At 59.8% G+C, this 111,930-nt stretch carries 109 protein-coding genes and 3 pseudogenes (1 of these 112 only partly in view); 47 read left to right on the top strand and 65 right to left on the bottom strand.

Annotated elements, in window-relative coordinates:
• From nuoL to AC3WTM_RS18310, 21 genes are all read right to left on the bottom strand, one after another.
• A protein-coding gene (nuoL, locus tag AC3WTM_RS18410; protein ID WP_102670547.1) for an NADH-quinone oxidoreductase subunit L crosses the window boundary here: on the bottom strand, nt 1-624 show its 5' end (the start). Its footprint begins 1,230 nt before the window's first position; only the first 624 of its 1,854 coding nucleotides appear in the window; the start codon lies at nt 622-624; the stop codon falls past the left edge of the window.
• Nucleotides 621-929, bottom strand: coding sequence for an NADH-quinone oxidoreductase subunit NuoK (gene nuoK / locus AC3WTM_RS18405; protein ID WP_007946416.1), 309 nt, complete (start codon nt 927-929; stop codon nt 621-623). The genes nuoL and nuoK overlap by 4 nt, the downstream gene beginning before the upstream one ends.
• 2 nt (nt 930-931) lie before the next feature.
• The gene (gene nuoJ / locus AC3WTM_RS18400) at nt 932-1,435 is read right to left on the bottom strand and encodes an NADH-quinone oxidoreductase subunit J (protein ID WP_053161453.1); all 504 of its coding nucleotides are present in this window, start codon (nt 1,433-1,435) and stop codon (nt 932-934) included.
• A 9-nt stretch (nt 1,436-1,444) separates the two neighbouring features.
• Nucleotides 1,445-1,990, bottom strand: coding sequence for an NADH-quinone oxidoreductase subunit NuoI (nuoI, locus tag AC3WTM_RS18395; RefSeq protein WP_015094374.1), 546 nt, complete (start codon nt 1,988-1,990; stop codon nt 1,445-1,447).
• 12 nt (nt 1,991-2,002) lie between these two features.
• Nucleotides 2,003-3,010: an NADH-quinone oxidoreductase subunit NuoH gene (gene nuoH / locus AC3WTM_RS18390; RefSeq protein WP_102670546.1), complete on the bottom strand. Its 1,008-nt coding sequence runs from the start codon at nt 3,008-3,010 to the stop codon at nt 2,003-2,005.
• Nucleotides 3,007-5,721 carry an NADH-quinone oxidoreductase subunit NuoG gene (gene nuoG, locus AC3WTM_RS18385; protein WP_102670545.1) on the bottom strand — a complete coding sequence of 905 codons (2,715 nt, stop codon included), beginning with the start codon at nt 5,719-5,721 and terminating at the stop codon, nt 3,007-3,009. Before nuoG ends, nuoH begins: the two co-directional genes overlap by 4 nt.
• Nucleotides 5,722-5,857: 136 nt before the next feature.
• Entirely contained in the window at nt 5,858-7,213 is a 1,356-nt protein-coding gene (nuoF, locus tag AC3WTM_RS18380) for an NADH-quinone oxidoreductase subunit NuoF (protein ID WP_057714158.1), read from the bottom strand.
• Nucleotides 7,210-7,707, bottom strand: a complete 498-nt coding sequence (gene nuoE, locus AC3WTM_RS18375) for an NADH-quinone oxidoreductase subunit NuoE (protein WP_008020715.1) — start codon at nt 7,705-7,707, stop codon at nt 7,210-7,212. Before nuoE ends, nuoF begins: the two co-directional genes overlap by 4 nt.
• Before the next feature lie 2 nt (nt 7,708-7,709).
• Nucleotides 7,710-9,494: an NADH-quinone oxidoreductase subunit C/D gene (gene nuoC, locus AC3WTM_RS18370; RefSeq protein WP_102670544.1), complete on the bottom strand. Its 1,785-nt coding sequence runs from the start codon at nt 9,492-9,494 to the stop codon at nt 7,710-7,712.
• Between the two features lie 72 nt (nt 9,495-9,566).
• Nucleotides 9,567-10,241, bottom strand: a complete 675-nt coding sequence (locus tag AC3WTM_RS18365; protein ID WP_046037844.1) for a NuoB/complex I 20 kDa subunit family protein — start codon at nt 10,239-10,241, stop codon at nt 9,567-9,569.
• Nucleotides 10,242-10,251: 10 nt separating this feature from the next.
• The gene (locus tag AC3WTM_RS18360; protein ID WP_003223812.1) at nt 10,252-10,665 is read right to left on the bottom strand and encodes an NADH-quinone oxidoreductase subunit A; all 414 of its coding nucleotides are present in this window, start codon (nt 10,663-10,665) and stop codon (nt 10,252-10,254) included.
• Nucleotides 10,666-11,312: 647 nt separating this feature from the next.
• The gene (aceA, locus tag AC3WTM_RS18355) at nt 11,313-12,638 is read right to left on the bottom strand and encodes an isocitrate lyase (protein ID WP_034146910.1); all 1,326 of its coding nucleotides are present in this window, start codon (nt 12,636-12,638) and stop codon (nt 11,313-11,315) included.
• 473 nt (nt 12,639-13,111) lie between these two features.
• Complete coding sequence (locus tag AC3WTM_RS18350; protein WP_102670543.1) at nt 13,112-13,873, bottom strand: secretin N-terminal domain-containing protein; 762 nt, start codon at nt 13,871-13,873, stop codon at nt 13,112-13,114.
• 260 nt (nt 13,874-14,133) lie between these two features.
• A complete protein-coding gene (locus tag AC3WTM_RS18345; protein WP_102670542.1) occupies nt 14,134-14,559 on the bottom strand; it encodes a GNAT family N-acetyltransferase in 426 nt (141 codons plus the stop codon).
• A complete protein-coding gene (locus AC3WTM_RS18340) occupies nt 14,552-15,721 on the bottom strand; it encodes a ribosomal protein uL16 3-hydroxylase (protein ID WP_008053451.1) in 1,170 nt (389 codons plus the stop codon). Before AC3WTM_RS18340 ends, AC3WTM_RS18345 begins: the two co-directional genes overlap by 8 nt.
• 87 nt (nt 15,722-15,808) lie before the next feature.
• Entirely contained in the window at nt 15,809-17,179 is a 1,371-nt protein-coding gene (gene purB, locus AC3WTM_RS18335; protein ID WP_007972090.1) for an adenylosuccinate lyase, read from the bottom strand.
• 124 nt (nt 17,180-17,303) lie between these two features.
• Nucleotides 17,304-17,927 (bottom strand): high frequency lysogenization protein HflD, encoded by a 624-nt coding sequence (gene hflD / locus AC3WTM_RS18330; protein WP_102670541.1) that lies wholly within the window; start codon nt 17,925-17,927, stop codon nt 17,304-17,306.
• Entirely contained in the window at nt 17,924-19,057 is a 1,134-nt protein-coding gene (mnmA, locus tag AC3WTM_RS18325) for a tRNA 2-thiouridine(34) synthase MnmA (protein ID WP_102670540.1), read from the bottom strand. The genes hflD and mnmA overlap by 4 nt, the downstream gene beginning before the upstream one ends.
• A gap of 59 nt (nt 19,058-19,116) precedes the next feature.
• Nucleotides 19,117-19,563 (bottom strand): NUDIX hydrolase, encoded by a 447-nt coding sequence (locus tag AC3WTM_RS18320; RefSeq protein WP_102670539.1) that lies wholly within the window; start codon nt 19,561-19,563, stop codon nt 19,117-19,119.
• Between the two features lie 215 nt (nt 19,564-19,778).
• Nucleotides 19,779-22,004 carry an NADP-dependent isocitrate dehydrogenase gene (locus AC3WTM_RS18315; protein ID WP_102670538.1) on the bottom strand — a complete coding sequence of 742 codons (2,226 nt, stop codon included), beginning with the start codon at nt 22,002-22,004 and terminating at the stop codon, nt 19,779-19,781.
• A 327-nt stretch (nt 22,005-22,331) separates the two neighbouring features.
• A complete protein-coding gene (locus AC3WTM_RS18310; RefSeq protein WP_173677924.1) occupies nt 22,332-22,499 on the bottom strand; it encodes a hypothetical protein in 168 nt (55 codons plus the stop codon).
• Between AC3WTM_RS18310 and icd the strand changes: the two genes are divergently transcribed.
• On the top strand, nt 22,498-23,754 hold the full coding sequence (gene icd, locus AC3WTM_RS18305) for an NADP-dependent isocitrate dehydrogenase (protein ID WP_102670536.1): 1,257 nt from the start codon (nt 22,498-22,500) through the stop codon (nt 23,752-23,754). The genes AC3WTM_RS18310 and icd overlap by 2 nt on opposite strands.
• An 80-nt stretch (nt 23,755-23,834) precedes the next feature.
• On the opposite strand, the gene cspD is transcribed toward icd, so the two are convergent.
• Nucleotides 23,835-24,101, bottom strand: a complete 267-nt coding sequence (gene cspD / locus AC3WTM_RS18300; RefSeq protein WP_102670535.1) for a cold shock domain-containing protein CspD — start codon at nt 24,099-24,101, stop codon at nt 23,835-23,837.
• Nucleotides 24,102-24,325: 224 nt separating this feature from the next.
• Here cspD and clpS point away from each other — a divergent pair, with 224 nt between their 5' ends.
• Entirely contained in the window at nt 24,326-24,688 is a 363-nt protein-coding gene (gene clpS / locus AC3WTM_RS18295; protein ID WP_033052565.1) for an ATP-dependent Clp protease adapter ClpS, read from the top strand.
• Nucleotides 24,689-24,718: 30 nt separating this feature from the next.
• The gene (gene clpA / locus AC3WTM_RS18290) at nt 24,719-26,989 is read left to right on the top strand and encodes an ATP-dependent Clp protease ATP-binding subunit ClpA (RefSeq protein WP_057714168.1); all 2,271 of its coding nucleotides are present in this window, start codon (nt 24,719-24,721) and stop codon (nt 26,987-26,989) included.
• Between the two features lie 359 nt (nt 26,990-27,348).
• Here clpA and infA read toward each other — a convergent pair whose 3' ends face one another.
• The 4 genes from infA to trxB form a co-directional block, all read right to left on the bottom strand.
• Nucleotides 27,349-27,567 (bottom strand): translation initiation factor IF-1, encoded by a 219-nt coding sequence (gene infA / locus AC3WTM_RS18285; RefSeq protein WP_002553999.1) that lies wholly within the window; start codon nt 27,565-27,567, stop codon nt 27,349-27,351.
• Nucleotides 27,568-27,678: 111 nt separating this feature from the next.
• On the bottom strand, nt 27,679-28,386 hold the full coding sequence (locus AC3WTM_RS18280) for an arginyltransferase (RefSeq protein WP_102670534.1): 708 nt from the start codon (nt 28,384-28,386) through the stop codon (nt 27,679-27,681).
• 57 nt (nt 28,387-28,443) lie between these two features.
• Entirely contained in the window at nt 28,444-29,124 is a 681-nt protein-coding gene (aat, locus tag AC3WTM_RS18275) for a leucyl/phenylalanyl-tRNA--protein transferase (RefSeq protein WP_102670533.1), read from the bottom strand.
• A gap of 62 nt (nt 29,125-29,186) precedes the next feature.
• A complete protein-coding gene (gene trxB, locus AC3WTM_RS18270; protein ID WP_102670532.1) occupies nt 29,187-30,146 on the bottom strand; it encodes a thioredoxin-disulfide reductase in 960 nt (319 codons plus the stop codon).
• A gap of 307 nt (nt 30,147-30,453) precedes the next feature.
• Between trxB and AC3WTM_RS18265 the strand changes: the two genes are divergently transcribed.
• The 6 genes from AC3WTM_RS18265 (at nt 30,454) to cysG (ending at nt 38,104) form a co-directional block, all read left to right on the top strand.
• Complete coding sequence (locus AC3WTM_RS18265; RefSeq protein WP_102670531.1) at nt 30,454-32,865, top strand: DNA translocase FtsK; 2,412 nt, start codon at nt 30,454-30,456, stop codon at nt 32,863-32,865.
• 65 nt (nt 32,866-32,930) lie between these two features.
• On the top strand, nt 32,931-33,554 hold the full coding sequence (gene lolA, locus AC3WTM_RS18260; RefSeq protein ID WP_102670530.1) for an outer membrane lipoprotein periplasmic chaperone LolA: 624 nt from the start codon (nt 32,931-32,933) through the stop codon (nt 33,552-33,554).
• A 161-nt stretch (nt 33,555-33,715) separates the two neighbouring features.
• Nucleotides 33,716-35,038, top strand: a complete 1,323-nt coding sequence (locus AC3WTM_RS18255) for a replication-associated recombination protein A (RefSeq protein ID WP_102670529.1) — start codon at nt 33,716-33,718, stop codon at nt 35,036-35,038.
• A complete protein-coding gene (gene crcB, locus AC3WTM_RS18250; RefSeq protein ID WP_056723806.1) occupies nt 35,038-35,412 on the top strand; it encodes a fluoride efflux transporter CrcB in 375 nt (124 codons plus the stop codon). Before AC3WTM_RS18255 ends, crcB begins: the two co-directional genes overlap by 1 nt.
• A gap of 16 nt (nt 35,413-35,428) precedes the next feature.
• On the top strand, nt 35,429-36,709 hold the full coding sequence (gene serS, locus AC3WTM_RS18245; RefSeq protein ID WP_057714175.1) for a serine--tRNA ligase: 1,281 nt from the start codon (nt 35,429-35,431) through the stop codon (nt 36,707-36,709).
• A complete protein-coding gene (cysG, locus tag AC3WTM_RS18240; protein WP_102670528.1) occupies nt 36,710-38,104 on the top strand; it encodes a siroheme synthase CysG in 1,395 nt (464 codons plus the stop codon).
• A gap of 115 nt (nt 38,105-38,219) precedes the next feature.
• Here the strand turns inward: cysG and AC3WTM_RS18235 are convergent, their stop codons facing one another.
• The 9 genes and pseudogenes from AC3WTM_RS18235 to AC3WTM_RS18195 all read right to left on the bottom strand — a co-directional run bounded on the left by AC3WTM_RS18235 (nt 38,220) and on the right by AC3WTM_RS18195 (nt 42,634).
• Entirely contained in the window at nt 38,220-39,221 is a 1,002-nt protein-coding gene (locus AC3WTM_RS18235; RefSeq protein ID WP_102670527.1) for a glutathione S-transferase family protein, read from the bottom strand.
• A gap of 91 nt (nt 39,222-39,312) precedes the next feature.
• The gene (locus AC3WTM_RS18230) at nt 39,313-40,314 is read right to left on the bottom strand and encodes a glycosyl transferase family protein (RefSeq protein WP_102670526.1); all 1,002 of its coding nucleotides are present in this window, start codon (nt 40,312-40,314) and stop codon (nt 39,313-39,315) included.
• The gene (locus tag AC3WTM_RS18225; RefSeq protein ID WP_046037873.1) at nt 40,311-40,646 is read right to left on the bottom strand and encodes a TusE/DsrC/DsvC family sulfur relay protein; all 336 of its coding nucleotides are present in this window, start codon (nt 40,644-40,646) and stop codon (nt 40,311-40,313) included. The genes AC3WTM_RS18230 and AC3WTM_RS18225 overlap by 4 nt, the downstream gene beginning before the upstream one ends.
• On the bottom strand, nt 40,643-40,936 hold the full coding sequence (gene tusB, locus AC3WTM_RS18220; RefSeq protein WP_102670525.1) for a sulfurtransferase complex subunit TusB: 294 nt from the start codon (nt 40,934-40,936) through the stop codon (nt 40,643-40,645). The genes AC3WTM_RS18225 and tusB overlap by 4 nt, the downstream gene beginning before the upstream one ends.
• Nucleotides 40,936-41,298, bottom strand: coding sequence for a sulfurtransferase complex subunit TusC (gene tusC, locus AC3WTM_RS18215; RefSeq protein ID WP_102670524.1), 363 nt, complete (start codon nt 41,296-41,298; stop codon nt 40,936-40,938). The genes tusB and tusC overlap by 1 nt, the downstream gene beginning before the upstream one ends.
• A gap of 1 nt (nt 41,299) precedes the next feature.
• A complete protein-coding gene (gene tusD / locus AC3WTM_RS18210) occupies nt 41,300-41,692 on the bottom strand; it encodes a sulfurtransferase complex subunit TusD (RefSeq protein ID WP_102670561.1) in 393 nt (130 codons plus the stop codon).
• A gap of 83 nt (nt 41,693-41,775) precedes the next feature.
• Nucleotides 41,776-41,902: pseudogene (locus tag AC3WTM_RS18205) on the bottom strand (DUF1275 domain-containing protein); the annotation flags it as partial.
• 134 nt (nt 41,903-42,036) lie between these two features.
• Entirely contained in the window at nt 42,037-42,366 is a 330-nt protein-coding gene (locus tag AC3WTM_RS18200; RefSeq protein WP_102670523.1) for a DUF6388 family protein, read from the bottom strand.
• 19 nt (nt 42,367-42,385) lie between these two features.
• Nucleotides 42,386-42,634 carry a hypothetical protein gene (locus tag AC3WTM_RS18195; protein ID WP_008015571.1) on the bottom strand — a complete coding sequence of 83 codons (249 nt, stop codon included), beginning with the start codon at nt 42,632-42,634 and terminating at the stop codon, nt 42,386-42,388.
• Nucleotides 42,635-42,780: 146 nt separating this feature from the next.
• Between AC3WTM_RS18195 and AC3WTM_RS18190 the strand changes: the two genes are divergently transcribed.
• A complete protein-coding gene (locus AC3WTM_RS18190; RefSeq protein ID WP_102670522.1) occupies nt 42,781-43,131 on the top strand; it encodes a hypothetical protein in 351 nt (116 codons plus the stop codon).
• 134 nt (nt 43,132-43,265) lie between these two features.
• Here the strand turns inward: AC3WTM_RS18190 and AC3WTM_RS18185 are convergent, their stop codons facing one another.
• Nucleotides 43,266-43,688, bottom strand: a complete 423-nt coding sequence (locus AC3WTM_RS18185) for a GNAT family N-acetyltransferase (RefSeq protein ID WP_102670521.1) — start codon at nt 43,686-43,688, stop codon at nt 43,266-43,268.
• Between the two features lie 146 nt (nt 43,689-43,834).
• Here AC3WTM_RS18185 and AC3WTM_RS18180 point away from each other — a divergent pair, with 146 nt between their 5' ends.
• Together AC3WTM_RS18180 and AC3WTM_RS18175 are read left to right on the top strand one after the other, a co-directional pair.
• The gene (locus AC3WTM_RS18180) at nt 43,835-44,272 is read left to right on the top strand and encodes a hemerythrin domain-containing protein (RefSeq protein ID WP_102670520.1); all 438 of its coding nucleotides are present in this window, start codon (nt 43,835-43,837) and stop codon (nt 44,270-44,272) included.
• 66 nt (nt 44,273-44,338) lie between these two features.
• Nucleotides 44,339-44,932 carry an NUDIX domain-containing protein gene (locus AC3WTM_RS18175; RefSeq protein WP_102670519.1) on the top strand — a complete coding sequence of 198 codons (594 nt, stop codon included), beginning with the start codon at nt 44,339-44,341 and terminating at the stop codon, nt 44,930-44,932.
• Here AC3WTM_RS18175 and AC3WTM_RS18170 read toward each other — a convergent pair whose 3' ends face one another.
• The gene (locus AC3WTM_RS18170; RefSeq protein ID WP_102670518.1) at nt 44,933-45,445 is read right to left on the bottom strand and encodes a methylated-DNA--[protein]-cysteine S-methyltransferase; all 513 of its coding nucleotides are present in this window, start codon (nt 45,443-45,445) and stop codon (nt 44,933-44,935) included. It lies immediately after the preceding gene.
• A 137-nt stretch (nt 45,446-45,582) separates the two neighbouring features.
• On the opposite strand from AC3WTM_RS18170, the gene ggt reads away from it, so the two are divergent.
• Together ggt and AC3WTM_RS18160 are read left to right on the top strand one after the other, a co-directional pair.
• The gene (gene ggt / locus AC3WTM_RS18165) at nt 45,583-47,310 is read left to right on the top strand and encodes a gamma-glutamyltransferase (protein WP_102670517.1); all 1,728 of its coding nucleotides are present in this window, start codon (nt 45,583-45,585) and stop codon (nt 47,308-47,310) included.
• Nucleotides 47,311-47,379: 69 nt separating this feature from the next.
• Nucleotides 47,380-47,913: a cysteine hydrolase family protein gene (locus tag AC3WTM_RS18160; protein WP_102670516.1), complete on the top strand. Its 534-nt coding sequence runs from the start codon at nt 47,380-47,382 to the stop codon at nt 47,911-47,913.
• A gap of 42 nt (nt 47,914-47,955) precedes the next feature.
• Here the strand turns inward: AC3WTM_RS18160 and AC3WTM_RS18155 are convergent, their stop codons facing one another.
• A complete protein-coding gene (locus AC3WTM_RS18155; protein WP_102670515.1) occupies nt 47,956-48,861 on the bottom strand; it encodes a LysR family transcriptional regulator in 906 nt (301 codons plus the stop codon).
• Between the two features lie 199 nt (nt 48,862-49,060).
• On the opposite strand from AC3WTM_RS18155, the gene AC3WTM_RS18150 reads away from it, so the two are divergent.
• From AC3WTM_RS18150 to AC3WTM_RS18115, 8 genes are all read left to right on the top strand, one after another.
• Nucleotides 49,061-50,560, top strand: a complete 1,500-nt coding sequence (locus AC3WTM_RS18150) for a purine-cytosine permease family protein (RefSeq protein WP_102670514.1) — start codon at nt 49,061-49,063, stop codon at nt 50,558-50,560.
• A complete protein-coding gene (locus AC3WTM_RS18145) occupies nt 50,557-51,399 on the top strand; it encodes a nitrilase-related carbon-nitrogen hydrolase (protein WP_102670513.1) in 843 nt (280 codons plus the stop codon). The genes AC3WTM_RS18150 and AC3WTM_RS18145 overlap by 4 nt, the downstream gene beginning before the upstream one ends.
• A gap of 87 nt (nt 51,400-51,486) precedes the next feature.
• Nucleotides 51,487-52,548 carry a helix-turn-helix transcriptional regulator gene (locus AC3WTM_RS18140; protein WP_102670512.1) on the top strand — a complete coding sequence of 354 codons (1,062 nt, stop codon included), beginning with the start codon at nt 51,487-51,489 and terminating at the stop codon, nt 52,546-52,548.
• Between the two features lie 82 nt (nt 52,549-52,630).
• On the top strand, nt 52,631-53,788 hold the full coding sequence (locus AC3WTM_RS18135; protein ID WP_102670511.1) for an RHS repeat-associated core domain-containing protein: 1,158 nt from the start codon (nt 52,631-52,633) through the stop codon (nt 53,786-53,788).
• 349 nt (nt 53,789-54,137) lie between these two features.
• Complete coding sequence (locus tag AC3WTM_RS18130) at nt 54,138-55,988, top strand: amidohydrolase (protein ID WP_219736531.1); 1,851 nt, start codon at nt 54,138-54,140, stop codon at nt 55,986-55,988.
• An 18-nt stretch (nt 55,989-56,006) separates the two neighbouring features.
• Nucleotides 56,007-57,746: an amidohydrolase gene (locus tag AC3WTM_RS18125; RefSeq protein ID WP_102670510.1), complete on the top strand. Its 1,740-nt coding sequence runs from the start codon at nt 56,007-56,009 to the stop codon at nt 57,744-57,746.
• A 107-nt stretch (nt 57,747-57,853) separates the two neighbouring features.
• Nucleotides 57,854-58,594 (top strand): TorF family putative porin, encoded by a 741-nt coding sequence (locus tag AC3WTM_RS18120; protein WP_102670509.1) that lies wholly within the window; start codon nt 57,854-57,856, stop codon nt 58,592-58,594.
• Nucleotides 58,595-58,639: 45 nt separating this feature from the next.
• The gene (locus AC3WTM_RS18115) at nt 58,640-60,028 is read left to right on the top strand and encodes a purine-cytosine permease family protein (RefSeq protein ID WP_102670508.1); all 1,389 of its coding nucleotides are present in this window, start codon (nt 58,640-58,642) and stop codon (nt 60,026-60,028) included.
• Nucleotides 60,029-60,056: 28 nt separating this feature from the next.
• On the opposite strand, the gene AC3WTM_RS18110 is transcribed toward AC3WTM_RS18115, so the two are convergent.
• From AC3WTM_RS18110 to AC3WTM_RS18080, 7 genes are all read right to left on the bottom strand, one after another.
• Complete coding sequence (locus tag AC3WTM_RS18110; RefSeq protein WP_102670507.1) at nt 60,057-60,773, bottom strand: L,D-transpeptidase family protein; 717 nt, start codon at nt 60,771-60,773, stop codon at nt 60,057-60,059.
• On the bottom strand, nt 60,770-61,528 hold the full coding sequence (locus AC3WTM_RS18105) for a M15 family metallopeptidase (RefSeq protein WP_102670506.1): 759 nt from the start codon (nt 61,526-61,528) through the stop codon (nt 60,770-60,772). Before AC3WTM_RS18105 ends, AC3WTM_RS18110 begins: the two co-directional genes overlap by 4 nt.
• Nucleotides 61,529-61,558: 30 nt before the next feature.
• Entirely contained in the window at nt 61,559-62,551 is a 993-nt protein-coding gene (gene lipA, locus AC3WTM_RS18100; protein ID WP_102670505.1) for a lipoyl synthase, read from the bottom strand.
• Nucleotides 62,552-62,691: 140 nt separating this feature from the next.
• On the bottom strand, nt 62,692-63,948 hold the full coding sequence (gene glyA / locus AC3WTM_RS18095) for a serine hydroxymethyltransferase (protein WP_102670504.1): 1,257 nt from the start codon (nt 63,946-63,948) through the stop codon (nt 62,692-62,694).
• A gap of 30 nt (nt 63,949-63,978) precedes the next feature.
• On the bottom strand, nt 63,979-64,362 hold the full coding sequence (gene gcvH / locus AC3WTM_RS18090; protein WP_102670503.1) for a glycine cleavage system protein GcvH: 384 nt from the start codon (nt 64,360-64,362) through the stop codon (nt 63,979-63,981).
• Nucleotides 64,363-64,766: 404 nt separating this feature from the next.
• Nucleotides 64,767-66,275 carry a transcriptional regulator GcsR gene (gcsR, locus tag AC3WTM_RS18085; RefSeq protein ID WP_102670502.1) on the bottom strand — a complete coding sequence of 503 codons (1,509 nt, stop codon included), beginning with the start codon at nt 66,273-66,275 and terminating at the stop codon, nt 64,767-64,769.
• 68 nt (nt 66,276-66,343) lie between these two features.
• The gene (locus tag AC3WTM_RS18080; RefSeq protein WP_102670501.1) at nt 66,344-67,258 is read right to left on the bottom strand and encodes a LysR family transcriptional regulator; all 915 of its coding nucleotides are present in this window, start codon (nt 67,256-67,258) and stop codon (nt 66,344-66,346) included.
• Between the two features lie 151 nt (nt 67,259-67,409).
• Here AC3WTM_RS18080 and speB point away from each other — a divergent pair, with 151 nt between their 5' ends.
• The 5 genes from speB to AC3WTM_RS18055 all read left to right on the top strand — a co-directional run bounded on the left by speB (nt 67,410) and on the right by AC3WTM_RS18055 (nt 74,153).
• Entirely contained in the window at nt 67,410-68,411 is a 1,002-nt protein-coding gene (speB, locus tag AC3WTM_RS18075) for an agmatinase (RefSeq protein ID WP_057714206.1), read from the top strand.
• Between the two features lie 53 nt (nt 68,412-68,464).
• Nucleotides 68,465-69,976 carry an aldehyde dehydrogenase family protein gene (locus AC3WTM_RS18070; RefSeq protein ID WP_102670500.1) on the top strand — a complete coding sequence of 504 codons (1,512 nt, stop codon included), beginning with the start codon at nt 68,465-68,467 and terminating at the stop codon, nt 69,974-69,976.
• 226 nt (nt 69,977-70,202) lie between these two features.
• Nucleotides 70,203-71,777, top strand: coding sequence for a purine-cytosine permease family protein (locus tag AC3WTM_RS18065; RefSeq protein WP_102670498.1), 1,575 nt, complete (start codon nt 70,203-70,205; stop codon nt 71,775-71,777).
• Between the two features lie 17 nt (nt 71,778-71,794).
• Nucleotides 71,795-73,483, top strand: coding sequence for a choline dehydrogenase (betA, locus tag AC3WTM_RS18060; protein WP_102670558.1), 1,689 nt, complete (start codon nt 71,795-71,797; stop codon nt 73,481-73,483).
• Between the two features lie 211 nt (nt 73,484-73,694).
• A complete protein-coding gene (locus AC3WTM_RS18055) occupies nt 73,695-74,153 on the top strand; it encodes a GNAT family N-acetyltransferase (RefSeq protein WP_102670497.1) in 459 nt (152 codons plus the stop codon).
• 1 nt (nt 74,154) lies between these two features.
• Here the strand turns inward: AC3WTM_RS18055 and AC3WTM_RS18050 are convergent, their stop codons facing one another.
• The gene (locus tag AC3WTM_RS18050; RefSeq protein WP_102670496.1) at nt 74,155-74,472 is read right to left on the bottom strand and encodes an NIPSNAP family protein; all 318 of its coding nucleotides are present in this window, start codon (nt 74,470-74,472) and stop codon (nt 74,155-74,157) included.
• A 206-nt stretch (nt 74,473-74,678) separates the two neighbouring features.
• On the opposite strand from AC3WTM_RS18050, the gene AC3WTM_RS18045 reads away from it, so the two are divergent.
• From AC3WTM_RS18045 to AC3WTM_RS18030, 4 genes are all read left to right on the top strand, one after another.
• The gene (locus AC3WTM_RS18045) at nt 74,679-75,014 is read left to right on the top strand and encodes a hypothetical protein (RefSeq protein WP_090456550.1); all 336 of its coding nucleotides are present in this window, start codon (nt 74,679-74,681) and stop codon (nt 75,012-75,014) included.
• 182 nt (nt 75,015-75,196) lie between these two features.
• Entirely contained in the window at nt 75,197-75,859 is a 663-nt protein-coding gene (locus AC3WTM_RS18040) for an ATPase (RefSeq protein ID WP_102670495.1), read from the top strand.
• Nucleotides 75,860-75,926: 67 nt separating this feature from the next.
• Nucleotides 75,927-76,265: a hypothetical protein gene (locus AC3WTM_RS18035; protein WP_102670494.1), complete on the top strand. Its 339-nt coding sequence runs from the start codon at nt 75,927-75,929 to the stop codon at nt 76,263-76,265.
• A 312-nt stretch (nt 76,266-76,577) separates the two neighbouring features.
• Complete coding sequence (locus tag AC3WTM_RS18030) at nt 76,578-76,961, top strand: c-type cytochrome (RefSeq protein WP_102670493.1); 384 nt, start codon at nt 76,578-76,580, stop codon at nt 76,959-76,961.
• On the opposite strand, the gene AC3WTM_RS18025 is transcribed toward AC3WTM_RS18030, so the two are convergent.
• Complete coding sequence (locus AC3WTM_RS18025) at nt 76,962-77,837, bottom strand: LysR substrate-binding domain-containing protein (RefSeq protein ID WP_102670492.1); 876 nt, start codon at nt 77,835-77,837, stop codon at nt 76,962-76,964.
• Nucleotides 77,838-77,971: 134 nt separating this feature from the next.
• Between AC3WTM_RS18025 and AC3WTM_RS18020 the strand changes: the two genes are divergently transcribed.
• The 4 genes from AC3WTM_RS18020 to AC3WTM_RS18005 are packed head-to-tail and all read left to right on the top strand — an operon-like array spanning nt 77,972 to nt 82,212.
• Nucleotides 77,972-79,024, top strand: a complete 1,053-nt coding sequence (locus tag AC3WTM_RS18020; RefSeq protein WP_102670491.1) for an agmatine deiminase family protein — start codon at nt 77,972-77,974, stop codon at nt 79,022-79,024.
• A 4-nt stretch (nt 79,025-79,028) separates the two neighbouring features.
• Nucleotides 79,029-79,937, top strand: coding sequence for an N-carbamoylputrescine amidase (gene aguB, locus AC3WTM_RS18015; protein WP_102670490.1), 909 nt, complete (start codon nt 79,029-79,031; stop codon nt 79,935-79,937).
• 1 nt (nt 79,938) lies between these two features.
• The gene (locus tag AC3WTM_RS18010; protein WP_102670489.1) at nt 79,939-81,039 is read left to right on the top strand and encodes an extracellular solute-binding protein; all 1,101 of its coding nucleotides are present in this window, start codon (nt 79,939-79,941) and stop codon (nt 81,037-81,039) included.
• A 48-nt stretch (nt 81,040-81,087) separates the two neighbouring features.
• Entirely contained in the window at nt 81,088-82,212 is a 1,125-nt protein-coding gene (locus AC3WTM_RS18005; protein ID WP_102670488.1) for an agmatine deiminase family protein, read from the top strand.
• 157 nt (nt 82,213-82,369) lie between these two features.
• Here AC3WTM_RS18005 and AC3WTM_RS18000 read toward each other — a convergent pair whose 3' ends face one another.
• From AC3WTM_RS18000 to AC3WTM_RS17950, 11 genes are all read right to left on the bottom strand, one after another.
• The gene (locus AC3WTM_RS18000; RefSeq protein WP_102670487.1) at nt 82,370-82,798 is read right to left on the bottom strand and encodes a nuclear transport factor 2 family protein; all 429 of its coding nucleotides are present in this window, start codon (nt 82,796-82,798) and stop codon (nt 82,370-82,372) included.
• Between the two features lie 2 nt (nt 82,799-82,800).
• Nucleotides 82,801-83,535 carry an SGNH/GDSL hydrolase family protein gene (locus tag AC3WTM_RS17995; RefSeq protein ID WP_102670486.1) on the bottom strand — a complete coding sequence of 245 codons (735 nt, stop codon included), beginning with the start codon at nt 83,533-83,535 and terminating at the stop codon, nt 82,801-82,803.
• Between the two features lie 27 nt (nt 83,536-83,562).
• Nucleotides 83,563-83,763 (bottom strand): helix-turn-helix transcriptional regulator, encoded by a 201-nt coding sequence (locus AC3WTM_RS17990; RefSeq protein ID WP_007988375.1) that lies wholly within the window; start codon nt 83,761-83,763, stop codon nt 83,563-83,565.
• Nucleotides 83,760-84,134 carry a hypothetical protein gene (locus AC3WTM_RS17985; RefSeq protein ID WP_102670485.1) on the bottom strand — a complete coding sequence of 125 codons (375 nt, stop codon included), beginning with the start codon at nt 84,132-84,134 and terminating at the stop codon, nt 83,760-83,762. Before AC3WTM_RS17985 ends, AC3WTM_RS17990 begins: the two co-directional genes overlap by 4 nt.
• Before the next feature lie 132 nt (nt 84,135-84,266).
• Nucleotides 84,267-84,845 (bottom strand): chorismate mutase, encoded by a 579-nt coding sequence (locus tag AC3WTM_RS17980; protein ID WP_102670484.1) that lies wholly within the window; start codon nt 84,843-84,845, stop codon nt 84,267-84,269.
• An 81-nt stretch (nt 84,846-84,926) separates the two neighbouring features.
• On the bottom strand, nt 84,927-85,217 hold the full coding sequence (locus AC3WTM_RS17975; RefSeq protein ID WP_102670483.1) for a DUF7693 family protein: 291 nt from the start codon (nt 85,215-85,217) through the stop codon (nt 84,927-84,929).
• Between the two features lie 195 nt (nt 85,218-85,412).
• Nucleotides 85,413-86,975 carry an amino acid permease gene (locus AC3WTM_RS17970; RefSeq protein WP_102670482.1) on the bottom strand — a complete coding sequence of 521 codons (1,563 nt, stop codon included), beginning with the start codon at nt 86,973-86,975 and terminating at the stop codon, nt 85,413-85,415.
• A gap of 162 nt (nt 86,976-87,137) precedes the next feature.
• Nucleotides 87,138-88,298, bottom strand: a complete 1,161-nt coding sequence (locus AC3WTM_RS17965; RefSeq protein WP_102670481.1) for an iron-containing alcohol dehydrogenase — start codon at nt 88,296-88,298, stop codon at nt 87,138-87,140.
• 3 nt (nt 88,299-88,301) lie between these two features.
• Nucleotides 88,302-89,693 (bottom strand): aldehyde dehydrogenase family protein, encoded by a 1,392-nt coding sequence (locus AC3WTM_RS17960; RefSeq protein WP_102670480.1) that lies wholly within the window; start codon nt 89,691-89,693, stop codon nt 88,302-88,304.
• 7 nt (nt 89,694-89,700) lie between these two features.
• Nucleotides 89,701-91,074, bottom strand: coding sequence for a glutamine synthetase family protein (locus AC3WTM_RS17955; RefSeq protein WP_102670479.1), 1,374 nt, complete (start codon nt 91,072-91,074; stop codon nt 89,701-89,703).
• Between the two features lie 295 nt (nt 91,075-91,369).
• Nucleotides 91,370-92,959, bottom strand: a complete 1,590-nt coding sequence (locus tag AC3WTM_RS17950; protein ID WP_102670557.1) for a winged helix-turn-helix domain-containing tetratricopeptide repeat protein — start codon at nt 92,957-92,959, stop codon at nt 91,370-91,372.
• 259 nt (nt 92,960-93,218) lie between these two features.
• Here AC3WTM_RS17950 and AC3WTM_RS17945 point away from each other — a divergent pair, with 259 nt between their 5' ends.
• The 4 genes from AC3WTM_RS17945 (at nt 93,219) to AC3WTM_RS17930 (ending at nt 97,211) form a co-directional block, all read left to right on the top strand.
• A complete protein-coding gene (locus AC3WTM_RS17945) occupies nt 93,219-93,971 on the top strand; it encodes an SDR family oxidoreductase (RefSeq protein ID WP_102670478.1) in 753 nt (250 codons plus the stop codon).
• A gap of 44 nt (nt 93,972-94,015) precedes the next feature.
• Entirely contained in the window at nt 94,016-94,429 is a 414-nt protein-coding gene (locus tag AC3WTM_RS17940) for a cupin domain-containing protein (RefSeq protein ID WP_090456521.1), read from the top strand.
• Nucleotides 94,430-94,524: 95 nt separating this feature from the next.
• Entirely contained in the window at nt 94,525-95,622 is a 1,098-nt protein-coding gene (locus tag AC3WTM_RS17935) for an HlyD family secretion protein (RefSeq protein ID WP_102670477.1), read from the top strand.
• Nucleotides 95,619-97,211 (top strand): DHA2 family efflux MFS transporter permease subunit, encoded by a 1,593-nt coding sequence (locus tag AC3WTM_RS17930; RefSeq protein ID WP_102670476.1) that lies wholly within the window; start codon nt 95,619-95,621, stop codon nt 97,209-97,211. Before AC3WTM_RS17935 ends, AC3WTM_RS17930 begins: the two co-directional genes overlap by 4 nt.
• 77 nt (nt 97,212-97,288) lie before the next feature.
• On the opposite strand, the pseudogene AC3WTM_RS17925 reads toward AC3WTM_RS17930, so the two are convergent.
• The 5 genes and pseudogenes from AC3WTM_RS17925 to AC3WTM_RS17905 all read right to left on the bottom strand — a co-directional run.
• Nucleotides 97,289-97,486: pseudogene (locus AC3WTM_RS17925) on the bottom strand (hypothetical protein); the annotation flags it as partial.
• 149 nt (nt 97,487-97,635) lie between these two features.
• A complete protein-coding gene (locus AC3WTM_RS17920; RefSeq protein ID WP_102670474.1) occupies nt 97,636-98,328 on the bottom strand; it encodes an RES family NAD+ phosphorylase in 693 nt (230 codons plus the stop codon).
• Nucleotides 98,322-98,726: an antitoxin Xre-like helix-turn-helix domain-containing protein gene (locus AC3WTM_RS17915; protein WP_102670473.1), complete on the bottom strand. Its 405-nt coding sequence runs from the start codon at nt 98,724-98,726 to the stop codon at nt 98,322-98,324. Before AC3WTM_RS17915 ends, AC3WTM_RS17920 begins: the two co-directional genes overlap by 7 nt.
• A 97-nt stretch (nt 98,727-98,823) precedes the next feature.
• Nucleotides 98,824-100,320, bottom strand: a complete 1,497-nt coding sequence (locus tag AC3WTM_RS17910) for a methyl-accepting chemotaxis protein (RefSeq protein ID WP_102670472.1) — start codon at nt 100,318-100,320, stop codon at nt 98,824-98,826.
• Between the two features lie 298 nt (nt 100,321-100,618).
• Entirely contained in the window at nt 100,619-100,753 is a 135-nt protein-coding gene (locus AC3WTM_RS17905) for a hypothetical protein (RefSeq protein WP_256588585.1), read from the bottom strand.
• A 280-nt stretch (nt 100,754-101,033) separates the two neighbouring features.
• Between AC3WTM_RS17905 and AC3WTM_RS17900 the strand changes: the two genes are divergently transcribed.
• A complete protein-coding gene (locus tag AC3WTM_RS17900) occupies nt 101,034-101,219 on the top strand; it encodes a hypothetical protein (protein ID WP_102670471.1) in 186 nt (61 codons plus the stop codon).
• Nucleotides 101,220-101,346: 127 nt separating this feature from the next.
• Here AC3WTM_RS17900 and AC3WTM_RS17895 read toward each other — a convergent pair whose 3' ends face one another.
• A complete protein-coding gene (locus AC3WTM_RS17895) occupies nt 101,347-101,679 on the bottom strand; it encodes a hypothetical protein (RefSeq protein WP_102670470.1) in 333 nt (110 codons plus the stop codon).
• Nucleotides 101,680-102,006: 327 nt separating this feature from the next.
• Between AC3WTM_RS17895 and AC3WTM_RS17890 the strand changes: the two genes are divergently transcribed.
• The 4 genes and pseudogenes from AC3WTM_RS17890 (at nt 102,007) to AC3WTM_RS17875 (ending at nt 104,755) form a co-directional block, all read left to right on the top strand.
• Nucleotides 102,007-103,383: an S-type pyocin domain-containing protein gene (locus tag AC3WTM_RS17890; RefSeq protein WP_256586136.1), complete on the top strand. Its 1,377-nt coding sequence runs from the start codon at nt 102,007-102,009 to the stop codon at nt 103,381-103,383.
• On the top strand, nt 103,383-103,655 hold the full coding sequence (locus AC3WTM_RS17885) for a hypothetical protein (RefSeq protein WP_102670469.1): 273 nt from the start codon (nt 103,383-103,385) through the stop codon (nt 103,653-103,655). The genes AC3WTM_RS17890 and AC3WTM_RS17885 overlap by 1 nt, the downstream gene beginning before the upstream one ends.
• Before the next feature lie 447 nt (nt 103,656-104,102).
• Nucleotides 104,103-104,483: pseudogene (locus tag AC3WTM_RS17880) on the top strand (S-type pyocin domain-containing protein); the annotation flags it as partial.
• The gene (locus AC3WTM_RS17875) at nt 104,483-104,755 is read left to right on the top strand and encodes a hypothetical protein (protein ID WP_102670468.1); all 273 of its coding nucleotides are present in this window, start codon (nt 104,483-104,485) and stop codon (nt 104,753-104,755) included. The pseudogene AC3WTM_RS17880 and the gene AC3WTM_RS17875, both read left to right, overlap by 1 nt.
• A 606-nt stretch (nt 104,756-105,361) precedes the next feature.
• Here the strand turns inward: AC3WTM_RS17875 and AC3WTM_RS17870 are convergent.
• Nucleotides 105,362-107,872, bottom strand: a complete 2,511-nt coding sequence (locus AC3WTM_RS17870) for a putative bifunctional diguanylate cyclase/phosphodiesterase (RefSeq protein ID WP_102685609.1) — start codon at nt 107,870-107,872, stop codon at nt 105,362-105,364.
• 1,048 nt (nt 107,873-108,920) lie between these two features.
• On the opposite strand from AC3WTM_RS17870, the gene AC3WTM_RS17865 reads away from it, so the two are divergent.
• From AC3WTM_RS17865 to AC3WTM_RS17855, 3 genes are all read left to right on the top strand, one after another.
• Nucleotides 108,921-110,279, top strand: a complete 1,359-nt coding sequence (locus tag AC3WTM_RS17865) for an MATE family efflux transporter (protein ID WP_102670466.1) — start codon at nt 108,921-108,923, stop codon at nt 110,277-110,279.
• A 102-nt stretch (nt 110,280-110,381) separates the two neighbouring features.
• Nucleotides 110,382-111,053: a phosphoribosyltransferase gene (locus AC3WTM_RS17860; protein WP_102670465.1), complete on the top strand. Its 672-nt coding sequence runs from the start codon at nt 110,382-110,384 to the stop codon at nt 111,051-111,053.
• Between the two features lie 137 nt (nt 111,054-111,190).
• Nucleotides 111,191-111,760, top strand: coding sequence for a YceI family protein (locus tag AC3WTM_RS17855; protein WP_102670464.1), 570 nt, complete (start codon nt 111,191-111,193; stop codon nt 111,758-111,760).
• Nucleotides 111,761-111,930 lie beyond the last annotated feature (170 nt).

The following is a 111,930-nucleotide window of genomic DNA, read 5'->3' as shown; positions in this document are numbered from 1 at the left end:
CTGCGGAGCCAGCACCAGCAGTTCCTGAACGTTCAGCGTGCCCAGTTGGGCAAACAGAATGAACAGGCCGATGGCCATGAACACGTCACCGATACGGGTCACGATAAAGGCTTTGAGTGCGGCGTTACCGTTGTTGCGGTTGCTGTAGTAGAAACCGATCAACAGGTAGGAGCACAGGCCCACGCCTTCCCAGCCGAAGTACAGGAACAACAGGTTATCGCCCAGCACCAGGAACAGCATGCTGGCGATAAACAGGTTGGTGTAGGCGAAGAAGCGCGAGTAACCGGCTTCACCGCGCATGTACCAGGACGCGAACAGGTGGATCAGGAAGCCGACGCCAACCACCACACCGAGCATGGTCAGCGACAGGCCGTCCAGGTACAGGGCGAAGTTCGGCGTGAAGCCTTCCACGGCCATCCACTGCCACAACACCAGGGTGTAGTGGCCGCCTTCAGGTGGTGCGACATTGAATTGCCAGATCACGTAAGCCGCGACGATGGCAGACAGGCCGACCGAACCGACGCCGATCAGCGCCGAAAGGTTTTCCGAGAGACGGCCGCGAGAAAACGCCAGCAGCAGGAAACCAATGAGAGGGAACAGGAAAGTCAGATAGAGAAGATTCATCCGCGCATCTCACTGGCAGCGTCGATATCGAGCGTGTGGAAGCGGCGATACAGTTGCAGCAGGATCGCCAGGCCGATACTGGCCTCGGCGGCTGCCAGGCTGATCACCAGGATGAACATGATCTGTCCATCCGGCTGCGCCCAGCGGCTACCGGCAACGATGAACGCCAACGCGGAGGCATTCATCATGACCTCCAGGCTCATCAGCACGAAAAGGATGTTGCGGCGGACCATCAGGCCGACCAGACCGAGGCAGAACAGGATGCCGGCGACCGCCAGACCATGCTCCATGGGGATAGCAGGCATCGTCATTGCTCCTTGGCTTCGTTGCGGCCCAAGTGGAACGCCGTGACGGCTGCGGCGAGCAGCAGCATCGAGGCGAGTTCGACCACCAGCAGGTACGGACCGAACAGGCTGATGCCCACGGCCTTGGCGTCTACGGTGGTATGGCCGATGGCTTCACCGGTCTGGTGGGAGAACAGCACGTACAACAGTTCCACCAGCAGCAGCGCGGCGAGGAGGACCGGGCCACCCCAGATACCGGGCTTGAGCCAGACGCGCTCTTGCTGAACCGAGGCCGGGCCAAGGTTCAGCATCATCACCACAAACACGAACAGCACCATGATGGCGCCAGCGTAGGCGATCACTTCCAGGACGCCGGCGAACGGCGCGCCGAGGGCGAAGAACGTCATCGCCACGGCAATCAGTGAAATGATCAGGTAGAGCAGGGCGTGCACAGGGTTGGTGTTGGTGATCACGCGAAGCGTGGACACCACAGCGATACCCGATGCGAAATAGAAAGCGAATTCCATCTTTCTTCCTTAAGGCAGCAAGCTCTTCACGTTGATCGGCTGGGCTTCGTTCTGCGCGGAGCCTTTCGGCTTCCCGGCAATCGCCATACCTGCAACACGATAGAAGTTGTAATCAGGGTTTTTGCCGGGGCCGGAGATCAGCAGATCTTCTTTCTCGTAAACCAGGTCCTGACGTTTGAACTCGGCCATTTCGAAATCCGGTGTCAGCTGGATCGCGGTGGTCGGGCAGGCTTCCTCGCAGAGGCCGCAAAAAATGCAGCGCGAGAAGTTGATGCGGAAGAAGTCCGGGTACCAGCGACCGTCTTCGGTTTCAGCTTTCTGCAGCGAGATGCAACCGACCGGGCACGCCACGGCGCACAGGTTACAGGCTACACAACGCTCTTCGCCGTCGGGGTCGCGGGTCAGGACGATACGACCACGGTAGCGCGGCGGCAGGTAGACCGGTTCTTCCGGGTACTGCAGCGTGTCGCGCTTGCGGAAGGCGTGGCCGAAAATCATCACCAGGCTGCGAAGCTGGGTGTAGAAGCCATGCACGATGTCAAATATGTACTTCATGATTCTCTATCCTCACTGAGCCGCGACGGCGGGCGTGTTGAGCAACACGATCGCAGCGGTCACCAGCATGTTGACGAGGGTCAGCGGCAGGCAGAACTTCCAGCTGAAATCCATCACCTGGTCATACCGTGGGCGCGGAATCGAAGCGCGCAACAGAATGAACATCATGATGAAGAACGCGGTTTTCAGTGCGAACCAGATGAACGGGATCTGCGGCAGGATGCCGAACGGACCGTGCCAGCCACCGAAGAACAAGGTCACCAGCAGCGCCGAGATCAGCACGATGCCGATGTACTCGCCGACGAAGAACATGCCCCATTTCATGCCGGCGTATTCAATGTGGTAACCGTCTGCCAGTTCCTGTTCCGCTTCCGGCTGGTCGAACGGGTGACGGTGAGTCACGGCCACGCCCGCGATGAAGAAGGTCAGGAAACCGAAGATCTGCGGAATGATGAACCACATGTTCTGCGCTTGATATTCAACGATGTCGCGCATGTTGAACGAGCCGACCTGGATCACGATGCCCATCAGCGACAGGCCCATGAACACTTCGTATGACACGGTCTGCGCCGAGGCGCGCAAGCTGCCCAGCAGGGCGAACTTGTTGTTGCTCGACCAGCCGGCGAACAGCACCGCGTAGACCGACAGGCCAGCCATGGCGAAGAAGAACAGGATGCCAATGTTGATGTCCGCCACGCCCCAGGTCGGGGTGATCGGGATGATCGCGAAGGCAATCAGCAGGGCGCTCATGGCGACTACTGGTGCCAGGGTGAAGATCATCTTGTCGGCGAACGGAGGCGTCCAGTCTTCCTTGAAGAACATCTTGATCATGTCGGCGGCGATCTGGAATGCGCCGAACGGACCGACGCGGTTCGGACCGTAACGGTCCTGCCAGAGGGCGAGCAGACGACGCTCGACCCAACTCAGCAGGGCACCGCAAACCACCACGGCGAGCAGGATCACCACGGCCTTGAGGACCGTGATGATGATGTCGATCACTTCAGGAGTGAACCAGGTCATTGAGCTGCCTCCTGCAGACCGTCAACGGATTTGCCAAAGATCGCTGGCGGAATGCCGGCGATGCCCGCAGGCAGTGCCACCAGACCGGCGCCCAGCTCTTCGTTGATGCGCAGCGGCAGACGCAGGGTCTGGCCAGCGACATTCAAGCTCAGCAACGCGCCGTCATTGACACCCAGACGGTCGGCTTCGGACTTGGCAAGCGACACGTAGGCGGCCGGGATGCGTTCCTGAACCGGAGCGGCTTTCGAAGAGTTCTCTTCGCTACCGAACAGGTGGAAGAACGGCACGACTTGCCAGGTGCCCGGGGCCGGGTTGAACGCGCGCGGAACACTGGCGAACCAGTTCAGCGAGTCACCGGTGCTTTCGATCAGGCGGGTGCCCGGGTCACCAGCGCGGATGTGACCACCGACTTCGTCCTGGAACTTGTTCCAGGCTTGCGGCGAGTTCCAGCCCGGAGACCAGGCGAACGGCACTTGCTGACGCGGTTCGGCCGAACCCGAGTAACCTTCCATGGAGAAGGCGAACGCGGTGTCCTTGTCCTGCGGGGTACGCGGCTCGTGCACGCTGATGTCGGCGCGCATGGCGGTACGACCGGAGTAGCGCAGCGGTTCACGGGCCAGTTTCATGCCCTTGATGCGGAACGCGGCGGACGGTGCGGCATCGACGATGCGGTTCAGAATCGATGTGCTGGAAGCGACGGCGGCGGTGGCGTGGTCCAGTTGGGTCCAGTCGATCGGCTGGTTCAGCAGGGTCGCGCGCAGGGCATGCAGCCAGCGCCAGCCTTCGTGAACCAGGATGCTCGCGTCCATGTACTTCGGATCGAAAACCTGGAAGAAGCGCTGGGCGCGGCCTTCCTGGCTGACCAGGGTGCCATCGCCTTCAGCGAAGCTGGCGGCTGGCAGAACCAGGTGCGCGCGATCGCTGGTGGCAGTCTTCTGATGGTCGGCGACGATCAGTACTTTGGCAGCGGTCAGGGCGGCATCGACCTTGGCCTTGTCGGTACGGGTATACAGATCGTTTTCCAGCACGACAATGGCGTCGGCACGGCCATCGATCACGGCTTGCAGCGCGGCGTCGACCGATTCGCCACCGAGCATGGCCAGGCCGAGGCTGTTGGCCTCTGGCACGATCAGGCTGATGGAACCGTTCTTCTCGCGCAGCTTCAACGCTTTGGCGATGTTCGCAGCAGCTTCGATCAACGCCTTGGAACCCAACGAGGTACCGGCAATGATCAATGGACGTTTGGCAGCGAGCAGGGCGTCGGCAATGCGCTTGGCCAGTTCGAGTGCTTCAGCATCCAGGCCTTCAACGGCTGGAGCGCTGGCGTCGAGGGCGTGAGCCACGGCGAAACCGATGCGGGCCAGGTCGTCTGGAGCGGCGTGAACGCATTCTTCAGCGATGTCGTCGAGCTTGGTTTCAGCCAGGCTGGCGATGAACAGCGGGTTCAGCGCGTGCTGGCCGATGTTCTTCACCGCGGCGTCGAGCCAAGGCTGGACGCGCATGGCGTCGGCCATGTCTTCGGCCTTGCCCTTGACCGATTGACGCAGGGACAGGGCCATGCGCGCAGCAGTCTGGGTCAGGTCTTCACCGAGGGCGAACACGGCGTCGTGGTCTTCGATGTCGCGCATGTTCGGTACTGGCAGCGGGCTGTCTTTGAGCACTTGCAGGACCAGGTGGATGCGCTCCAGCTCGGCAGCTTCGATACCGGAGTAGAAGTGCTCGGCGCCAACCAGTTCGCGCAACGCGTAGTTGCTTTCGAGGCTGGCGCGGGGCGAACCGATACCGACGATGTTGCGACCGCGCAGCAGGTCGGCGGCTTTATCCAGCGCTTCGTCGAGGCTCAGCTTGGTGCCGTTGGCCAGCAGCGGCTGGCGTGGGCGGTCTTCGCGGTTGACGTAGCCATAGCCGAAACGGCCACGGTCGCACAGGAAGTACTGGTTTACCGAACCGTTGAAACGGTTTTCGATACGACGCAGTTCGCCGTAACGCTCGCCCGGGGAGATGTTGCAACCGCTGGAGCAGCCATGGCAGATGCTCGGCGAGAACTGCATGTCCCATTTACGGTTGTAGCGCTCGGAGTGAGTCTTGTCGGTGAACACACCGGTCGGGCAGACCTCGGTGAGGTTGCCGGAGAACTCGCTTTCCAGGGTGCCGTCTTCAACGCGACCGAAGTACACGTTGTCGTGGGCGCCAAACACACCAAGATCGGTGCCGCCGGCGTAGTCCTTATAGAAGCGCACGCAGCGGTAGCAAGCGATGCAGCGGTTCATTTCGTGGGAAATGAACGGGCCCAGTTGCTGGTTCTGGTGGGTACGCTTGGTGAAGCGGTAACGGCGCTCGTTGTGGCCGGTCATTACCGTCATGTCTTGCAGGTGGCAGTGACCGCCTTCTTCACAGACCGGGCAGTCGTGAGGGTGGTTGGTCATCAGCCATTCGACAACACTGGCGCGGAAGGCCTTGGATTCTTCATCTTCGATGGAGATCCAGGTGTTGTCGGTGGCAGGAGTCATGCAGGACATCACGATACGACCACGGGTGTCGTTCTCGTCGGTGTACTGCTTGACCGCGCACTGGCGGCAAGCGCCAACGCTGCCAAGGGCAGGGTGCCAGCAGAAATAAGGGATATCGAGGCCTAGCGACAGACATGCCTGTAACAGGTTGTCTGCCCCATCGACTTCGAGCTCTTTGCCGTCTACGTGGATAGTGGCCATGGTTCAAAGTTCTTCGTTGGCCCGGTGTCAGCGGGCGTGGCTAATGGAATCTTTTTATCCGCGTGAATCAATACAGCCGTTAAAGGCGTCATCACACGAAAAGCGAAGGGCACGGACCCTTCGCTTTTTTAAGCGTTTACGCGCCGACTACGATCGGCCTTGCCAGAGGCGGGACGGCGGCGCTGACTGGCGCGATACCGGCTTCGAACTCATGGCGGAAGTATTTGATTGCGCTGCCCAACGGCTCCACGGCGCCCGGTGCGTGAGCACAGAAGGTCTTGCCTGGGCCGAGGAAACCGACCAGACCCAGCAGGGTCTCGATGTCGCCTGGCTGGCCTTCACCGTTCTCGATGGCCATCAGGAGCTTGACGCTCCATGGCAAGCCATCGCGGCAAGGGGTGCAGAAGCCGCAGGATTCGCGGGCGAAGAACTGCTCCATGTTGCGCAGCAGGGACACCATGTTGACGCTGTCGTCCACCGCCATGGCCAGGCCGGTACCCATGCGGGTGCCCACTTTGGCGATGCCGCCGGCGTACATTTGTGCGTCCAGGTGTTCCGGCAACAGGAAACCGGTACCGGCGCCGCCCGGCTGCCAGGCCTTGAGCTTGTAACCGTCGCGCATGCCACCGGCGTAGTCTTCGAACAGCTCGCGACCGGTGACGCCGAACGGCAGTTCCCACAGGCCCGGGTTCTTGACCTTGCCGGAGAAGCCCATGAGCTTGGTGCCCATGTCTTCGCTGCCTTCGCGAGCCAACGATTTGTACCAGTCCACGCCGTCGGCAATGATTGCCGGCACGTTGCATAGGGTTTCGACGTTATTCACGCAAGTCGGCTTGCCCCACACGCCAACGGCGGCAGGGAAGGGCGGCTTGGAGCGCGGGTTGGCGCGACGGCCTTCGAGGGAGTTGATCAGTGCGGTTTCTTCACCGCAGATATAGCGCCCGGCGCCGGTGTGGACGAACAGTTCGAAATCAAAACCCGAACCCAGGATGTTCTTGCCCAGCAGGCCGGCTGCCTTGGCTTCTTCCACAGCACGGTTCAAGTGCTTGGCGGCGGTGGTGTATTCGCCACGCAGGAAGATGTAGCCACGGTAGGTTTTCAGTGCGCGGGCACTGATCAGCATGCCTTCGATCAGCAGATGGGGCAGTTGCTCCATCAGCATGCGGTCTTTCCAGGTGTTGGGCTCCATTTCATCCGCGTTGCATAGCAGGTAGCGGATGTTGATGGATTCGTCCTTGGGCATCAGGCCCCACTTCACGCCAGTGGGGAAACCTGCACCGCCGCGGCCTTTGAGGCCGGAGTCTTTCACGGTCTGGACGATGTCGTCCTGGGCCATGTCGGCGAAGGCCTTGCGCGCAGCGGCGTAACCGTTCTTGGCCTGGTACTCGTCGAGCCAGACGGCTTCGCCATCGTCACGCAGACGCCAGGTCAGCGGGTGAGTCTCGGCCGAACGCTTGATGCGGTTGGCCGGACCGAAGGAAGTCAGGGTCATACGTAGCCCTCGAGCAATTTGGCAACGCCTGCAGGCTGCACATCACCGAACGTGTCGTCGTCGATCATCAACGCCGGCGCCTTGTCGCAGTTGCCGAGGCAGCAGACCGGCAGCAGGGTGAAACGACCGTCGGCGGTGGTCTGACCCAGGCCGATGCCCAGCTTGCTCTGGATTTCGCTGACCACGGACTCGTGGCCGCCGATGTAGCAGACCATGCTGTCGCAGACGCGGATGATGTGACGGCCCACTGGCTGACGGAAGATCTGGCTGTAGAACGTCGCCACGCCTTCAACGTCGCTGGCCGGGATGCCGAGGATCTCGCCGATGGCGTACAGGGCACCGTCCGGCACCCAGCCGCGTTCCTTCTGGACGATCTTCAGGGCTTCGATCGACGCCGCGCGCGGGTCTTCGTAGTGATGCAGCTCGTGCTCGATGGCCGAGCGCTCGGTTTCACTCAAGGTGAAACGGTCTGTCTGGATAAGCGTGCTGTTCATGCTTAGCGGTCCACGTCGGCCATAACGAAATCGATACTACCCAGGTACGCGATCAAGTCCGCGACCATGCTGCCTTTGATCACCGAAGGGATCTGCTGCAGGTGCGGGAAGCTTGGGGTACGAATCCGGGTGCGGTAGCTCATGGTGCCGCCATCGCTCGTCAGGTAATAACTGTTGATGCCCTTGGTCGCTTCGATCATCTGGAAGGATTCGTTGGCCGGCATGACCGGGCCCCACGAAACCTGCAGGAAGTGCGTGATCAAGGTTTCGATGTGCTGCAGGGTGCGCTCTTTCGGCGGCGGCGTGGTCAGCGGGTGATCCGCCTTGTACGGGCCTTCCGGCATGTTGCGCAGGCACTGGTCGATGATCCTGATGCTCTGGCGCATCTCCTCGACACGCACGATGCAGCGGTCGTAGGCATCGCCATTGGCGGCCAGCGGCACTTCGAATTCGAAGTTCTCGTAGCCCGAGTACGGGCGCGCTTTACGCAGGTCGAAATCGCAACCGGTCGAACGCAGGCCAGCACCAGTGACACCCCATTCCAGGGCTTGTTTGGTGTTGTAGTCGGCGACGCCGATGGTCCGGCCACGCAGGATGCTGTTGTCCAGGGCGGCTTTCTGGTATTCGTCCAGACGCTTTGGCATCCACTCGACGAAATCCTTGACCAGTTTTTCCCAACCACGCGGCAGGTCGTGGGCGACGCCACCGATGCGGTACCAGGCCGGGTGCAGACGGAAACCGGTGATGGCTTCGATCACCGTGTACGCACGCTGGCGGTCGGTGAAGGTGAAGAACACCGGCGTCATGGCGCCCACGTCCTGGATGTAGGTCCCCAGGAACAGCAGGTGGCTGGTGATCCGGAAGAACTCGGCCATCATGATGCGGATGACGTCGACCTTCTCCGGCACCTTGATGCCGGCCAGCTTCTCGACCGAGAGCACGTACGGTAGGTTGTTCATCACGCCGCCGAGGTAGTCGATACGGTCGGTGTACGGGATGAAGCTGTGCCAGGATTGGCGTTCGGCCATTTTCTCGGCACCACGGTGGTGGTAACCGACGTCCGGTACGCAGTCTACGATCTCTTCGCCGTCCAGCTGCAGGATGATGCGGAACGCACCGTGCGCGGACGGGTGGTTCGGGCCGAGGTTGAGGAACATGTAGTCCTCGTTCGGACCGGAACGCTTCATGCCCCAGTCTTCCGGCTTGAAGCGTGCGGACTCTTCCTCAAGCTGTTGCTTGGCCAGGTTCAGGGTGAACGGGTCGAACTCGGTGGCGCGGGCCGGAAAGTCCTTGCGCAGCGGGTGACCTTCCCAGGTCGGCGGCATCATGATGCGCGACAGGTGAGGGTGACCTTTGAAGTCGATGCCGAACATGTCCCAGACTTCACGCTCGTACCAGTTGGCGTTCGGCCAGATGCTGGTGACGGTCGGCAAGCTGAGGTCGCCCTCGGACAAGGCAACCTTGATCATTACGTCACTATTACGTTCGATCGACATCAAGTGATAGAACACGGAGAAGTCGACGCCGCTCGGCAGCCCTTGACGCTTTGTGCGCAGACGCTCGTCCACGCCGTGCAGGTCATAAAGCATGACGTACGGCTTGGGCAGGTTGCGCAGGAAAGTCAGGACTTCGACCAGTTTGGCACGGGTAACCCAAAGCACCGGCATGCCGGTGCGGGTAGGCTGGGCGGTGAACGCCTCCGGGCCAAAACGGTTGTTCAGTTCGACGACCACATCCTGGTCGTCTGCCTTGTAAGGCGGGATGTACAGAGCACTGCCTGTAGTCATGGTTATTTATCGCTTTCGGTCAACGTAAAGAATGAAGCCAGGTTCTCGTTCTATTAAAGAAGCAGATCTGGATCAGACTTCGTCGGGGCTGCGCAGGTTGGTGACTGCGATTCGCTGTTCGCGGCGCTTTTCCTTCTCGGAAGGCATCTCGGCGCGATAGACGCCTTGATCACCAACGACCCAGGAAAGCGGGCGACGCTCCTGTCCAATCGACTCCTGCAACAGCATCAAGCCTTGCAGGAAAGCCTCAGGGCGGGGCGGGCAGCCAGGCACGTAGACGTCCACGGGCAGGAACTTGTCCACCCCTTGAACGACGGAGTAGATGTCGTACATGCCACCGGAGTTGGCGCACGAACCCATGGAGATGACCCATTTAGGTTCGAGCATTTGCTCGTAGAGACGCTGAATGATCGGCGCCATCTTGATGAAGCAGGTACCGGCGATAACCATGAAATCCGCCTGGCGCGGCGATGCCCGGATAACCTCGGCGCCAAAGCGCGCGATGTCGTGGGGCGCCGTGAAGGCGGTGGTCATTTCCACGTAGCAACACGAAAGACCGAAGTTATACGGCCACAGGGAGTTCTTGCGCCCCCAGTTGATCGTGCCGTTAAGCACGTCTTCGAGCTTGCCCATGAAAATGTTTTTGTGGACTTGATCTTCTAACGGATCGGAAACGGTTTCCCGCTGGCCAATCGGATACTGCTCGTTAGGAGCATCGGGGTCGATCCTGGTGAGATTGTATTGCATTGCCAAAGCCTCATTGTTTCAGCTTCGCTTGCCGCTTGCGCCGAGCTTCCGGAGCCCAGTCAAGGGCGCCCACTCGGAATAGGTAGACAAGGCCTGCCAACAGAATTGCTATGAAAACGAGAGCTTCGACGAATCCGGTCCAGCCGCTTTCGCGGACGGACACAGACCATGCAAAGAGAAAGAGGGCTTCGATATCGAAGATCACGAACAACATCGCGACCAGATAGAATTTGGCTGAGAGCCGCAAGCGGGCGCCACCTGTAGGTAGCATGCCGGACTCGAACGGTTCGTTTTTGCTGCGGCCCCAGGCTTTTGACCCAAGGAGGCTGGAGACGCCCAGCATGAAGGCACAGAGGCCGACGACGCCTAGAAGGAAAATGGCAAAGCCCCAGTTGTGGGCCATGAGTCCTGTCGCTTCGGGCATGCTGGTAATCCTTAACAGAGAGCAAGGGTCTCTGAGCTTGAAAAGAAACAAAAGCAGTGACGATATGTCGCAGCAATCAATCCCGCTGATTTTATGGCTAAACACCCGGCAAGTAAAATTCCTATAGCGAAATTATTTATAGGAATAAGGACATAGCGCGCTTCAAAAGCCCCGCAGGCCTTGCACCTTGGGCATTAGCCGGCATTTCGTCAATTATGTTTTGTAGGGAATGTAACGAACATAGTTGGCGCTAAATGATAATCAATGTTATTTGGCTTGGTTTTTAAACTGCTTATCCTTCGGATACTCGGGAAGTTGTCTTATATGGGCGTTACAGCAAGTAGCGGCGGAGAGCGTTTTAGCGGATTTTTCTGACAGTCGTAGCGCTCTGGATCAATGTTTTTCCAGGTCACCACCATCCCCTGTAGGAGCGAGCCTGCTCGCGATGGTGGTCAACGATGACGCTGGGGGCCTGAAACCCCACGGCGTCCTCAGGTTCATCGCGAGCAGGCTCGGTCCTACAGAGGGGGGGGGCTCATTGAATCGCAGGCAAAAAAACGCCCCGAACCAGTCGGGGCGTCAGAGGTGCAGCGCTGCGGTTAGCTTTCTATTCGGCCCGCAACGGCTGATGTTTCAGGCGAAGCCGATCAGTGGAACTGTTCTTCTTCAGTCGAACCGGTCAGTGCGGTTACCGAGGACGAGCCACCCTGGATCACGGTGGTCATGTCGTCGAAGTAGCCGGTGCCCACTTCCTGCTGGTGCGCCACGAAGGTGTAGCCCTTGGAAGCGTCAGCGAACTCTTGCTCTTGCAGCTTCACGTAGGCAGTCATGTCGTTGCGGGCGTAGTCGTGCGCCAGGTTGAACATGCTGTGCCACATGTTGTGAATGCCGGCCAGGGTGATGAACTGGTGCTTGTAACCCATGGCGGACAGTTCGCGCTGGAACTTGGCGATGGTCGCGTCGTCCAGGTTTTTCTTCCAGTTGAAGGAAGGCGAGCAGTTGTACGACAGCAGTTGGTCCGGGTATTCCTTCTTGATCGCTTCAGCGAAGCGACGAGCCTCGTCCAGATCCGGCTTGGCGGTTTCGCACCAGATCAGATCGGCGTACGGAGCGTAGGCCAGGCCACGGGCGATGGCTTGATCCAGGCCGGCGCGCACTTTGTAGAAACCTTCCTGGGTACGTTCGCCAGTCACGAATGGCTGGTCGTACGGGTCGCAGTCGGACGTCAGCAGGTCAGCGGCGTTAGCGTCGGTACGGGCCAGGATGATGGTCGGAGTACCGGCAACGTCAGCAGCCAGGCGGGCAGCGGTCAGCTTCTGTACGGCTTCCTGGGTAGGAACCAGTACCTTGCCGCCCATGTGGCCGCATTTCTTCACGGAAGCCAGCTGGTCTTCGAAGTGAACGCCGGCGGCACCTGCTTCGATCATGCTCTTCATCAGCTCGTAAGCGTTCAGTACGCCACCGAAACCGGCTTCGGCGTCAGCCACGATTGGCGCGAAGTAGTCGATGTAGCCGTCGTCGCCCGGGTTCTTGCCGGCTTTCCACTGGATCTGGTCGGCACGACGGAACGAGTTGTTGATGCGCTTGACCACGGTTGGAACCGAGTCCACCGGGTACAGCGACTGGTCCGGGTACATCGATTCGGCGGAGTTGTTGTCCGCAGCCACTTGCCAGCCAGACAGGTAGATCGCCTGGATGCCGGCCTTGACTTGTTGCACGGCCTGGCCGCCGGTCAGGGCGCCCATGCAGTTGACGAAATCTTTCTCAGGACGGAAGGCTGGCTTGGCACCCTGGGTCACCAGGTTCCACAGCTTCTCGGCGCCCATTTTTGCAAAGGTGTGCTCAGGTTGAACCGAGCCACGCAGGCGGACGACGTCAGCAGCGGAGTAAGTGCGTGTCACGCCTTTCCAGCGCGGGTTTTCAGCCCAGTCTTTTTCGAGGGCTGCAATTTGCTGTTCGCGTGTCAGTGCCATGGGAGATAAACCTCGTCGCGTCTTTATGAAAAGTTGTTCTGCGGTGGAAAATTCCTGCGCTCGCTGACCAGAAGCTTAAGCGGTCAAGTCGGATTCGGCGGGGAGGGCGACGGGATGAACGATCGGCTCGAGGGGAAGTGAGCAGGTAAAGGCGAACTGCGGGCGCATTCGGGCGTCGTGGGCCTTGGTGCGAACATCAGTGTGGTGCCGGGTTACCTATTACGCTTCCGTCCCTCGGGACAACTTCGTTCCAGTCGACAACCTCGTCAAACACACCTTGTGGGCGGTACAGACACGAAGCGGTTCGCGGGGTAGGTGCGAACATCGCCTCGAAGGCCCTTGCCAGGGCCTCTGATTAGCGGGAGCGAGGCCATCATGCCTTCGCTTTTTTGGCTCGTCAAACGTTTTGTAGTGCTTTTTTTCAGGCACTACATCTTTGGTCTAATACGACTCGTCAGTCAGTTTTTGGTGCTTTAGTCCAAGGTGTCGACTTTCACCCGCAAAGTCATGTCGTTGCGGCTCTGGGTCGAGTAGCTGCGGGTCAGGCCCTGTTTGTCGGCCTGGGTCTGGCCGTTGACCCCGGCCAGCAGGATCCACTCGCCGAGGTGGCCGGTGACGGTTGTGTTGGTGCTTTGCACGTTCACTACATCGGGACGTTCCTGACTCATGCGGTCACGGTTGGTACTGATCGACAGGTGGACGATGTCGCCGGTGACGTTTGCGGTGACATAGAAGCCCTGGGTGACGTTGCGGTATTCGGTCTGGCTGCGCAGGTCGCCGTAGGAGTCGGTCTGCGAACTGGTCAGCGGCACGCTCTGGCCGACCTGGATCAGCGCCGGCGTGCCTTCGCTGGCCTGCACCTGCTGAATGCCGCCGTCACGACTGTCGGTGCTGTAGTTGATGATGCGGGTCTGGCTAGGCTTGGCGCCGTTCACCGAATGACCCTGATCAGCCTGGAAGTTGTTGTCGCTGGTGTCGACGGTGATCAGCAGGCGCTTGGGTGCGGTGTCGAGTTGGGAAAGAAGGGCTTTAAGTTCGTCGATCTTGCGTTGATCGGCGTTGACGATCAATTGATTGCCATAGGCGCTGACCTGTCCGTCCTTGCCGACGAAATCCTGCGCCACCGGCAGCAGGTCGGCACTGGTGTGGTATTTGAGGGGGATGATTTCTGTGGCAGCCAGCACCGAAAAACTGCAGCCGAGCAGTAGGGTGGTGAGCAGGGTGCGTAGGGACATGTCCGTTATCTCCGCGTTCTAAAGGCTTGATATTGCCACGTTGTCGGCCCGGGGTTTGTAGGAGCGAGCTTGCTCGCGATGGGCGTGAACGATAATGCTGGAAGTCTGACGCCCCCGCGGCGTTCTCAAGACCATCGCGAGCAGGCTCGCTCCTACAGTTTGTCGGCCCGGGGTGGGGTAAGTTGAATCGTAGACAGCAAAACGCCCCGGTATCCGAAGATAGCGGGGCGTTTTGTGGTGTTCTTCAGGTCGCCATCGCGTTATGCCGAATGGCGAACCATGTCCACATGCGGAATCCCGGCTTCCAGGAACTCCTCACTGACCATGTGAAAGCCCAGCCGCTCATAGAACGCCGTGGCTTGTACCTGGGCGCTGAGCATCTGCTGCTTCAGCCCGCGCTCTTCGGCTTCGCCAATCACTGCTTGCATCAGCGCATCGCCGACTTTCAGGCCGCGCCAGTCCTTGAGTACCGACACCCGGCCGACGTGACCGTCAGGCAACAGGCGGGCGGTGCCAATCGGGAAGTCGCCTTCGAGGGCGAGGAAATGCACGGCCGTTAGATCATCGGCATCCCATTCCAGCTCGGGCGGAACAGATTGCTCGGCGACGAACACCGTCTCACGAATGCGCCGGATCTCGGCGTTGTCCTTCTGCCAGTCTGCGACACGTACGTGAATCTTATTCATCGGCAAACCCCAGGCTTCCTTGCTTGACCAGTTCGCACAGCAGTCCGCGACCGTCTTCGTCGCTCAGCCAATCGCCAAGGTTGTCGGCGTGCAGCGCGTCTGCGGCGCAGATCATCTTCAACAATTCGCGCAGTTTGCCCGGCAGGTAACGGCTCTGGCCGCTGGCGAACAGCAGCAGGTCGTCATCGACTTCAGACCACGCCAGGCGTGCGCTCGGGTTGCGAATCAGGATTGCGCCTTGTTCCAGGGCGGACATGAAGTCCTCTTCTTCGACGTCTTCCGGGCCCACCACCAGTTCCGGGTAGCGTGGCTCGGTCATGAACTGGCCGAACCAGGTCAGCAGCAAGCGCTCGTCGCTCATATGCTCGGCCAGCAGGCCTTTGAGGCGGTCGAGTGCGTCTCGCTGGATCTGGTGAGGATCGGCGGTCGGCAAGGCGTCGGCGTCGGTGTAGCGTTCTTCGTCCGACAGGAACTGGCTAAGGAAGTCGGTGAAGTGGGTCAGCACTTCAGCGGCGCTCGGTGCACGGAAGCCGACCGAGTAGGTCATGCATTCATCAACGGCAACGCCGCAATGGGCCAGGCGCGGTGGCAGGTAGAGCATGTCGCCCGGTTCCAGTACCCATTCATCGGTGGCTTCGAATTCGGAGAGGATGCGCAGGTCGGCGTGGGCCAGCATCGGGCTCTCGGTGTTGCACATCTGGCCGATCTTCCAGTTGCGCTTGCCGTGGCCTTGCAGCAGGAACACGTCGTAGTTGTCGAAGTGCGGACCAACGCTGCCACCTGGTGCGGCGTAGCTGATCATCACGTCGTCGATGCGCCAGCTCGGCAGAAAGCGGAAATTTTCCAGCAGTTCGCTGACTTCCGGGACGAACTGATCCACGGCTTGAACCAGCAGGGTCCAGTCAGTTTCAGGCAGCTTGCTGAATTCATCTTCGGCGAACGGGCCGCGACGCAGTTCCCACGGGCGCTCGCCATTCTCGATGATCAGTCGCGATTCGACTTCTTCTTCCAGCGCCAGGCCGGCCAGTTCGTCGGCGTCGATCGGGCTTTCGAAATCAGGGATGGCCTGACGGATCAGCAGCGGTTTTTTCTGCCAGTAGTCGCGCAGGAATTCCCGTGCCGTGATGCCGCCCAGAAGTTGAAGAGGAATATCAGGATTCATGTGTAACCTATTGAAAAAATGCACTTTTCAGACGGGAATAAAAACGCCCGGCGCGGCCGGGCGTCTTATAAGGGGTCTAGCGGTCGATCAGATGCGTTTGGCTTGTTCTACAGCGTTGCCGATGTAGTTCGCCGGGGTGAGCAATTTCAGCTCGGCCTTGGCGGCGGCTGGCATGTCCAGGCCGTCGATGAAAGTCTGCAGCGCTTCTGGGCTGATGCCCTTGCCGCGGGTCAGTTCTTTCAGCTTTTCGTACGGGTTTTCGATGTTGTAGCGACGCATCACGGTCTGGATCGGCTCGGCCAGTACTTCCCAGCAGGCGTCCAGGTCGGCGGCAATCTTCTGCTCGTTGAGCTCAAGCTTGCTGATGCCCTTGAGGCTGGCTTCGTACGCGATCACGCTGTGGGCGAAGCCGACACCGAGGTTGCGCAGTACGGTGGAGTCGGTCAGGTCGCGCTGCCAGCGGGAGATCGGCAGTTTGCTCGCCAAGTGCTGGAACAGTGCGTTGGCGATACCCAGGTTGCCTTCGGAGTTTTCGAAGTCGATCGGGTTGACCTTGTGCGGCATGGTCGACGAACCGATTTCGCCAGCGATGGTGCGCTGTTTGAAATAACCCAGGGAGATGTAGCCCCAGATGTCGCGGTCGAAGTCGATCAGGATGGTGTTGAAGCGGGCGATTGCGTCGAACAGCTCGGCAATGTAGTCGTGGGGTTCGATCTGCGTGGTGTACGGGTTGAAGCCCAGGCCCAGCTCGTCTTCGATGAAGGCGCGGGCGTTGGCTTCCCAGTCGATCTCAGGGTAGGCCGACAGGTGGGCGTTGTAGTTGCCGACAGCGCCGTTGATCTTGCCCAGCAGCGGAACGGCAGCGACTTGAGCGATCTGGCGCTCCAGGCGGTAAACCACGTTCGCCAGCTCTTTGCCCAGGGTGGTCGGCGAGGCCGGCTGACCGTGGGTGCGCGACAGCATCGGCACGTCGGCGAAACGGATGGCCAGTTCGCGGATGGCGTTGGCAGTCTGGCGCATCAGTGGCAGCATCACGTCATCACGGCCTTCGCGCAGCATCAGGGCGTGGGACAGGTTGTTGATGTCCTCGCTGGTGCAGGCAAAGTGGATGAATTCACTGACCTTGGCCAGCTCCGGCAGCTTGGCCGCTTGCTCTTTGAGCAGGTACTCGATGGCCTTGACGTCATGGTTGGTGGTGCGCTCGATCTCTTTGACGCGCTCGGCGTGCTCCAGAGAGAAGTTTTCCGCCAGGGTGTTGAGCACAGCGTTGGCTTCGGCGGAGAACGCCGGCACTTCACTGATGGCAGGGTGAGCGGCCAGGCGCTGGAGCCAGCGCACTTCAACCAGAACGCGGGCACGGATCAGGCCGTACTCGCTGAAAATTGGGCGCAGGGCCTGGGTTTTGCCGGCGTAGCGGCCGTCAACAGGGGAAACCGCAGTGAGCGAAGAAAGCTGCATGGGGTGTTCTCGGACAGTCGGGCAACGAAATGGGGCGCGTATCATACATGAAAAAATCCGCCGGTCCGTCGCCAACTGACCGGCGTATTACGCGTATTGCTGAGTTCGGTTCTGTTGATGCGGGTTATTCGTTACGCATCAAGGGGTAAAGCTCTTTGAGCAATTTGCGGCGGCTGATCACCAGTTGCCAGCGATGACCGCCCAACTGCCGCCACAGGCGTGCTGAGCGAATACCGGCCAGCAGCAGGGCGCGAATTTTCGAGGCGTTGCTCGGTTGTTGCAGGTTGCGCATGTCGCCGTGCACCTGAATGCGCTGGCGCAGTGTGCTCAGGGTGTCCTGATACAGCGCGCCGCAGGCGGCGATCACGTTTTCGTGGGCCGGGCCGAAGTGTTCGACCTGGGACTGAATCTGCGGCAGGCGTTTGCCGATCACGTCGAGCATGTCACTGCGTTTGGCCAGTTGACGCTCAAGGCCGAGCATGGCCAGGGCATAACGCAGTGGCTCGCGCTGCAGGGCACTTGGGTCGCGTTCGAGGGCGCCGATCAACGCGCGGTAGCCTTCGCGCAGGTTGATGTCGTCGCCGCCATAGACTTCCAGCGTGTCCTTGGGGTCGCGGATCAGCAGGCTGCCGAGCATGCAGCTCAGGCCGGCTTCATTGGTCTGGCCGGTCTTGGCGATCCTGTCCACCAGCACCGCGGCGAGAAACACCCCGCCCAGTGCCGTCAGTTGCTCCTGAATCGGGTTCATAGGGCCTGGCCCTTGCTCGTCCACGGCTCGGCTACTTCAATCACGCCGCCGCCGAGGCAGATTTCACCGTCATAGAACACCACGGACTGGCCCGGAGTGACTGCGCGTTGCGGATCATCGAAAGTCGCGCGATAACCGGTGGCGGTTTTTTCCAGGGTGCAGGGCTGGTCGCTCTGGCGATAACGCACCTTGGCGGTCAGTTTGCGCGGCTCGGTCAAATCGATCGGGTTGACCCAATAGATGTCCGAGGCGAGCAGGGCACGGGAGAACAAGTAAGGGTGATCATTGCCCTGGCCAACGATCAGTTCGTTGTGTTCCAGGTCTTTGATCAGCACATACCACGGTTCGTCGCCGGCGTCTTTCAGGCCGCCGATGCCCAGTCCCTGACGCTGGCCGATGGTGTGGTACATCAGGCCGTGGTGACGGCCGATGACTTCGCCTTCGGTGGTCTTGATCTCGCCTGGCTGGGCCGGCAGGTATTGCTTGAGGAAGTCGCTGAAGCGGCGTTCGCCGATAAAGCAGATCCCGGTGGAATCCTTTTTCTTCGCGGTCGCCAGCTCGTACTTCTCGGCAATGGCGCGCACTTGCGGTTTTTCCAGCTCGCCGACCGGGAACAGGGTCTTGGCGATCTGTTTGCCACCGACGGCGTGCAGGAAGTAGCTCTGGTCCTTGTTCGGGTCCAGGCCCTTGAGCAGTTCGGTGCGACCATCGATGTCGCGACGACGCACGTAGTGGCCGGTGGCGATCAGGTCGGCGCCAAGCATCATGGCGTAGTCGAGGAACGCCTTGAACTTGATTTCGCGGTTGCACAGGATGTCCGGGTTCGGCGTGCGTCCGGCCTTGTATTCGGCCAGGAAATGCTCGAACACGTTGTCCCAGTACTCGGTGGCGAAGTTGGCGGTGTGCAGCTTGATGCCAATCTTGTCGCACACGGCTTGGGCGTCCGCCAGGTCATCCATGGCGGTGCAGTATTCCGTTCCATCGTCTTCTTCCCAGTTCTTCATGAACAGGCCTTCCACCTCATAACCCTGCTCGATCAGCAGGAGGGCGGAAACGGAAGAGTCCACGCCGCCGGACATGCCGACAATGACGCGCTTCTTTTGTGTGTCAGAAGGGGCTGGATCACGCATAGGGATTCAATGAGTGTCTTGAAAAAGGACGCGATTCTAGCAGGCTCAGGCTCGCAAGGCTAAAGAGAAGGACGGATCAATTCGAGGCCGAAGTGTTGGCCTGCCAGATAGTCGTCGATGCAGCGGATGATCAGCTCGCTGCGCCAGTTGTCGCGCTGCTCGATTAATTCCTCACGGGTCAACCACTTGGCGCCGACGATGCCGTCATCCAGTTGATAATCCGCGTGGTGTTTCAGTGGTTTGGCGATGAAGCAGACCCGCTGGTAGGTCACGCCATTGCTCGGGGCGGTGTAGAGGTAAATGCCCAGTACGCTGGTCGGTTCGACGTCCCAGCCGGTTTCCTCGAGGGTTTCGCGCACGGCGGCTTCGGTCAGGGTTTCGTTCGGATCCAGATGGCCGGCGGGCTGGTTTAGCACCGTTCGTCCGTGTTTGAGTTCTTCGACCATCAGGAAGCGGCCGTTGTCTTCGATGATGGTGGCGACGGTGATGTGGGGTTGCCAGTCCATAAAACTTCCTCAGTTTTGAATGTTGAAACACTATCCCTGTGGGAGCGAGCTTGCTCGCGATGGCGGCGAGTCAGTCACCAGAGGTGTTGGATGATATACCGCTATCGCGAGCAAGCTCGCTCCCACAGGGGTTGTGTGTTTATTCGGTATTGTGTGAGGTTCGGAAAGCACAAACCCCGGCACTTGGCCGGGGTTTGTGATGTTCCCTTACAACCTTAAACCAGCGCAGCGACAGCCGCGTTGAAGGTTGCGCTTGGGCGCATGGCCTTGCTGATCAGCTCGGCGTCGGCGTGGTAGTAACCGCCAATATCCACCGGCTTGCCCTGAACGGCGTTGAGTTCGGCAACGATGGTCGCCTCGTTCTCGGTCAGGGTCTTGGCCAGGGTCGCGAACTGCGCTTGCAGTGCAGTGTCTTCGGTCTGGGCAGCCAGGGCTTGAGCCCAGTACAGCGCCAGGTAGAAGTGGCTGCCGCGGTTGTCGATGTTGCCGACTTTGCGCGATGGCGACTTGTTGTTGTCCAGGAACTGGCCAGTGGCCTGGTCCAGGGTCTTGGCCAGAACCAGCGCCTTGGGGTTGTTGTAGGTCACGCCCAGGTGTTCCAGGGACGCGGCCAGGGCCAGGAATTCACCCAGCGAATCCCAGCGCAGGAAGTTTTCTTCCAGCAGTTGCTGAACGTGCTTCGGAGCCGAACCGCCGGCGCCGGTTTCGAAGAGGCCACCGCCGTTCATCAGCGGCACGATCGACAGCATCTTGGCGCTGGTGCCCAGTTCCATGATCGGGAACAGGTCGGTCAGGTAGTCGCGCAGTACGTTGCCCGTTACCGAGATGGTGTCTTTGCCTGCGCGGGTGCGCTGCAGGGTGTACTTCATCGCGTCGACCGGGGCCATGATCTGGATGTCCAGGCCGGCAGTGTCGTGATCCTTCAGGTAAGCCTGAACTTTCTCGATCACTACGCCGTCGTGGGCGCGCATCGGGTCCAGCCAGAAGATCGCCGGGGTGCTGCTGGCGCGAGCACGATTGACGGCCAGTTTGACCCAGTCCTGGATCGGCGCGTCTTTGGTCTGGCACATGCGGAAGATGTCGCCGGCTTCAACAGCCTGTTCCATCAGCAGGTTGCCCTTGCTGTCGGTGACGCGAACAACGCCGTCAGCCTTGATCTGGAAAGTCTTGTCGTGAGAGCCGTACTCTTCGGCTTTCTTGGCCATCAGGCCAACGTTCGGCACGCTGCCCATGGTGGTCGGATCGAACGCACCGTTGGCTTTGCAATCTTCGATTACAGCCTGGTAAATGGTGGCGTAGCAACGGTCCGGGATCACGGCTTTGGTGTCGTGCAACTGGCCGTCGGTGCCCCACATCTTGCCGGAGTCACGGATCATGGCCGGCATCGAGGCGTCGACGATCACGTCGCTCGGCACGTGCAGGTTGGTGATGCCTTTGTCGGAGTTGACCATCGCCAGGGAAGGGCGAACGGCGTAGACCGCCTGGATGTCAGCTTCGATCTGCGCTTGCTGCTCGGCAGGCAATGCCTTGATACGAGCGTACAGGTCGCCGATGCCGTTGTTCAGGTTGAAGCCGATCTGTGCCAGCACGTCAGCGTGCTTGGCCAGTGCGTCTTTATAGAACTCGGCAACGATCTGGCCGAACATGATCGGGTCGGAGACCTTCATCATGGTGGCTTTCAAGTGAACCGACAGCAGCACGCCTTGTGCCTTGGCGTCTTCGATTTCAGCCGCGATGAAGTTGCGCAGGGCGTTTTTGCTCAGTACCGCGCAATCGAGGATCTCACCGGCTTGTACGCTGGTCTTTTCTTTCAGGACGGTAGCGGTACCGTCTTGGGCGATCAGCTCGATTTTCACGGTGTCAGCGGCGTCGATCAGGGCGGCTTTTTCGCTGCCGTAGAAATCGCCGTTGCTCATGTGCGCGATGTGGGACTTGGAGTCCTTGGCCCAGGCGCCCATTTTGTGCGGGTGCTTGCGTGCGTAGTTCTTGACCGACAACGGCGCGCGGCGGTCGGAGTTGCCTTCGCGCAGGACCGGGTTCACGGCGCTGCCCTTGATCTTGTCGTAACGCGCCTTGGCTTCCTTGTCGGCGTCGCAGGTCACGGTTTCCGGGTAGTCCGGCAGTGCGTAGCCCTGGGCCTGCAGCTCTTTGATCGCGGCTTGCAGTTGCGGAACCGAGGCACTGATGTTCGGCAATTTGATGATGTTGGCTTCAGGCGTAACGGCCAGGGCGCCCAGTTCGGCGAGGTGGTCGGCTACGGCTTTGTCACCCAGTTGCTCGGGGAAGCTGGCCAGGATGCGCCCTGCAAGAGAGATATCGCGGGTTTCAACGGCGATATCAGCCGAGGCGGTGAACGCCTCTACGATAGGCAACAGTGAATAGGTGGCGAGGGCAGGAGCTTCGTCGGTGAAGGTATAGATGATCTTCGAGCGGGTGGGCATATTCGGATTAACTCTCTCTTCTTTGCTAAAGCGTGCGCAGAAACTCGAGGGCGCCGGGTAAGCGCGTTCGTTCAAAGTCATCCATGAGCCGAATATCGAGGTTTCGTTGCTGTGATGTTGGGTGCATCAGTAGGGCGTCAAGTAGCCGGACTGCGATAACAGGCCGGACTGCCAGGCGGAAAGTCTCATCGTAGAGCACTTCAGCCGTCGTGACCCTGTGGTCAGCGGGCGGCATTATACATAGGTAGCTGGCAATCTGCCGATGGTTCATATGCAACGAATGTCGTCCATTGGTCTAAAGGTCGCAGGGGCGAGCAGGGCGTATGGTCATTCGTCGTGCTTGAGTTTGGCGCTTTTCCCTTTGATTTCAGGCTTGTAGCGCGCGAGTTGCAAGGCTTTGCGCCAGATCGATGGAACATAGGGTTTGCGCGCCGATTCAACTGGGTTACGCTCGAACCAAGCCAGATGTTCAATCCAATCAATGGAGTTCAGCATGGGTTACAAGAAGATTCAGGTTCCAGCCGTCGGCGACAAAATCACCGTCAATGCAGACCATTCTCTCAATGTTCCTAATAACCCGATCATCCCCTTCATCGAAGGTGACGGCATTGGTGTCGACATCAGCCCGGTCATGATCAAGGTTGTCGATGCTGCTGTTAAGAAGGCCTACGGTGGCGAGCGCAAGATTTCCTGGATGGAAGTGTACGCCGGGGAGAAAGCGACTCAGGTTTACGATCAGGACACCTGGCTGCCTCAGGAAACCCTGGATGCGGTCAAGGATTACGTGGTTTCCATCAAGGGCCCGCTGACCACTCCGGTCGGTGGTGGCATCCGTTCCCTGAACGTGGCCCTGCGTCAGCAGCTCGACCTGTACGTCTGCCTGCGCCCGGTGCGCTGGTTTGAAGGCGTGCCTAGCCCGGTCAAGAAGCCAGGCGATGTCGACATGACCATCTTCCGCGAGAACTCCGAAGACATCTATGCGGGCATCGAGTGGAAGGCCGGTACGCCGGAAGCCACCAAGGTCATCAAGTTCCTGAAAGAAGAAATGGGCGTTACCAAGATCCGTTTTGACGAGAACTGCGGTATCGGCGTCAAGCCGGTGTCCCTGCAAGGCACCAAGCGTCTGGCGCGCAAGGCCCTGCAATATGTGGTCGACAACGATCGCGATTCGCTGACCATCGTGCACAAAGGCAACATCATGAAGTTCACCGAAGGTGCCTTCAAGGAATGGGCCTACGAAGTGGCAGCTGAAGAGTTCGGCGCGACCCTGCTCGACGGTGGTCCGTGGATGCAGTTCAAGAACCCGAAATCCGGCAAGAACGTTGTCGTCAAGGATGCCATCGCCGACGCCATGCTCCAGCAGATCCTGCTGCGCCCGGCCGAGTACGATGTGATCGCAACCCTGAACCTGAACGGCGACTACCTCTCCGACGCTCTGGCGGCGGAAGTGGGTGGTATCGGTATTGCACCCGGCGCCAACCTGTCCGACACCGTGGCCATGTTCGAAGCCACCCACGGTACGGCACCGAAGTACGCAGGCAAGGACCAGGTCAATCCGGGTTCGTTGATCCTGTCGGCTGAAATGATGCTGCGCCACATGGGCTGGACCGAAGCGGCCGACCTGATCATCAAGGGCACCAACGGCGCGATTTCCGCCAAGACCGTGACCTATGACTTCGAGCGTCTGATGGAAGGCGCGAAACTGGTGTCGTCTTCCGGCTTCGGTGATGCGCTGATCTCGCACATGTAAGAAAACGCAGGCACACAAAAATCGCCTGATTCAAGTAGATGAGTCAGGCGGTTTTTTTATGGCGCAATGACGGTGCGGACTTACACTGTAGCGGTCTGTTGCTGGGCGGATGGCGCCGCTTGTGAAGCGTCCACCGGGTTGCCGATGTTGACCGCGTGTAAGCCTTTGGGGCCCTGGATGATGTCGAATGCGACAGCTTGCCCGGCTTTCAGGGTTTTATAACCTTCCATCTGGATGGCGGAGTAGTGGGCAAACAGGTCTTCTGTCTTGCCGTCCTCAATGATGAAACCGTAACCCTTGGCATTGTTGAACCATTTGACCTTGCCGCTGACCTTGCCGCCTGACATACCCAACTCCCTCTGCAACAGACTCCATCACTGGAGTATCATCCAGTACATCCGCAGTCGAATCTGTAAATAAGATTGACTCCGCGGACCTTTTTTACCCACTGTGGGCTCTATTGGTTGTAACACCGTTTTGCCGATAGTCAAGCTGACCAGGCAGTCGGAGTTGAAAACGCTGATAGCCGCCCCCACCACTGTATTTGAACCACTGACGAACCTTTCTTTCCATGCATGCAATCAGCCAGATTCGACTAACATTCAATCAGGATCACCCTGATTTACACGACGACGATTCCACAGGCATTGCTGTTCAGGAGGCAAAGCCTGCACTACAGGCGCCGCCGATGTACAAGGTGGTTTTGTTCAATGATGACTACACACCGATGGATTTCGTCGTCGAAGTGCTCGAGGTGTTTTTTAACCTGAATCGCGAGCTGGCGACCAAGGTCATGCTGGCCGTCCACACGGAAGGACGGGCAGTATGTGGAGTGTTTACCCGCGACATCGCCGAGACCAAGGCCATGCAGGTCAACCAGTACGCCAGGGAAAGCCAGCATCCGCTACTCTGTGAAATCGAGAAGGACGGTTAATCGCCGACCACTTGGGTATGAGGTGAAGCTATGTTAAACCGCGAGCTCGAAGTCACCCTCAATCTTGCCTTCAAGGAAGCTCGTTCGAAGCGTCATGAGTTCATGACCGTCGAGCACCTCTTGCTGGCCCTATTGGACAATGAGGCTGCCGCCACCGTTCTGCGTGCGTGCGGCGCAAACCTCGACAAACTCAAGCATGACCTGCAGGAGTTCATCGACTCCACCACGCCATTGATCCCTGTTCATGACGAGGATCGTGAAACCCAGCCAACCCTGGGCTTCCAGCGTGTACTGCAACGTGCTGTGTTTCACGTACAGAGCTCGGGCAAGCGCGAAGTGACTGGCGCCAACGTGCTGGTCGCGATCTTCAGTGAGCAAGAGAGTCAGGCAGTGTTCCTGCTGAAACAGCAGAGCGTTGCCCGTATAGATGTCGTCAACTACATCGCCCATGGCATTTCCAAAGTGCCGGGGCATGGCGATCACTCTGAAGGTGAGCAAGATATGCAGGACGACGAGGGCGGTGAGTCTTCTTCCTCAGGCAATCCTCTGGATGCTTATGCCAGCAACCTCAACGAACTCGCGCGCCAGGGTCGCATCGATCCGCTGGTGGGGCGTGAGCTGGAAGTCGAGCGCGTTGCGCAGATCCTGGCGCGTCGGCGCAAAAACAATCCGCTGCTGGTGGGCGAGGCGGGCGTGGGTAAAACCGCGATTGCCGAAGGTCTGGCCAAGCGCATTGTCGACGACCAGGTGCCGGACCTGTTGGCCAATAGCGTGGTTTACTCTCTTGATCTCGGCGCGTTGCTGGCCGGGACCAAATACCGTGGCGATTTCGAGAAACGCTTCAAGGCGTTGCTCAATGAGCTGAAAAAACGTCCGCAGGCGATCCTGTTCATCGACGAGATCCACACCATCATTGGTGCGGGTGCCGCGTCCGGTGGCGTCATGGATGCCTCGAACCTGCTCAAGCCGCTGCTGTCCTCGGGTGATATCCGTTGCATTGGATCAACCACCTTCCAGGAATTCCGCGGCATTTTCGAGAAGGACCGTGCCTTGGCCCGGCGCTTCCAGAAGGTCGATGTGTCGGAGCCTTCGGTGGAAGATACCATTGGCATTCTGCGCGGCCTGAAGGGACGTTTCGAAAGCCATCACAATATCGAATACAGTGATGAGGCCCTGCGCGCCGCTGCCGAACTGGCCTCGCGTTACATCAACGACCGTCATATGCCGGACAAGGCCATTGATGTCATCGACGAAGCGGGTGCTTATCAGCGCCTGCAACCGGTCGAGAAGCGTGTGAAGCGCATCGAAGTGCCGCAAGTCGAGGACATTGTCGCGAAAATCGCGCGCATTCCGCCAAAACACGTCACCAGTTCCGACAAGGAGCTGCTGCGTAACCTCGAACGTGACCTGAAGCTGACCGTGTTCGGTCAGGACGCCGCGATCGATTCGTTGGCAACCGCGATCAAGTTGTCCCGTGCCGGCCTCAAGTCCCCTGACAAGCCTGTCGGTTCGTTCCTGTTCGCAGGGCCTACCGGTGTCGGTAAAACCGAAGCGGCGCGTCAGTTGGCCAAGGCCTTGGGTGTCGAGCTGATTCGTTTCGACATGTCCGAGTACATGGAGCGTCACACCGTATCGCGTCTGATCGGTGCGCCTCCTGGTTATGTCGGGTTCGATCAGGGCGGTCTGCTCACCGAAGCGATTACCAAGCAGCCACACTGCGTGTTGTTGCTCGATGAAATCGAGAAGGCGCATCCGGAAGTCTTCAACCTGCTGTTGCAGGTCATGGACCACGGTACGTTGACCGATAACAACGGGCGCAAAGCGGATTTCCGTAACGTGATCGTCATCATGACGACCAACGCCGGTGCCGAGACTGCAGCCCGCGCTTCGATCGGTTTCACCTATCAGGATCACTCATCTGATGCGATGGAAGTGATCAAGAAGAGCTTCACGCCGGAATTCCGCAACCGTCTGGACACCATCATCCAGTTTGGTCGCCTCAGTCATGAGGTTATCAAGAGCGTGGTGGACAAGTTCCTTACCGAGCTTCAGGCGCAACTGGAAGACAAGCGAGTGTTGCTGGAAGTCACCGATGCGGCCCGTAACTGGCTGGCCGAAGGTGGTTATGACGCGGCGATGGGGGCTCGCCCAATGGCTCGCCTGATCCAGGACAAGATCAAGCGTCCGCTGGCGGAGGAGATTCTCTTTGGCGAACTGGCCGAGCATGGCGGTGTGGTACACATCGACATCAAGGACGGGGAACTGACCTTCGAGTTCGAGACCACGGCCGAGATGGCCTGACGTTCAAAGCAAAACAAAAAGGCGCCGAAAGGCGCCTTTTTGCTGTCTGTTGATCGGCATATCCGCTGTCTGTAGGAGCGAGCCTGCTCGCGATGGTCGTTAACGATGACGCGGGAAGTCTGGTTTCACGTGGCGCCCTCGGGTTTTTCGCGAGCAGGCTCGCTCCTACAGGGGGGGGAGGTAAATTACAGACAAACAAAAACGCCCGGCATATGCCGGGCGTTTTGTATTGACTTGCTTGGCGAGTGAGCCCTATCTCTGTAGGAGCGAGCTAGCTCGCGATGTTCGTCAATGATGATGCGGGGACTCTGACTTGACGCGGTGCCCTCAGGTTTTTCGCGAGCAAGCTCGCTCCTACCTTATCGAGCGCGGTAAGTAATGCGCCCTTTGCTCAAGTCATAAGGAGTCAGCTCTACGCGCACTTTGTCGCCGGTAAGAATACGGATGTAGTTCTTGCGCATCTTGCCGGAGATGTGCGCGGTTACGACGTGCCCATTTTCCAACTCCACACGAAACATGGTGTTGGGCAGGGTGTCGACGACAGTGCCTTCCATTTCGAAGCTGTCTTCTTTCGACATGCAGTAAAGCCCTCGGTGTCCAATGAATGGCCCGGTGCAACTGCGCCAGGCAAAAGCGGCGTGCATTGTGCCCGAAAAATGGGGTTTAAGCCAAGGGGTTTAGGGTCTGCTCTAGTTTAGAACCACCCAGCGCTGATTAATCAGCAACTCAATAGGGCGATATTGAGTCTTGTAGTTCATTTTTTTGCAGTTTTTGATCCAGTAGCCGAGGTAGACCGCATCCAGCCCCAGCCGCCTGGCTTCGGCGATTTGCCACAGGATCGCATAGCGCCCAAGGCTGCGGCGCTCTTCGGCGGGTTCGTAGAAGGTGTAGACCGCCGAAAGACCGTTCGGCAGTAAATCGGTGACGGCGACGGCCAGCAGCCGGCCATTCAGGCGAAATTCATAAAATCTTGAAAACGGCAGGTCTCGCACCAGGAATGTCGAAAATTGGTCGCGACTCGGCGGGTACATGTCGCCATCGGCGTGCCGCTGTTCGATATAGCGCTGGTAAAGGTCGAAGTATTCTTCGTTGAAGCCGGGCTTGGCTGGACGTACCTGCAAATCCACGTTGCGCTTGAAAATGCGTTTTTGTTGCCGGTTGGGCGTGAACTGTCCCACGGGAATGCGCGCCGGAACGCAAGCATTGCAGTTCTGGCAATGCGGCCGATAGAGATGATCGCCACTGCGACGAAACCCCATCTCCGACAGGTCTGCATAGACATGCACATCCATGGGCTGGCTAGGATCGAGGAACAGGGTTGTGGCCTGCTCCTCCGGCAGATAACTGCAAGAGTGCGGCTGAGTGGCATAGAACTTCAATCGCGCCAACTCGGTCATGATCAACCCTCGGGATAATGCTTTTGAATAAGTGTAAGCCACCTGCGCAAAAGTCGCTCAGCAAACCCAGCTAGCGCGATTGGGCTGGTCCAGATGCCTGGCCAGATAATTGGCAAACTCATGGCGGGGTATCGCGCGGGCTCCGAGACTGTGCAGGTGATCGGTGGGCATCTGGCAATCGATCAGTACAAAACCCGAGTCTTTCAGATGCCGCACCAGTGTGGCAAAGCCGAATTTCGAGGCGTTGTCCGCGAGGCTGAACATGGACTCTCCGAAAAACAGCTGGCCCATCGCCAGGCCGTAGAGCCCGCCCACCAGTTCGTCTGCGTCCCACACTTCCACCGAGTGCGCGTGACCGCGCCTGTGCAATTCGATGTAGGCGTCCTGCATGGCCTCGGTGATCCAGGTGCCGTCGGCGTAATCCCGGGGCGCGGCACAGGCGCGGATGACGGCGGCGAAGTCCTGGTCAAAGGTCACTTGATAGCGTTGCTGGCGTAGCAGTTTGTTCAGGCTGCGCGAGACGTGCAATTCGTCGGGAAACAGCACGGTACGCGGATCCGGAGACCACCAGAGGATTGGCTGGCCCTCGGAAAACCAGGGGAAGCAGCCGTGGCGATAAGCCGAGATCAGCCGATCGGCGGACAGATCGCCACCGGCAGCCAGCAGCCCGTTGGGGTCACGCATGGCCTTTTCCAGTGGGGGGAAATGCAAGGTATTGCGTTGTAACCAAGTCAGCATGGCATCCGGGCTTGCAGAAGGGGAGGGCAGTGGCGGGTGTTGGCCCGCCATAAAGTTTGCCTTCAAACGGTTGGAATGTCGTCCAGGTATTTTTCAGCGTCCAGCGCCGCCATGCAACCGGCACCGGCAGATGTAACGGCCTGGCGATAAACGTGGTCGGCCACGTCACCGGCGGCAAACACACCTGCAATCGCCGTAGCGGTGGCATCGCCTTCGCTGCCACTCTTGACCAGCAGATACCCGTTGCGCATTTCCAGTTGGCCTGTGAACAAGTCGGTGTTGGGTTTATGGCCGATGGCGATAAACACCCCGGCCAGCGACAGCTCCCGGGTTTCACCCGTGTGACTGTCCCGCAGGCGGGCACCGGTCACGCCGCTGGCATCGCCGAGCACTTCGTCCAGGTTTTGGTTCCAGTGCAGGCGGACATTGCCGTTGGCGGCTCTTTCGAAGAGTTTGTCCTGGAGGATTTTCTCCGCGCGCAGTTTGTCGCGCCGATGGACCAGGTGCACTTCTTTGGCGATGTTCGACAGGTACAAGGCTTCCTCGACCGCTGTGTTGCCTCCGCCGACCACAGCAACCACTTGATTGCGATAGAAAAATCCATCACAGGTCGCGCACGCCGAAACTCCTTTGCCGGCGAACGCTTCTTCCGACGGCAGGCCCAGGTATTGCGCGGAGGCACCGGTGGCAATGATCAAGGCGTCGCAGGTGTAGGTGCCGCCGTCACCGATCAGCTCGAACGGTCGTTGTTGCAACTTGGCGGTATGGATGTGGTCGTAAACGATCTCGGTGGCAAAGCGTTCGGCGTGTTTTTGCATGCGATCCATCAGCACCGGTCCGGTCAGGCCTTCAACGTCGCCTGGCCAGTTATCCACTTCGACGGTGGTGGTGAGCTGGCCACCTGCCTGGATGCCGGTAATGACGACCGGCTTGAGGTTGGCGCGGGCGGCATAAACTGCCGCGCTGTAACCGGCAGGGCCGGAGCCCAGGATAATCAGGCGGGAATGCTTCGCTTCGCTCATAAAAAACACCTCATAAGCCTTTGTCACCAAAGAGAATGCATGCTCAAATTGAATGGCATGTCATGTGCTGTTGACTATGCTGCATCCAAGGGTCTCAAGCATGGCGTCGTGCGCACAAACCCGTACAATGCCTTGCGTGTTACATATATTCAGTGTGCGCCGTGTTTATAAAAACCGGAGTGCAGTGTTAAAAGTAGTCCCGGTTACACGTGTTAACTTTATTACCTGCCTGGATTGGGCAGTTTTTTCGCGGTTTTTATAGACATTCACCAGATGGACGCGCCATTGGCGCAGGAAAAGAAGCGTTTTGAAGAAATCCACCGCAGCACCTAAACCAGCCGTCGTGCCGCTCTGGCGCCAGCACTTGCACTACCGACTCAAGGAAGGTGCGCTGATCGCCATCGGTGCCTTGTGCCTGTTCCTGATGATGGCCTTGTTGACCTATGGCAAGGATGATCCGGGCTGGAGTCATAACAGCAAGATCGACGACGTGCAGAACTTCGGCGGGCCAGCGGGCTCCTACAGCGCCGATATCCTGTTCATGGTGCTGGGTTACTTCGCCTACATCTTCCCGTTGCTGCTGGCCATCAAGGCGTACCAGATCTTCCGCCAGCGTCACGAACCGTGGCAGTGGAGCGGGTGGCTGTTCTCCTGGCGCCTGATTGGCCTGGTATTCCTGGTGCTGTCGGGGGCTGCGCTGGCCCATATCCATTTTCATGCCGCGACCGGTCTGCCGGCCGGTGCCGGCGGTGCGCTGGGGGAAAGCCTCGGCGAACTGGCCAGGAACGCCCTGAATATCCAGGGCAGCACGCTGTTGTTCATTGCCTTGTTCCTGTTTGGCCTGACCGTGTTTACCGACCTGTCGTGGTTCAAGGTGATGGACATCACCGGCAAGATCACCCTCGACCTGTTCGAGCTTTTCCAGGGCGCCGCCAATCGCTGGTGGGCGGCCCGTATCGAGCGCAAACAGCTGGTTGCCCAGTTGCGTGAAGTCGACGACCGTATGGATGAAGTGGTTGCGCCGACCGTCACCGACAAGCGCGAGCAGGCCAAGGTCAAGGAACGCCTGATCGAACGTGAGCAAGCCCTGAGCAAGCACATGTCCGAGCGCGAGAAACAGGTGCCGCCGGTGATTGCGCCCGCGCCGCCAAAGCCCGCCGCACCGAGCAAACGCGTCGAGAAAGAGAAGCAGGCGCCGCTGTTCGTCGACAGCGCCGTGGAAGGCACCTTGCCGCCGATTTCGATTCTCGATCCGGCGGAAAAGAAACAACTCAATTACTCGCCTGAATCCCTGGCTGCGGTTGGCCACTTGCTGGAAATCAAGCTCAAGGAATTCGGCGTTGAAGTCGCAGTGGATTCGATCCACCCGGGCCCGGTGATCACCCGTTACGAAATCCAGCCGGCCGCCGGGGTAAAAGTCAGCCGAATCTCCAACCTGGCCAAAGACCTGGCCCGTTCCCTGGCCGTGACCAGTGTGCGCGTGGTGGAAGTGATTCCGGGCAAGACCACGGTCGGTATCGAGATTCCCAACGAAGATCGGCAGATCGTGCGTTTCTCCGAGGTGTTGTCGACTCCGGAGTACGACAACTTCAAATCCCCGGTCACCCTGGCCCTGGGTCATGACATCGGCGGCAAGCCGGTCATCACTGACCTCGCGAAGATGCCGCACTTGCTGGTCGCCGGTACCACCGGTTCCGGTAAGTCGGTGGGTGTGAACGCGATGATCCTGTCGATCCTGTTCAAGTCTGGCCCGGAAGACGCCAAGCTGATCATGATCGACCCGAAAATGCTGGAACTGTCGATCTACGAAGGCATTCCGCACCTGCTGTGCCCGGTTGTCACCGACATGAAGGACGCCGCCAACGCCCTGCGCTGGAGCGTTGCCGAGATGGAGCGACGCTACAAGTTGATGGCCAAAATGGGTGTGCGAAACCTGTCGGGCTTCAACGCCAAGGTCAAGGAAGCCCAGGACGCCGGCGAGCCGTTGAGTGATCCGCTGTACAAGCGTGAAAGCATCCACGACGAAGCGCCACTGCTGCAGAAACTGCCGACCATCGTGGTCGTAGTCGACGAATTCGCCGACATGATGATGATCGTCGGCAAGAAGGTTGAAGAACTGATCGCCCGTATCGCGCAAAAGGCTCGTGCAGCCGGTATCCACTTGATCCTTGCGACCCAGCGTCCGTCGGTGGATGTGATCACCGGTCTGATCAAGGCCAACATTCCGACCCGCATGGCGTTCCAGGTCTCGAGCAAGATCGACTCGCGGACCATCATCGACCAGGGCGGTGCCGAACAACTGCTGGGCCATGGTGACATGCTCTACATGCCGCCGGGTACTAGCCTGCCAATTCGAGTTCACGGTGCTTTCGTGTCCGACGATGAGGTTCACCGTGTGGTGGAAGCCTGGAAACTGCGGGGTGCGCCGGAATACAACGATGACATCCTCAATGGCGTCGAAGAGGCGGGCAGCGGCTTTGAAGGCAGCAGCGGTGGCGGCGACGGTGATGATCCCGAGGCCGATGCGCTGTACGACGAAGCGGTCCAGTTCGTGCTGGAAAGCCGTCGTGCCTCTATTTCCGCGGTTCAGCGCAAGCTGAAGATCGGTTACAACCGCGCTGCGCGCATGATCGAAGCCATGGAAATGGCCGGGGTCGTGACGTCCATGAACACCAACGGTTCGCGTGAAGTCCTGGCCCCGGGGCCGGTGCGCGACTGACCCGAGTATGAAAGGGGGGCGCATTTTGCGCCGCCCGCACTCCCACGAATGTTATGAGGACTCCCATGCGTCTGATCCGCATGCTGTTGCTGCCGGTACTGGCCTTGACCACGCTCCAGGTTAACGCCGATGACAAGGACGTGGCGCGCCTGACCCAACTGCTGGAAAAATCCCAGACCCTGACCGCACGTTTCTCGCAACTGACCCTTGATGGCACGGGCACCCAATTGCAGGAAACCGCCGGCGAGATGTCCCTGCAGCGTCCGGGCCTGTTCTATTGGCACACCGATGCGCCCGCCGAACAGACCATGATCTCCGATGGCAAGAAAGTCACCTTGTGGGACCCGGACCTGGAACAGGCCACCATCAAGAACCTTGACCAGCGCCTGACCCAGACCCCGGCCTTGCTGTTGTCCGGTGACGTGTCCAAGATCAGCCAGAGCTTTGACATCAGTGCCAAGGAAGCCGGCGGCGTGATTGACTTCACCTTGAAGCCCAAAACCAAGGACACCCTGTTCGACAGCCTGCGCCTGTCGTTCCGCAACGGTCTGGTCAATGATATGCAACTGATCGACAGTGTCGGCCAGCGCACCAATATCCTGTTCACCGGCGTGAAGGCCAACGAGCCGATCCCTGCGTCCAAGTTCAAGTTCGATATTCCCAAGGGCGCGGACGTCATCCAGGAATAAAACGCCGGACCTCTGTAGGAGCGAGCTCGCTCGCGATGAATCTGAGCGCGCCGCTGGGTGTCAGGTTGCCAGCGTTATCGTTGAAGACCATCGCGAGCGAGCTCGCTCCCACAGGAATTGTGTTGATTGGCATCAGGCCCAGTGAGGTTTCACAAGTAGCCATGGATCTGTTTCGCAGCGCTCCCATCGCCCAGCCCCTGGCCGCCCGTTTGCGCGCGACCAATCTGGACGAGTACGTCGGTCAGGAACACGTGCTCGCTCGCGGCAAGCCCTTGCGCGAAGCGCTGGAGCAGGGTGCTCTGCATTCGATGATTTTCTGGGGGCCGCCGGGCGTGGGCAAGACCACGCTGGCGCGATTGCTCGCGGAAGTCTCGGATGCGCACTTCGAAACGGTGTCGGCGGTGCTCGCCGGCGTGAAGGAAATCCGTCAGGCGGTGGAAATCGCCAGGCAGCAAGCCGGGCAATACGGCAAGCGCACCATCCTGTTCGTCGATGAAGTGCACCGTTTCAACAAGTCCCAGCAGGATGCGTTCCTGCCCTATGTCGAAGACGGCACGCTGATTTTCATCGGCGCCACCACCGAGAACCCCTCGTTTGAATTGAACAACGCTTTGCTCTCGCGGGCTCGGGTCTATGTGCTCAAGAGCCTCGACGAAGCGGCTCTGCGCAAGCTGGTCCACCGTGCGCTGACCGAGGAGCGTGGGCTTGGCAAGCGCAACCTGACCCTCAGCGACGAAGGCTTCCAGATGCTGCTGTCCGCCGCCGATGGCGATGGCCGGCGCCTGCTGAATCTGCTGGAAAACGCCTCGGATCTGGCCGAAGACAACAGCGAGATGGGCACCGACCTGCTGCAAAGCCTGCTCGGTGACACCCGCCGACGGTTCGACAAGGGCGGCGAAGCGTTCTACGACCAGATTTCCGCCCTGCATAAGTCGGTGCGCGGCTCCAACCCCGACGGCGCGCTGTACTGGTTTGCGCGGATGATCGACGGCGGTTGCGACCCCTTGTACCTGGCCCGGCGCGTGGTGCGCATGGCCAGCGAAGATATCGGCAATGCCGATCCCCGCGCCCTCAGCCTGTGCCTGGCGGCCTGGGAGGTGCAGGAGCGCCTCGGCAGCCCCGAAGGCGAGCTGGCAGTAGCTCAGGCGATCACCTATCTGGCCTGCGCGCCAAAGAGCAACGCGGTGTACATGGGCTTCAAGACGGCATTGCGCGCCGCCGCCGAGCACGGTTCGCTGGAGGTACCGCTGCACCTGCGCAACGCGCCGACCAAGCTTATGAAACAATTGGGCTACGGCGATGAATACCGTTATGCCCACGACGAGCCGGACGCCTATGCCGCTGGCGAAGACTATTTCCCGGAAGAACTCGACCCGATCCCGTTCTATCAGCCCGTGCCCCGTGGCCTGGAGTTGAAGATCGGCGAAAAACTCAATCACCTGGCGAAACTCGACCGTTTAAGCCCAAGGCAGCGGAGAAAATAGTGCTTCCCTTGATCGTTGCGGTTTCCGTCGGCGGGATGGCCGGCACGTTGTTGCGCTTCGCCACGGGCAACTGGATCAACGCGAATTGGCCGCGGCACTTCTATACCGCGACGCTGGCCGTTAATATCGTGGGCTGTTTGCTGATCGGCGTTCTATACGGTCTGTTTTTGATACGCCCGGAGGTGCCCATCGAGGTGCGTGCCGGGTTGATCGTTGGCTTCCTCGGGGGGCTGACGACTTTTTCATCCTTTTCACTGGATACGGTGCGCTTGCTGGAAAGTGGGCAAGTGCCGCTAGCCCTGGGCTATGCGGCGCTCAGCGTATTCGGCGGGCTGCTTGCCACCTGGGCCGGCCTGTCCTTGACCAAACTTTGATAAACGAGAAACCGACATGCTCGATTCCAAACTGTTACGTAGCAACCTTCAGGACGTAGCGGACCGCCTGGCATCCCGTGGCTATACCCTGGATGTTGCGCGCATCGAAGCGCTGGAAGAACAGCGCAAGACCGTCCAGACCCGCACCGAAGCACTGCAGGCTGAACGTAATGCGCGCTCCAAATCCATCGGTCAGGCCAAGCAGCGCGGCGAAGACATCGCGCCGCTGATGGCGGACGTCGAGCGCATGGCGGGCGAATTGAGCGCGGGTAAAGTCGAACTGGACGCGATCCAGACCGATCTGGACTCGATTCTGCTGGGTATCCCCAACCTGCCGCACGAATCGGTGCCGGTCGGCGAAGACGAAGACGGCAACGTCGAAGTGCGCCGCTGGGGCACCCCGACTGCCTTCGATTTCCCGGTTCAGGACCACGTCGCCCTGGGCGAGAAGTTCGGCTGGCTGGACTTCGAAACCGCCGCCAAGCTGTCCGGCGCCCGTTTCGCCCTGCTGCGCGGCCCGATTGCCCGTCTGCACCGCGCCCTGGCGCAGTTCATGATCAACCTGCACGTCACCGAGCACGGCTACGAAGAGGCCTACACGCCTTATCTGGTCCAGGCCCCGGCGCTGCAAGGCACCGGCCAGCTGCCGAAGTTCGAAGAAGACCTGTTCAAGATCGCGCGCGAAGGCGAAGCCGACCTGTACTTGATCCCGACCGCCGAAGTGTCGCTGACCAACATCGTCGCCGGCGAAATCGTCGATTCGAAACTGCTGCCGATCAAGTTCGTCGCCCACACGCCGTGCTTCCGTAGCGAAGCCGGCGCATCGGGCCGCGACACCCGCGGCATGATCCGCCAGCACCAGTTCGACAAGGTTGAAATGGTGCAGATCGTCGAGCCATCGAAATCCATGGAAGCGCTGGAAGGCCTGACCGCCAACGCCGAGAAAGTCCTGCAATTGCTGGAACTGCCTTACCGCACCCTGGCGCTGTGCACCGGCGACATGGGCTTCAGCGCGGTCAAGACCTACGACCTGGAAGTGTGGATCCCGAGCCAGGACAAGTACCGCGAAATCTCGTCGTGCTCCAACTGCGGCGACTTCCAGGCCCGCCGCATGCAAGCGCGTTTCCGCAACCCGGAAACCGGCAAGCCGGAACTGGTACACACCCTGAACGGCTCCGGTCTGGCGGTGGGCCGTACCCTGGTCGCGGTGCTCGAGAACTATCAGCAGGCCGACGGTTCCATCCGTGTACCTGAAGTCCTCAAGCCCTACATGGGTGGCCTTGAGGTCATCGGCTAAATGAACTATCTGCCGCTGTTTCACAACCTTCGCGGCAGTCGTGTGTTGGTCGTCGGCGGGGGGGAGATTGCCTTGCGCAAATCCCGCCTGCTGGCCGATGCCGGTGCGCTACTGCGGGTGGTTGCACCTGAAATCGAAGCGCAATTGCGCGAACTGGTTGCCGGCAGCGGTGGCGAGTGCCTGTTGCGTGGCTACGCCGAGGCGGATCTGGACGGTTGCGGGTTGATCATTGCCGCCACCGACGACGAAACGCTGAACGCACAAGTCTCCGCCGATGCCCATCGGCGTTGCGTGCCGGTCAACGTGGTGGACGCGCCAGCCCTGTGCAGCGTGATCTTCCCGGCGATCGTCGACCGTTCTCCGCTGATCATCGCGGTGTCCAGCGGCGGCGATGCGCCGGTGCTGGCACGTTTGATTCGCGCCAAGATCGAAACCTGGATTCCTTCTACCTACGGTCAATTGGCCGGGCTGGCTGCGCGATTCCGTCATCAGGTCAAAGGCCTGTTTCCGGATGTGCAGCAGCGTCGGGCGTTCTGGGAAGATGTTTTCCAGGGCCCGGTTGCCGATCGGCAACTGGCTGGGCAGGGCGGTGAAGCCGAGCGGTTGCTCCAGGCGAAAATCGATGGTGAGGCGCCAGTGGCGACCGGTGAAGTCTATCTGGTGGGTGCAGGGCCAGGTGATCCCGACCTGCTGACGTTCAAGGCATTGCGTCTGATGCAGCAAGCTGACGTGGTGCTGTACGATCGTTTGGTGGCACCGGCGATTCTCGAACTGTGCCGTCGCGACGCCGAGCGGGTTTACGTCGGCAAGCGCCGAGCCGATCACGCGGTGCCGCAGGATCAAATCAACCAGCAATTGGTGGATCTGGCCAAGCAAGGCAAGCGTGTGGTGCGATTGAAGGGCGGCGATCCGTTCATCTTCGGTCGTGGTGGCGAGGAGATCGAAGAACTGGCGGCCCATGGCATCCCGTTCCAGGTCGTGCCGGGGATCACGGCAGCCAGCGGTTGCGCGGCCTATGCCGGGATTCCGCTGACACACCGCGATTACGCGCAGTCGGTGCGTTTCATTACCGGCCACCTCAAGGACGGCTCCAGCGATTTGCCATGGGCCGATCTGGTCGCCCCAGCGCAAACCCTGGTGTTCTACATGGGGCTGGTGGGCCTGCCGATCATCTGCGAGCAGTTGATCAAGCATGGTCGCGCCGCCGATACCCCGGCGGCGCTGATCCAGCAGGGCACCACGGTCAATCAGCGGGTGTTTACCGGCACCCTGACGGACCTGCCACGACTGGTGGCAGAGCATGAAGTGCATGCGCCGACCTTGGTGATCGTGGGTGAAGTGGTGCAACTTCGCGAGAAACTGGCGTGGTTCGAAGGGGCTCAGGCGCAGGTCTGAGACCGAGTTGCCCTCATCGCGAGCAAGCTCGCTCCCACAGGGGATTTGTGAACGACACAAATCAATTGTGGGAGCGAGCTTGCTCGCGATGGGGCCTTCAAAACCTATACAAATCTCAAGCTCTGCGCCAAACCCCTTTCCCACTCAACCGCTCCCGATCATGGGGCGCGGTGAAGTCCTGCGCCGGCCCTTTCGGCACCACACCCGTCGGGTTGATGGTGCGGTGGCTGGCATAGTAGTGGTTTTTGATGTGGGTGAAGTCGACGGTCTCGGCAATCCCCGACCACTGGTAAATCTCCCGCAGCCAGTTCGACAGGTTCGGATAATCCGCAATCCGCCGCAGGTTGCACTTGAAGTGCCCGTAGTACACCGCATCGAAGCGAATCAGCGTGGTGAACAGGCGGATGTCCGCTTCGGTCAGGTACTCGCCCGCCAGATAGCGGTTGGCGCCCAGCAGCAGCTCCAGTCGGTCCAGCTCGGCAAACAACTCATCGAACGCTTCTTCATAAGCCTGTTGCGACGTGGCAAACCCGGCGCGGTACACGCCATTGTTCACCGCCGGATAAATCCGCTCGTTCAGCGCATCGATCTCTGCGCGTAGCGGCGCCGGGTAGAAGTCCAGGTCGTTACCGGTCAAATCGTCGAAGGCACCATTGAACATGCGGATAATTTCCGATGATTCATTGTTGACGATGCGTTTGAGCCGTTGGTCCCACAGTACCGGTACGGTGACGCGACCGGTGTAGTCGGCAGTGTCGGCGGTGTAGCGCTGGTGCATGAAGTCGAAGTGGTCGAGCTTGTCGCCGGTCGACCCCAGGTGCTGGTCGAAGGTCCAGCCGTTTTCCAGCATCAACCAACTGACCACCGAAACGTCGATCAGGTTTTCGAGGCCTTTTAGTTTGCGCAGGATCAGTGTGCGATGGGCCCACGGACAGGCCAGGGACACGTACAGGTGATAGCGCCCGGGTTCGGCCGCAAAACCACCGACGCCGGTCGGTCCCGGCTTGCCGTCAGCGGTCAACCAGTTGCGACGCTGCGCCTGTTCACGCTGGAAAGCGCCGTCTTTGCTGCTTTCGTACCACTTGTCCTGCCAGCGGCCATCCACTAACAATCCCATGTTCAAGACTCCCGAAACCCATAATTGATGGAGTCGAGTCTATTCCGATGAGTTCGAACAAAAAGCGCAAAGATCGGGCGCAAATGATCGGTTAAATCGATTTGTTGCGAGCGGCCCAGTATTGTTCGGCGGTTTCGAAGGCCTGTTCGCGGCTCTGTCCGAGGCCACGCAGGGCCAAGGCCATGGTCGAGATCAGGGCCATTTGCGGGTAGCTGTCGACCACGTCGCCACGCCACACCGCTTTCAAATGCTCAGGATCAAGCGAGGCGGGTTTGACATGACGCTGCGCGGACAACTGCGGCCATTCCTCATCCCAGCTCTCGCCGCCGGTGGTGCCGTACAGGTGGCTGTCGGCGTCCGGGTTGATCTCGATTTCGCCGCCATCGCCCTTGATCACGATGGCGGTATCACCGAGCAGTCCGCTGGCGTCGCGATGCACGGCCTGATAACCCGGGTGGAAAATGCTCTGCAGGCCACAACGGGCGCCCAACGGATTGAGGATCCGCGCCAGGGAGTGGATCGGCGAGCGCAGGCCGAGGGTATTGCGCAGGTCGATCATCCGCTGCAGCTGCGGTGCCCAGTCCACCAGCGGCATGAAGGCCAGGCCACCGTTATCCAGGGCCGAGCCGACCTGTTGCCAGTTGCGGCACAGCGGGATGTTCAATTCGCCCAGCAGTTGCTCGGTGTATAGGCGACCGGCCGTGTGGGCGCCGCCGCCGTGCATGAAAATCCGCACGCCGTTTTGCGCCAGGCACTTGGCCGCCAGCAGATACCATGGCAAGTGCCGCTTCTTGCCGGCATAGGTCGGCCAATCCAGATCCACTGCCATTGCCGGAGGATTCAGGCGTTCGCGCAAGGCTTCGGTGAAGCCTGCCATCTCCTCTGCGCTTTCTTCCTTGTGCCGCAACAGCATCAGGAAGGCGCCGAGCTGGGTTTCCTCGACCTTTTCATCGAGCACCATGCCCATGGCTTCGCGGGCCTCGACCCGGGTCAGGTCACGGGCGCCGCGTTTGCCTTTGCCAAGGATCCGTACGAACTGGGCGAACGGATGTTCGGCGGGCGTTTCGAGTGTCAGTGCTGGGTAATCGGTCATAAGCAATTCGTCGGTTTGGGCAGGCCCGCCAGTTTCGCGGCGAGTTTGGCGGGAGTGCCTTTGAACAGTCGGTTCAGGTGCAGGCTGTTGCCTTTTTCCGGGCCGAGTTTCAGGGCGGTGTACTTGATCAACGGGCGGGTGGCCGGTGACAGCTGGAATTCGGCGTAGAAACTGCGCAGCAGTTCGAGGACTTCCCAGTGTTCGGGCGTCAACTCGATGTCTTCGGCAGCAGCCAGGGCACTGGCCACATCGGCGGACCAGTCACTCAGTTCGACCAGGAAACCGTCCTTGTCCAGCTCGATGGCGCGGGCGCCGACCGTCAATGCATTCATAGCCAACTGTTGACCTTGTCGTAGCGAATCGACAGTTCGACGAAGGCCGGGTAATCGATGGCCTCGGCCCAGTCTGGAACCGCAAGCGCACGGGCCTGGGCATCTTCGGCCAGGACGAACAACTTCATGCCACGGGCGCTGAGCGCAGTGAACGGCGCGGTGCCGGGTTGCAACGCATAGGCCGCATCACCGGACAGCAGCAAGCCGTCGTTGGCGCCGATCACGCGCAGGCAACTGGTCAGGCGTTCGTCGCCGAACGGGGAATGAGACAACACATGCAAAGTTGACATCAGAGGGTGATCACCTGGTCGTAACGGTCAATGAGGGCGGTGATTTCGTGGGCGGCCAATACCCGGGCTTCTTCCAGCGACAGTTCGTTCGGGTCCAGGCCGCGCCGGGTGATGCTGTCGCCGCAGACGAACAACTCCTCGACACCGAACATCGGCAGGGCTTGCAGGTTGGCGCTCAGGTCTTTCTGTTGCAGGGCCTTGGCGTTCTGACCGGCGGCCAGCTGGAACACGCCGTCATCGAGAAACAGCAGGCCGATCGGCAGATCGAAAGCGCCCCCGGCCAGCACGATATCCAGCGCTTCCCGCGCGCCTGGGCCGGACCATGGCGACTGGCGGCTGATGATCAATATGGATTTGGCCATGTCATGCGCCTCCGAAACAGATCAGACGGTCGGCATCCTGCGCGGCGTCATGCAATTGGCCGAGGCCGGACAATTCCCACGGCGCGCCGACGGCTACAGCCTCGCGTTGATAGCGTCTGGCTTCTTCCTCGTTCAACACGCCACGACGCAGCGCGGCGGCGATGCACACCACGCCATCAAGTTGATGGTCACTGACAAAGGCGTGCCATTGCTTGGGCAAGTCCAGTTCATCCTGGGGCGTGACCACGCTGGCGGACGCGTTGTAGACACCGTCCTGATAGAAAAACAGCCGGACAATCTCGTGCCCGTCGGCCAGCGCCGCTTGGGCGAACAGCAGGGCGCGGCGCGAGGAGGGCGCATGGGCGGCGGAAAACACGGCGATGGCGAACTTCATGACGGACTCGATCAGCGAAACTGCCGCCATGATAATGCTTTATCGGCGGGGCGGCTAAAGTGATGTTGTCTGGGCGGGCCCAGTCAACACCAGAACCAGCGCGGCATATACCCCCAACTGCCAGCGCCGCGGGATCTTCAACGACAACTCCCCGAGTCCGGCAGCCAGCAGGCCACTGGCAAACAACGCCTTGAGTCCCAGGTGATGTTCCTGCCCAGGCGGCTGACGATATTGCCCAGGGGGTTGCCGACGATGAAGGTGGCAACGAGGATCACCAGGTGCAGGATCAACCCAAGGTCCTGGCGGTGTTGGGCAGCATCGGCGATGGCCTTCATGAACAGTGGTTACGGTTTTATCCCATTCAACTCGCAATATTCCAGCCAGTCCATGCCGGCCATTTCCGCCACTTCCCGGTGCACTTCAAGGCGCTGTGCTTCGTAGTCCCGGGGGGTGGCGGCAGTTAACTGCAACGTCAGTTCCCAAGCGAACAACTGCTGGCGTTCTGCTTCAGCTTCAAACGCTTCGTGCAGCCGTTCTTCGCGATACTGTGCCGCCGTTTCACCCTTGGCCTGGGCCAACAGCGGGTTGAGGTGGTCGAGTTCCTCGCGCAATTCGGGGCGCGCATCGAGAAACCGCTTCAGTGCCTGCTCATGTTGCTGCTCGGTTGCCGCCATGGTCGCTCCTTGGATGGGATTACGAAGACTGCTTCTTACTGGCCTTGGCCGCTGCCGCCAGGCATTCGAGGGCAAACTGTTCGGTGTAGGTCATCTGGATCGGCGTGGTTTCGCCTTTGACGGTTCTTTCGCCGTCGAGGATGTAACGAATCCGCTTGTCGGTGACGCCGATTCGCTTGGCAATCCAGGAAGGCGTCTGACCGATCTGGCTGATCAGCTTGTCGGCATATTCAGTGCTCGGTTTGTAGAACTCGGCATTAGGTGTCATCAGGTTTCCAGTCGGGTGCGATGGGGCGTTATTGGCGCGACAGGGTGCGCGAATCATTGCGCGCTGTCGCGGTATAAATGCAGTAAAGCAGAACGATATGGCCCACCGGGGTGATAAAGTCCGCTTTTTCCTGATGAGTGAATGCAATGCGAATTCTGATGGTGGCGCTGGCCGTGACGTTGCTGGCCGGATGCGCCGGCTCGGCGATGAACGAAGCCCGCGCCAAGGCCCCGTACAAGACCTTGAACTCGGAAAAACCGGGAAAAGACGTCGCCCGGTGCGTGCAGTTTTCCTGGCAGGACGAGGCCGTGTTCGGCGTCGATGCCGCTGCCTATCTGCAACCAGGGGAGAAGGGCGGAACGACCGTTTACACACGTTCGGCGGAGTCTTTCGTCGACGTGACCACCGATGCCTCGGGCACGGTGTTGAGCTACTACGCACAGAAGGACGATTTCGTGGCCAAGCGCCGCTTGGCGGCGTTGGCGACTTGCCTGTGATCTGATGCTGTTCCCCCTGTAGGAGCGAGCTTGCTCGCGAAAAAAATCGGAACGCCGCGAGGTGTCAGGCATCCAGCGTTTTCGTTGACGACCATCGCGAGCAAGCTCGCTCCTACAGGGGGTGGTATGGATCATTAGCTCAAGCGTTTCTGGAAGAAGAAGTGCTTGTGGCCCGGCGGGTAATCGGCAATGTGCCCAATCTCGCTGTAGCCGCATTTCTTGTAGAACCCAGGTGCCTGGAATTCGAAGGTGTCGAGCCACAGCCCGACGCAGCGCCGTTCCCGCGCCAGGTCTTCGGCCATCTGAATCAGTTTCGAACCCAGGCCCTGTCCCCGGGCCTGTTCCGGCACCACCAGCAAGTCGATGTACAGCCACTGGTAAAACAATCGGCCATGCAGGCCGCCGAGGATCTCGTCGTTGTCGTCGCGCACCAGCAAGGCGATGTGCTCGGGCACGTTACCTTCGGCCTTCGAGCCATTGTAGGCGCGCAAGGGATTGAGAATGGCCTGGCGTTGTTCTTCCGTGGGGTTTTGCGACAGTTCGATACGCAGGTTCATGGCTATATCCTTATGGCAGTGAAACCGCAGCCTAGCGTGGTCGCCGCGAATGTTCCATCAGCATAAAGCAGGTGGAACCGTCGCCTGCGCACAGATGTCACTCATTAGTACGCGTCATTCCAGAGTGCGACCGATGAGGACACGCCGTGAATATTTTCGAAGCCCTGCGCGAAAGCCATGAACGCCAGCGTACTTACGCCAAAGCCTTGATCCACACCAGCGGCGACAGCCCCGAACGCGTCGAGGCCTACAAACAACTCAAGTCGGAACTGCAAGCTCACGCAACGGCCGAAGAGCGGCATTTCTACATCCCGTTGATGGAGCTCGACAACGGTGTCGACCTCTGTCGTCATGGCATCGCCGAACATCACGAAATGGACGAAATGATGGAGGAACTGGACGACACCGAGATGTCCAGCCCCGCCTGGCTGGTGACCGCGAAGAAACTCTCGGAGAAAGTGCATCACCACCTCGAGGAAGAAGAGCAGAAGTTCTTCCAGATGGCCGGCAAACTGCTCAACGACAAACAGAAAGAGGCATTGGCCGGAAAGTATGAGAAGGAGTACAAGTCGCAGCTTGCTTGAGAGGGCAAGCGCTATTCTTTTTCACTTATCATGTGCCCCCTCAGACCAATAACAGGATGTGTTGTCATGTCGAACACGGCCGAACGGGTCAACATCGTCGAGTCTCAGGTGTTGTCCCACGACTGGTACCTGCTCAAGAAAATCACCTTCGATTACCAACGCAACAACGGCGAGTGGCAACGCCAGGTCCGGGAGGTCTACGACCGTGGCAATGGCGCGGCGATACTCCTGTACAACCGTGACAAGCGAACCGTGGTACTGACCCGGCAATTTCGCCTGCCGGTGTTCGTCAACGGTCACGACGGGCTGTTGATCGAAGTGGCAGCGGGGCTGCTGGAAGGCGCAGCGCCTGAAGACCGTATCCGCGATGAAGCGGAGGAGGAGACGGGTTACCGCGTACACCATGTGCAGAAGGTGTTCGAGGCGTACATGAGCCCCGGTTCGGTGACGGAAAAACTGCACTTCTTCATTGCCGAATACGACGCGAAGTCGAAAGTCAGCGACGGTGGCGGACTGGAGGCGGAAACCGAAGAGCTGGAAGTGCTGGAGTGGACGTTCGAGGACGCGCTCGAAGCGTTTTACCGTGGCGAAATCTGCGACGCCAAGACCATCATGCTGTTGCAGTATGCGGCGATGAAAAACCTCTTCGCCCAGGCATGATCAAAAGCCTGGCAGCCGTGCCGTGCCGGGCCATTGCCCACCTTCCAGCGTCAGCAACAACGCCTTCGCCTCAAGCCCACCGGCAAACCCGGTGAGCTTGCCTGACGCACCAATCACCCGGTGACAAGGCGCCACGATCGAAATCGGGTTCTTGCCATTCGCCGCACCCACCGCCCTGACCGCTGTCGGGCTGCCGATCTGTTCGGCGATCTGGCTGTAGCTGCGGGTCTCGCCGAACGGGATGGTCAGCAGCGCCGACCAGACCTTCTTCTGAAATTCCGTGCCGGCAAAATCCAGTTCCAGTTCGAAGCGATCGCGGGTGCCGGAAAAATATTCGCGTAACTGTGCAGCCGTACGCACCAGGATCGGATTGTCCGGCGCTTCGCTCATCGGACCGAGGCGCACCCGGCCGGGTTTGTCGTTTTCCCAGAGGATGGCCGCCAGTCGTGAACCGTTCGCGACCAGCTTCAACTGGCCGACCGGGGAGGCCACTGTGATGCAGGTATAGGTCATGTCAGGGGCTCGCGCGAAATTGCTGAACAGGCGTTAAGGATACCGCCTCGGCGAGGAGGCGCAATACGTAATCCCGACCATACTTGGCTACGGCTTTTGAAGCGTTTTCCTACGAAATAACAAGAAGAGACCGACTCATGAAGTACGAACCTTTTGCCAAATCGCTGATAGCGACCTCATTGGCACTCAGTTGCCTGACCGCCCATGCCGCCTCCGTGGCCCCGGCTACCGGGGAAAACGGCATGGTGGTCACGGCCCAGCACCTGGCCAGCCATGTGGGCGTGGATGTGCTGAAGAATGGCGGCAACGCCGTCGATGCGGCGGTTGCGGTCGGGTATGCGCTGGCGGTGGTCTACCCCGCAGCCGGCAACCTCGGTGGCGGCGGTTTCATGACCATTCAACTGGCGGACGGGCGCAAGACCTTCCTCGATTTCCGTGAAAAAGCGCCGCTGGCCGCCACCGCCAACATGTACCTGGACAAGGAGGGCAACGTCGTTCCCGATTTGAGTACCCGTGGCCACCTGGCCGTGGGTGTGCCGGGCACCGTTTCGGGCATGGAACTGGCGCTGTCCAAATACGGCACCAAGCCGCGCAAGGAAATCATCGCCCCGGCCATCAAGCTCGCCGAAGACGGTTTCGTGCTGGAGCAGGGTGATGTCGATCTGCTGGACTACGCCACCGACATGTTCAAGAAGGACATCAAGGATTCCGGCTCGATCTTCCTCAGCAAAGGCGAGCCGATGCAAGTCGGCCAGAAACTGGTGCAAAAGGACCTGAGCAAGACCTTGCGGGAGATCTCAGAGAAAGGCGCCGACGGTTTCTATAAAGGTTGGGTGGCCGACGCCATCGTCACCTCCAGCCAGGCCAACAAGGGCATCATCACCCAGGCTGACCTCGACAAATACAAGACCCGCGAACTGGCGCCCATCGAGTGCGACTACCGTGGTTACCACGTGGTTTCGGCACCGCCGCCAAGCTCCGGTGGCGTGGTGATCTGCGAGATCATGAACATCCTCGAAGGCTACCCGATGAAGGAGCTGGGCTATCACTCGGCCCAGGGCATGCACTACCAGATCGAAGCGATGCGCCACGCCTATGTGGACCGCAACAGCTACCTCGGCGATCCGGATTTCGTGAAGAACCCGATTGCCCATCTGCTGGATAAAAACTACGCGACCAAGCTGCGCGAAGCGATCAAACCACAAAAGGCCGCGGTATCCAGCGAACTCAAACCCGGTGTAGCGCCCCATGAAGGCAGCAACACCACGCATTACTCCATCGTCGACAAATGGGGCAACGCGGTGTCGGTGACCTACACCCTCAACGACTGGTTCGGTGCCGGTGTGATGGCGAGCAAGACCGGGGTCATCCTCAACGACGAAATGGACGATTTCACCTCGAAAATCGGCGTACCGAACATGTATGGCCTGGTGCAGGGCGAGGCCAATGCCATCGCACCGGGCAAGGCGCCGCTCTCGTCCATGAGCCCGACCATCGTCACCAAGGACGGCAAAGTGGTGATGGTGGTCGGCACTCCGGGTGGCAGCCGCATCATCACCGCGACCTTGCTGACCATGCTCAACGTGATCGACTACGGCATGAACATCCAGGAAGCGGTGGATGCGCCGCGCTTCCACCAACAGTGGCTGCCGGAGGAGACCAACCTGGAAGCCTTCACCACCAGCCCGGACACGGTGAAAATCCTCGAAAGCTGGGGGCACAAGTTTACCGGTCCCCAGGATGCCAACCATCTGGCGGCGATCCTGGTCGGCGCGCCATCCCTGGGTGGCAAACCGGTAGGCAATAATCGTTTCTACGGGGCGAACGACCCACGGCGTAACACCGGGTTGTCGCTGGGTTATTGAGGGTTGTGTCCGGAGGGGGACGGGCTTATGTTCGTCCCCTGATCCCTCGACATATCAAGGAAGGCAATCATGACCACTGCGTTGTTAATCATCGATGTCCAGCAGGCTTTGTGTTCCGGTGAGTACGAGTGCTTCGAGATTGGACGGGTCATCAACACCATCAATGACCTGTCTGCCAGGGCACGCAAGGCCGGTGTTCCGGTGGTGCTGATCCAGCACGAAGAAGAGGGTGATCTGTTTAAACACGGTGCCCCGGGCTGGCAACTGGCCGAAGGGTTGGATACATCGCCCAAGGATCATCGCGTGCGCAAGACCACTGGCGATTCGTTCTATCAGACCAACCTGCAACGGTTGTTGCCGGTACAGGACTTCGAAAGGCTGGTCATCTGCGGCCTGCAAACCGATTACTGCGTGAATGCAACCCTGCGTCAGGCGCATCAATTGGGCTACGACGTGGTGCTGGCCGCCGACGCGCACTCCACCGTCGACAATGGCAATGTCACTGCCGAAGACATCATTGCCCAACACAACAAGGATTGGGCAGATCTGAGCAGCTCGGTGGCCCGGATCGATGTGGTCCCGGCTGCTGAAATCCGCTTCTGATAACACCATTGCGCCCCCTTGTAGGAGCGAGCAGGCTCGCTCCTACAAGGGTGAACCGAAAATCTCGATCAGCTCATTGAGGAACGCACTCACCAGATCCCGCTGCCGCGCCGAATGTCGCACCGCCGCATGAAAGCTCACCTCATAGCGCAGCAGATCCGGGTTCAGCGGGTGCAACTGCCCCAGCTGTTCATGCCGGGTCGCGTAGTGTTGCGGCAGAAACCCCAGGTGCTGGCCGGACAGAATCAGTAGGGCCGCGCCGTCCATGCTGTCGGTGAGCACGGTCAGACGTTCGATGGAGGTGGGGGCCGGCATTTCCGGTAACGGATGGCTCGGCCAGACCCAGTCAAACTCGCTGACATCTTCGCGGGTCAGTGCGCCGACCTGGCCGAACAGCGGATGCGACGGTGCGCAGTAGGCAATCTGGGTTTCCGGGAACAGCGGGAAATAGTCGATGTTGGGCAAACGGTGCCAGAAGTAACCGATGGCCAGGTCGATATGGCCATTGATGATTTTTTCTTCCAGCAGCGACGACGACAACTCGGTGAAGTGGAAGTACAGCCCCTCGTGCCGCGCCCGCAAACGGGCAATGGCCTGGCCGATTTTCCTGTTCGCCACCGGGTCGATTTGCCCCAGCAAACCGATGTTGATACTCCCCGAGACTTTGCGGTTGATGTGCTGCACCTCGACCCGAAAACCTTCGGCCGCTGCCAGCAAGCGCCGGGCAGCCTCAATGAATTGAGTACCTTTGGGCGTCACGGAAAACCCACCGCGTCCGCGTTCGCACAGACGGAAACCGACCCGCGCTTCCAGCGTTGCCAGTTGCGCGCTGATCGTGGGTTGCGTGGTGTTGAGAGCGGTTTGTGCCGCCGAGATGCCGCCCGCTTCGACGACGGTCAGAAATACCCGGATCAGACGCAGATCCAGCTCCGTAACAGTTCCCAGCATGGGGGCTCCCGATTCTCGCTTACATAGATGCTGATCTATGTAAACAGTGTGCCTGCGTTATTTTACTGCCAGAACTCACGCCCTACATTGCCGTGAAACCAGCGTCATCGTCAGCTTTTTATGGAGTTTCACCTGATCTGGACGTCGTAGCGAGCTCTGTACCCACAAAAACAACAAACAACAGCATAGGAACAATCGTATGTCAGGTTCCCCAGTGACTGCGCACGCCACCGAGGCGAGCGGCGGGTTGGCCATCGAAGGCCACTCCATCGACTACATCCCGGAAAACGAACGTCACGCCAAACTCAGCAGCCAAGGGCCGTTCTGGTTCCTGGGTAACTTCCACTTCTTCACCATTTCCATCGGCTTTGTCGGCCCGAGCCTTGGCTTGTCGGCGCTGTGGACCATGCTCGCCGGTGCCCTGGGCATTATGTTTGGCACTATTTTCATGGCGTTCCACGGCTCCCAGGGCCCGGAAATGGGTTTGCCGCAGATGATCCAGTCCCGTGCGCAGTTCGGTTATCGCGGGGTGATCCTGGCGTTGATGGCGACGATGTTCGTGTTCGTCGGATTCAACGTGGTGAACATCTCGCTGATCATGAACGGCCTTGAACATGTGTTTGGCATCGACCCGACCATCGTCGCCGTGGCCGTGGTGCTGATCGGCGCACTGTTATCGATCTACGGCCACGACCTGATGCACAAGGCCTTCAAGTGGGCCTTGCTGGCGACCTTGCCGCTGTACGCACTGGTGACTATCGCCCTGATGTTCGGTGCCGGCCAGGAAGGTGTCACACCGGCGACTGATCTGGGCTTCAACTGGGTGGCCTTCGCCACGTTGTTCGCCATCGGTGCCAGCTACAACATTTCCTATGCGCCCTACGTGTCCGACTATTCCCGTTACCTGCCAAAAAACACCAGCCGGACGAAACTGATTGCGGTGGTGTTCATCGGCGCCTCGTTGTCGGGCAGCTGGATGATCGGCCTCGGTGCCTGGCTGGCACAGCAATTGAAAGCGGCGGATGCGCTGGTGGCGTTGAATCAGGTCGGCTCGTCGATGATTCCGGGGCTGGGCAATCTGCTGGTGATCGTTTCGGTGGCGGGCTTCCTGCCGATCATCGCGCTCAACACCTACAGCGCCATGCTGACGCTGCTGACCGGCGTCGACTCGATCAAAAAAATCACCCCGACACCCCGTGCCCGTGTGCTCTCGATCAGTGTGATCAGCGTCATCCTGTTGACCTGCGTGCTGTCGATCAAAGGTGACGGCATCGCTCTGCTGAACACCTTCCTGGTGTTGCTGCTGTACTTCCTCGTGCCGTGGACCGCCGTCAACCTGGTGGACTACTTCTTCGTGCGCAAGGGCCGTTATGCGATCCCGCATTTCTTCACGCCAAAAGGCATCTACGGCGCCTGGCAATTTCGCGGCATCGTTTCGTACCTGATCGGCTTCGCCGCGATGGTGCCGTTCTTCTACATCTTCAACGCAGCGGCCAACAAGGAAGTGTTCGTTGGTCCGCTGGCGCGGATGCTTGAAGGCGTGGACATCGCCTGGCTGGTAGGTCTTGTGGTGTCGGGGCTGACCTACTACCTGCTCAGCCGCTCGATTGATCTGGCCGCCGAACGCCGGGTGATCGACGCACTGAGCGAAAGCGACATCGTCGCCATGACCCATTCATCTGCGGAGACAGTGCGTTGAACAACGCCAAAAACACAGTGGTCGCCTGCTGCCAACTGGCACCGAAAATAGGCGACCTGGCCTACAACCGCACGCTCACCGAACGCGCGATTCGCCAGGCAGCCTTTCAGGGCGCGCAAGTCGTCGTGCTGCCCGAGCTGGTGCAGAGTGGCTATCTGTTTGCCGACCGCTTTGAGGCGCTGAGCCTGGCGGAAACCGTTGACGGTCCGACCTTGCAACTGTGGCAGGCCCTGGCCCGTGAGCTGAACCTGGTGATAGTCGGTGGGTTCTGCGAGCGCCTGCCCGGTGACGAATTGGCCAACAGCGCAGCGATGATCGACGCCAACGGCCTGCGCGCGGTGTACCGCAAGGCGCATTTATGGGATGCCGAAAAGGACATCTTCAGCGCCGGCGATGCGCCACCGCCCGTGGTCGAAACGCTGCATGGACGGTTCGGCATGCTGATCTGCTATGACCTGGAGTTCCCCGAGTGGGTGCGTCTTGCGGCGCTGGCCGGGGCCGAGCTGTTGTGCGCGCCGGTCAATTGGCCCGACGGTCCGCGGCCGCCAACCGAGCGCCCGGCCGAAGTGCTGCGGGTGCAGGCCAATGCCTCGGTCAACCGAATGTTCATCGCCGCCTGTGATCGCTATGGCCATGAACGTGGAGTCGGTTGGGTCCAGGGCTCGGTCATCGTCGATGCCGACGGCTACCCGTTGGCCGGGCCGGCGGAGCAGGGTGGCGAGCAGATGTTGCTGGCCACGCTGAACCTCGCCGAGGCGCGCAACAAACGCATCAGCGCCCGCAATGACCTGCATCGGGACCGCAGGCCACAGCTGTACGGGTTGCACAGCACTTTGTAACCGATGATGTCATTGCGTGCTGGACGCTCGTCACGGGCCTATGGCATCGTCGAAACCAAAGGCCATGCAGTGAACGGGAACGCAATGATGGGGGAGGGAAATAAAGTCGAGGGCGACGCAACGATGATCACGCTCAAGGCGTTCAATCATTGCGTATTGCACCTGGGCCGGCTGGCGCGGGAGAGCGGGGCGTCGCGGTTCATCGCCGATGGCCTGCAGGCATTCGGTCAGCTGGTGCCCTTCGCATCTGCCTGGTGGGGCGAAATGTCTGCACCAGGTCCTGAGGTGCCCATGCAAAGCTGGATGCATGGCAGCATCAAGCTTCCTGAATCCTTTGCCGCCGAATGGCATCCGGTGGCGGCCAACGATCAGTTCTCCTACGCCACGCTCAATCGTCCCGGTGAGGTGGTATGCGACACGGGTTTCAACGACCCTTGCGAGGCGGTCAATGATTTCGCCCGGCGCTTCGACCTCTATCACTTGATGAGCATCACCTACGAATTGCCCGAAAGCGGCCTGATGTTTTTCGTCTGCCTCTACCGGGGGCAGGATGAACAGGCGTTCGAGGAGAACGAAGCCGAGCTGTTTTTGGCGTTCTGCGATCACCTTTTCCAGCTGTGGCGGTTTCAGGTGCAGGACATGATTCGCTTCGACAGCGAAAACGGCGCGAGTGATTTTGGCGTCGCGCGCATGGACGGCAGTCTGCTCTATGTGGGGGCCAGGTTGTGCGTCGCCATCCAGCGCGAACTGCCCGGCTGGAGCGGTTCCACGCTGCCACCGGAGGTAATCGCGCAATTGTCCAAAGCCCCCTGCGTGATCCGTCTGGGCCGCTGCGCCCTGACCCTGAGCCCCAACGCCGAACACGTCATCCTGTCCCTGGAAGCACCCTCGGGCGGGGACGGCCTGGCACCTCGGGAGCGCACGGCGGCGATGCTGTTCGCCGCGGGCCACTCCTACAAGGAAATCGCCAGAATGCTCGCCTTGAGCCCGTCGACCGTGCGCACCTACCTGCGCAATTGCTACTTGCAACTCGGTGTGAAAAGCAAGGTGGAACTGGGTACGGTGTTGCGTTTATCGACTTCGCCTACGGAGGCTGTACGCCGCACTTCGGGAGCCTCAAAATCAGCAGCCGATGCCAAGGTTTACTAGCCCATCGCCCTATCAGTTCTGATAGTTACCAACTCAGATAAAACCATCAATACTCAAGCCAACCGGAAACGAGTATTGCCCCGTGTCCCCTCCAAGCGAAATTCTGTTGTGCCGTTATAACTACGACCCACTGGATAGGCTGATCGGTCAGTCGCTGGTAAGTCTCCCCGAGTGTCAGCGCTTCTATTGCAAAAGTCGTCTGGCCACCGAGGTGCAGGGAGCGATTACCTTTTCGCTATTGCAGGGCGGTGATCAGTTGTTGGCGCAACGACGACGTCAGGACCAGACGCTCGACGTCACGTTACTAGCCACTGATCAGCAACGTTCGGTGCTGTGCGCTGTCCACGCCGATGCTTTCCCAGCTATCGCTTACTCGCCCTATGGTTATCGTATTGCCGAGAATGGAGTGACCTCTTTGTTGGGATTCAACGGTGAACGGCGAGACCTGCTAACCGGGCATTACTTGTTGGGAAACGGGTACCGGGCGTTCAACCCGGTGCTGATGCGATTCAACAGTGCAGACAGTTTGAGTCCGTTTGAGAAGGGTGGGTTGAATTCCTATGCCTACTGCCTTGGAGATCCGATAAACAATAGTGATCCGACTGGACAATTCATTCTACCATCCAGGGTTAAAGCCATGGTTTCGGGCTGGGTAGCGAAAGCCAAAATGAACCTGTCGCTTGAAGTTGGAAAAAAAATATCACACGAATATCTTGTTCGACCGTCCGCTATTAAAAATCTGGGAATTGCCACGAATGCTCGTGGCGCTCGACCTGCCACAGGGCCGGAATATTTGTGGAGTAAGGCAAGGAGGGACGTTCAAAAACCTGGCTCTTCGTATCATCAATACAGCTCCGGTGTAGAACGAGAGCGAATCGTGAACCGCACGGAAGCTGGAAGATGGTTCGATGCAACACCTGGTTCTGAATTGGATGCTATTCATGCACAGCCAGATCATTCGCGACACGCCGCATTGCAGAGCGTTTATCAAATCCATTCGGATGTAAATGTTCGGAACCACCTATCTGTAGCAGCCCCCCATGTTGGCGGTGCTTTTGCAGATCCAAATCCCAACCATATATTGGCGCGAATCGAAAGTGGGTTATCGGGCGACATTCCTGGCGTAATGCCTACCGTGATGGTTCAAGAAATCAGGGATTTTTCGCGTACAGGATTAACACGCGAACAACTTTTACGTCGATTCCCTGGACACTTTGACCGGTCCCGAAGTAGAGGCTAAGCGCCCTCACTTTCCATTTCCCCTCCGCTGCCGACATTAACGCCACCCCGAGCACACCTAACCTGCTGTTTGCCGTCGACCCGCAGGTCACCCCCCGAAACCCATATGGTTATCTGATCGAGACGCTGGCTGTGGCCGACGTGATGGTCCATCATTTGGTGGATCATCTCGGCGGTGGATCAAATCGATCCGCCTGAATAGATCTTCGATCAACTAATAATTGCCTCACCCCTCCTCATTTGCAGAGGTCCATTCGCGCGCTGCGCCCTATAGGGTAGGCCCTGTCTATACAAGGGCTTGCGCAGTCGCTTCGGGCCGCTTCAAAACAATAAGAACAGGGGTGAGGCATTTGAGACTTTCCAGGTTGTTCATCGCCGTTGCATCGACAACGGCGTTTTCCTGCGTGGCGTTGGGCGCGACGCCCGCCGACACGGTCATGCGCAATGGCTACGTCTACACCGTCGATGGCCAGAATTCCGTGCAGCAGGCCATCGCCATTTCAGGTGGCAAGATCGTCTACGTCGGCAGCGATGCCGGGGTCGACGGCTACATCGGCAAGCAAACACAACTGATCGACCTGGCCGGACGCATGCTGATGCCGGGCTTCGTCGATGCACACATGCACCCCGGGGATGGCGGTCGCGCCATGACCTTGTGCGACCTGAAATACCAGACCATGACCCGCGCGCAGTTTCAGGCGAGCATCCAGGCCTGCCTCGATGCCGACAAGGACAAGGGCCCGGACGTCTGGCTGGAAGTGGGCAGCTGGGACCGCATGGGCATGACCGGGCTCGACGGCGATGCCGACAAATCGACCCTGGACGCGCTCAAGACCCAGCGTCCGATCCAGGTGCGCTCCACCGACTTCCACACCGTGCTGACCAACTCTCGCGGCCTGGAACTGGCCGGGATCAACAAGAACACCGCCGACCCCGAAGACGGCAAATACCGACGCGACAGCGCCGGCAACCCGAACGGTATTTGTGAAGACGGCGCCGCCGAATCGTTGGCCGCCGTGGTGCCGCCGGCGACCGACGCGGAAAAACTCAATCAGATGCGAGCGGCCCTCGACGCCATGCGCCAGCAAGGCATCACCAGTTTCTTCGATGCGCTGGCGGGGCCGGAAAACGGCAAGGCCTTCACCCGCCTGCAACAGTCCGGCGAGCTGACCGCCCGGGCCTTGCTGGCGATCAAACTGGACCCGGCCGCCGCGGCCGCCGACCCGGTGAAAACCATCGCCGAGGCCAAGGCCCTGGCCAGCACCTATGACCAGGGTGAGGTGAACGTCGCGCCGGGCGTGAACATGCGCCACGTCAAACTGTTCTTGGACGGCATCATCAATGCCCCGGCGGACACCGGCGCCATGTTGACCCCGTACCTGCACAACAGCGGCACCGACCAGGCGCCGCAGTGGACGCCGGGCAAGAACCTGGGCGAGCTGTACTTCCCGCCGCAGGTGCTCAATCCGCTGGTGCTGCAAGCGGTCAAGGCCGGTCTCGATCCGCACCTGCACGCCACCGGCGAGCGTGCGGTGCGCGATGCACTGGACAGCGTCGCCTACGTGCGCAAGGAACTGCCCGGTCAAGACTTCCGCCCGGCCATCGCTCACGCCGAGTCAGTCGACCCTGCCGATTACGCACGTTTCAAGGCACTGGACGTCACCGCCACCATGTCGTTCCAGTGGGCGCAGCAGGCCCCGTCCACGGTCGACGGTACCAGCGATCACCTCGGTGCCGAGCGATTCGAGCGCATGGAGCCTTCCGGCAGCATCGCCCATGCCGGCGGCCGAGTGGCGTTCGGCAGCGATTGGCCGGTCGATCCCCTCGATGAGTTCCTGGCGCTGAAAGTCGGTGTCACCCGTTCCGGCGACCCGAGCAATCCGCACAGCTATGGCCACAAATATGCCGGGCGACTCAACGCCGATCCGGCGCTGTCGCGAGCCGAGGTGCTGCGCAGCATCACCCTCAGTTCCGCCGAACAGCTGAAGCTGGATGCGGTGCTGGGCTCGGTCGAAGTCGGCAAGTTCGCTGACCTGATCGTGCTCGACAAGAACTTCATGCAGGTGCCCGAGGAGGAACTGGGCCGCAATGACGTGCTGCTGACGCTGGTCGGCGGCAAGGTCGTGTGGGCCAAGGCGCCGTTTCTGGGGCTTGCGCCGCACGTGGTTTCCCAAGCAGTTACTTCCCGATCCGCCCCATAAAAATTAGAGAGCGTTCCGATGCGATTTATTCCAAACCTATTGGCCGCCGCGCTGGCCTTGTCGTCGGTGCAGGCGATGGCCGCCGCTGACCTGGTGTTGTTCAACGGCAAGGTCTTTACCGCCGAACCCGGCCAGGCGCTGGTGCAGGCTGTTGCGGTGCAGGACGGCAAGATTCTGAAAGTGGGCAGCGATGCCGAAATCAATGCCCTGGCCGATGCCAAGACCCAACGTATCGACCTGGCGGGCAAGGTGCTGATGCCAGGCATGATCGACACCCACAGCCACCCGGTGATGGGTGCGTTCGATAGCATGAAGGCCAACCTGCTGGACGAGGTCAAACCCTTGCCGGAATTGGAGCAATGGTTGATCGAAGAAGACAAGGCCGGACGCGCACGCGCCGGTGATGTGATCAGCGTCGCCGGGGTCAGTTCGGCTTACTGGGAGAAAAGCCGTGAACTGGGCAAGGTGTTCAACCAGGGACGCTGGGCGGACCAACCGATTGTCTTCAGTGGCATCGACGGGCACACCGGCTGGGCCAACAACGCGATGCTCAAGCGCCTGGGCATCGACGCGGCGCTGGTCAAGAGCCTGCCGGAAAAGGAACGCGGTTACATCGGCCATGAAGCGGACTTCACCCCTAACGGCTACTTTGCCGAATCCCGCTGGGACGTGGTGCGTAACGGGATTCCGGCGCCCAGCCCGGAGGCCATGCTCAAGGCCGCTCGCGAGGCGGTGAAGATCAACAATCAATTCGGCGTCACCGCCTGGATGGACGCGGCGGCGAACGGCGGCAGTGAGGATTCGCTGTTCGATTTCCATGCCACCGCCGAAAGTATTGGCGTGCTGCCGCTGTACAAGGAACTGGCGCAGAACGGCGAACTCAGTGCCCACGTCGCCGCGTTGATGGTCACCAATCCGAAGAGCAAACCCGCCGACCTGGAGGTGATCGCCACGGTAATGAAACAGTTCGAGGGCGTGCCTAACCTGACGTTCCCCGGCGTCAAGGTGTTTGTCGACGGCATTCTTGAATTCCCGGGGCAAACAGCGGCGGTCGTCGTGCCGTACAAGAACAGCCACAAGGACGGTCAGCTGCTGACCGACCCGGCGCACTTTGGCGAACTGGTGGTGGCAGCGGAAAAACGCGGCTGGATCGTACACATGCATGCCGTCGGCGACCGCGCGGTGCGTGAAGCGCTCAATGGCGTGGCGTATGCGCGCAAACTTAGCCCGACACCCGTGCCCCACAGCATCGCGCACCTGCAACTGGTCAACCCCAAGGAGTTTGCGCGCTTCAAGCAACTGGGCGTGATTGCCTCGATGCAACTGCTGTGGGCCACCGGCGAGTCCTACACCGTCGAACTGGTCAAACCTTACATCAGCGCCTTTGCCTACGGTTACCAGTATCCCGCGCGGTCATTGCATAACGCTGGCGCGACGATTGCCGGTGGCAGCGACTGGCCGGTGTCGAGCGCCAATCCGTTCAACGCCATTGCCCAGGCCAGCACGCGCAAGGGGCCGTTGGGCGTACTCAATGCCAAGGAAAGCATCGACCGCCAGACCATGTTCTACGCCTACACCATCAACGCGGCGAAAACCCTGCGCCTGGATCAGCAGATCGGTTCGCTGGCACCGGGTAAACAGGCCGACCTGATCATCCTCGACCGCGATGTGTTCAAGGTCAGCGATGACGAACTGTTCGAAACCAAAGTCCTGAATACCTTCTTCGCCGGCAAGCAGGTCTACGCCCCCGCGTCCTGACCTGCGTACACCCAGCACACGCAAAAAACCGCCAGCCCCTCGTAGCGCGAGGGGCCTGGCATCGCCATGCCTGAAATTCCCGTACGCCATAACAACAAGAGAACTGTATGAACGCACTTTCAGCATTGACCCTCGCGACACTCGCATTGATCCCCCTGAGCAGCCAGGCCCTGACCCTCAACGATGATTTCAGCCTGGACATGACCCTGGGCGTCGTCAGCGACTACCGTACCCGGGGCATCTCGCAGACCTTGGGCGATCCGGCAGTGCAGGGTGGCGCAACGCTGTTGCACAGCAGCGGCCTGTACATCGGAGCCTGGACCTCCAACGTCGATTTCGGCGGCAACTTCGATACCCGCCAGGAGCTTGAGTACTACGCGGGTTATTACTGGCAGGCGACCGACGCAATCAGCCTGGATCTGGGCTACATCAAGTACGACTACCCGAAAAATTCCGACTTCAACCTCAGCGAGGTCTACGCCGTCCTCGACCTGTACGGCGTGAAGCTGGGTGCCTATTACTCCAAGGACACGCCGAACTTCTTCGGCGAGGACCAGGACACCCTTTACACCTACCTGGGCTACAAAATCGATTTGCCGGCCGAAGTCGGCCTGGACTTGCGCTTTGGGCGCAACGATGTGAATGACCCCGCGTTCTGGTCCGCCAATGGCGATAGCCGTGAGTCTTACTACGAGTGGGAAGCCAAGCTGACCCGCGACTTCCTCGGCGTCACCTGGGGCCTGAGCTATATCGACACGGACTTGTCGAAAAGCGAGTGCGCCAGTTGGTACGGCTATGACGACCTGTGCTCGGCCACGGTCGTTGCCAGTGCCACCAAGACTTTCTAAGTTCAGCCCCGACAACAAAAACAGTTCCTCAAAGGAAACACCGTCATGAGTGCGCAACGCAGTCCCCTGATCGAGACCCGCTCGATCGATTTCATTCCCGAGGCTGAGCGACACGGCAGTCTCTATAGCCAGTTCACCCTGTGGCTCGGCGCCAACCTGCAGATCACCGCCATCGTCACCGGCGCCCTGGCCGTGGTGCTGGGCGGCGATGTGTTCTGGTCGCTGATCGGCCTGTTGATCGGGCAAGTGTTGGGCGGTGCCGTGGTGGCGCTGCACGCGGCGCAAGGGCCGAAACTCGGGCTGCCGCAGATGATCTCCAGCCGAGTGCAGTTCGGGGTCTATGGCGCGGCGATCCCGATCGTTCTGGTGTGCCTGATGTACCTCGGTTTCAGCGCCACCGGCGCGGTGCTGTCGGGGCAGGCGATTGCGCAGCTGATCAGTGTCAGCGACAGCGCCGGCATCCTGATTTTCGCGGCGAGCATCGCGTTTCTGACGATCTTCGGTTATCGGGTGATTCACCTGGTCGGACGGGTGGCCAGCGTGCTGGGCATCATCGCGTTCGCCTACCTGTTCACCCGGTTGATGACCCTCAACGACATCGGCCTGCTGCTCGATAACCGTCATTTCAGCTGGAGCACTTTCCTGCTGGCGGTCTCGCTCTCGGCGTCCTGGCAGATCGCCTTCGGCCCTTACGTGGCGGACTACTCACGTTACCTGCCGAGCAAGACCTCATCGTGGAAAACCTTCGCCGCCGTGGGCCTCGGCACCGTGCTGGGAGCTCAGGCTTCGATGGTGCTGGGGGTGTTCGCCGCTGCGTTGGCCGGGGGGAATTTCCGTGGGCACGAAGTGGCGACCATTGTCGGCCTGGGCAGTAGCGGTGTGATCGCGTCCTTGCTGTACCTGAGCATTGTGTTCGGCAAGGTCACGGTGTCCACCCTCAACGCCTATGGCAGTTTCATGTGCATCGCCACCATCATCAGCGGCTTTCGTCGTCGCCTGGAAATCACCGCCCGCCAGCGCATGCTGTTCGTGCTGCTGATCGTAGCGGCATCCACCGCGCTGGCGTTGCTCGGGCAGTACTCGTTCCTCAACTCGTTCAAGTACTTCATCCTGTTCTTGCTGACGTTCTTCACACCCTGGAGCGCGATCAACCTGGTGGATTACTACTTCATCAACAAGGAGCGTTACGACATCCCGGCGCTGTCCGACCCGAGCGGGCGCTACGGTCGCTGGAACGTGTTGGGGATCAGCGTCTATGTGATCGGCGTGTTGATCCAGTTGCCCTTTGTCGATACCCATTTCTACTCCGGGCCAATGGTTGCGCAATTGGGAGGTGTGGATATTTCCTGGATCGTCGGGTTGCTGGTGCCGGGTGTGATCTATTACGCGCTGGCCAAGCCGTCGATGAGTGCAGTGGCGGTTGAGCGGGGTTGATACCGGTAGTGCTTATGGACGCATTTGATTAACGCTTCGGCAGGCTCCAGCGCTGGCGCAACTGTTCGTACTGCGCTTCGGGCAGTTGCACCAGCACCGGGGATTTGCCCGGGTCCAGCCAGTTGAGCAACCGCGCGATATCCGCCGGGTCCATGGCGGTGCAGCCGCGAGTCGGTGCGGTGGGTCCGCGCCAGATGTGGAAGAAAATGCATGATCCGGCAGCGGGAGTGGCCAGGGTGTTGTGCCGGATGAAAATACCCTGGCGGTACAAGTCATCACTGCGGCGCATTTGCTCGGAACTGCTCCAGTCTCTTGCAATGACCGAGCTGTCGACCAGCTCGTTGTAGCGAGTCGACTGGCTGTCGTCCACGCATTCGATGGTCGCTGTCAGTGGCAGGTAGGGCAGGCGGGTATTGGCCGAAGGTTCGTAGCCAAACGCCGTGCCCAGGCCGAACACTCCAGCCGGGGCTTTGCCGTCGCCTTCCTGTTTGACCGGCCCTTCAGGCCGCCCGGGGTTGAGTTGGCCCTTGCCCCAGCCCATGCCATTCTTGCCGAGCACCACCGCGAAGGGTGCTTCGAACTTTTCAAACGACTCGCCATGCCGCTCATAGCGCTGGGCAGTGGCCTGGATGTCATCCCAGCTTTTGCTGGTGACCACGATCAGTTGATCGCTGCCGTCGAGCCCCTGTGCCATGGCGATCAGTGGAAACAACAGCAGCAACAGGGTCTTGATCAGCTTGTTCATGGTGCCAACGGCGTGATGGGAAAGTTCATGACATCCGGCTTCTGTGTATTCCCGCTATACGTGAAGTGCCACCACTCGGCCGAATAACCCACAAAGCCTTCCTTGGCCATGGCACTGGTCAGGCGCTGGCGATTGGCTTTGGCCGTGACGTTGATCAGCGCCGAGTCCGTATGCGCACGCTCATCGAAGCAGTCAAAACCGGTGCCCATGTCGAGCGCGCCGTCGAGCCAGCGCTGGCCGTAAGGTGCGGTGCAATCCACCGGCGTGGCCGCAGGTGTCCAGGTGTCGACGGGCAGGGCGTCGGGGCCGGTCAGGCTCAGGTCGACGGTGTTGCCCCGGGAGTGATTGGACACCCGGGCGACATAACCCAGGCGCCAGAAGTCTTGCTTGTCGACCCGTGGATAGAACTCGGTCTTGAGCGGGTCGCCGGGTGCGCTGGCAAAGCGGCCCATGTCCGCCACCGCACGGGTCGGGCGATAGCAGTCGAATACTTTCAGGCCGTAGCCTTCGGCTTCAAGCGCCGTTTGCACCCGGGCCAGGGCGTTGGCGGCATCCGCCGACAGCAAGCATTCTGCCGCCTGGTAGCCGTCGAGCGGATGCCCGGTGAAGTTATGGGCACTGGCGTAGCGGATATCCTGCTCGATACCCGGGGCAATGCTGCGCACATACACCATGTGCCCGGGTTTCGGCTCGTCGGCCATGCACGGCAGGGCAAGGCTCAGGCACAGCATCGACAGACAGGGTGAACGAAACATCGTGAACGGCTCCATGCATGACCAGTCGTCTCATGATGGCTTGAAACCGTCTGCACCTCCATGAAGTTGTTGATCAGCGTGATAGGACGAGCGTACCAGCGGCCCGGACGCCACGTTTTTGAAACCCATGCGCATGCCTTCCTCGGCGAACCAGGCAAAGGTGTCCGGGTGCACGAAGCGCTGCACCGGCAAGTGACTGCGCGAGGGCTGCAGGTACTGACCGAGAGTCAGCATGTCGATGTCGTGCTCGCGCATGCGCTGCATGACCTCGATGACTTCCTCGTCGGTCTCGCCCAGGCCCAGCATCAGGCCGGATTTGGTCGGAATGTGCGGCATCATCTGCTTGAATTTCTGCAGCAGGTTCAGCGACCACTCGAAGTCCGAACCCGGCCGCGCGGCCTTGTACAGGCGCGGTACCGTTTCCAGGTTGTGGTTGAACACATCCGGCGGCTCATCGGCGGTAATCGCCAGGGCCACGTCTATGCGTCCGCGGTAATCCGGCACCAGGGTTTCCAGTTGAATGCCGGGCGACAGCTTGCGGATCTCGCGCAGGCAATCGACAAAGTGTTGGGCGCCGCCGTCGCGCAAATCGTCGCGGTCCACCGAGGTGATCACCACGTACTTCAGGCGCAGTTCGGCGATGGCCACGGCGAGGTTCATCGGCTCGTTGGCGTCCAGCGGCTTGGGCCGGCCATGGCCGACATCGCAGAACGGACAGCGACGGGTGCAGATGTCGCCCATGATCATGAAGGTCGCGGTGCCACCGGAGAAGCACTCGCCCAGGTTAGGGCAGGACGCCTCTTCGCAGACGCTGTGCAGCTTGTGCTTGCGCAACAGTTGCTTGATGCGGTCGACCTCGGGAGAGATCGGCATGCGCACGCGAATCCAGTCGGGTTTGCGCGGGAATTCATCCGTGGGAATGATCTTCACCGGAATCCGCGCAACCTTTTGCGCACCGCGCAGTTTGGTACCGACCTCTACTTTGGCCGGGCTTTTACCGGCCGAATCGACAATGGCATTCATGGTGCTTTCCTTGTGCACAGGCCTGTAGGAGCGAGCTTGCTCGCGATGGTCGCCAACGATTACGCGCGCATTCAGGATTAACGCGGTGCCTTTGGGTTCTTCGCGAGCAAGCTCGCTCCTACAAGGGGGGTGTTGTGTGGTCAGTCGCGATAGACCGGGAAGTCCGCGCACAAGGCAGCAGCTTGTTGAGCGACCTGAGCTTCCACATCGGCATCGCCCAGATGATCAAGGATGTCGCAGATCCAGCCGGCCAGCGCAATGCTTTGCGCTTCCTTGAAGCCACGGCTGGTGATTGCCGGCGTACCGATGCGCAGGCCGGAGGTCACGAACGGCGATTGCGGATCGTTGGGCACGGCGTTCTTGTTCACGGTGATGCCGGCGCGACCGAGGGCGGCGTCGGCGTCCTTGCCGGTCAGGCCCTGGCGGATCAGGCTGACCAGGAACAGATGGTTGTCGGTGCCGCCGGACACCACGTCATAACCGCGCTCGATAAACACCTGCGCCATGGCCTGGGCGTTACGGATCACTTGCGCCTGATAGGTCTTGAAGCCGGGCTCCAGCGCTTCCTTGAAGCACACGGCCTTGGCGGCGATCACGTGCATCAGCGGGCCACCCTGGCCGCCGGGGAACACCGCGGCGTTGAGCTTCTTTTCCAGTTCCGCATTGGCCCTGGCCAGAATCAGCCCGCCACGTGGACCGCGCAGGGTCTTGTGGGTGGTGGTGGTGACCACGTCGGCGTAGGGCAGGGGATTGGGGTACAGACCCGTGGCCACCAGGCCGGCGACGTGGGCCATGTCGACGAAGAAGTACGCACCGATCTTGTCCGCGATCTGGCGAAAGCGCGGGAAGTCCAGGGTCTTCGAATAGGCCGAGAACCCGGCGATGATCATCTTCGGCTTGTGCTCGACCGCCAGGCGCTCGACTTCGTCGTAATCGATCAGGCCCGTGGTGGTGTCGATGCCGTACTGCACGGCGTTGTACAGCTTGCCGGAAAAACTCACCTTGGCGCCGTGGGTCAGGTGACCGCCATGGGCCAGGCTCATGCCGAGCACGGTGTCGCCGGCTTGCAGCAAGGCCAGGTAGACCGCGGCATTGGCCTGGCTGCCGGAGTGCGGCTGGACGTTGGCGTAATCGGCGCCGAACAGTTGTTTGGCGCGATCGATGGCCAGTTGCTCGACCACATCGACGTGCTCGCAGCCGCCGTAATAGCGCTTGCCCGGATAGCCTTCGGCGTACTTGTTGGTCAGGCCGCTGCCTTGTGCCTCCATCACCCGCTGGCTGGTGTAGTTCTCTGAGGCGATCAGTTCGATATGGTGTTCCTGCCGCGCATCCTCGGCGTTCATCGCCGCCAGCAGTTCGTCGTCATAGCCTTTGATCTGGTCGTGCTTGCTGAACATGGTGTGGTCCTTGTGTGGATGGCGAGGGCTTCAGGCGTCGGCGTGTTCTGCGGTCAGGCGCTCGTAGGCGTCCTGATCCAGTAAGTCGTGGATGGCGTCGTCATCGGCGGGTTTGAAACGGAAAAACCAGCCTTCGCCCAGCGGATCTTCGTTAACCATTTCCGGGGAGCTCTCCAGCGTGGCGTTCACTTCGACCACTTCACCATCCAGTGGCATGCCGATGCTGCTGGCGGCTTTTACCGATTCCAGCACCGATACTTCAGCGCCGGCAGCGAAGGCGCCCAATTCAGGCACCTGAACGAACACCACATCCCCCAGCGCCTGCTGGGCAAATGCGGTGATGCCCACGGTAATCAGGCCATCGGCCTCAAGCTGCAGCCATTCGTGATCGACGGTAAAACGCAATTGGCTCATATCAACTCCTTATTGTTTTAAGGCTCGTGGCGGGGCGACGAGCGGGGCTGGAGGAGTCATAGCAAGGGCGGTGCCAAGGTTAATTATTTGTTTTAAATCAACAGGTTAAGTTGTTTAAGTAGAGTTTTTGACATCTCACTCGTATTGAATTCAATACAAACAGCTATGGCCTTGGGGGCAAGCGCCGTGATTGCTGGCGCGGAAGGGGTTGTCTTGATTTCGCTACGCTGTATCGATTTGCAGACGAAGAACTCAGCAACGCCACTGATTCCTTGTGGGGGCGAGCTTGCTCGCGATTGCGGTGTGACAGGCAAAATTGATATCGACTGACACGGTCTCATCGCGAGCAAGCTCGCTCCCACAGGGGAATGTGTTGTCGGTGACAATGTGTTCCGACAGATCACTCAGGGCTTGGCGGGAATGCCGTACTTGCGCAAGCGAATGGCAATGGCGCTATGGGACGTCTGCAGTCGTGCAGCCAGCAACCGACTGGACGGATAGCTGCGATAAAGCTGTTCCAGCAGGGTCTTCTCAAAGTCGCCCACAGCCTCTTCCAGGCTGCCAACTTCGCCGTCGTTCTGCCGCTCTACCGCCGTGCGGGCGATGTCCAGATCGTCGATGTCCACCAGCGGATTTTCGCAAATCGCCGCCGCGCGAAAGATCACGTTTTGCAGTTGCCGCACGTTGCCCGGCCAGCGGTTGCCGAGCAGGGCGCTGAAGGTGCTCGGTGCCAAACGACACGCCGGTCGCTGGATCTGCGCACAGGCCTGTTGCATGAAGTGATTGGCCATCAACAGGATGTCGTGACCGCGCTCGCGCAGCGGCGGTACTTGCAGGTTGAGCACGTTGAGACGGTAGAACAGGTCTTCGCGAAAACGCCCTTCGGCGACCATTTTTTCCAGGTCGCGGTGGGTCGCGCTGAGCACCCGCACATTGACCCGGACCTCTTTATCGCCACCGACCCGACGGAAGCAGCCATCGCTCAAAAAACGCAGCAACTTGGCTTGCAGGTAGGGCGACATTTCCCCGACTTCATCGAGGAACACCGTGCCCTGGTCGGCCAGTTCCAGCAGGCCGAGCTTGCCGCCCCGTTGCGCGCCGGTGAAGGCGCCGGGGGCGTAGCCGAACAGCTCGCTCTCGGCCAGGCTCTCCGGCAGTGCCGCGCAGTTCAGGGCCAGAAAAGGCGCGTCGTGCCGTGGGCTGATGGCGTGGCAGGCGCGGGCCACCAGCTCCTTGCCGGTGCCGGTTTCGCCCTGGATCAACAGCGGTGCATCGAGGGCCGCCACCCGTTGCGCACGCGCCTTGAGCGCGCGGATCGGCGGTGATTCGCCGAGCAGCGCATCGAAGCCTTCGGCATGGTCATGGTGAAGCGCCGACAGGCGTTCACCGATGCGATTGGGTTGATACAGGGTGAGCAGGGCGCCGGCGTCGGTGATCGGCATCGCATCGAGAAGAAACGTCTGGCCACCGAGACTGACCTCGTGCATCGGCAGGCGGAAATGGTGAGCGATCAAGGTGCGTTGCAGATCGGCATCGTCGAACAGCGCGGTCAGCGATTCACCGGCCGGTTCGCGCCCACAGAGGGCGATCAGCGCCGGGTTGGCCAGCAGCACATGACCTCGGTCATCCACCGCCAGCACCGGGTCGGAACTGGCGGCCAGCAAGGCGTCCAGTTGCAGGCGCCGGCGTTGCCCCGGGAGGATGTCGACCATGGTCACCGCTTGCACGCCGCGGACGTCGAAAAGCGCCTCCCGCAGTTCTTCGAGCACGTCCGCGCCGAGGGTCGGGGCGTCGATGTAGACGTTCGGCGGCACCATCTCGACGGCGTCCAGATTGAAACTGCGTCCACCGAGCAGGGCCAGCACTTCCTGGGTGATTCCGACGCGGTCGATGAAGGTGACGTGGATGCGCATGACGGGCCTGCAAGGTTGGCGAACTGAATCAGTATGCCCGGCAAATTTTCAGTTTGGCGAGTGTCACATCACCGCTGGCCGGTTTTACGGGCGCTGGCGGCCAGATCTTCGAGGAAGGCCTGGAGGATCGGTGGCGGTGCCGTGCCGCGACGGGTGATCACGTCGAACGGCGATTTCAGACGCAGGCTTGCAGGTGCCAGTTGGTGCATCTCGCCGCTTTTCACCCACTGGCTGGCGAAGTGCTCCGGCAGGAAACCCACATAAGCGCCGGAGATGATCAGGATGGCCGACGCCTCGATGTTGTCCACGGTGGCCGCCGCTTTGGTGATACCCAGGTGTTCCAGGTCGTATTGCTGCATGTAGCCACGCACGACGATGCGCCCCGCGCCAACCTCTTCGAGCAGCTCGGCGCCCTCGGCCTGGCTGCCGAACAACGGGTGTCGCCGCCCGCAATACAAGCCCAGGGCTTCCTGGTACAGCGGCGATTGCAACAGGCCCGGCACATGGATCGGGAAGTGCCCGATGGCCAGGTGCAGGCGACCGTCGAGCACCCGCTCTTCGAGTTCCGCCGGGGTGCCGACGTATACGTTCAGGTGCACGTCATGGCCCCGTGAAACGAAGCGCTGTGTGGTGCGCGGGATCGGCGAGTCGGGGTCGGTGATCGTGGTGTCGATGATCCCCAGGTTGAGCTTGCCGCTGATGTGCTGCTTGAGCACGTCGGCGTCCATGCAGAAGTTTTCCACCGCCGACAGCAGGCGCTGGGTGGCTTCATGAATCGCCACCCCTTGTTCGGTCAGGCGAAAGCCGCTGCGCCCGCGCTGGCAGAGTTTGACTCCGAGCCGGGTTTCCAGATGGGTCATCTGTTCGCTGATGGTCGACTGCCCGGCGTTCAACGCTGCCTGCGCGGCCGAGAAACCGCCACAGCGGACAATCGTGGCAAACACTCTGAGCAGTTTCAGGTCGACGTCGTGCAGCTGGATCATCTTGAACCTCCGGCATATGGATGCATCGGGAATGCCGATATGAGTATCTGATGTTTAGCATTTTTTCCACGAAAACCTGCGCCCATAGTCTTTCCAACGGCGGTCGCCTTGCAGTCCGTCAAGCCGATAACAAGAAGTGGAGAGGCTAGAAATGTCGAACAACGGTTATGAATCCGGTCGCCTGAACCTGCCATTCGTGGGTCATTGCACCTTTGGCAAATCCCCGGTGTGCACCGATTGGGATGCTCTGGATGCCGACGTCGCGGTGCTTGGCGTGCCCAACGACATGGGCACCCAGTGGCGCTCCGGCGCACGCTTCGGACCACGCGGGATTCGTGAAGCATCGACGCTGTTTTCCTTCGGCCACGCCGGCGCCTACGATCACGAAGATGACGTGATGTACCTCACCGCATCGGACGTGCGCATGGTCGACGTTGGTGATGCCGACATCGTCCACACCGACATGGCCACCAGCAACAAGAACACCGAATACGCCGTGCGCAAGATCCTCGACGCTGGTGTCATGCCGGTTGTTCTCGGCGGCGACCATTCGGTGCACGCACCTGTGATCAAGGCCTTCGAAGGCCGCGGCCCGATCCACATCATTCACTTCGATGCGCACCTGGATTTCGTCGACGAGCGCCACGGTGTTCGCTATGGCCACGGCAACCCGCTGCGCCGCGCTTCGGAAATGAACCACATTGTCGGCATGACCCAGATGGGCATCCGCAACGTATCGTCGTCCAACCGCGACGACTACGAAGCGGCCCATGAAGCCGGCTCGAAAATCCTCTCGGTGCGCGACGTGCGTCGTCTCGGCGTCGAAGGCGTGCTGGCGCTGATCCCGCAGAACATCAACTACTACATCACCATCGACATTGACGGTTTCGACCCGTCCATCGCCCCCGGCACCGGCACCCCGAGCCACGGCGGCTTCCTCTACTACGAAGTGCTGGAAATCATCCAGGCCCTGGCCAAGCGCAGCAAAGGCAACATCGTCGGCATGGACCTGGTGGAAGTGGCACCGGTCTACGACCCGACCGGCATGACGTCGATTCTTGCTGCGCAACTGCTGCTCAACAGCATCGGTTTCATCTTCCACGAGCGAGGCAAGGTGCGGGCGGCCGCCGAAAGCGAAACCGCATCAGCCTGATCATCGAAACCAGTGACCCGGCAGGCCCTGACTGCCGGGCAGAGAGAACAAAAATGGACACGATCGTCAAAAGTTATCTGCAGAAATTCGGCGTCAGCGAAGCCACCCAGACCTTCCTCGGCAAGGTCCAGAAAATGTTTATCGGCGGCGCCTGGGTCGAGGCCAGCAACGGCGAAACCTCCGATGTTATCGAGCCCTCGACCGAAGGCCTGCTCACCCGCATTCCCATGGGCACTACCGATGATCTGGACCGCGCCGTGCAAGCCGCCCGCGCCCAGTTCGACGGCGGCGCCTGGCGTCAGGCCAAACCGGCCGAGCGCGAGCGCATGATGCAGCGCCTGGCCGACCTGATCGAACAGAACGCTGCTGAACTGGCGCAAATCGAATCCATCGACATGGGCAAATCGGTTGCCTTTGCCAAGGACGTGGACATCCAGGGCACCGTCGATACCCTGCGTTACTTCGCCGGCTGGGCCACCAAGTTGCACGGGCGTACCGTCGAACCTTCGCTGCCGGGCAATTATCTGGCCTATACCCGCAAAGAAGCGGTGGGGGTCGTCGGCGCCATCGTGCCGTGGAATTTCCCGCTGCAAACCATGGCCTGGAAACTCGGCGCGGCGCTGGCCACCGGTTGCACCGTGGTGGTCAAGCCCGCCGAGTTGACCTCGTTGTCGGCCCTGCGCTTCGCTGAACTGGTGCAGGAAGCGGGCATCCCTGACGGCGTGATCAACATCGTCACCGGGCGCGGCAGCGTGGTCGGCGCGGCCATGGCCACCCATCCCGGCATCGACAAACTGACCTTCACCGGATCGACCCCGGTCGGCCAGACTGTCGGCCGCGCAGCGCTGGATGACATGAAGCGGCTGACCCTCGAACTCGGTGGTAAATCACCCGTCATCGTCTGTGCCGACGCCGACATCCCGGCCGCCGCCCAAGCAGTCGCCAATGGCGTGTTTTTCAACTCCGGGCAGGTATGCGACGCCGGTACGCGGGCCTATATTCATAGCAGTGTCTATGACGAGTTCCTGCGTGAGCTGATCGCCTACACACGCACTCTGAAAATGGCCCCGGGCCTGGACCCGGACTGCTTCATCGGCCCGTTGGTCTCGGCGCTGCAAAAACAGCGCGTGACCGAGTACATAGAAACCGGCAAGGCCGAAGGCGCCGAACTGGTCTACGGCGGCCAACCGGTCGATGGCCCCGGCTTCTTCGTCGAGCCGACCATCTTCGCCCACTGCCGCAACGACATGCGCATTGTCCAGGAAGAGATCTTCGGCCCGGTGCTGGTCACCGCACCGTTCGACGATGAAGAAGAGGCGCTGGCCCTGGCCAACGACTCGCCTTACGGCCTGGCTGCCGCACTGTATTCCAACGACCTTGGGAAAGTGCACAACCTGATCCCGCGCCTCAAGGCCGGTTCGGTCTACGTCAACGCCCATGGCACCCTCGATCCGTCGATGCCGTTCGGTGGCTACAAGCAGTCTGGATTCGGCAAGGACCTGGGCGCCGAGCAGCTCGATTACCTGCTCGAAACCAAGGCAGTCTGGATCACGCTGCCAGGCTGACGACTGATCTCTGTAGGAACGAGCTCGCTCGCGATGAACCCGGGAACACACGGGGTGTCAGGTTGCCAGCGTTATCGTTGGCGTCCATCGCGAGCAAGCTCGCTCCTACAGGTTTTGCGCCATCGGCGCCTTTGAAAAAACGGGAACGGCAAGGAAGCTCCCGGGCGTCGTTCACCCGAAAGAACGCGGTTATCTCGTCATGATCTTCCAACAATAAGAGTCCGTCATGAACACTAACGCCAAGTCCGCCACGAGCGTGTCCGCCCTCGACGAAAAATCCGTCGTCGAGGGGCATTCGATCGATTTCATTCCCGAGAACGAGCGCACCGACAAACTGTCGAGCCAGGGCCCGTTCTGGTTCCTCGGCAATTTCACCTTCTTCACCATGACCATCGGTTTCGTTGGCCCAAGCGTCGGCCTGACCGCGCTCTGGACCACGCTCGCCGGTACGCTGGGCATCATGTTCGGCACGTTGTTCATGGCGTTTCACGGCTCCCAGGGCCCACACCTTGGCCTGCCGCAGATGATCCAGTCCCGCGCGCAGTTCGGTTATCGCGGGGTGATCCTGGTGCTGCTGGCGACGCTGTTCGTGTTCGCCGGCTTCAACATCGTCAACCTGGTGCTGATGATGCAGGGGCTGCACACGCTGTTCGGCTTCAACCCCGCAGTGATCGCGGTGGCGGTGACCATACCGGCGGCGGTACTGGCGATTCTCGGCCATGACTGGATGCACCGCAGCTTCAAATGGGCGTTGTTCCTGTCGCTGCCGCTGTATGGCCTTGTCACCGTGGCGGTGTTGATGGGTTGGGTGCCGGACGCGGTAATGCCGGCGCTGGCGGCGGGCGAAGTGGCCCGGGAGCCGCTGGGTTTCAACTGGACCGGTTTCATCGCGCAGTTTGCGGCGGCCGCCAGCTACAACATCGCCTATGCGCCTTATGTGTCGGACTACTCGCGCTACCTGCCGAAGAATACTTCCAGCGGCAAGCTGATTGCCGTGGTGTTCCTTGGGGCGTCGCTGTCCGGTGCGTGGATGATTTCCGTGGGTGGCTGGCTGGCCGATCACCTGCACTCCACTGACGTGCTGGTGGCCCTCGGGCAAGTCGGCAACACCGTGTCGCCGCTGGTGGGCACGGCGGTGGTGGTCGTCACCATCCTGGCGTTCCTGCCGGTGATCGCGATGAACATCTACAGCGCCAAGCTGACCACGCTGACCTGCGTCGACTCGATCAAGCACATCGAGCCAACCCGCAAGGCACGCATCCTGGCCATCGGCTTCGTGATCCTGCTGCAACTGGGCGTGGCCCTGAGCATCCAGAGTTCCGGCAAAGGCCTGTCAGTACTGGGGATCTACCTGGTGGTGATGCTGTACTTCCTGGTGCCCTGGACCTCGGTCAACCTCACCGACTACTTCTTCGTGCGCAAGGGCCGCTACGCCATCCCGCACTTCTTCATGCCCCACGGCAACATTTACGGCAGCTGGGGACTGCGCGGTATCGCAGCCTATGCCATCGGTTTTATCTCGATGATCCCGTTTTTCTACATCTTCGATGGCGTTGAGCAGCGCGAGGTGTATGTCGGCCCGCTCGCCAAGGCGCTGGGCAGCATCGACATTGCCTGGCTGGTGGGGTTGATCGTGTCGGGACTGGCGTACTACTGGCTGAGCCGCTCGATCGACCTCAAGCGCGAAGAAGCCGTTATCCAGCAGATCGAAAAGACCTCCCCGCAATACACCACTGGCGACACGCTGACCCACAAGCAGCAACCACTGCCGGTATTCACTGAATCAACGGTCGGGAGATAGTCATGACCACGCAAAAAATGGCTACGCAAAAATACGACTACATCATCATTGGCGCAGGCTCGGCAGGTTGTGTGTTGGCCAACCGCCTGAGCGAAGACCCGGCCACCTCGGTGCTGGTCCTGGAATTCGGCGGCAGTGACAAGAGCGTAGTGATCCAGATGCCGAGCGCATTCTCGATCCCGATGAACACCAAAAAGTACAACTGGCGCTACGAGACCGAGCCGGAGACCCACCTCAATGGCCGGCGCATTCACTGCCCACGGGGCAAGGTGCTCGGCGGCTCTTCGTCGATCAACGGCCTGGTGTACATCCGTGGCCATGCACTGGACTTTGACGAGTGGGAATCCCTGGGTGCCGAAGGCTGGGGCTATCGCAACTGCTTGCCGTACTTCAAGCGCGCCGAGAGCTACGAGTCGGGCGGCGACAGCTATCGCGGGCAAACCGGGCCGTTGCACACCACCAATGGCAATCACATGAAAAACCCGCTGTACGGTGCCTGGGTCGAAGCCGGCGCGGAAGCGGGCTACATCAAGACCGAAGACTGCAACGGCTACATGCAGGAGGGTTTCGGTGCCATGCACATGACTGTGAAGAACGGCGTGCGATGCTCCACGGCCAACGCCTATCTGCGCCCGGCCATGGGCCGTCCGAACCTGACGGTGATCACCCATGCGATGACGCGTCAGGTCATCCTCGAAGGCAAGCGTGCGGTGGGAGTCATGTATGACCACGGTGGCCAGACCCACCAGGTGTATTGCAATCGCGAAGTGCTGATCTCGTCCGGGCCGATCGGCTCGCCGCACCTGCTGCAACGCTCGGGCATCGGCCCGGCGGATGTCCTGCGCAAGGCCGGGATCGGCGTACGCCATGACCTGCCGGGGGTAGGGGAGAACCTGCAGGATCACGCCGAGGTGTACATCCAGTTCGGTTGCAAGGAACCGGTGACCCTCAACAGCAAGATGGATCCGCTGAGCAAGCTGATGATCGGACTGCGCTGGCTGCTGTTCAAGGACGGCCTGGGCGCCACCAACCATTTCGAGGCCGGTGGTTTCATTCGCTCCGAGAAGGGCCTGCGCTGGCCGGACATCCAGTTCCACTTTCTGCCGGCGGCGATGCGCTACGACGGCAACAAGCCGATCAAGGGCCACGGCTTCATGGTGCTCACCGGGCCGAACAAACCGAAAAGTCGTGGTTACGTGCGGGTTCGCTCGGCCGACCCGTACGAGCATCCGGAAATCCGCTTCAACTATCTGGAGCGGGAAGAGGACCGTGAAGGTTTCCGCCGCTGCATTCGCCTGACCCGCGAGATCATCGGCCAGAAAGCCATGGACCGCTTCCGCGACGGCGAAATCGCCCCGGGGGCGCAAGTGACCAGCGATGAAGACCTCGACGCGTTCGTGCGCGACAACCTGGAAAGCACCTACCATCCGTGCGGTTCGTGCCGCATGGGCGAGGACGACATGGCGGTGGTCGATTCCCAATTGCGCGTGCGTGGCATCGCCGGTCTGCGGGTAATCGATTCGTCGGTGTTCCCGACCGAGCCGAACGGCAACCTCAATGCGCCGACCATCATGCTCGCCGAGCGCGCCGCTGATCTGGTGCGTGGCGTGCAGATGTTGCCGTCGGCGGATGTGCCGGTGGGGCTGGTCGAGGGCTGGGAAAGCAGACAGCGTACTTCGCTGCCGGGGCGTAACGTGCGGGTCTGACTACAATCCGCAATCCAATGTGGAAATCTAATGTGGGAGTGAGCTTGCTCGCGATGTCGGAGTGTCAGTCAGCGTCAATGTCGACTGATCCACCGCCATCGCGAGCAAGCTCGCTCCCTCAGTGGACGGCGGAGCATTCAGAAATTTTTACCTCGCAGTTCCGTTGCCATTGCTAGTCTGTAATTCCTTGAGACCGCAATGGAGCACCCTCATGGCTATTCAGGCCCTGCGCGCCGAGGCATCGCACATCGACCAGATCGCCCCTTTGTTTGACGCCTACCGGATGTTCTACAAGCAGCCGTCTAACCTTTCGCAATCGCGCGCTTTCATCGCCGAGCGGCTCGCCCGGGATGAATCGGTGATTTTTCTTGCCCAGGACAGCGCTGGTGAAAACCTCGGCTTCGTCCAGCTGTTCCCGACCTTTTCCTCGATCGACGCCCATCGCACCTGGCTGCTCGGTGACCTGTTCACCACGCCCGCCGCCCGGGGCAAAGGCGTCGGCACCTTGCTGATGAACACCGCCCGGGATTTTGCGAAGCTGGCCGGTGGCAAAGGCATGACCCTGGAAACCGCCACCGACAACTTCACCGCCCAGCGTCTGTATGAATCCCTGGGCTGGGTGCGCGACCCCGGTTATTACACCTATTGCCTGGATCTGCAAAAAGGCTGACTCAGCGCGCCTGCTCGCCAAACACCGGCCGCATGAATGAACGCTCGTAGCTGAGGATGAATTTCTTCTCCTCGGCGTACTTGAAGGCTGCGATGCACTCTGGATCGTTCATCGACTGCTGCCGGTAATGTTCGTACGCCGCCAGGCTGGGGAAGGTGAACAGCGCCAGGGCGATGTTGTTGGCACCCTCCGACGGTAAAAAGTAGCCATGGTGCTGGCCGCCGAACTTTTCCACCAGGGGAATCCACATCTTGCCGTAGTGCTCGAAAGCGTCGAGCTGGTATGGGTCGAGCACGTATTTCAGGTAGCAAGTGACCATTGTTTCTCTCCTTGATAAAGCGTCTGACTATCCGCTGATTGCAGCTGTCGCCACAGCAATGTATGCGCCATAGACCGGTAAATTTGCGCCAACTGAACACTATTGCTGTGGTCAGCTTCAAGGGTGATGTCAATGAGGCATCATTTTCGCTAGGATGCGCACCACCCGAGAATTGATCTCGGGCGTTCCCCCTCTGGAGTTGTTCAGTGAAATACCTCAGTAAAGTGGCTGCCGTTACCCTGTTCGGTCTGGTACTGGCCGGTTGCAACAGTGCCCCGATGAATACCCAGCATTACGACAGCAGTCAGTACACAGTGCTGGGCCACAGTGAAGCGAGCGCCACCGGCCTGTTGTTGTTTGGCATCATCCCGATCCGTCAGAACAGTCGTTTTGTGCGCGCACAGGACGAGGCAATCAAGGCCAAAGGCGGCGATGCCATGATCAACACACAGGTGCAGGAGCGCTGGTTCTGGGCGTGGGTCCTGACGGGTTACACCACCAAGATTTCCGGTGATGTGGTTAAGCTGAAGAACGTTCAATAAACGCAATACCTGTTGCCTTGACGTGAAAAGCCCGGTCGAGCCGGGCTTTTTTTCGCCCGCGGGAACCCCGCCGCCACACTATTGGTTCAATCAATAGTCACCATCAAGAATCGCAAGTTCTGTTTTTTGCGCAAAGGCGGAAAATTGCCTGCATTGAACACGCTGCTCAAGGAACCTGCGCGATGAAAATCTTGACCCGACTGGCTGTGATTGCCCTGTTGCTGGGCAGTGTTGCATCCACCGCATCGGCCTACGCCGAGGACGCGCGCGCCTGCCATCTGTCGCCCATCACGGGGAGCCAGGGCGGGTTGCAATACGGGCAGACGGTCGGGGTGCTGTACAGCGAAAACACCGTGGAAAACCTGCAATACCTTGAGCAATACCACTCGGTCGCGTTGAACGGCGCGAAAAACGCACTGGATGCGCGGATTCGCCAGGCGTTCGTCAACAGCTCCGATCCGGACCTGGCCATCGATTGGCTGATGAGTTCACTTCACCACACCTTTGTGTCGGTGACGGTCTACGACAATCTCGATGCCTTGGTGCAGGCCCATCCCGATGTGGTGGTGATGCTCGATACCCACAACCAACTGCTGACCCGGCGTAACGACCGGGTCGAGGCGCGTTTTGCCGCACGGTTCTACGACGCCAGCCTGCAGTACATCGGCAAGGCCGAAGGCGCGGTGGAGAAACAACTGCCATCGGTGTGGGTGCATGACAAGACCGCGCCCGAGATCGCCGCGCAAATCGAACAGCAACGGGACCTGCAACTGACCGCGCTGAAACAGTTCGATGCGTCGTTGAAGGCGCTGGTAACCGCCGGATTGACCGCAACAACAAATTAATCAGCCCGACGTTCATTGAGCGGCGGGCAACCCGATCCACCGTGGATTTCTATTCAGGACCTGATTCATGCGCACTGTTTTTGCTTCGACCCTGGCCTTCGCCTCGCTGCTGCTGGCCGGTTGTGCCACGCCGAACACCCCGACCATGACCTTGCAGACCAGCAAGTCGCCGGAGGAGTACACCCATTGCGTGGTGCCGAAGTTGCAGCACGATGCGCTCAACCCAACGGTGTCGCAGACCCAGCGCAGCTACCGCATCGTCATCCCGAGCAAAGTGGCGGCGGACAATGTGCTGGAAACCTATAAAGCCTCGAACGGCGGCAAGGTGTTCCTGTACGAGCGCAAGCTGCTGGCCTCGGCGTTCGTGCCGTCGACGTTCGAGCGTGCGGCGCAGGAGTGTCTGTAAGCAGAATTTCAGGCAAAAAAAAGCTGCCGGGACTGGCAGCAGAAAGATAAAGCACGCATTGGATGACTTGAGTATGGCGCCCGGTTCATGACGATTCGATGACAACTTGGCCTTGAAGGCAATACCCAGCGTGCCATCGATGTTCGCGAGGGCGAGCGGATCGATGAAGCGGCGCTGACGGGCGGCCATTGAGCTCAATGCCTACCGAACCAAAAAGTAAGCCTGTATACAGACCCCTTGTCCACCTGACCGTTTTGGATATCCTCAGCTGTCATGTTCCAATAGCGAGCACTCGCAGACTGGAAACGCAACATGAAGAAAATCGCCTTCCTGACCCTCGCCCTCAGCGCTGGCCTGTTCAGCATGCCCACCCTTGCTGCGGGCGATGTCCAGGCCGGGGAAAAAGTCTACAAGCGCCTCTGCAGCGGCTGCCATCAGATCGGTGAATCGGCTCGTGCCTTCTTTGGTCCGCAACTCAACGGCGTGATCGGTCGCCATTCCGCCGTCACCACGGACTACGTGTATTCCGATGCGATGAAATCCGCCAACCTGGTCTGGGATCGCGAAACCCTGATCGCCTACCTCGAAGCGCCGAAGAAAGTCGTCCCCGGCACCCGCATGATTTTCTGGGGCCTCAGTGATCCGGAAAAAATCGAAGACCTGTTGGCCTACCTGCAAACCTTCCCGGCGCAATGATCACGCCGTGGTCTGTTGCTCGACCGCCAGGTTGTCGACCAGCCACTGGGTGAAGACCCGGGCCATCGGGGTGGTCTCGCTGTCACGGTGGGTCAGCAGCGCCCAGTTCGGGCCACGGATGGTTTGCTCCACCATCGGCTGCAACAGCCCGGTGGCCCGCGCCTGCCGACTCAGCAACTGGCTCACCAGTGCAATACCGAGCCCGGTGCAGGCGGCGTCCAGCAGTAAGCCCGGATCGGAAAAATTCAGCCCCTGATCCATCTGCCCCACATCGATTCCCGATTCCACCGCCCAGTGGCTCCAGTCCATTTCCCGCTCGCCATGCAGGGTGGTGCGCTGTTCCACGGGCACGGCCAACAGGCTCGGGTGACACGCCGGGTAGAGGCGGTCGGCGTGCAGCACCTTGAAACTGCATTCGGCTTGGGAACTGATGTCGTCGCGCACTGCCAGGTCGATAGTCTGGCTGGCCATGTCCGGCACTTCATTGGTGCTGAAAATCCACAGATCGACCTGCGGATGCCGCCGGCGGAAATCCCCCAGGCGTGGCAACAGCCAGTGCCGGGCAAACGCCGGGGTGGTGTTGAGCACCAGTTGATTGGGTTTCTGGTATTGCCCCAGCCGGCGAATGCCCACCGCCAATTGCTGCAACAGCGCCTGGGTGGTGCTCAGCAGATCGTGTCCGGCATCGGTCAGGCTGACACTGCGCCCGCTGCGATAGAACAACGGTTGTTCCAGGTAGGCCTCAAGGCTGCGGATCTGCTGGCTGATCGCCGATTGGGTGAGGTGCAGCTCTTCGGCGGCCTTGTGGAAACTGCCCAGCCGGGCGGCGGCTTCGAAGCCGCGCAGGGTGCCCAGGGGCGGCCAGTGTTTGAGCATATCGATAAGTCCCTCTAATCAGTTATCAACAAAATCCATCGTTTGTTTGCCCGTTTTACGAGCCGTAGCATGCATGCCAAGACCGCCAAGGCCGTTTTCATTGAACACAATGACTTAACTAAGAGGTGCTTGTCATGCAGCAGAACGCAATTCAAAACAGCGGTTGGACGATGCCAGCCGAGTGGGTCACCCACGCCGCCACCTGGATGGTCTGGCCGCACAACAAGACGCTTTGGGAGTCAGGCTGGCGGGTGACCCTGCCACAGGTTCAAGAAGACTTCGCCCGGGTGGCCAACGCTATCGCCCGCTTCGAACCGGTGAAACTGGTGGTCGATCCTTCAGCCGTCGCCAGGGCCAAAGCCTTGTGCGGGCCGAACATCGAGTTGATCGAACTGGCGGTCAATGACAGCTGGTGCCGTGACTCCGGCCCGAGCTTCGTCTGCCACCCGCAGCAAGGCCTGGCCGGTGTGAGCTGGCGCTTCAATGCGTGGGGCGGCAAGTCGGCTCACGATCTGGACGAAAGCCTGGCCCGCCGCGCGCTCAATCAGTTGGGGCTGGAGTGTTTCGGTACGGAACTGAGCAACGAGGGTGGTGCGATTCATGTGGACGGCGAGGGTACGCTGATCACCACCGAGTCGGTGTTGCTCAATCCCAATCGCAATCCGGGCGTGACCAAGGCCGAGATCGAAGAGATCTTCAGCCGTCTGCTGGGCGTGAAGAAAACCATCTGGTTGCCGGGCGATCCCGACTACGTGACCGGCGACATGACCGACGGCCACGTCGATGGCGTGTGCGCCTTTGCCCGTCCCGGCGTGTTGCTGGTGGACGCCACCCACGACAAGCAGTCGGTGTACGCCGAAGTGGCCCGGGAGAACCGCCGCGCCCTTGAACTGGCCACCGACGCCCAGGGCCGCCAGTTCGAACTGATCGAACTGTTCGAAGCCACCGATGCGGTGGACACCGAGGCCGAAGTGTTCTGCGCCTCCTACACCAATTTCTACATCGCCAATGGCGCGATCATCATGCCGGCCTACGGCATCGATGCCGACAAGGTCGCTGCCGAAGTGCTGGCGCAGGCGTTCCCCGGTCGTGAAGTGGTGCCGGTGCGGATCAACCATCTGGCCCATGGCGGTGGGGGTGTGCATTGCATCACCCAGCAACAACCGGTCTGGCCGGTGCGGGGTTGATGCCATGATACTGCTGACCATCGCCACCACCCAGATGCCCTGCACCTGGGACCTGAAACACAACCTCGACCAGGCCGAGCGACTGGTTCGCGAGGCTGCGGCCAAGGGGGCGCAGGTCATCCTGTTGCAGGAGCTGTTCGCCACGCCGTATTTCTGCATCGAACAGCACCACAAACACCTGGCGCTGGCCGAGGAGTACCGCGACAGCCACGTGCTCCAGCGCTTCGCCGCATTGGCGAAAGAGTTGGGCGTGGTGCTGCCGCTGAGCTGGTACGAGAAGGCCGGCAATGCCTACTTCAATTCGTTGAGCGTGGCCGACGCCGACGGGCGCCTGTTGGGTGTGTACCGCAAGACCCACATCCCCAACGCCATCGGCTATCAGGAGAAGGAATACTTCAGCCCCGGCGACAGCGGTTTCCGGGTCTGGGACACCGCGTTCGGGCGCATCGGCCTGGGCATCTGCTGGGATCAGTGGTTCCCCGAAACCGCCCGCTGCCTGGCGTTGATGGGGGCCGAAGTGCTGCTGTTCCCCACGGCCATCGGCTCCGAACCGGGTTGTGCCACTCTCGACTCCCGGGATCACTGGCAGATGACCATGCGCGGTCACGCCGCCGCCAACCTGCTGCCGGTGGTGGCCGCCAACCGTGTCGGCCGGGAAGCGGCGACCACCGACCCGACCCTGCAAATGAGCTTCTACGGCTCGTCGTTCATCTGCAACCACAAGGGCAAGTTGCTCGCCGAAGCCGACCGCGACAGCACCGGCGTGCTGGTCCACAGCCTGGACCTGGCGGCCATGCGCGAGGACCGCCTGACTTGGGGTATCTACCGCGATCGCCGTCCGGACATGTACGGCGCCTTGTTGACCCAGGACGGTCGTCAGATCCATTCACGCTGGGCAACCCAAGGGGTGTGACATGAACACGATCAACAAGCTGTGCCTGGCCATGGGGCTGGCGCTGACCTGTGCGGTGCCTGCGTTGCACGCCGAGGAGAAAACCCTGCGGCTGTACAACTGGGCCGATTATTTTGCCGAGGACACCCTCAGCAGGTTCACCGCCGAGACCGGGATCAAGGTGATCTACGACGTCATGGACGGCAGCGAAACCCTGGAAGCGAAAATGCTCGCTGGCGGCAGTGGCTACGACCTGATCTTCCCCGGTGACACCGTGGCCGAACGCCTGATGCGCGCCGGCAGTTTGCAGCCTTTGGATCAGTCAAAACTTACTGCTCTGAATGACGTCGAGCCTGGGTTGCAGAAATTGCGCTCGCACTATGAGCAGTCGAGCAAGGCCACGGTCCCGTACACCTGGGGCACCATCGGCCTGACCTACAACGCCGAGCAGATTGCCAGGCGTGCGCCGGATGCGCCGGTCGACAGCCTGGACATGCTCTTCAAACCGGAACTGGCGGCGAAGTTCGCCGACTGCGGCATCTCGATGATCGACTCGCCGGACGAAGTGCTGGCCGTGGTGCTCAACTACCTCGGTCGCGATCCACGCAGCGCCAAACCGGCCGACCTGGCGGCGGCCAGTGACTTGCTGATGAAGGCGCGGCCATACATCCGCAAGTTCCAGTCGCAACCGGTGACCGATCTGGTCAACGGCAACCTGTGCATGTCCCTCGGCTATAGCGGCGACATGACCCAGGCGCAGCGCACGTCTGACGGCGCTGGCAAGAAAACCGCCTTCCACTACCGCATCCCCCGCGAAGGCACCACGGTGTGGATGGACACCATGGCCATTCCCGTCGACGCCCGGCATCCGGAGTACGCCTACGCGTTCATCAACTTCGTGATGCGCCCGCAGAACATGGCGGCCATCAGCAACTTCACCGGCTACCCGACCTCCAACGCCAAGGCGCGGCCGGACGTCGATGCCGCGATGCGCAACAACCCGGACATCTACCTCGATGCAGCCACCTACGCGCGGCTGATTCCCGGCAAGGACATTCCCCAGGCCGACATGCGGGCACGCATGCGCACCTGGACCAAATTCAAGACCGCTACCGTCAAGTGATCACCGGCCGGCCCGAGGGCCGGCCAAACCTCGATTTCAGGAAAGCACATGCCGACACGTCGAACATTCATCAAGCAGGTATCGGTCGCCGCCGGACTGGGCGCAGTGGCGTCCATGGGATTGGGCTTTGCCTCCCAGCCGGTGCGAGCGGCCGGTAAAGGCAACTGGTACATGCCCGATGAAGGGGACAAACACCAGCGGGCCTTCATCGCCTTCGGGGCACAGGCCGCGATCTGGGAGGACTTCACGCCCCACGTGCAAGACGCCCTTGGCCGGATCGCCCGCAGCATCGCCCAATACGAGCCGGTCACCGTGTTCTGTCGCCAGAGCGAACGGCGCCTGGCCGAAGCCAAATGCGGCAGTCACAACACGTCCTTCGTGATCGCCGAGCTGGATGACATCTGGATGCGTGACATCGGCGCCAATTTTGTCGTCGATGGAAGCGGCGGCCTTGCTGCCGTGGACTTCAACTTCAACGGCTGGGGCAACAAACAGCAGCATGTGGACGATGCGCAACTGGCCGCCCTGGTCGCCGAAAACGCCAAGGCGGATTACCAGCGAAGCGAACTGGTGGGCGAGGGCGGTGGCATCGAAGTGGATGGCCACGGCACAGGGATAATGACCGAAAGCAGCTGGATCAACCGCAACCGCAATCCCGACTGGAGCAAGGCCGACGTCGAGGCAGAACTGAAAGAGCGCCTGGGCCTGCGCAAAATCATCTGGCTACCGGGCATCAAGGGCAAGGACATCACCGACGCCCATGTCGACTTCTATGCGCGCTTCGTCAAGCCCGGCGTGGTGATCGCCAACCTCGACAACGACCCCGAGTCCTACGACTACAAGGTCACTCGTGCCCATCTGGAAATCCTCGAAAACGCCACGGATGCCGATGGTCGCAAGTTACAGGTGCATACCGTGTCACCGCCACTCAACCCGCGCAATAGCCGATTCAGCAAGGACAACCCGGATTTCGCCGCCGGCTACATCAACTACTTCGTGATCAATGGCGCGATCATCGCACCGCAATTCGGCGACAAGGAAGCGGATGCCAGAGCCTACAACCTGCTGTCCGGACTCTACCCGGACCGCGAGGTGGTGCAGCTCGACATCGACGCGATCTCCGCGGGCGGAGGCGGCATTCACTGCGTGACCAGCCACCAGCCGATGGTGTGATGACTTCCGGTATTACACAAATCCTGTACCTGTACCTGTACCTGTAGGAGCGAGCTTGCTCGCGATGGACTCAAGAGCGACGCGTTTAGCCAGCAAGCACGCGTTTTCGTTAACGCCCATCGCGAGCAAGCTCGCTCCTACAGGGGGGAGCAGGAATTCAGGCCTTGCTGGCCTTCAGATAAGCCCCCAACCGCCGCCCCATTTCCTCACCCAACGCCTGCAAGCCACTGAGCGGGCGCACCATCACTTCAAACTCGACAATCTTGCCGTGTTCGTTGAAGCGGATCATGTCGATGCCCTTGAGCTCCTTCTCGCCGACTTTGGCGCTGAACTCGAGAATCACGTTCAAGCCATCCGCCGTGGCCAACTCACGGTGATAGGTAAAATCCTCGAACACGTTCACGACCGTGTTGAGGATCATCGACACCACCGGCGCCCCCGGATACGGCGTATGCGCCATCGGCGAACGGAACAGCGCCTGCGGATCGAGCATTTCGGGCAAGGCGCTCAAGTCGCGCTTGCCGATCATCGCGTGCCACTGCTTCAGGGACGCTGCGACGTTGGGGTTCAGGTTCAGCTCAGACATCTTCAACTCCTGCTTTTTATTGTTGTGGTGCGAAAACGTTGGTCGATTACCCTGGCGGCATCGTCGGCCCATTGACGGTAGAGCATCGGCCCCGGATGAAAACCATCGCTGGCCATCAAGCCCGGTTCGGGTGCCAGCGGGGTGCTCAGCATCGTACATTGATCCACGCGTGCGGCCAGGTCCGCAAGATGTGCATTGAAACGACTCGCCCTGAACCCCAGGAACCAGCGCAGCGGCTGCGGCAGGGCGGGGAACAGGTGCATGGGCGGAAGCGGCGACAGCACAATCTGCCTCACCGCGAATTTGTCGCATAACAGCGCGATCAATCGTTGTTGCCGAGCGAGCCACTGATCCAGGGTGAGCGAGCTGGTGATGTCGTTGACGCCAATCGACAACAGCGCCACATCGAACGGCTCCGGGGCGTACTGTTCCAGCAGGTCCAGCAACCCTTGCGAATCCAGACCGGAGCGCGCCCAGAGTTTCCACGACACCCGATAATTATCGGCCAGGCGCTCGACCAGCTGCCCGCTAAGGGCCTCACCCTGAGTCACCGCACCCACGCCAGCAGCGGCGCTGTCGCCCACAATCAACAAGCGCAGAACGTCGCCACTGCCAGCCTCGCCCAAGCGTTCACCTTCGGCCTCCGGCAACCTGGGCGTCACCCGCCGCGTGTACAGGCCCTGCACCAGCAACAGCGGGCCGAGCAGGACTTTGGCGAGGGTTTCAGTGCGGCTCATGGACAGGCGCCTGATTGAAGAGTGAGATTAGCCAGCGAACTCATCGTCGAAAATGCTCTCGATTGGCAACGCAAATGCCCGGGCAATCTGAAACGCCAAGGGCAGGCTGGGATCATAGCGGCCATTTTCGATGGCATTGATTGTCTGCCGCGAAACATTTAACAACGCCGCCAGATCGACCTGAGACCACTTGCGTTCGGCACGCAGTTCCTTGAGCCGGTTTTTCATTGATACCGCCGCTTGGCGAGTCTGAGCCCGATCATCCACATCAGGCCCATCACTGGCCACACACAGACCCAGGACACGTGCGGAAGGCCGACATTCTCCAGAAAACCGTAGGTGAAGGTCAGCAATGCCGAAGCGGCAAAGGCAAAACCGAGAGCTTCGTACTGAATACGCAAATGCATTTCGTCCAGCGTGCGCATATTGCGCACCACCGCCCAGCACATCAGCCCTGCGGGAATCACCGGCAACAGTGTGATGATGACCTTCAGCGTCATTGCCATTTCTTGCTGGTCTTTAAGCAAAATCAACGACACCAGCAACAACAGGGTGTACAGCGTAATCGCGACGCCCATTTCGATGTAGAAGCGGTTCATTGCATCCTCCTGATGTAAAAGTCCCTTTACATATTCGCTGGAGACTTCACGGATGTAAAGGGTGTTTTACATCGTCGGGCCGGCCAATGAAAAAGCCCGACTGATTGGGCCGGGCTCTTCGTCTCGATCACTTCACTGCCATCGACCCACAACACACAACTCCCCGGTCGCCCGAATCAACGCCTGATCATGCAGGTAATCCTTGATCAGCGCGGAGCGTTCCGTGGCCAGCCATTGCGGGCAGTTCGGGTCTTTGCGGTAGGGCAGGAAATCGGCGTACTGCTTGAGCAGCAGGTTTTGCAGTTTGTCGAGCTTCGGCCGGATTTCGTTGTTGAGGTCCGGCCGTGGTGTGTCCGGTGCCTTGTGCGCCGCTTGCCATTGGGCGAGTCGGCCGTATTGCAGCAGTTTGCTGGCTTCGATCTGGGCGGCGATCAGGTCGGCGACGTCGTCGGGGTCGAGCTTGCGCTCGACCGCCTGCTTCCTGGCGTTGGCGATGACTTGCGCTTCCCGGGCGTTGTCCTGGACCGGTTTGCCGCTGTCCCACTTGGTCAGCGCCACCAGCTCACTGATGTTCAACCGCTCATTCATTGTCGCCAGCAAGGGCCGCAAGGCATCGGGCGCCGCAGGCGTCGTGCTGGCCTGGACACCGCCAGCGAACAGACCGAGCAGGGCGCAAGCCAGCCAGTGCGGCAGGCGTGGGGAACGGGGCATGGGCAGAACCTCCTTGGACACAAAAATCACTGCGGCTTGTGTATCACAAGTGCGGCCAAGGCACGACAGGTTGCGCAGGATTCAGGCCAGCAGCCGTTCGATCTGCGCCAGTTCCCAGGTGCTGAGCAAACTCACCGGGTCGGTGCCGAAGCGCTGCCCGTTGTCGAACACATATTCTCGGCCATCGGGGCTCTGGCCGTGCAGGCAGTGGCGCAGGTGACCGGCGTCGACGTCGAGCGTCAGGCGCCAGCCGTCGATGTCGACCTGTACATGGTCAGACTCGCAGGCGTCGTCGACTCGCTTGAAGGTGCAAATGCCTTGAGCGGCATCGCGCAACGGCTGGTAAACCTCGCGAGCGGTGAGGGCGGGCACAGGTGTCTCCGGGGCGGAATCGGGGAGGCACAGGATAGATCATCAGCCTGCAAAAAAGCCCGGCTGATGAGGCCCGAACTCTGTAGGAGCGAGCTTGCTCGCGATGGGCTTCAGAACACCGCGCTCATCCAGCGAAGGCGCGGTATCGTTAACGACCATCGCGAGCAAGCTCGCTCCTACAGTGCAGAGCAGCCATCAACCTGCGCTTTGTTTGTCCAACGCCGCCTCCGCCGCAGCAATTTCAGCCTGGCGCTTGACGATCATGTCGCCCACCGGCGGCCCCTGGAAGCGCCGGGCTTCAAAACCGAACCAGACGATGGCCGTCAGGATCAGGAAGCCGATGGTGATGTACAGCGCCCAATCGTTCGGTGGCTGGATGCCGATGACGAAAATGATGACCATCGACAGGATCGAGAGGATGGCGAACACCGAGTACCAGAAACGCCCCATGTTCCACGGTCCCATGGTCGGCCATTTCGACGTCCCAAAGGTAAACAGGCCGAGCGCGATGGGAATGGCGAAGGAGAAGAACAGGAAGATCACCGTGCAGGACACCACGATCGTATAGACCGGCGTTGCCCCGACCGAGATCACCGACGAGCCCCAGTCGAACAGGACGGCGAGGGTGGCACCGGTCCAGATCGCCGCCACCGGGCTTCGAAAGGTCGGCGAAACGGAGGCCAGTGCTTTGGAGCAGGGCAGGCCACCGTCCCGGGAGAACGCGAAAATCATGCGTGAAACCGAGGTGACGGTGGCCAGTCCGCAGAGCACCTGCGAGATGAAAATCGCCACGAAAAGCACCAGTTTCAAGGTCGGGTTGACTTGGGTGTTCATGGCCCAGAAAAACACGTTCCAGCCTTGCTTGGCCGCCTCGTCCATGTTCGGCAGCATCAGCACGAACGCGCTGAGCATCAGCCAACCGAACAGCAACGACCAGACCACCGACATGACCATGCCGCGCGGCACCGATATGGCCGCGTTGCGAGTTTCCTCGGAGGTATGCGCAGAGGCGTCATAGCCGGTGATGGTGTAGATCGGCAACAGCAGACCGAGCATGAAAACCCAGCCGTTGGAGACCTGCGGCCAGACGCTGCCACCCGCTTCGCCGGAATAGTTGCCGAAGGTCCACAACCGGGCGAATTCGTAGCTGGGTGCCGATATCAGGCAGACGATGGTCAGGGCCAGCGCCGTGGCGAAGATCAGATAACCTGAGAAGTCAGTGAGTTTGGCGGTCAGGCCGATACCCAAGTGGTTGCACAAGGCCTGCAGGCCGGTGAGGATTGCCAGGAAAATCACCCGGACCGTGGTCGTGTCCTCCATGCCCAGTGCCGGTCCGAAGGCGCCGAAAAAGAAGTAATAGGTACCGACGTTGATCGCGCCAAGCACCGTGACCAGCCCCAGCAGGTTGAACCACGCGGTCAGCCAGCCAGTGAAGCGGTTACCCAGGATCGAGCCCCAGTGGTACAGGCCGCCAGCGGTGGGGTAGGCCGAGGAAATCTGCGCCATGGCCATGGCGAACACCCCGGAGATCAGGCAGCCGATTGGCCAGCCGATCCCGATGGATGCCCCGCCCGCGCCCGAGGTGCCCTGGGCCAGGGAATTGATGCCACCGGAGAGGATGCAGATGATCGAAAAGGAAATGGCAAAGTTGGAGAAAACGCCCATTCGTCGTGAGAGTTGCTGGGCATAGCCCATGCTGTGCAGCACCTTGACGTCGTCGTCGTGCGCGTCGGTGCCGGGCTGGCTTGCTGGGTTCATGATGTGTGCCCCTTTTCAGGTTTTGGACAGGCCGAACTGAGCCGCCGTAGGCTCGACCTTGGTTTTCTGTAGGAGCGAGCTTGCTCGCGATGGACTTGAGGATGACGCGGGGTGTCAGGCTCCCCGCATCATCGTTGACGTTCATCGCGAGCAAGCTCGCTCCTACAGACGGCCGTGAAACGCCGCGTCGAAAATTCTTGCCACGCCGTCCCGGGTCAATGGCAGCGGGTTGCCGCCAGCGGAAGGGTCGACAATCGCCATGTCGGCGATCAGGTCGGCCTGCCGGTCATCAACGCCCAGTTCAACCAGGGTATGGGGCACGCCGATGTCCTTGCGCAGCTTGAGGACGAAGGCCAGGAAACTGTCGAACCCCGGGGAGGGCAGGCGCAGGTACGCCGCCAGGCGGGTGATGCGCTCCTCGATGGCCGAGCGATTGAAGTGCAGGACATAGGGCATGAAGGTGGCATTGGTCATGCCGTGATGGGTGTCGTACAGCGCGCCCACCGGATGCGACAGCGCATGCATCCCGCCCAGGCCTTTCTGGAATGCCGTGGCACCCATCGCCGCCGCCGCGAGCATTTGCGCGCGCGCCTCAAGGTCCGACGGTGTGTGTACTGCCTTCACCAGCGAATTGGCCACCAGGCGCATGCCTTCCACGGCAATGCCATCGGCCAGGGGGTGAAAACCGGGGGCGCAGTACGCTTCCAGGCAGTGGGAGAATGCATCCATGCCGGTGCCGGCGGTGATCTTGGCCGGCATGCCGACGGTGAGTGCCGGGTCGCTGATCACCACGCGCGGCATCATTTTCGGGTGGAAGATGATGCGTTTGGTGTGGGTGCGCTCGTCGATGATCACCGCCGCACGACCGACTTCGGAACCGGTGCCCGCCGTGGTCGGCACCGCAATGACCGGGGCGATGCGGCTGTCGTCGGCGCGGGTCCAGTAGTCGCCGATGTCTTCGAAGTCCCAGACCGGGCGGGTCTGGCCGCTCATGAACGCAATCAGCTTGCCCATGTCCAGGCCACTGCCACCGCCGAACGCGATCACGCCATCGTGCTGGCCGGCACGCCAGGCGTCGAGCCCGCCGGCCAGGTTGGCTTCCACCGGATTGGGCTTGAGGTCACAGAACAGCGCGACACCAAGACCGGCGGCGCGCAACGCGTCCAGCGCCGCCGTGGTGATGGGTGCGCGCGCCAGGCCGCTGTCGGTCACCAGCAGCGGCCGCTGGATTCCCTGGCTGCGACAGACGTCGGCCAGTTCGGCGATGCGCCCGACACCGAAACGAACGCTCGTGGGGTAGCTCCAGTTTCCTGTCAGGTTCATGGTCTACACCTCGTGACGCAGATGAAAGGATTTGGCGCGGGTCAGGTGCTCGTAGCCCAATGGCGACAGTGTGACGCCGCGCCCGCTGTGCTTCACGCCGGTCCAGGCCAGTGCCGGGTCGAGGTAATCGCAGCGGTTCATGAAGACGGTGCCGGTGGCGATTTCGTTGCCCAGGCGCTCGGCCGCGTCGAGATCTTGCGTCCACAGCGAGGCGCTGAGCCCGAACGGACTGTCGTTCATCAAGGCGATGGCTTCATCGTCGCTGGCCACTGGCATGATGCCGACGACCGGGCCAAAACTTTCATCGCGCATGACCGACATTTGATGGGTGACATCGACCAGGACCTGCGGCGCGAGGTAGGCGCTGCCCGGCACGTCGGCGGGAAAGGACGTTGCATCGATCAGCGCCGTCGCGCCCTGGGCCAGCGCTTCGGCGATCTGGCCACGAACGAAGAATGCGGCGCCCGGTGTCACCAGCGGACCGAGGGTAGTGGCTTCGTCCAGCGGGTTGCCCAGCACGTACTGGCGGGTCAGTTCGGCGAAGCGCTCGACAAACACCGGGTAGATTTTCTGGTCGACGTAGATGCGTTCCACGGCGCAGCAACTCTGCCCGGAATTGAAGAAACTGCCGTCCACCAGATTTTCCACCGCATGTTCAAGGTTGGCGTCTGCGCGGACATAGGCCGGGTCTTTTCCGCCGAGCTCCAGGCCCATGCCGAGAAATTGTCCGCTGGCGAGGCTTTCCATGACTTTGCCCGCCTCCACGGAACCGGTGAAGTTCACTTGCTGCACGCCCCCGGAAGCAATGATCGCTCCGGTCGATACATGGTCGAGCAGCAGATTCTGGAACAACCCCTCGGGCAGTTTTGCGCGACGCATGGCCTCGGCGAAACGCTCGCCCACCAGCAGCGTTTGCGACGCATGCTTGAGGATCACGCTGTTGCCGGCCATCAATGCCGGGATGATCGTGTTCACCGCCGTCAGATAGGGGTAGTTCCACGGAGCGACCACCAGCACCGTACCCAGCGGCTCGCGCTTGATATAGCGTCGAAATCCCGCCACGGGTTCTGGCTCTACAGCGGCCAGGGCCTGAGGTGCAATAGCGATCATGTACCGGGCGCGTTCGGCGAAACCGCGCAGTTCGCCGGCGCCATAACGCACCGGGCGGCCCATCTGCCAGGCCAGCTCCGGCACGATGTCGGCCTGCATCGACAGCATTGCGTCTACCGCGGCAGTGCAAAACGCCGCGCGTTCGCTCAGTGAACGGCGTTGCCATGACACCTGTGCACTGGCAGCGGCCGTCAGCGCCTGCTCGACCTGCGCCGCATCGGCCACTTCGCGTTCGACGTACACCCGGCCATCGACCGGGGAGATCAGTTGAACCTTCGCAGTCATGATGTTCTCAATAGCGCTCGAAACCGCGCTGCAATTCCCAGTCGGTGATTCGCCGGTCGTACTCTTTCTGCTCCCACTCGGCGGTGTGCACGTAATGGTCGACCACCTCATCGCCGAACGCCTTGCGCAACATGCCGGAGGCCTTGAGTGCGGCGCTCGCTTCGCGCAGGGTCTTGGACACCTCCGGCAAATGCTCATCCAGGTAGGCGTCACCTTCGAACGGCGGCGCGAGGTCGAGCTTCTCGTCGATACCGGCCAGGCCCGCTGCGATCAATGCGGCGAAGGCCAGATAGGGGTTGAGGTCGGCGCCACCGATGCGGCATTCGATGCGGATGGCCTTGCTGCCTTCGGCACACAAGCGAAAGCCGGCGGTGCGATTGTCGCGGCTCCACACCGCCCGCGTCGGCGCAAAAGTGCCAGCCTGAAAGCGCTTGTAGGAGTTGATGTAGGGCGCGAGAAAACAGGTGATGTCGTTGGCGTACTTGAGCTGCCCGGCGACCCAGGCTCGCATCAGTTTCGACATGCCGAACTCGGCTTTCGCGTCGAAGAACAACGGCTTTTTGGCGTTCTTGTCCCACAGCGAATTATGGATGTGACTGCTGGAGCCGGCGGCGTCGTAGCGCCATTTGGCCATGAAGGTGATCGCCTTGCCCTGCAACTGGGCGATCTCTTTGCAGGCGTGCTTGATGATGACGTGGTGGTCAGCCATGGTCATGGCATCGGCGTAGCGGATGTTGATCTCTTCCTGACCCGGGCCCCATTCTCCCTTGGAGTTTTCCACGGGAATGCCCGATGCCTGCAAATGCTTGCGAATCGCCCGCAGCACAGGCTCTTCGCGAGTGGTCTGGAGGATGTTGTAGTCCTCAATGTAATGGCCGGCGGTTTTCGGTTTGTGATAGTTGCGCTTGTGGATCGCCTCGTAACTCTCGTCGAACAGATAGAACTCGAGCTCCGAGGCAAACATGCCGGTATAACCACGCTCGCGCAGGCGCTCGACCTGTTTTTTCAGAATCGCTCTTGGGCTGTGGGGCAGGTCCTGGCGATGGTGATGATCGAGCACGTCGCACAGCACCAGCGCCGTGCACTCAAGCCAGGGCACGCGCCGCAGGGTGGACATGTCGGGCTTGAGCACGAAATCGCCGTAACCCTTGCTCCAACTGGCCGCGGCGTAACCCGGCACCGGCTCCATGTCGATGTCATCTGCCAGCAGGTAGTTGCAGCAGTGAGTTTCTTCGTGGCCGCTGTCGATGAAAAACTCGACCTGGAACCGCTTGCCGACCAGGCGTCCCTGCATGTCGACCATGCAGACCAGTACGGTATCGATTTCGCCGGCAGCCGCGGCGCGCTTGAGTGCATCAAAGCTGAGGAGGGGCTCGGTCATCACGGCAATCCTGCGTGAAAGGTTTGGGCCAGTCTGAGATCGCTGTTGCAGACGCTCTCCAGAAACACCCAAAACCTGCAGAACCGAGCATCATGAGCAACGAGTTGCTCAAAGCTTAGCCTACCGTTGCAAACTGTGAATTTTGCCAGGTGAACGCCAACGCACGACCTGGCCCCCTGTAGGAGCGAGCTTGCTCGCGATGGACTTGAAGACACCGCGTTTAATCAGAAAGCCCGCGTTATCGTTGACGACCATCGCGAGCAAGCTCGCTCCTACAGGGTGAGGGGAGTCGTCTTCACTCCGGTAGCCCGGCCAGCCGCAGCCCATCGGCGAAACGGGCGAAATCCTCAGGCCGTTGAATGGGCAGCCAGTCCTTGAGGGTGCACAGGCGCAAAGAGGGATCCAGCGCTTGCAGGCGTTGCATCGCCCACTTCGCTTTGTCCATTCGTCCGCCGAGTGCATGGCTGGCTGCCACCAGCGCCGCCGCGACCAGCAGACTGGGCAGGTTACCCAGGGCCTTCTCCGCCCACTGCGCAGCGGCATCGAAGTGCCCGGCGAAGAAATGCGCGAGCGCCATCCCCACCTGCATCCTGAACATTTCCGGATCCAGCGGACTCAAGCGAACGGCATGGTTCAAATGCTCGATGGCGGCCTCTGTTTCACCGTGCAGTGCCCGCAGGATACCGCCCAGAAACCAGGCGGGGGCGAGGTTGGGATTGAGCAGGCGCGCCCTGTCGAGCAGCGCAATGCCGCCGTCGACTTCGCCGGCGAGATGAGCGAGCGCATGTCCGCCCCGAGTCAACGCGACGGCATCGTCGCGGCCGAGGGTCACTGCCAGACGCGCCAGCCGTATGCCCTCGGCGATTTCTGCGGGTCGATTGCTCATCCAGCCATTGAGCTTGCGCCAGAAGTGGCACCAGGCGGCCATGCCATAGGCCGAGGCAAATTCCGCATCGAGTTCGATGGCCTGGTAGAACATCGGCAGCGCCTGCTCGATGGCTTCCCGGCTGCCGCTGTGCAGTTTTGCCATGGCCCGCAGGTAGTAGTCGTAGGCGTCCAGGCTTTCCGTCGGCTTGCGCTTGGCGCGTTCGATTTCTGCCCGCTCCAGTTGCGGCGCGATAGCACCGACGACGCTTTCGGTGATTTGGTCCTGCAGCTCGAATAGGTCGTCGAGCAAGCCTTCGAAGCGCTCCGCCCAGATATGCGTCCCGCTTGTCGCGTCGATCAGTTGCCCGGTAATGCGCAACCTGTTCCCGCACTTGCGCACGCTGCCTTCGAGCACATAGCGCACACCCAGTTCCTGGCCGACGCCCTGGGCGTCCACGACCTGGCCCTTGTAGGTGAAGCTCGAATTGCGCGCAATGACGAACAGCCAGCGGATACGCGACAGGGCGGCGATGATGTCCTCAACGACGCCATCGGCGAAATACTCCTGCTCCGGATCGCCGCTCAGGTTCTGGAAGGGCAGGACGGTGATCGAGGGTTTGTCCGGCAGGACGAGCGTAGGGGAGGGGATTTGTTTCGGGGCAGCGCTTGCGCGTTCATCGATGTCAGGCTGTGGAGCTTGCCCGCTCAAGTCGCCGTTGATCCGACCAACGAAGCGGTAGCCCTTGCGGGGGACGGTACGCACCAGGCGCTGCTCCTCACCTGTGTCACCGATGGCCTTGCGCACCGCATTGATGTGGCTGGTGATCGTCGACTCCGAAACGATCCGGTCGCCCCACACCGCCTTGAGCAACTCGTCCTTGCTGACGACGCGGTCGGGATTGTTGACGAACAGCAGCAACAGATCGAAAACCTGCGGTCCGACGGCCACGATTTGCCCGCGCAGGGTCAGCTCCCGACGCTCCTGATCGAGTACGTAGTCTTCAAACGTGAATGGCAAATTGAGCATCCCTTGGCGAAGCGCCCTCAACTCCGTGTCCCAGGCGGCTGGCGGTTGGTAACAGGGGAAGATGATAAGGCAGCTCGACATCCGCTGCACAGTCTGCGGCAATGGCGGCTGGAGCAGCCTCAGTATCCTTGGACATAAATCCAAGCGTTCGCCAAGGCAAACCCAAGCCCGGCGCAAGGACTTGCCCGGTGCGCGCAGGCAATCTCTCTACACCGACGCAATGGTTGCAGTCGACAAGTGGAGAAAAGTCATGAAGATCGTCGTCATCGGAGGCTCCGGCCTCATCGGATCGAAACTTGTGAACACCCTGCGCGAGCGCGGCCATGATGCGCTCGCCGCCAGCCCCAGCACGGGCGTGAACAGCATCACCCGCGAAGGCCTGGCCGAAGCGATGGATGGTGCTGATGTGGTGGTCGACGTGGCGAACGCGCCGTCCTGGGAAGACCAGGCCGTTCTCGATTTCTTTGAAACGTCGAGCCGTAACCTGCTGGCCGCCGAAGCCGCTGCCGGGGTTCGTCATCACGTAGCCCTGTCGATTGTCGGCAGCGAACGGCTTCCCGATACCGGCTATTTCCGGGCCAAGGTCGCGCAGGAAGCCCTTATCAAGGCATCCGGCGTTCCTTACACCATTCTACGTGCCACGCAGTTCTCCGAGTTTGCCGGCGGCATTGTCCAGTCGTTCGCCGTTGGCGAGGAAATTCATGCTTCGCCGGCGCTGATCCAGCCGATAGCGTCCGACGACGTGGTAGCGGCGCTGGCCGATGTCGTGCTGGCAGCACCGGTCAATGGCACGGTTGAAGTCGGCGGCCCGGAAACCATGCCGATCGACGAACTGGCCAGGCGCTATCTGCAAGCGACTCAGGACAACCGCAAGGTCGTGCCGGATGTACATGCCCGCTACTTCGGCGCCGTGCTCGACGATCAATCGCTGGTCACCGGCAAGAACGCACGTCTGGGGGGGATCCGCTTCGACGAGTGGTTGGCCCGGTCGACAGCGCAGTAACGGATCGCACCCGCACATTTCCCGACGAATCCAGGAGAAATCCCATGGTTACCCGATTGCTAATGGCCGCTGTCTTCGCAGCGCTCTCGATCAGTGCCGCATCAGCCGCCGAGCCGCCCCCCGGCAAGGTGACGGTGGTGTTCGACCGTCCCATTCCCAACATCCCTGGCAAGAGCATGAGGGGCGTGGTCGTCGAGTATGGGCCGGGGGCCGCGTCGCCGGCCCACACCCATCCGAAAACGGCCTTCATCTATGCAACGGTGCTGGAAGGTTCGTTCCGCATCCAGGTCAAAGGCCAGCCGGAAAAGATCTACAACGTCGGCGAAAACTTCGTAGAGGAGCCGGGCTCCGTACACCTGGTCAGCGCCAACGCCAGTGACACCCAACCTGCACGCCTGCTGGCGGTGTTCGTCCTCGACACCGAGGAAAAGGTGCTCGTAACACCGATCAAACAGTGAGCCGATCACGCGCTCATGAAGGCACGACCGCCGGGCGGCAGACCCTGTCGCCCAGTGGCTGAGTCAGTTCTTGGCACTGAACAGGAAATGAAAAAATGAACTCGCTCCTGGACAAGGCTGCCATTGCCACCAGCGCAAGTAGCGGCACTCCCGTGGTCGTGGTGCGGCGAAGCAAGCGCAAGACCATCGGCCTGTTGCTGTGCGTCGCGACTGTAATGGTCGTGGTGGTTTGGGGAGCCATGGCGTTTTCAAGTGGCGTGACCTCGACCGACAACGCGTATGTCCGCGGGGACGTCACCTCGCTGGCCGCCAAGGTCGCCGGCTATGTCACGGCGGTCGAGGTCCGGGACAACCAGGCCGTGCGTGCCGGTGATGTGCTGTTTCGAATCGATGACCGCGACTTCCGCGCCAAACTTGCGCAAGCCGAGGCCAATGTCAGCGCCGCCCAGGCGCGCCTGACGCATGTCGACGCACAGATCCAGCTCCAGCATGCGCTGATCAGGCAGGCCGAAGCGCAAAGGCGCTCAGCCTCCGCCGACATGAGCCTGGCGGCCAAGACCCACGACCGCAGCCGCAAACTGATCGTCAGCAATGCGGTGAGCCAGGCCCTGGTCGATGAAACCGGTACCGCGCAATCCAGAGCCGCAGCCTCGGTTTCGGCCGCTTCGGCAACGGTCGAGGCGCAACAGCAGCGCATCACGGTGTTTGCAGCCGAGCGCGAGGCTGCCGTGGCCGCTGTGAGCCAGGCAGAGGCCACACGTGATCTCGCCCGGATCGATCTCAAGCACACCGTGGTACACGCACCTGTGGATGGCGTGGTCGGTAACCGTCAGGTTCGCCTCGGTCGTTTCGTCACACCGGGCGTTTCCCTGCTCGATATCGTGCCGGTCAATGATGTATGGGTCGTGGCGAACTTCAAGGAAACCCAACTGGAACATATTCGCCCCGGTCAGCCGGTGCGTGTCACGGTCGATGGCTACCCCGATGCGGCACTCGATGGCGTGGTCGACAGCTTTGCACCCGGCAGTGGCTCGGCGTTCAGCCTGCTGCCGCCCGACAACGCCACCGGGAACTTTGTGCGTGTCGTGCAGCGCGTTCCGGTGAAGATCCGCCTGGCTGAAAACCCCCTGCCGGGGCGCATCGTGCCGGGCCTGTCCGCGCGGGTGGAAGTTACACAAGGGGCCGGCTCATGAGCCGCGTTGCCTGCACCACGCCGAGCAGCGCCAGGACAATGAACGGCGTCCTGCTCATGGTGGGCATCGTGCTGGCGACGTTGACGGAAGCGATCGCCAGCACCGTGCTGGCCCTCGGTCGCGGCGACATCATCGGCGACACCTATGCCACGCCCGACGAGTTCGCCTGGCTGGATGTCGGCTACATCGCGCTCAAGCTGATCGGGTTCATGATCGCCCCTTGGCTGATGCAGCGATTTTCTGCGCGCAACGTGATCATCGGCGCCACCCTGGTCATGGGCCTGGCGTGCTGCGTGGCGGCCGTTACCGCCTGGCTGGAACTGCTGATCGCACTGCGTATCCTGCAAGGCTTCGCTGGCGGCGCTCTACTGGTGGCGGGCCAGGCGATCATCTTTCGCGGCTATCCGCGCGCGCTTCAGCCGATCCTGCAAGCGCTGTTCGCCATTGCGGCGGTGGTCGCGTCGGCGACCTTCGCGCCAGCCCTGCAAGGGTGGTTGGTCGACAGCCAGTCCTGGACCTGGATCTTCTTCAGCGTGGTACCGCTGGCCCTGGCGGCGACCGGCCTTTTGCTCATCGCCGACCACCCCGTGCCCGCCAGGGTCCGGCAACGTTCGTTCGACTGGCTCGGGTTCTCGCTGCTCTCTGCGGGCCTGTTCTGTTTCACCTATGTGCTCAGCCAGGGCAGCCGCTGGGACTGGTTCGAGGAACCGCGCATCCTGGTGCTGACGGTGATCGGTGCCGCTGCGCTGTTGGCCTTTCTCGGCCAACAGGTGTTGGCCAACGGCCAGGGGCTGCTCGACTTCAGCCTGTTCAGATCAAGCGATTTTACCTTTGCCTTTATCGTCAGCTTCGTCGCGGGTGCCGCGCTGTTCGGCAGCGCCTACCTGATCCCGGCGTTCGCCCTGTCGGTACTCGCGTTCACACCGACCGATGCCGGCTTGCTCCTGCTGCCCAGTGGCGGTTTTTTTGTCGGTTCGCTGCTCATCGCCGCCTATCTGTTCAGCGTGCGTCGCGTGCCGCCGGTGGCGACGGTACCGCTGGGTATCCTGCTGATCATGGGGGCGATGTGGATGCTGTCCGGCTCCACCAGCGAAAGCGGCACCGACGACATGATGGCGGCCATCCTGTTGCGCGGCCTGGGCCTTGGCTTCCTGTTTCTGTCAATCACGCTGATCGCCTTCACCCACCTCAACAGCCGCAACCTGGCCAGCGGCATCGGCCTGTTCAATACAGGGCGTCAGTTGGGTGGCTTGATGGGCGTTGCCGGGTTGCAGACCTTGATCGACCATCAGGTTGTCAGCAATGGCGTGGTACTCGGCGCCAACGTCACCCCAGGAGGACACGCGGTCATCGAACGGCTGATGACCACAACCGCGATGCTGGCAGGGAAGGGCATGGATCAGGTGGCCGCTGGCCGGGCAGCCACAAGCTTGCTGGGCAATGCTGTATCAGGTCAGGCCACGGTGATTGCTTTCGATACGGCGTTCTTCGCCGTGGCCCTGCTGTTCGTCTTTGCCGCGCCCATACTGGTCGGCATCAAGATTGGCCTCTCGCGATCCGCGAAAGCGCATGAACTACAAACGAATTGATAACCCGCACGAAAAAGCCCGGCTGTTGAGACCGGGCTTTTCGTTGAGTCCTGCGGTCAACACTGCATTCAGACAGCGCGGCTTTCGATCAGACGATCCGAACCACCTTCGGCGACGCGGTTTTGCAGCAGTTTGTCGGAACCACCTTCGGCAACGCGGTTTTCGATCAGGCGATCCGAGCCGCCTTCAGCGACCACAGGTTGAGCAGAGTTTGCGGCGAAAGCGTTAACTGCGAAAACCGAGAAAGCGATGCTGAGCAGGGTCTGGCGTTTCATGATGGTGTGCTCCGGGGTGCTTATGGGTTGGTATGGAGCAGATGTTACGCCGGGGATTTTTTAAGAGAACTTCATTGAAATGATGGTGACTATCGATGCAGTCAATGGATTGCAGATCCCACAGGTTTTCATGTGCCTGACAACGGGGCTCAAGCCTCACTGATCTGACTGACACTGGTGATCTGTCCATTCCACACCATCTCATAGTGCGCCGTCTGCACAATCGACGAAACCGGCCTCGGCGTCATCAACGCCCAGCAATGACTGCCCGGCATCCGCACCGAGTGATAACGCAAACCGGGGCAACCGGCATCGCGCACCGCCTGCCCCAACACACGGGAGTGGCCGTAGTCGTCCGGCGCATACACCGGATCGCTCATCGGCAGGGCTGTGGCGTCCTTCATCCCGCCATCGCCAAATGCACAGGCCAGTCCACGAAACACAAAGCGCTCATAGTTCAGGCTCGGCACCCTCGACCAATACAGCGCCTGGTGATGCCGCACTTCGGCCAGCGCCGCTTCCATCGACTCTGCCAGGTACAACACACCAAAACGGCCATCACTGAAACGCGAGCCCGCCGGGTTGACGTGGGTAAACGGCGCAATGGCGTAGGAGCAACCCGGAATGCCGAACGGGATCTCGCTGCGCGCAATCAACTCCAACTGACCCACCTCATTCTTCAATCGCGGATTGGTCAGAGCCTGAATCTCGAACAACACCTCGAACTCGGCCGCATCCGCCACATCATCAAACAACGCAATGGGCGGAAACTTCGAATTGACCAGGCGATAAGCCTGCAACGACTGACCGGCAAACACCGCCAGCTCACTCGCCATCACCATTGCGCACCCCGCAGCATGTCGATGCGGCGGAAGGTTTCGTACAGCGAAATCATGTCGCCCTGGGCCATGATCTCCAGCGGTGAACGCCCGTTGAAAAACTCGTTGTCATTGGCCATCGTGGCAAAGCCGTACACGTTACCCGGGTTGTCGAACACCAGCCGCAACGTCGCGTGAATGTTCAACACAAAACTGATGCGCTGCATCTGGTCCGCATCCAGCGCCACCGCCCAGTCCGGGTCTCGCTGCCGGGCGCGGGTGTAGGTGCTGCGGGAAATACGCAGGATGCGACAGGCCTGATCACTGGTGGCCTTCCACTTTTCCAGAATGCTCACGGCGGCACGCAGGCCGGTGACGCATTGGTTTTTGCTGAAGGATTGGGGTTGCAGGGGGACGGCCATGATCAATACCTATCTTGAGTCCATAGACTCAATGATAGGTTTATAGGGTCTGTAGAGCAATTCTGATCGATCAACGGAAAACTTCTCCCGTCGACCATCACTGATGAAACGTCCGCCCCAACGCATCCAGACGGGTCGCAATGGGCGGCAAGCGCCGACTGCTCAGCGCCAGTGTCTCCACATCATCCGCCGTGTTTTGCGCAATGCTCTGCACCGACTGCAAGCGCCCGACAATCTCGAAACTCGCCGAGGACTGTTCGCGGGTCGTCGTGGCGATCCGCCCATTGAGCTCATCGATCTGCGAGATGTCGCTGCCGACGGCCTGCAACATCGCTGCGGCCACCTGACTGTCCTCTACGCAGCGCACTACACCTTCGCGGCTGTCCTGCATGGCCTCCACGGCTTTGCGGCTGCCTTGTTGCAAGGCCTCGATGATGGTGCGGATTTCCTTGGTGGACACCGCCGTGCGCTGCGCCAGGCTGCGCACCTCATCGGCCACCACCGCAAAGCCCCGGCCTTGCTCGCCGGCGCGCGCCGCTTCAATCGCCGCGTTGAGCGCCAGCAAGTTGGTTTGCTCGGCAATGCTGCTGATCACCTCCAGCACCGTACCGATCTGCTGCGCCTGCCCGGCCAGTACCTGCACGGTCTGGTTGGTGCCTTCCAGGCGTGAGGCCAGTTGAGTGATTTCCTGCCGCGCACGGTTCACGCTTTCCTGGCCGCGGGTGACTTGCGCGCTGGCTTGGCCGGCATGGGCAACGGCATGCTCGACATGCACCACGATGTGCTCCATCGCATCACCCATGCGCTGCATCGACCCGGTCATCTGCGCGATTTCCGTCAACTGATGCTTGGCGCCTTTCTCCAGCGTGTTGCTGGCCTTGGCCAACTCCTGGCCCAACTGACCCAAACCCTGAGAGTCACGCACCACCCCGTCCACCAAGGCGGTGATCTGCGTCAAAAACTGATCGAAGCGCTGGGCCAGCGACACATGCACCCGAGCCTTGTCACCTTGGCCGGCACCCGCGGTGAACTGGGACGTGGTCGCCAGCATCTTGTCCAGCATGTCCTGGCTCTCCACCGCATCGGCCTGGCTGTGCATCGCCAGATAGAGCAGCGCGACCGTCTCCATCACCACATAAAAAGCGTGAACGAACACCATCGTCCAGCCACCGTGATGGGCCATCACAAACACCGGAAAACCCTGATGCTGCAGCGCATGAAACACCACGTGATGCAGCGCAATCGTCACCGCCGCCACCAGAATCGGCAGCCAGTCCCGATAAAACGTCAACACCGCCAACAACGCAAAAATCCCGAAGTGCGACTCAATGACACCCTCGGCCTGATTGATATGCAACGCCGCCATCACCATCAGGCCAACGCCCAGCAAACAGCGCATCCACCGCGACCCGCCGATGGCGCGATACAACAGCGTCAACAGCACACTGGTACCACCACCCACCAGCAACGCCTGCCTGAACGTGTCGTGCCAGAACGCCAGGCCCACCGCGAAAACGAACATCAGCCAGATCAGGCCCAGCATGATGCGGTCGGCTTTGCGGTAGTGGTCGAGGAACCGAGGGGGGAAGGGCATGTACGCTTACTCCATGTAAATGAGCCAGAAAAAAGCAGGGTTTATGGCAACACGGGACATCGCGAAGGCTTGGGTACGTTAAGGGGGGCAGTCGTTTTCAGAGTCAGGGATGCGAATCTGTTGGCGGCATGGTCGAGCTGTATTTGAGACGCCGTGGAGAGCGTAGCCTTTGGCCATTATTCTAGGCGGCTACGACGTCGCTCATGGAAAACAATGTCCGATATAGAGGCAAGTAATGCTGAAGTGACGGGGGAGTGCGACAGACTCCGTTGCAAAGCCTGTCGTACACCTGAGGCAATTACGACTTCTTCGGCGGATAGTTACCGCGCAAACCACCGGACTTGTTGCCGTTTTTGCTCGGCAGGTTCGGCACCAGCGGGCGGGATCTGGGTTGGGGGTTGGAGCGGCTTTGGGGTTGCGGTTGTTTGCTCATGGTTCGCCTCCTGAATTTTCAGGGATTCGCGAAGTGGGTTACTGATGAAGTTTAGCTAATTGACTGTGGGCTGGGTTGTTTGGCGCTTGGGGAGGCTGTTTTGAGCAATCGACTTTACTTTTTTTGACCCCATTGATCCCTCACGCAATTCTCGGATTTTGCCTACATATTCAGCAGTGGTTACCCGCTATTGTCTCAGCTGTCAGCCTTTGGGCGAAGTTTTGAGCATTTGCCCTCGCCACAGCAGACACGACTAGTGACCCGCACAGGAAGTAGCAGCATGTCCACACAACATACGAATCAATCCAGCATTGAACAACTGCACCGCGACGTCGCAGCTTTTGCCGAAGATATGCGTAGTCCCGCCCCGAACGCGATCCGCTCTGCCGTGGTGCCGTTCAGCATCGGTGCGGCGCTGGCACTGGCAACCTTTATCGTCGTCGTCGTTGTGATCCGACTGATTTAGTCTTTTGCCCTTCCTCCGATCTCTGCGGGCGTGTTGTTGCTTTACACGAATTGAATCCAGTATTGCATGCCATCCTCGACTGACTTCGAAATAGACAGAAAGAAGAACACAGACCCCTTCGGCGCCCCTATGTAGTCATTCTCTGGCCTGCGCCCGCAACCGCCAGCAACTTGGAAAAAACCGACAACACCACAGTGTCGCAACCGAGCTCGGATCGGTAGGCGATGTTTTCCAGCACCTGCGTGGTCGTCCGAACACGCCAGTCAGCCATTGCTTGCAGGGCATCGTAAAAATAAATCAGTTCTTTTGTTTTAGTAGCCCGTATATGCAGATTGAATTGGCGTCTTGCTGTGAGGGTTTTGCTGGAGTCCGCAGAGATTGTTTGGGCTTGATTCAAACTTTTGCGCGCGACGTATGCAGTCAATATTGAAGCGTTGAAATTGATGGGTTGTTGCGGCATAACTTTTGTTCTGCTTATTTTATGGAATTAATATTGTCGCATTGAGTGCTATATGCAAAAGCCAGTTGCTCATCATTCACCTTTAATGACGTCTGGGTCTCAGCCGGTTCAAGCTACGGAAGCCTGGGCTTTTCCTTCAAGTTTCGAAAGTATTTTGTTTTGGGATGGGGCTGTCCCGGCGGTTACTACGCCGTATAGTATTGAGGGCGTCAAAAAACCAGAAACGAATACCAACAATTAGTGGCGATATTTCTTTCGGTGCACGATCAGATAACGAATGTTTTTTCGGGTGGTGCACCGAATATTCGAGGTTATCTAGAGAAACGCATGGCCGCAGGCATTGACTCCCAAAAATTAAATGCGCTGGAAGCTGCCTTGAAAAAGAAAGTGATCATCGTTGAGCTTTTGCAAAGGGTTACAATGCACGGAAGTTGGAGCGATGCAATATTGTATTTTGGCGTGGACGCATTGTCGCTAGACAGAGAAACAATTGCCGAGATTTGGGCAGGTAATGTGGAGTCAGAAAAAGATGATGATGAAGTACGACTAAGTTTTTATGAAGAATTCCTGTTATCACTAACTGCCGCCTACGTTAAACGAATTCTAATCGAGGCCGTTCGCATTTTGGAGGACGCTTCCGCAACTGCAGACGCTGAAATCCATCGCGCCTTGGCAAGGGGCGAAGTCGCTTACACCTACAGGTTGCCCATTGGTCATGGCGTAGAGGCAGGAACTGTGGCCGGTGCCATTGCCATCCATTTCGCCGACGGTTGGACCTTCGGGTTAGTGATCGATAAAGGCATAAAGTTATTGGCAGGGTTGGGGGAAGCACTAATCAGTCGGGCCACTGCTGTTGGGATCGGAGCCTTGTTCTATTCACCTGCTCTTGCTAACGGCGAACGCTTTCCTCAAACAGCTCTCAAACTACCCGGTACCACTTTTTTACCAAAGCTGCCGTCAAACCTGAATGAAATCGCCGCTACCGAAGGAACCATTGACCTTCCTTATAGGATTTTTGGCGACCTTAACCAATACACACTCGTTGCAACCCCAGCTGGAGGGAGTGTCTCGGCAAAAGTGCCAGTGCGAGCATTGGTGTTCGATCCAACGACCAGCAGCTACAGTTTCACGTCAAACGATACGCCGCCCAGTATCCTCAGTTTTCCCATTATTCACTTGGGAAGCAACTCGACAACTTCGCCTGCCCGACCTGCACAAGTACCGACTTACACTGGAGTTACTCTGTCGCCATTGCTTGTGCAGCCTGAAACCTTACCCGCGTCCGAATTGCCTGATTTCAGGGATTGCATTTACTGCTTTCCGATTGAAAGCGGCCTGCCGCCAATCTACGTTGTTTTTAATAGTCCTTATAAAGGAGCAACCACAAGGGGAAAATACAGCGGTCGATTTTTCAATCCCGCCAAAGCCGGAGGCCCAATACTCGATCTCGATTGGACAAGTGCTACCGTGACTCAAGCGGGTATTGATCTGGTCAAATTACATACGGGACGTTTCAGAGCATTAGGTGTGGTTGACGGTGTAGACCCGAATGACGACGGTGTTATTTGGAACAACACTCACGCCGCGACACTGGAGGACTACAAAGTCAAGGATGCTTTTGAACTGCTCTATACACCTGATGCTATAGAAGCGGGTGAAAAACAAAGGGAACGAGAGTACAAGGAACTTGGAGGGGTAAAATAATGAGCGTCATTGCAACCATCGTACTTAACGAAAAACCTGAAGAGGTAATTCTGTTTGTAACCAAAAATCAATTAGGTATTTCCTTTCCTCAGCTTGATGGTCTTTATAATCGGGCTAACTGGGCGCATGTGGAGAACAACATAGGGCTATTGAATCTTGTCAAGAGAATGTGTGATGCCGGTTTTATAAAAAATAATGGGCTCAGAGTTGTGAGAGGGCCCAACTGGAGAGAGCCGGCATTCATGCTCGAAGGCAAATATACCTTTGATTGACAGCACCAAGTGCCTGAACGCAGGTGCCAGAGACCGGTGACAGTAGCCATCATTTCTTGGTCGTCCGGTTCCCTTGTCCAGTTGTTTAAATCATCGAAGGTTTCCCTGGTTGAGCCGCTGTCGCAGCGACTCTTATCTTTGTTACGGGTATTTTTGAGTATCTTCGCCTAATTGGTTTTTCGCGGTCTCAAACCAAGGCTGACGGGTAACCCTTTCTGGACCAGCAATAAAACGGGCGCCTTCAGCGCCCGCTTATTCACTCCGCCGCCTGCAACCTCCGTCCAATCACGTCCATCAATTCACAACCATCGCGCAACGGAATGGCCAGCAGCTTGGAAAAGTCTGCCAGCACCACCGTGTTACAACCAATCTCGAGGGAAAAAGGTGACTGATTTTTTTAGATAGTGCGTGTAAAAATAAATCAGTCTCCTTTGTTCCTCAATCCTTGATCTCGATTGGACAAATGCTACCGTGACCCAAGCGGGTATTGATCTGGTCAAATTGCATACGGGACGCTTCAGTCCCTCGGATGCCAATGCCATCATGATTGATCGCTTGAAAAAAATTCTGTTGGGTAAATTGGTAATCACAGATGTGGACAAACGCTTCTATACTCATGAAATCAGAGAACTCGAACGTTTCAGAGCATTAGGTGTAGCTGACGGTGTAAACTCGGATGACGATGTTGTTTGGAACAACACTCACGCCGCGACGCTGGAAGACTACAAAGTCAAGGATGCTTTTGAACTGCTCTATACACCTGATGCTATAGAAGCGGATGAAAAACAAAGGGAACGAGAGTACAAGGAACTTGGAGGGGTAAAATAATGAGCGTCATTGCAACTATCGTACTTAACGAAAAACCTGAAGAGGTAATTCTATTTCTTACCAAAAATGAATTAGGCATCTCCTTTCCTCGGCTTGATGGCCTTTATAATCTGGCTAACTGGGCGCATGTGGAGAACAACATAGGGTTATTGAACCTTGTCCATAAAATGTGTGATGCCGGTTTTATCAAATATAGTGGGGGCGGAGTTGTGAGAGGGCCAAACTGGAGAGAGCCGGCATTCATGCTCGAAGGCAAATATACCTTTGATTGACAGCACCAAGTGTCTGAGCGCAGGTGCCAGAGAACGGTGACAGTAGCCATCATTTCGTGGTCGTCCGGTTTCCTTGTCCAGTCGTTTAAATCATCGAAGGTTTCCCAGGTTGAGCCGCTGTTGCAGCGACTCTTATCTTTGTTACGGGTATTTTTGAGTATCTTCGCCTAATTGGTTTTTCGCGGTCTCAAACCAAGGCTGACGGGTAACCCTTTCTGGACCAGCAATAAAACGGGCGCCTTCAGCGCCCGCTTATTCACTCCGCCGCCTGCAACCTCCGTCCAATCACGTCCATCAATTCACAACCATCGCGCAACGGAATGGCCAGCAGCTTGGAAAAGTCTGCCAGCACCACCGTGTTACAACCAATCTCGAGGGAAAAAGGTGACTGATTTTTTTAGATAGTGCGTGTAAAAATAAATCAGTCTCCTTTGTTCCTCATTATAGATAGTCCGTCCCACCCTCACCGATACTGGTAATGGTTGGCAGGTAGCTGTCAGCGAGGGTGAAACTGTGCGGCCGCATAGCTAGCGGCTGGCTGTTTCGCTACAGGGGCGTTTCCAATCTGAATATTCCAGCGCCGGACGTTCCCAGGCGCCTGCGAAGTTATGGCGATTTAGTCTTGATCCGTGGGAAATCAGTGCTCGCCATTAATCTTTCGTGAACATACTCCTCAAATTGTTTGGCTGGCAGTGGCGGGGAAAACAGGAAGCCCTGGTAGGTCTGGCAACCATGCTTGACCAGAAAGGTGCGCTGGGCTTCTGTCTCCACACCTTCTGCAATCACCGAAAGCCCCAATATCTGGCTCAGACTCACAATCGCGCAGGCGATGGCGGCGTCGTTGGGATCAACCAGCACATCTCTGATGAAGGACTGGTCGATCTTGAGTTGATCCAGCGGAAGGCTCTTCAGGTATGACAGTGACGAGTAGCCGGTACCGAAATCATCCAGCGAAAGGCCTATGCCGATCTCTTTCAACTCGATCATTTTGGCGACAGTACCTTCCATATCCTCTATCAGCAGGCCTTCGGTCAGTTCCAGTTTCAATTTCTTCGGATCAGCCCCCGTGTATCTCAGTACTTGCAGTACCTCCTCGACGAAGTCCGGATGGTGAAACTGGCGGGCGCTGACATTCACAGCCATACCCAGTCGGGCGGTTTCCGAATGCTTTGCCCAGGCAACCAGCTGAGTGCAGGCTGCATTCAGCGCCCAACGGCCTAACGGCAGAATCAACCCCGTTTCCTCTGCCAATGGAATGAACTCGCCTGGAAACACGACTCCGCGCTCAGGATTCTGCCATCTCATCAGTGCCTCTGCGCCAATGATACGGCCCTCACTATTCACCTGCGGCTGGTAATGAAGAAGGAATTCGTTCTCCTGCAAGCCTTGGCGCAAGTCTACTTCCAGTCTGGCGCGTGCCGTGGCAACCGCCTGCATTTCCGGGTCGAAGAAGCGCATGGTATTGCGGCCCGCCGCCTTGGCGCGATACATCGCCAGGTCAGCGCGCTTCATAATATCGTCCACGGTGCTCAGCTGCCCCTGGAACAGCGCAATGCCGAGGCTTGGGGTGCTGTGGTGCTCATATCCATCCAACTGGTAGGAAATGTTCAGGGAGTTGAGAATCTTTTCGCCAATGGCCTTGGCCTGGATAGCTGCTTCTCGAGGATTCTCATTAAGGCCATCCAGCAGGACGACGAATTCGTCTCCGCCCAGGCGAGCCACGGTGTCGCTCTCGCGTATGCAGTCGCAAAGGCGCAGAGCAACTTGCTGCAGCAACATGTCGCCTCTGTCATGCCCCAGCGTGTCGTTCAGTGCCTTGAAGTTATCCAGGTCAATGAGAATTATCCCGCTCGTATGCAGGCTACGGGAGCTGCCCGCCAGTAGATGCTGTAACCGGTCCAACATGAGCCGCCTGTTGGCCAACCCGGTCAACTGATCGTAGAAGGCCAAACGCTGGACCTCTTGCTCAGCGGTCTTACGGTGGGTGATGTCAGTATTGATCGACAGAACGGACTGTGGCTGGCCATCATCGTCTCGCACCAGGGTTCGATGACTTTCGAGCGTGATGGTGCAGCCATCCCGGCGTCGAAGTGTAACTTCGTCCGCCCAGTCACCCGTTTCTATCAGGCTGTTAGTGGCCGCATTGAAAGCGGCGCTACCCTGGTAGATCAACTCCTGTGCCGATTTGCCGAGTGCCTCTTCCTTTGACAGACCGTAGAGACGCTCGGCACTTTTGTTCCAGTACAGGATGCGGTTATCCATCCCGTGAACGACAATGGCGTCCTTGGCCTTGTCCAGCAGCGATGCTTGCTGGCGGGCCTGCTTCTCGCTTTCGCGCAGCACTGCCAGATAACCTTCCCTTTCGGCTGCTTGCGACTCCATTTCGCGCCTGATCTTGCCCCCGTAGATAACGGCCGCACTGACCATCAGTAGCACGAACACCATGATCGCGTATTCGACCCGACGCAGTTCTTCGACCGACTCAAGCTCCTCCTCCAGGAGCTTGCTTTGAATCAGGCCGACGCGATCCCGCACGGTACTGAGTGAGGCGAGCAACAGGGAAAACTTCCTGTCCATCGTTGCCATGCGTTTGCCGGCATTATCCGACTGCCCCTCCCTGAAGTAGGAAAAGATCAGCAAGGCCTCGTTCACCATTTCGACCATCGCGGCATCAATTGCACCCACCTCATCCTTCAATGCAAGGGTAAAGGCTTGTATATCTGCACTGTGTTCAGCCTCATTGGCGATCCGTGCGTCCAACTGTTTTTTGGCCATTGCCAAATGCTCGTTGAAGGCGCGCAAGGCTTCATTCATGTTCCGCGATTCGGCTTCAACATTATGTGTATCGAACACATTATTGCCCGGCGCATTGACTGTGGAAGCCAGGCTGCCCAGCGTTGAATAGCTCGACAGCTGTTGGACCCACGACTGGTTTGCCTTGATGGAGCGGTGATAGGTATCGACGATCAGGTGATTCAATAGCACGCTCAGCACAACAACCAATACGTCGAATCCCGCAAGAAAAAAGTACATGCGGTGCCATTTGGTCGAGCGCGGCTTATTTGAACTGGTGGGTATGGCTTGCTTTGCGGTGCTTTTATCCCTGAAAGAATCCATTTCACAATCTCCAAACAAATCCTTCTAAATTGACCAATAGAAGCGGTATTCGGAAACCAATTAACCTTTTGTGCCGACGCTTGAACCTGAGAACACACCGCACGTAGCATCAGCCAAATTCTTTCTCTGTTCCGGATTCACGCTGGTTTTCCTGAGCGAAGCTCCCGAGACAAGCAATAGCTACCGAAGCTAAACGTCTTAAGTGTCGCGGCTACCAACTATTTGGCACTAAGCAATGCATTTGGCGATGCTAATTTCATGGTGAAATTTTTTACTTTCGTAAGCAGCCTATTAACATTTCGGCGAGAAAACGAAATCATCTTCATTTGTTGTGTTTGACATCATCGTTTCAGGCAACGATTCTCCTCGCTCTCCATTGTAGAACTGATCGTCGGCAATCACTTTTGCCAGATGTTCTGTTCCTTTCAATTTCCTCAGCCTCGTTCTGCGCCTCTGGCGAGTGTGCAGACCTTGGCCGGCATGTCTGGGGTGAGCATAGCCACTAATTTGCCATTGTTCTGTTCGCCGACTGCTCCAGATCGGTAGCGGCCCTTGATGGTCCGCAGCTTTCGGCTGTGGATTCAACCGGTCGATGCAACAGATTGGTTAAATCATTCAGCGGGCGCCTTCAGCGCCCATTCATTAATCGTCGCCAAACGAATGGGTGACAGCTGTACGCAGGTTGGCGAGCCGGGATCGGAAAACCGGCAGACCCGAAGGTCTCCCGCGCACAGCTGTCATAAAAACAGCTTTGCGGGCATGCAAAAGCGACTGCATTAAAGCACAGCGCCTTTGCATTCCGATCGATCAGGTCGCCAAACCCGAATCGCCATTTGGGCGACGACGCCGGCTATAAGCCCGATGAGATCAGCGCGGGAAGGTGAAGGATTCCGAGCTTTGTGTAGGACCTTTGATGATGAAACTTCAGACCTTTCACATCACGTCGCTGGAAATATAAACACAGACCTGAGATGTTCACGGCCCCTTGGATTCAGCCACCCACGCTATCCTCAATCATCGCTCCTGCCGTCGAGATGGACCTTCGCTCATGCAAACCGCCAACCCCCAACGCCCCCTCTGGCAAACCTATCTGCTGTTCCTCGCCCCGATGGTCCTGTCGAACTTCCTGCAATCCATGTCCGGCACGGTCAACAGCATCTACATCGGCCAGATGCTCGGCACCCAGGCCCTGGCGGCGGTGTCGGGGATGTTCCCCATCGTGTTTTTCTTCATCGCCCTGGTCATCGGTCTCGGTGCCGGTGCGGGTGTGCTGATCGGACAGGCGTGGGGCGCGCGGGAGACGCATCTGGTGAAGGCCATCGCCGGGGCGACGTTGTTGTTGGGGGTGTTGATCGGATTGGTGGCGGCAGTGGTGGGCAGTGTGTTTGCGCGGTCGGCGTTGGTGGGGTTGGGGACGCCGGAGGATGTGCTGGACGATGCGGTGGCGTATGCCCATGTGATGTTGTGGATCATGCCGTCGCTGTTGGTGTTTGTGTTGTTCACGCAGTTGTTGCGTGGGGTGAGCGATACCTTGTCGCCGTTGTTGGCGCTGGTGGTGTCGACCATTGTCGGGCTGGCGCTGACGCCGGCGTTGATTCGTGGGTGGTTGGGTTTTGCGCCGATGGGGATTCAGAGTGCGGCGTTTGCCGGGTTGGTGGGTAACCTGGTGGCGATGGGGTTGCTGGCGTGGCGGTTGATTGGCAAGGGCCATCCGCTGGCGCCGGATCGCGAGTTCTTTGCGGCGATGAAGCTGGACATGGCGATTCTCGGCAAGGTGCTGCGCATCGGGTTGCCCACCGGTTTGCAGATGGTGGTGTTGTCGCTGTCGGAGCTGGTGATTCTGGCGCTGGTGAACCAGCACGGGTCCCAGGCGACGGCGGCGTATGGCGCGGTGACGCAGATCGTCAATTACGTGCAGTTCCCGGCGCTGTCGATTGCGATTACCGCGTCGATCCTTGGCGCCCAAGCGATCGGGGCGGGGCGCATTGAGCGCATCGGGCCGATCCTGAGGACCGGGTTGATGATCAACGTGTGTTTGACCGGTGGTCTGGTGGTGCTCGGGTACTTGTTGTCGAGCTGGTTGCTGGCGTCGTTCCTCACTGAGGAGGCGACACTTAACATGGCCGAGCACCTGTTGCACATCATGCTCTGGAGCCTGTTGGTGTTCGGTTTTCAGGCGATCATCGGCGGCATCATGCGGGCCAGCGGCACGGTCATGGTGCCGGTGGCGATTTCCATTGTGTGCGTGGTGGGTGTGCAGTTGCCGGCGGCGTATCTGCTGGATGCGAAGTTCGGGCTGCAAGGGGTGTGGATGGCGTTTCCGGTGGCGTATCTGGGGATGCTGGTGTTGCAGACGCTGTATTACAAACTGGTGTGGCAACATCAGAAGATTGAGCGGTTGGTGTAGGCGGGACGAAGGGAGCGGATAATGCTATGCACCGAAACCTGTGGCTACAGAAGGCAGGTTTGGCTGAAGTTAGCAGGCGTGTTCGCCTGGGGAGGTTTTTACATGAGCCCCTTGTCCCATTCCATCCTGCAAGACCGGCCGGCGGCCGGGCGGCGTTTGATTGAGCCGCTGTTGCCTTACGCCCACCGAGCCGATGTCATCGTTCTGGCCTTGCCCCGTGGCGGTGTACCGGTGGCCTATGAAGTGGCCACGGCGCTGAAGGTTCGCCTGGACCTGATGCTGGTGCGCAAGCTCGGTGTGCCGTCCCACCCGGAGTACGCCATGGGCGCGATTGCCAGCGGCGGTATCCGCATTCTCAATGAAGAGGCGCTGCGGGTGCACCCGATTGATCGCGCTGCGTTCGACGCCGTGGTCGAACGGGAAACTCGCGAGCTGCTGCGCCGCGAGAAGGTTTACCGCGGCACACGGCCGCCGGTTCAGCTCAAGGACCAGGTGGTGATCCTGATCGACGACGGGCTGGCCACCGGTGCTTCGATGAGGGCGGCGATCCAGGCTCTGCGGGTGCAGGCGCCATCGCGCATCGTGGTGGCGGTGCCGGTGGCGCCGATCGACACGGTGGAGGCGCTGCGCAACGAGGTGGATGAACTGATCTGCCCGCTGATGCCCGAGTGGTTCACGTCGATTGGGCATTGGTACATGGATTTTTCCCAAACCTCGGATGCCGAGGTGATTGACCTGTTGCGGCGGGCGTGGCAACGCGGGGAGTGCGGGTAGCGCTGGCGGCCAGCGGCAGGTGGTCGCAAATCAACGGGTGAGGTGGAATAAACGCAGGTTGTTTGCTTTAGTCCATCTGATACCACCCGACTTGTGCGGCACGCCAACTCAAGACGGGAGCCCTCCCGGAGAGCGTCATGAACCTTCGATCCGCGCGTTGCGTCGCTCTGGCCGGCACGTTGGTGTTCGGCCTGGTGCCGTTTGCCGGAGCCGTGGAATACAAGGATGTGAACGCCAGGGCCAGCACTTTGAGTTTCACCTATGAGCAGATGGGGTCGAGAGCCTACGGCACCTTTGGCAAGTTCCAGGCCAAACTGGACTTCGACACGGATAACCCTGACGCTGCCCATGCCGCGCTGACCATCGACCTGAACAGCATCGACGCCGGCAGCAGCGACGCCAACACCGAGCTGCAAAAACCGGCGTGGTTCGACACGGCGACTTATCCGGTGGCGACTTTCGAGTCGACGTCCATCAAGGCCCTGGGCAATAACCGCTACACCATCACCGGCAAGCTTTCCCTGCGGGGGCTTACTCGGGAAGTGAGTGTACCGGTGTTGCTCAAATCGGAGAGCGCCATCGGCATCTTCGAGGGCCAACTGGTGCTCAAGCGTAACGACTTCAAGATCGGTGAGGGCGAGTGGGCGGACAGTGTGGTGTCCAACGAGATCAATATCCGCTTCCGGATGGTGGCGCCGCAAAGGTGACCGGCGGCCCGAATCGCGAGTACGCTGCACAAAAGAAAAACGCCCGATCCACATTGCATGGACCGGGCGTCGATCAACCCGCTCTAGTTTGCCTTTATCGGCACCGTCACGGTTTTGCCGAAGGCCGATTTGATGGTCGCCGTCGGACTAGGCGACGGGCCACTGCCGGC

The organism is Pseudomonas sp. EU05-FHT14B02 (genome assembly GCF_058791055.1).
Note: the sequence above shows the minus strand (reverse complement) of the source record. Positions and strands in the feature narration are given on the sequence as shown.

What these genes read in the sequence shown, in the direction of transcription:
- AC3WTM_RS17875 (WP_102670468.1), top strand. Translation starts at nt 104,483, where the DNA reads ATGAGCGTCATTGCAACTATCGTACTTAACGAAAAACCTGAAGAGGTA.
- AC3WTM_RS17945 (WP_102670478.1), top strand. Translation starts at nt 93,219, where the DNA reads ATGAAGATCGTCGTCATCGGAGGCTCCGGCCTCATCGGATCGAAACTT.
- AC3WTM_RS17905 (WP_256588585.1), bottom strand. Translation starts at nt 100,753, where the DNA reads ATGAGCAAACAACCGCAACCCCAAAGCCGCTCCAACCCCCAACCCAGA.
- AC3WTM_RS18190 (WP_102670522.1), top strand. Translation starts at nt 42,781, where the DNA reads ATGCGAATTCTGATGGTGGCGCTGGCCGTGACGTTGCTGGCCGGATGC.
- gcvH (WP_102670503.1), bottom strand. Translation starts at nt 64,362, where the DNA reads ATGAGCCAATTGCGTTTTACCGTCGATCACGAATGGCTGCAGCTTGAG.
- AC3WTM_RS17855 (WP_102670464.1), top strand. Translation starts at nt 111,191, where the DNA reads ATGAACCTTCGATCCGCGCGTTGCGTCGCTCTGGCCGGCACGTTGGTG.
- AC3WTM_RS18350 (WP_102670543.1), bottom strand. Translation starts at nt 13,873, where the DNA reads ATGTCCCTACGCACCCTGCTCACCACCCTACTGCTCGGCTGCAGTTTT.
- hflD (WP_102670541.1), bottom strand. Translation starts at nt 17,927, where the DNA reads ATGAACCCGATTCAGGAGCAACTGACGGCACTGGGCGGGGTGTTTCTC.
- AC3WTM_RS18255 (WP_102670529.1), top strand. Translation starts at nt 33,716, where the DNA reads ATGGATCTGTTTCGCAGCGCTCCCATCGCCCAGCCCCTGGCCGCCCGT.
- AC3WTM_RS17860 (WP_102670465.1), top strand. Translation starts at nt 110,382, where the DNA reads ATGAGCCCCTTGTCCCATTCCATCCTGCAAGACCGGCCGGCGGCCGGG.
- aguB (WP_102670490.1), top strand. Translation starts at nt 79,029, where the DNA reads ATGATACTGCTGACCATCGCCACCACCCAGATGCCCTGCACCTGGGAC.
- AC3WTM_RS18185 (WP_102670521.1), bottom strand. Translation starts at nt 43,688, where the DNA reads ATGAACCTGCGTATCGAACTGTCGCAAAACCCCACGGAAGAACAACGC.
- AC3WTM_RS17980 (WP_102670484.1), bottom strand. Translation starts at nt 84,845, where the DNA reads ATGCCCCGTTCCCCACGCCTGCCGCACTGGCTGGCTTGCGCCCTGCTC.
- AC3WTM_RS18315 (WP_102670538.1), bottom strand. Translation starts at nt 22,004, where the DNA reads ATGCCCACCCGCTCGAAGATCATCTATACCTTCACCGACGAAGCTCCT.
- nuoK (WP_007946416.1), bottom strand. Translation starts at nt 929, where the DNA reads ATGCCTGCTATCCCCATGGAGCATGGTCTGGCGGTCGCCGGCATCCTG.
- AC3WTM_RS18080 (WP_102670501.1), bottom strand. Translation starts at nt 67,258, where the DNA reads ATGATCCAGCTGCACGACGTCGACCTGAAACTGCTCAGAGTGTTTGCC.
- AC3WTM_RS18040 (WP_102670495.1), top strand. Translation starts at nt 75,197, where the DNA reads ATGAAAATCTTGACCCGACTGGCTGTGATTGCCCTGTTGCTGGGCAGT.
- gcsR (WP_102670502.1), bottom strand. Translation starts at nt 66,275, where the DNA reads ATGCGCATCCACGTCACCTTCATCGACCGCGTCGGAATCACCCAGGAA.
- AC3WTM_RS17935 (WP_102670477.1), top strand. Translation starts at nt 94,525, where the DNA reads ATGAACTCGCTCCTGGACAAGGCTGCCATTGCCACCAGCGCAAGTAGC.
- ggt (WP_102670517.1), top strand. Translation starts at nt 45,583, where the DNA reads ATGAAGTACGAACCTTTTGCCAAATCGCTGATAGCGACCTCATTGGCA.
- AC3WTM_RS18110 (WP_102670507.1), bottom strand. Translation starts at nt 60,773, where the DNA reads ATGAACAAGCTGATCAAGACCCTGTTGCTGCTGTTGTTTCCACTGATC.
- serS (WP_057714175.1), top strand. Translation starts at nt 35,429, where the DNA reads ATGCTCGATTCCAAACTGTTACGTAGCAACCTTCAGGACGTAGCGGAC.
- AC3WTM_RS18140 (WP_102670512.1), top strand. Translation starts at nt 51,487, where the DNA reads ATGGGGGAGGGAAATAAAGTCGAGGGCGACGCAACGATGATCACGCTC.
- AC3WTM_RS17940 (WP_090456521.1), top strand. Translation starts at nt 94,016, where the DNA reads ATGGTTACCCGATTGCTAATGGCCGCTGTCTTCGCAGCGCTCTCGATC.
- AC3WTM_RS17970 (WP_102670482.1), bottom strand. Translation starts at nt 86,975, where the DNA reads ATGAACCCAGCAAGCCAGCCCGGCACCGACGCGCACGACGACGACGTC.
- AC3WTM_RS17910 (WP_102670472.1), bottom strand. Translation starts at nt 100,320, where the DNA reads ATGCCCTTCCCCCCTCGGTTCCTCGACCACTACCGCAAAGCCGACCGC.
- AC3WTM_RS18010 (WP_102670489.1), top strand. Translation starts at nt 79,939, where the DNA reads ATGAACACGATCAACAAGCTGTGCCTGGCCATGGGGCTGGCGCTGACC.
- tusC (WP_102670524.1), bottom strand. Translation starts at nt 41,298, where the DNA reads ATGGCCAAATCCATATTGATCATCAGCCGCCAGTCGCCATGGTCCGGC.
- AC3WTM_RS17965 (WP_102670481.1), bottom strand. Translation starts at nt 88,298, where the DNA reads ATGAACCTGACAGGAAACTGGAGCTACCCCACGAGCGTTCGTTTCGGT.
- AC3WTM_RS18230 (WP_102670526.1), bottom strand. Translation starts at nt 40,314, where the DNA reads ATGACCGATTACCCAGCACTGACACTCGAAACGCCCGCCGAACATCCG.
- AC3WTM_RS18160 (WP_102670516.1), top strand. Translation starts at nt 47,380, where the DNA reads ATGACCACTGCGTTGTTAATCATCGATGTCCAGCAGGCTTTGTGTTCC.
- betA (WP_102670558.1), top strand. Translation starts at nt 71,795, where the DNA reads ATGGCTACGCAAAAATACGACTACATCATCATTGGCGCAGGCTCGGCA.
- nuoF (WP_057714158.1), bottom strand. Translation starts at nt 7,213, where the DNA reads ATGACCCTGACTTCCTTCGGTCCGGCCAACCGCATCAAGCGTTCGGCC.
- AC3WTM_RS18120 (WP_102670509.1), top strand. Translation starts at nt 57,854, where the DNA reads ATGAACGCACTTTCAGCATTGACCCTCGCGACACTCGCATTGATCCCC.
- AC3WTM_RS18005 (WP_102670488.1), top strand. Translation starts at nt 81,088, where the DNA reads ATGCCGACACGTCGAACATTCATCAAGCAGGTATCGGTCGCCGCCGGA.
- AC3WTM_RS18055 (WP_102670497.1), top strand. Translation starts at nt 73,695, where the DNA reads ATGGCTATTCAGGCCCTGCGCGCCGAGGCATCGCACATCGACCAGATC.
- AC3WTM_RS18195 (WP_008015571.1), bottom strand. Translation starts at nt 42,634, where the DNA reads ATGACACCTAATGCCGAGTTCTACAAACCGAGCACTGAATATGCCGAC.
- nuoH (WP_102670546.1), bottom strand. Translation starts at nt 3,010, where the DNA reads ATGACCTGGTTCACTCCTGAAGTGATCGACATCATCATCACGGTCCTC.
- AC3WTM_RS18340 (WP_008053451.1), bottom strand. Translation starts at nt 15,721, where the DNA reads ATGAATCCTGATATTCCTCTTCAACTTCTGGGCGGCATCACGGCACGG.
- AC3WTM_RS18050 (WP_102670496.1), bottom strand. Translation starts at nt 74,472, where the DNA reads ATGGTCACTTGCTACCTGAAATACGTGCTCGACCCATACCAGCTCGAC.
- infA (WP_002553999.1), bottom strand. Translation starts at nt 27,567, where the DNA reads ATGTCGAAAGAAGACAGCTTCGAAATGGAAGGCACTGTCGTCGACACC.
- AC3WTM_RS18025 (WP_102670492.1), bottom strand. Translation starts at nt 77,837, where the DNA reads ATGCTCAAACACTGGCCGCCCCTGGGCACCCTGCGCGGCTTCGAAGCC.
- cysG (WP_102670528.1), top strand. Translation starts at nt 36,710, where the DNA reads ATGAACTATCTGCCGCTGTTTCACAACCTTCGCGGCAGTCGTGTGTTG.
- AC3WTM_RS17920 (WP_102670474.1), bottom strand. Translation starts at nt 98,328, where the DNA reads ATGGTGATGGCGAGTGAGCTGGCGGTGTTTGCCGGTCAGTCGTTGCAG.
- AC3WTM_RS18125 (WP_102670510.1), top strand. Translation starts at nt 56,007, where the DNA reads ATGCGATTTATTCCAAACCTATTGGCCGCCGCGCTGGCCTTGTCGTCG.
- aat (WP_102670533.1), bottom strand. Translation starts at nt 29,124, where the DNA reads ATGCTGACTTGGTTACAACGCAATACCTTGCATTTCCCCCCACTGGAA.
- AC3WTM_RS17895 (WP_102670470.1), bottom strand. Translation starts at nt 101,679, where the DNA reads ATGCCGCAACAACCCATCAATTTCAACGCTTCAATATTGACTGCATAC.
- AC3WTM_RS18150 (WP_102670514.1), top strand. Translation starts at nt 49,061, where the DNA reads ATGTCAGGTTCCCCAGTGACTGCGCACGCCACCGAGGCGAGCGGCGGG.
- AC3WTM_RS18310 (WP_173677924.1), bottom strand. Translation starts at nt 22,499, where the DNA reads ATGCTGAACTCCATTGATTGGATTGAACATCTGGCTTGGTTCGAGCGT.
- AC3WTM_RS17870 (WP_102685609.1), bottom strand. Translation starts at nt 107,872, where the DNA reads ATGGATTCTTTCAGGGATAAAAGCACCGCAAAGCAAGCCATACCCACC.
- AC3WTM_RS18070 (WP_102670500.1), top strand. Translation starts at nt 68,465, where the DNA reads ATGGACACGATCGTCAAAAGTTATCTGCAGAAATTCGGCGTCAGCGAA.
- trxB (WP_102670532.1), bottom strand. Translation starts at nt 30,146, where the DNA reads ATGAGCGAAGCGAAGCATTCCCGCCTGATTATCCTGGGCTCCGGCCCT.
- speB (WP_057714206.1), top strand. Translation starts at nt 67,410, where the DNA reads ATGTCGAACAACGGTTATGAATCCGGTCGCCTGAACCTGCCATTCGTG.
- AC3WTM_RS18280 (WP_102670534.1), bottom strand. Translation starts at nt 28,386, where the DNA reads ATGACCGAGTTGGCGCGATTGAAGTTCTATGCCACTCAGCCGCACTCT.
- AC3WTM_RS17990 (WP_007988375.1), bottom strand. Translation starts at nt 83,763, where the DNA reads ATGAAAAACCGGCTCAAGGAACTGCGTGCCGAACGCAAGTGGTCTCAG.
- clpS (WP_033052565.1), top strand. Translation starts at nt 24,326, where the DNA reads ATGCATGCAATCAGCCAGATTCGACTAACATTCAATCAGGATCACCCT.
- AC3WTM_RS18020 (WP_102670491.1), top strand. Translation starts at nt 77,972, where the DNA reads ATGCAGCAGAACGCAATTCAAAACAGCGGTTGGACGATGCCAGCCGAG.
- AC3WTM_RS17955 (WP_102670479.1), bottom strand. Translation starts at nt 91,074, where the DNA reads ATGACCGAGCCCCTCCTCAGCTTTGATGCACTCAAGCGCGCCGCGGCT.
- AC3WTM_RS18360 (WP_003223812.1), bottom strand. Translation starts at nt 10,665, where the DNA reads ATGCCCGAAGCGACAGGACTCATGGCCCACAACTGGGGCTTTGCCATT.
- nuoJ (WP_053161453.1), bottom strand. Translation starts at nt 1,435, where the DNA reads ATGGAATTCGCTTTCTATTTCGCATCGGGTATCGCTGTGGTGTCCACG.
- nuoG (WP_102670545.1), bottom strand. Translation starts at nt 5,721, where the DNA reads ATGGCCACTATCCACGTAGACGGCAAAGAGCTCGAAGTCGATGGGGCA.
- purB (WP_007972090.1), bottom strand. Translation starts at nt 17,179, where the DNA reads ATGCAGCTTTCTTCGCTCACTGCGGTTTCCCCTGTTGACGGCCGCTAC.
- AC3WTM_RS18000 (WP_102670487.1), bottom strand. Translation starts at nt 82,798, where the DNA reads ATGTCTGAGCTGAACCTGAACCCCAACGTCGCAGCGTCCCTGAAGCAG.
- AC3WTM_RS18035 (WP_102670494.1), top strand. Translation starts at nt 75,927, where the DNA reads ATGCGCACTGTTTTTGCTTCGACCCTGGCCTTCGCCTCGCTGCTGCTG.
- tusB (WP_102670525.1), bottom strand. Translation starts at nt 40,936, where the DNA reads ATGTCAACTTTGCATGTGTTGTCTCATTCCCCGTTCGGCGACGAACGC.
- clpA (WP_057714168.1), top strand. Translation starts at nt 24,719, where the DNA reads ATGTTAAACCGCGAGCTCGAAGTCACCCTCAATCTTGCCTTCAAGGAA.
- AC3WTM_RS17900 (WP_102670471.1), top strand. Translation starts at nt 101,034, where the DNA reads ATGTCCACACAACATACGAATCAATCCAGCATTGAACAACTGCACCGC.
- AC3WTM_RS18225 (WP_046037873.1), bottom strand. Translation starts at nt 40,646, where the DNA reads ATGAATGCATTGACGGTCGGCGCCCGCGCCATCGAGCTGGACAAGGAC.
- glyA (WP_102670504.1), bottom strand. Translation starts at nt 63,948, where the DNA reads ATGTTCAGCAAGCACGACCAGATCAAAGGCTATGACGACGAACTGCTG.
- lolA (WP_102670530.1), top strand. Translation starts at nt 32,931, where the DNA reads ATGCGTCTGATCCGCATGCTGTTGCTGCCGGTACTGGCCTTGACCACG.
- AC3WTM_RS17930 (WP_102670476.1), top strand. Translation starts at nt 95,619, where the DNA reads ATGAGCCGCGTTGCCTGCACCACGCCGAGCAGCGCCAGGACAATGAAC.
- icd (WP_102670536.1), top strand. Translation starts at nt 22,498, where the DNA reads ATGGGTTACAAGAAGATTCAGGTTCCAGCCGTCGGCGACAAAATCACC.
- AC3WTM_RS18345 (WP_102670542.1), bottom strand. Translation starts at nt 14,559, where the DNA reads ATGAATAAGATTCACGTACGTGTCGCAGACTGGCAGAAGGACAACGCC.
- nuoE (WP_008020715.1), bottom strand. Translation starts at nt 7,707, where the DNA reads ATGAACAGCACGCTTATCCAGACAGACCGTTTCACCTTGAGTGAAACC.
- AC3WTM_RS18030 (WP_102670493.1), top strand. Translation starts at nt 76,578, where the DNA reads ATGAAGAAAATCGCCTTCCTGACCCTCGCCCTCAGCGCTGGCCTGTTC.
- AC3WTM_RS18200 (WP_102670523.1), bottom strand. Translation starts at nt 42,366, where the DNA reads ATGGCGGCAACCGAGCAGCAACATGAGCAGGCACTGAAGCGGTTTCTC.
- mnmA (WP_102670540.1), bottom strand. Translation starts at nt 19,057, where the DNA reads ATGCGTGATCCAGCCCCTTCTGACACACAAAAGAAGCGCGTCATTGTC.
- AC3WTM_RS17890 (WP_256586136.1), top strand. Translation starts at nt 102,007, where the DNA reads ATGGCCGCAGGCATTGACTCCCAAAAATTAAATGCGCTGGAAGCTGCC.
- AC3WTM_RS17985 (WP_102670485.1), bottom strand. Translation starts at nt 84,134, where the DNA reads ATGAACCGCTTCTACATCGAAATGGGCGTCGCGATTACGCTGTACACC.
- nuoI (WP_015094374.1), bottom strand. Translation starts at nt 1,990, where the DNA reads ATGAAGTACATATTTGACATCGTGCATGGCTTCTACACCCAGCTTCGC.
- tusD (WP_102670561.1), bottom strand. Translation starts at nt 41,692, where the DNA reads ATGAAGTTCGCCATCGCCGTGTTTTCCGCCGCCCATGCGCCCTCCTCG.
- aceA (WP_034146910.1), bottom strand. Translation starts at nt 12,638, where the DNA reads ATGGCACTGACACGCGAACAGCAAATTGCAGCCCTCGAAAAAGACTGG.
- AC3WTM_RS18065 (WP_102670498.1), top strand. Translation starts at nt 70,203, where the DNA reads ATGAACACTAACGCCAAGTCCGCCACGAGCGTGTCCGCCCTCGACGAA.
- AC3WTM_RS17865 (WP_102670466.1), top strand. Translation starts at nt 108,921, where the DNA reads ATGCAAACCGCCAACCCCCAACGCCCCCTCTGGCAAACCTATCTGCTG.
- AC3WTM_RS18235 (WP_102670527.1), bottom strand. Translation starts at nt 39,221, where the DNA reads ATGGGATTGTTAGTGGATGGCCGCTGGCAGGACAAGTGGTACGAAAGC.
- AC3WTM_RS18105 (WP_102670506.1), bottom strand. Translation starts at nt 61,528, where the DNA reads ATGTTTCGTTCACCCTGTCTGTCGATGCTGTGCCTGAGCCTTGCCCTG.
- AC3WTM_RS18175 (WP_102670519.1), top strand. Translation starts at nt 44,339, where the DNA reads ATGTCGAACACGGCCGAACGGGTCAACATCGTCGAGTCTCAGGTGTTG.
- cspD (WP_102670535.1), bottom strand. Translation starts at nt 24,101, where the DNA reads ATGTCAGGCGGCAAGGTCAGCGGCAAGGTCAAATGGTTCAACAATGCC.
- nuoC (WP_102670544.1), bottom strand. Translation starts at nt 9,494, where the DNA reads ATGACTACAGGCAGTGCTCTGTACATCCCGCCTTACAAGGCAGACGAC.
- AC3WTM_RS17885 (WP_102670469.1), top strand. Translation starts at nt 103,383, where the DNA reads ATGAGCGTCATTGCAACCATCGTACTTAACGAAAAACCTGAAGAGGTA.
- AC3WTM_RS18170 (WP_102670518.1), bottom strand. Translation starts at nt 45,445, where the DNA reads ATGACCTATACCTGCATCACAGTGGCCTCCCCGGTCGGCCAGTTGAAG.
- AC3WTM_RS18155 (WP_102670515.1), bottom strand. Translation starts at nt 48,861, where the DNA reads ATGCTGGGAACTGTTACGGAGCTGGATCTGCGTCTGATCCGGGTATTT.
- AC3WTM_RS18320 (WP_102670539.1), bottom strand. Translation starts at nt 19,563, where the DNA reads ATGGACTGGCAACCCCACATCACCGTCGCCACCATCATCGAAGACAAC.
- AC3WTM_RS18365 (WP_046037844.1), bottom strand. Translation starts at nt 10,241, where the DNA reads ATGCAATACAATCTCACCAGGATCGACCCCGATGCTCCTAACGAGCAG.
- lipA (WP_102670505.1), bottom strand. Translation starts at nt 62,551, where the DNA reads ATGAATGCCATTGTCGATTCGGCCGGTAAAAGCCCGGCCAAAGTAGAG.
- AC3WTM_RS17960 (WP_102670480.1), bottom strand. Translation starts at nt 89,693, where the DNA reads ATGACTGCGAAGGTTCAACTGATCTCCCCGGTCGATGGCCGGGTGTAC.
- AC3WTM_RS17915 (WP_102670473.1), bottom strand. Translation starts at nt 98,726, where the DNA reads ATGGCCGTCCCCCTGCAACCCCAATCCTTCAGCAAAAACCAATGCGTC.
- AC3WTM_RS18115 (WP_102670508.1), top strand. Translation starts at nt 58,640, where the DNA reads ATGAGTGCGCAACGCAGTCCCCTGATCGAGACCCGCTCGATCGATTTC.
- AC3WTM_RS17995 (WP_102670486.1), bottom strand. Translation starts at nt 83,535, where the DNA reads ATGAGCCGCACTGAAACCCTCGCCAAAGTCCTGCTCGGCCCGCTGTTG.